The sequence below is a fragment of the Saliphagus sp. GCM10025334 genome, assembly GCF_042663485.1.
Lineage (GTDB): Archaea > Halobacteriota > Halobacteria > Halobacteriales > Natrialbaceae > Natronosalvus.
Genome location: NZ_JBHTAF010000004.1, coordinates 56,758 through 169,636, shown reverse-complemented (window position 1 = coordinate 169,636; position 112,879 = coordinate 56,758). Strand labels below are relative to the sequence as shown.

At 63.3% G+C, this 112,879-nt stretch carries 108 protein-coding genes, 2 tRNA genes and 4 pseudogenes (1 of these 114 cut by a window edge); 65 read left to right on the top strand and 49 right to left on the bottom strand.

Annotated elements, in window-relative coordinates; translation table 11 throughout:
• Positions 1-153: the 3' portion of a HalOD1 output domain-containing protein gene (locus tag ACFQO4_RS16715; protein ID WP_500261999.1), read on the top strand. The gene continues 123 nt to the left of window position 1, outside the view; only the last 153 of its 276 coding nucleotides appear in the window; its start codon lies off the left edge, out of view; it ends in the stop codon at positions 151-153.
• 141 nt (positions 154-294) lie between these two features.
• A complete protein-coding gene (locus ACFQO4_RS16710; RefSeq protein ID WP_254156867.1) occupies positions 295-627 on the top strand; it encodes a DUF7344 domain-containing protein in 333 nt (110 codons plus the stop codon).
• 825 nt (positions 628-1,452) lie between these two features.
• On the opposite strand, the pseudogene ACFQO4_RS16705 reads toward ACFQO4_RS16710, so the two are convergent.
• The 7 genes and pseudogenes from ACFQO4_RS16705 to ACFQO4_RS16675 all read right to left on the bottom strand — a co-directional run.
• Positions 1,453-1,638, bottom strand: a pseudogene (locus ACFQO4_RS16705) (sigma factor-like helix-turn-helix DNA-binding protein); the annotation flags it as partial.
• Positions 1,639-1,642: 4 nt separating this feature from the next.
• Positions 1,643-2,008 carry a hypothetical protein gene (locus ACFQO4_RS16700; RefSeq protein ID WP_500261998.1) on the bottom strand — a complete coding sequence of 122 codons (366 nt, stop codon included), beginning with the start codon at positions 2,006-2,008 and terminating at the stop codon, positions 1,643-1,645.
• Positions 2,005-2,241 (bottom strand): DUF7563 family protein, encoded by a 237-nt coding sequence (locus ACFQO4_RS16695; RefSeq protein ID WP_500261997.1) that lies wholly within the window; start codon positions 2,239-2,241, stop codon positions 2,005-2,007. The genes ACFQO4_RS16700 and ACFQO4_RS16695 overlap by 4 nt, the downstream gene beginning before the upstream one ends.
• Positions 2,242-2,300: 59 nt before the next feature.
• Positions 2,301-2,475, bottom strand: a tRNA-Trp gene (locus tag ACFQO4_RS16690).
• Between the two features lie 113 nt (positions 2,476-2,588).
• The gene (locus ACFQO4_RS16685) at positions 2,589-3,506 is read right to left on the bottom strand and encodes a DUF5794 domain-containing protein (protein WP_500261996.1); all 918 of its coding nucleotides are present in this window, start codon (positions 3,504-3,506) and stop codon (positions 2,589-2,591) included.
• A 389-nt stretch (positions 3,507-3,895) separates the two neighbouring features.
• Entirely contained in the window at positions 3,896-4,036 is a 141-nt protein-coding gene (locus ACFQO4_RS16680; protein WP_500261995.1) for a hypothetical protein, read from the bottom strand.
• A 212-nt stretch (positions 4,037-4,248) separates the two neighbouring features.
• Complete coding sequence (locus tag ACFQO4_RS16675; protein WP_500261994.1) at positions 4,249-4,677, bottom strand: hypothetical protein; 429 nt, start codon at positions 4,675-4,677, stop codon at positions 4,249-4,251.
• Between the two features lie 274 nt (positions 4,678-4,951).
• Between ACFQO4_RS16675 and ACFQO4_RS16670 the strand changes: the two genes are divergently transcribed.
• Both ACFQO4_RS16670 and ACFQO4_RS16665 read left to right on the top strand, forming a co-directional pair.
• Positions 4,952-8,167: a site-specific DNA-methyltransferase gene (locus tag ACFQO4_RS16670; protein WP_500261993.1), complete on the top strand. Its 3,216-nt coding sequence runs from the start codon at positions 4,952-4,954 to the stop codon at positions 8,165-8,167.
• A 3-nt stretch (positions 8,168-8,170) separates the two neighbouring features.
• The gene (locus tag ACFQO4_RS16665; RefSeq protein WP_500261992.1) at positions 8,171-11,224 is read left to right on the top strand and encodes a DEAD/DEAH box helicase family protein; all 3,054 of its coding nucleotides are present in this window, start codon (positions 8,171-8,173) and stop codon (positions 11,222-11,224) included.
• Between the two features lie 425 nt (positions 11,225-11,649).
• Here ACFQO4_RS16665 and ACFQO4_RS16660 read toward each other — a convergent pair.
• A pseudogene (locus ACFQO4_RS16660) lies at positions 11,650-11,959 on the bottom strand (IS5/IS1182 family transposase); the annotation flags it as partial.
• A 202-nt stretch (positions 11,960-12,161) separates the two neighbouring features.
• Here ACFQO4_RS16660 and guaB point away from each other — a divergent pair.
• Both guaB and ACFQO4_RS16650 read left to right on the top strand, forming a co-directional pair.
• On the top strand, positions 12,162-13,661 hold the full coding sequence (guaB, locus tag ACFQO4_RS16655; protein ID WP_500261991.1) for an IMP dehydrogenase: 1,500 nt from the start codon (positions 12,162-12,164) through the stop codon (positions 13,659-13,661).
• A 123-nt stretch (positions 13,662-13,784) separates the two neighbouring features.
• Positions 13,785-15,518: a DUF7289 family protein gene (locus ACFQO4_RS16650; RefSeq protein WP_500261990.1), complete on the top strand. Its 1,734-nt coding sequence runs from the start codon at positions 13,785-13,787 to the stop codon at positions 15,516-15,518.
• Positions 15,519-15,584: 66 nt separating this feature from the next.
• Here the strand turns inward: ACFQO4_RS16650 and ACFQO4_RS16645 are convergent, their stop codons facing one another.
• Positions 15,585-16,421, bottom strand: a complete 837-nt coding sequence (locus tag ACFQO4_RS16645; protein WP_500261989.1) for an aldo/keto reductase — start codon at positions 16,419-16,421, stop codon at positions 15,585-15,587.
• 81 nt (positions 16,422-16,502) lie between these two features.
• Complete coding sequence (locus ACFQO4_RS16640) at positions 16,503-17,240, bottom strand: proteasome assembly chaperone family protein (protein ID WP_500261988.1); 738 nt, start codon at positions 17,238-17,240, stop codon at positions 16,503-16,505.
• Positions 17,241-17,388: 148 nt separating this feature from the next.
• Between ACFQO4_RS16640 and ACFQO4_RS16635 the strand changes: the two genes are divergently transcribed.
• Both ACFQO4_RS16635 and ACFQO4_RS16630 read left to right on the top strand, forming a co-directional pair.
• Entirely contained in the window at positions 17,389-18,297 is a 909-nt protein-coding gene (locus tag ACFQO4_RS16635; protein WP_500261987.1) for an RsmB/NOP family class I SAM-dependent RNA methyltransferase, read from the top strand.
• Positions 18,297-18,812 (top strand): DUF7122 family protein, encoded by a 516-nt coding sequence (locus ACFQO4_RS16630; RefSeq protein ID WP_500261986.1) that lies wholly within the window; start codon positions 18,297-18,299, stop codon positions 18,810-18,812. Before ACFQO4_RS16635 ends, ACFQO4_RS16630 begins: the two co-directional genes overlap by 1 nt.
• 62 nt (positions 18,813-18,874) lie before the next feature.
• Here ACFQO4_RS16630 and ACFQO4_RS16625 read toward each other — a convergent pair whose 3' ends face one another.
• The 3 genes from ACFQO4_RS16625 to ACFQO4_RS16615 form a co-directional block, all read right to left on the bottom strand.
• Positions 18,875-18,994 (bottom strand): DUF7989 family protein, encoded by a 120-nt coding sequence (locus ACFQO4_RS16625; RefSeq protein ID WP_500261985.1) that lies wholly within the window; start codon positions 18,992-18,994, stop codon positions 18,875-18,877.
• Positions 18,995-19,258: 264 nt separating this feature from the next.
• A complete protein-coding gene (locus ACFQO4_RS16620; RefSeq protein WP_500261984.1) occupies positions 19,259-19,564 on the bottom strand; it encodes a HalOD1 output domain-containing protein in 306 nt (101 codons plus the stop codon).
• 106 nt (positions 19,565-19,670) lie between these two features.
• Positions 19,671-22,946 (bottom strand): PAS domain-containing protein, encoded by a 3,276-nt coding sequence (locus tag ACFQO4_RS16615; protein ID WP_500261983.1) that lies wholly within the window; start codon positions 22,944-22,946, stop codon positions 19,671-19,673.
• Positions 22,947-23,132: 186 nt separating this feature from the next.
• Here ACFQO4_RS16615 and ACFQO4_RS16610 point away from each other — a divergent pair, with 186 nt between their 5' ends.
• Positions 23,133-23,414 (top strand): ubiquitin-like small modifier protein 1, encoded by a 282-nt coding sequence (locus ACFQO4_RS16610; RefSeq protein ID WP_500261982.1) that lies wholly within the window; start codon positions 23,133-23,135, stop codon positions 23,412-23,414.
• A 42-nt stretch (positions 23,415-23,456) separates the two neighbouring features.
• Here ACFQO4_RS16610 and ACFQO4_RS16605 read toward each other — a convergent pair whose 3' ends face one another.
• A complete protein-coding gene (locus tag ACFQO4_RS16605) occupies positions 23,457-25,145 on the bottom strand; it encodes an aldehyde ferredoxin oxidoreductase C-terminal domain-containing protein (protein WP_500261981.1) in 1,689 nt (562 codons plus the stop codon).
• 518 nt (positions 25,146-25,663) lie between these two features.
• Positions 25,664-27,112, bottom strand: a complete 1,449-nt coding sequence (locus ACFQO4_RS16600) for a short-chain fatty acid transporter (protein WP_500261980.1) — start codon at positions 27,110-27,112, stop codon at positions 25,664-25,666.
• A gap of 62 nt (positions 27,113-27,174) precedes the next feature.
• On the opposite strand from ACFQO4_RS16600, the gene ACFQO4_RS16595 reads away from it, so the two are divergent.
• Positions 27,175-28,434, top strand: coding sequence for an MFS transporter (locus ACFQO4_RS16595; RefSeq protein ID WP_500261979.1), 1,260 nt, complete (start codon positions 27,175-27,177; stop codon positions 28,432-28,434).
• 5 nt (positions 28,435-28,439) lie between these two features.
• Here ACFQO4_RS16595 and ACFQO4_RS16590 read toward each other — a convergent pair whose 3' ends face one another.
• Complete coding sequence (locus ACFQO4_RS16590; protein ID WP_500261978.1) at positions 28,440-30,488, bottom strand: AMP-binding protein; 2,049 nt, start codon at positions 30,486-30,488, stop codon at positions 28,440-28,442.
• Positions 30,489-30,599: 111 nt separating this feature from the next.
• Between ACFQO4_RS16590 and ACFQO4_RS16585 the strand changes: the two genes are divergently transcribed.
• From ACFQO4_RS16585 to ACFQO4_RS16570, 4 genes are all read left to right on the top strand, one after another.
• A complete protein-coding gene (locus ACFQO4_RS16585; protein ID WP_500261977.1) occupies positions 30,600-31,187 on the top strand; it encodes a GNAT family N-acetyltransferase in 588 nt (195 codons plus the stop codon).
• 67 nt (positions 31,188-31,254) lie between these two features.
• Positions 31,255-33,126 carry a formate/nitrite transporter family protein gene (locus ACFQO4_RS16580; RefSeq protein ID WP_500261976.1) on the top strand — a complete coding sequence of 624 codons (1,872 nt, stop codon included), beginning with the start codon at positions 31,255-31,257 and terminating at the stop codon, positions 33,124-33,126.
• An 89-nt stretch (positions 33,127-33,215) separates the two neighbouring features.
• Positions 33,216-34,898, top strand: coding sequence for an acyl-CoA mutase large subunit family protein (locus tag ACFQO4_RS16575; protein WP_500261975.1), 1,683 nt, complete (start codon positions 33,216-33,218; stop codon positions 34,896-34,898).
• Positions 34,899-35,113: 215 nt separating this feature from the next.
• The gene (locus ACFQO4_RS16570) at positions 35,114-35,965 is read left to right on the top strand and encodes an aldo/keto reductase (RefSeq protein WP_500261974.1); all 852 of its coding nucleotides are present in this window, start codon (positions 35,114-35,116) and stop codon (positions 35,963-35,965) included.
• Between the two features lie 45 nt (positions 35,966-36,010).
• On the opposite strand, the gene ACFQO4_RS16565 is transcribed toward ACFQO4_RS16570, so the two are convergent.
• Positions 36,011-36,325 (bottom strand): YbjQ family protein, encoded by a 315-nt coding sequence (locus ACFQO4_RS16565; protein WP_500261973.1) that lies wholly within the window; start codon positions 36,323-36,325, stop codon positions 36,011-36,013.
• Between the two features lie 156 nt (positions 36,326-36,481).
• Between ACFQO4_RS16565 and mce the strand changes: the two genes are divergently transcribed.
• Positions 36,482-36,865 carry a methylmalonyl-CoA epimerase gene (gene mce, locus ACFQO4_RS16560; protein ID WP_500262066.1) on the top strand — a complete coding sequence of 128 codons (384 nt, stop codon included), beginning with the start codon at positions 36,482-36,484 and terminating at the stop codon, positions 36,863-36,865.
• 37 nt (positions 36,866-36,902) lie between these two features.
• On the opposite strand, the gene ACFQO4_RS16555 is transcribed toward mce, so the two are convergent.
• Both ACFQO4_RS16555 and ACFQO4_RS16550 read right to left on the bottom strand, forming a co-directional pair.
• Positions 36,903-37,550, bottom strand: a complete 648-nt coding sequence (locus ACFQO4_RS16555) for a hypothetical protein (RefSeq protein WP_500261972.1) — start codon at positions 37,548-37,550, stop codon at positions 36,903-36,905.
• Between the two features lie 69 nt (positions 37,551-37,619).
• Positions 37,620-38,924, bottom strand: a complete 1,305-nt coding sequence (locus ACFQO4_RS16550) for an HAD family hydrolase (protein WP_500261971.1) — start codon at positions 38,922-38,924, stop codon at positions 37,620-37,622.
• 196 nt (positions 38,925-39,120) lie between these two features.
• On the opposite strand from ACFQO4_RS16550, the gene ACFQO4_RS16545 reads away from it, so the two are divergent.
• The 4 genes from ACFQO4_RS16545 (at position 39,121) to ACFQO4_RS16530 (ending at position 42,089) form a co-directional block, all read left to right on the top strand.
• Entirely contained in the window at positions 39,121-40,188 is a 1,068-nt protein-coding gene (locus ACFQO4_RS16545; protein ID WP_500261970.1) for a glucose 1-dehydrogenase, read from the top strand.
• The gene (gfcR, locus tag ACFQO4_RS16540; protein WP_500261969.1) at positions 40,185-40,832 is read left to right on the top strand and encodes a transcriptional regulator GfcR; all 648 of its coding nucleotides are present in this window, start codon (positions 40,185-40,187) and stop codon (positions 40,830-40,832) included. Before ACFQO4_RS16545 ends, gfcR begins: the two co-directional genes overlap by 4 nt.
• Positions 40,833-40,981: 149 nt before the next feature.
• A complete protein-coding gene (locus ACFQO4_RS16535) occupies positions 40,982-41,329 on the top strand; it encodes a glutaredoxin family protein (RefSeq protein WP_500261968.1) in 348 nt (115 codons plus the stop codon).
• Positions 41,330-41,504: 175 nt separating this feature from the next.
• The gene (locus ACFQO4_RS16530; protein WP_500261967.1) at positions 41,505-42,089 is read left to right on the top strand and encodes a DUF7110 family protein; all 585 of its coding nucleotides are present in this window, start codon (positions 41,505-41,507) and stop codon (positions 42,087-42,089) included.
• A gap of 109 nt (positions 42,090-42,198) precedes the next feature.
• On the opposite strand, the gene ACFQO4_RS16525 is transcribed toward ACFQO4_RS16530, so the two are convergent.
• Positions 42,199-42,528 carry a hypothetical protein gene (locus ACFQO4_RS16525; protein ID WP_500261966.1) on the bottom strand — a complete coding sequence of 110 codons (330 nt, stop codon included), beginning with the start codon at positions 42,526-42,528 and terminating at the stop codon, positions 42,199-42,201.
• Positions 42,529-42,774: 246 nt separating this feature from the next.
• Here ACFQO4_RS16525 and ACFQO4_RS16520 point away from each other — a divergent pair, with 246 nt between their 5' ends.
• Together ACFQO4_RS16520 and ACFQO4_RS16515 are read left to right on the top strand one after the other, a co-directional pair.
• On the top strand, positions 42,775-43,746 hold the full coding sequence (locus tag ACFQO4_RS16520; RefSeq protein ID WP_500261965.1) for a phosphoadenosine phosphosulfate reductase family protein: 972 nt from the start codon (positions 42,775-42,777) through the stop codon (positions 43,744-43,746).
• Between the two features lie 77 nt (positions 43,747-43,823).
• Positions 43,824-44,018: a cold-shock protein gene (locus tag ACFQO4_RS16515; protein ID WP_179259303.1), complete on the top strand. Its 195-nt coding sequence runs from the start codon at positions 43,824-43,826 to the stop codon at positions 44,016-44,018.
• Positions 44,019-44,269: 251 nt separating this feature from the next.
• Here the strand turns inward: ACFQO4_RS16515 and ACFQO4_RS16510 are convergent, their stop codons facing one another.
• Positions 44,270-44,467 carry a DUF7333 family protein gene (locus ACFQO4_RS16510; protein WP_500261964.1) on the bottom strand — a complete coding sequence of 66 codons (198 nt, stop codon included), beginning with the start codon at positions 44,465-44,467 and terminating at the stop codon, positions 44,270-44,272.
• 92 nt (positions 44,468-44,559) lie between these two features.
• A complete protein-coding gene (locus tag ACFQO4_RS16505) occupies positions 44,560-45,333 on the bottom strand; it encodes a hypothetical protein (protein WP_500261963.1) in 774 nt (257 codons plus the stop codon).
• A 156-nt stretch (positions 45,334-45,489) separates the two neighbouring features.
• Between ACFQO4_RS16505 and ACFQO4_RS16500 the strand changes: the two genes are divergently transcribed.
• Both ACFQO4_RS16500 and ACFQO4_RS16495 read left to right on the top strand, forming a co-directional pair.
• Entirely contained in the window at positions 45,490-45,873 is a 384-nt protein-coding gene (locus ACFQO4_RS16500; protein ID WP_254156935.1) for a PaaI family thioesterase, read from the top strand.
• A gap of 54 nt (positions 45,874-45,927) precedes the next feature.
• Complete coding sequence (locus tag ACFQO4_RS16495) at positions 45,928-46,458, top strand: hypothetical protein (protein ID WP_500261962.1); 531 nt, start codon at positions 45,928-45,930, stop codon at positions 46,456-46,458.
• Positions 46,459-46,493: 35 nt separating this feature from the next.
• Here ACFQO4_RS16495 and ACFQO4_RS16490 read toward each other — a convergent pair whose 3' ends face one another.
• Together ACFQO4_RS16490 and ACFQO4_RS16485 are read right to left on the bottom strand one after the other, a co-directional pair.
• Positions 46,494-48,263 carry a YcaO-like family protein gene (locus ACFQO4_RS16490; protein WP_500261961.1) on the bottom strand — a complete coding sequence of 590 codons (1,770 nt, stop codon included), beginning with the start codon at positions 48,261-48,263 and terminating at the stop codon, positions 46,494-46,496.
• A gap of 141 nt (positions 48,264-48,404) precedes the next feature.
• The gene (locus tag ACFQO4_RS16485; RefSeq protein ID WP_500261960.1) at positions 48,405-49,100 is read right to left on the bottom strand and encodes a ThuA domain-containing protein; all 696 of its coding nucleotides are present in this window, start codon (positions 49,098-49,100) and stop codon (positions 48,405-48,407) included.
• Positions 49,101-49,371: 271 nt separating this feature from the next.
• Here ACFQO4_RS16485 and ACFQO4_RS16480 point away from each other — a divergent pair, with 271 nt between their 5' ends.
• The gene (locus tag ACFQO4_RS16480) at positions 49,372-50,484 is read left to right on the top strand and encodes a Gfo/Idh/MocA family protein (protein ID WP_500261959.1); all 1,113 of its coding nucleotides are present in this window, start codon (positions 49,372-49,374) and stop codon (positions 50,482-50,484) included.
• Positions 50,485-50,583: 99 nt separating this feature from the next.
• Positions 50,584-51,888 (top strand): hypothetical protein, encoded by a 1,305-nt coding sequence (locus tag ACFQO4_RS16475; protein ID WP_500261958.1) that lies wholly within the window; start codon positions 50,584-50,586, stop codon positions 51,886-51,888.
• Positions 51,889-52,006: 118 nt separating this feature from the next.
• Here the strand turns inward: ACFQO4_RS16475 and psmB are convergent, their stop codons facing one another.
• Positions 52,007-52,738: an archaeal proteasome endopeptidase complex subunit beta gene (gene psmB / locus ACFQO4_RS16470; protein ID WP_253436190.1), complete on the bottom strand. Its 732-nt coding sequence runs from the start codon at positions 52,736-52,738 to the stop codon at positions 52,007-52,009.
• A gap of 181 nt (positions 52,739-52,919) precedes the next feature.
• Entirely contained in the window at positions 52,920-53,096 is a 177-nt protein-coding gene (locus ACFQO4_RS16465; RefSeq protein WP_500261957.1) for a hypothetical protein, read from the bottom strand.
• Positions 53,097-53,423: 327 nt separating this feature from the next.
• Here ACFQO4_RS16465 and ACFQO4_RS16460 point away from each other — a divergent pair, with 327 nt between their 5' ends.
• The 3 genes from ACFQO4_RS16460 to ACFQO4_RS16450 all read left to right on the top strand — a co-directional run bounded on the left by ACFQO4_RS16460 (position 53,424) and on the right by ACFQO4_RS16450 (position 55,153).
• Entirely contained in the window at positions 53,424-53,780 is a 357-nt protein-coding gene (locus ACFQO4_RS16460) for a DUF555 domain-containing protein (protein ID WP_500261956.1), read from the top strand.
• A 68-nt stretch (positions 53,781-53,848) separates the two neighbouring features.
• Positions 53,849-54,388 carry a CBS domain-containing protein gene (locus ACFQO4_RS16455; RefSeq protein ID WP_312908631.1) on the top strand — a complete coding sequence of 180 codons (540 nt, stop codon included), beginning with the start codon at positions 53,849-53,851 and terminating at the stop codon, positions 54,386-54,388.
• A 108-nt stretch (positions 54,389-54,496) separates the two neighbouring features.
• Positions 54,497-55,153 carry an HAD family hydrolase gene (locus tag ACFQO4_RS16450; RefSeq protein WP_500261955.1) on the top strand — a complete coding sequence of 219 codons (657 nt, stop codon included), beginning with the start codon at positions 54,497-54,499 and terminating at the stop codon, positions 55,151-55,153.
• Positions 55,154-55,168: 15 nt separating this feature from the next.
• On the opposite strand, the gene ACFQO4_RS16445 is transcribed toward ACFQO4_RS16450, so the two are convergent.
• The 6 genes from ACFQO4_RS16445 to ACFQO4_RS16420 all read right to left on the bottom strand — a co-directional run bounded on the left by ACFQO4_RS16445 (position 55,169) and on the right by ACFQO4_RS16420 (position 58,733).
• Entirely contained in the window at positions 55,169-55,867 is a 699-nt protein-coding gene (locus ACFQO4_RS16445; RefSeq protein WP_500261954.1) for an HAD family hydrolase, read from the bottom strand.
• Positions 55,864-56,370, bottom strand: coding sequence for a double winged helix-containing putative transcriptional regulator (locus ACFQO4_RS16440; RefSeq protein ID WP_500261953.1), 507 nt, complete (start codon positions 56,368-56,370; stop codon positions 55,864-55,866). The genes ACFQO4_RS16445 and ACFQO4_RS16440 overlap by 4 nt, the downstream gene beginning before the upstream one ends.
• Before the next feature lie 7 nt (positions 56,371-56,377).
• Positions 56,378-57,322 carry a methenyltetrahydromethanopterin cyclohydrolase gene (gene mch, locus ACFQO4_RS16435; RefSeq protein WP_500261952.1) on the bottom strand — a complete coding sequence of 315 codons (945 nt, stop codon included), beginning with the start codon at positions 57,320-57,322 and terminating at the stop codon, positions 56,378-56,380.
• A 65-nt stretch (positions 57,323-57,387) separates the two neighbouring features.
• On the bottom strand, positions 57,388-57,699 hold the full coding sequence (locus ACFQO4_RS16430; protein WP_500261951.1) for an MTH1187 family thiamine-binding protein: 312 nt from the start codon (positions 57,697-57,699) through the stop codon (positions 57,388-57,390).
• 187 nt (positions 57,700-57,886) lie between these two features.
• Complete coding sequence (locus tag ACFQO4_RS16425; RefSeq protein ID WP_500261950.1) at positions 57,887-58,237, bottom strand: HalOD1 output domain-containing protein; 351 nt, start codon at positions 58,235-58,237, stop codon at positions 57,887-57,889.
• A gap of 411 nt (positions 58,238-58,648) precedes the next feature.
• Positions 58,649-58,733, bottom strand: a tRNA-Leu gene (locus ACFQO4_RS16420).
• 232 nt (positions 58,734-58,965) lie between these two features.
• On the opposite strand from ACFQO4_RS16420, the gene ACFQO4_RS16415 reads away from it, so the two are divergent.
• From ACFQO4_RS16415 to ACFQO4_RS16400, 4 genes are all read left to right on the top strand, one after another.
• Entirely contained in the window at positions 58,966-59,496 is a 531-nt protein-coding gene (locus tag ACFQO4_RS16415) for a helix-turn-helix domain-containing protein (RefSeq protein WP_500261949.1), read from the top strand.
• 84 nt (positions 59,497-59,580) lie between these two features.
• Positions 59,581-60,816, top strand: a complete 1,236-nt coding sequence (locus ACFQO4_RS16410; protein WP_500261948.1) for an alanyl-tRNA editing protein — start codon at positions 59,581-59,583, stop codon at positions 60,814-60,816.
• A gap of 97 nt (positions 60,817-60,913) precedes the next feature.
• A complete protein-coding gene (locus ACFQO4_RS16405) occupies positions 60,914-61,189 on the top strand; it encodes a DUF7553 family protein (RefSeq protein ID WP_500261947.1) in 276 nt (91 codons plus the stop codon).
• A gap of 253 nt (positions 61,190-61,442) precedes the next feature.
• Positions 61,443-62,675: a mandelate racemase/muconate lactonizing enzyme family protein gene (locus tag ACFQO4_RS16400; RefSeq protein WP_500261946.1), complete on the top strand. Its 1,233-nt coding sequence runs from the start codon at positions 61,443-61,445 to the stop codon at positions 62,673-62,675.
• Between the two features lie 267 nt (positions 62,676-62,942).
• On the opposite strand, the gene ACFQO4_RS16395 is transcribed toward ACFQO4_RS16400, so the two are convergent.
• Entirely contained in the window at positions 62,943-63,104 is a 162-nt protein-coding gene (locus ACFQO4_RS16395) for a hypothetical protein (RefSeq protein ID WP_500261945.1), read from the bottom strand.
• A gap of 137 nt (positions 63,105-63,241) precedes the next feature.
• Between ACFQO4_RS16395 and ACFQO4_RS16390 the strand changes: the two genes are divergently transcribed.
• The 3 genes and pseudogenes from ACFQO4_RS16390 to ACFQO4_RS16380 all read left to right on the top strand — a co-directional run.
• Entirely contained in the window at positions 63,242-63,418 is a 177-nt protein-coding gene (locus ACFQO4_RS16390) for a protein translocase SEC61 complex subunit gamma (RefSeq protein WP_253436227.1), read from the top strand.
• Positions 63,418-63,855 carry a transcription elongation factor Spt5 gene (locus ACFQO4_RS16385; RefSeq protein ID WP_253436230.1) on the top strand — a complete coding sequence of 146 codons (438 nt, stop codon included), beginning with the start codon at positions 63,418-63,420 and terminating at the stop codon, positions 63,853-63,855. The genes ACFQO4_RS16390 and ACFQO4_RS16385 overlap by 1 nt, the downstream gene beginning before the upstream one ends.
• A gap of 116 nt (positions 63,856-63,971) precedes the next feature.
• Positions 63,972-64,040, top strand: a pseudogene (locus tag ACFQO4_RS16380) (transcription elongation factor Spt5); the annotation flags it as partial.
• 146 nt (positions 64,041-64,186) lie between these two features.
• Here the strand turns inward: ACFQO4_RS16380 and ACFQO4_RS16375 are convergent.
• Entirely contained in the window at positions 64,187-64,480 is a 294-nt protein-coding gene (locus ACFQO4_RS16375; protein WP_500261944.1) for a DUF7565 family protein, read from the bottom strand.
• A 184-nt stretch (positions 64,481-64,664) separates the two neighbouring features.
• Here ACFQO4_RS16375 and ACFQO4_RS16370 point away from each other — a divergent pair, with 184 nt between their 5' ends.
• On the top strand, positions 64,665-65,429 hold the full coding sequence (locus ACFQO4_RS16370; RefSeq protein ID WP_500261943.1) for a PHP domain-containing protein: 765 nt from the start codon (positions 64,665-64,667) through the stop codon (positions 65,427-65,429).
• Here ACFQO4_RS16370 and ACFQO4_RS16365 read toward each other — a convergent pair.
• The 3 genes from ACFQO4_RS16365 to ACFQO4_RS16355 are packed head-to-tail and all read right to left on the bottom strand — an operon-like array spanning position 65,423 to position 68,272.
• Positions 65,423-65,992, bottom strand: coding sequence for a Mut7-C RNAse domain-containing protein (locus ACFQO4_RS16365; protein WP_500261942.1), 570 nt, complete (start codon positions 65,990-65,992; stop codon positions 65,423-65,425). The two genes, ACFQO4_RS16370 and ACFQO4_RS16365, sit on opposite strands and share 7 nt — an antisense overlap.
• 46 nt (positions 65,993-66,038) lie before the next feature.
• A complete protein-coding gene (gene polX, locus ACFQO4_RS16360; protein ID WP_500261941.1) occupies positions 66,039-67,832 on the bottom strand; it encodes a DNA polymerase/3'-5' exonuclease PolX in 1,794 nt (597 codons plus the stop codon).
• Positions 67,832-68,272 (bottom strand): DUF5788 family protein, encoded by a 441-nt coding sequence (locus ACFQO4_RS16355; RefSeq protein WP_500261939.1) that lies wholly within the window; start codon positions 68,270-68,272, stop codon positions 67,832-67,834. The genes polX and ACFQO4_RS16355 overlap by 1 nt, the downstream gene beginning before the upstream one ends.
• 151 nt (positions 68,273-68,423) lie before the next feature.
• Here ACFQO4_RS16355 and ACFQO4_RS16350 point away from each other — a divergent pair, with 151 nt between their 5' ends.
• Both ACFQO4_RS16350 and ACFQO4_RS16345 read left to right on the top strand, forming a co-directional pair.
• The gene (locus ACFQO4_RS16350; protein WP_500261938.1) at positions 68,424-69,359 is read left to right on the top strand and encodes a rhomboid family intramembrane serine protease; all 936 of its coding nucleotides are present in this window, start codon (positions 68,424-68,426) and stop codon (positions 69,357-69,359) included.
• Between the two features lie 86 nt (positions 69,360-69,445).
• Positions 69,446-70,276: an endonuclease V gene (locus tag ACFQO4_RS16345; protein WP_500261937.1), complete on the top strand. Its 831-nt coding sequence runs from the start codon at positions 69,446-69,448 to the stop codon at positions 70,274-70,276.
• Positions 70,277-70,537: 261 nt separating this feature from the next.
• On the opposite strand, the gene ACFQO4_RS16340 is transcribed toward ACFQO4_RS16345, so the two are convergent.
• The 3 genes from ACFQO4_RS16340 to purD all read right to left on the bottom strand — a co-directional run bounded on the left by ACFQO4_RS16340 (position 70,538) and on the right by purD (position 72,996).
• Complete coding sequence (locus tag ACFQO4_RS16340) at positions 70,538-71,230, bottom strand: DapH/DapD/GlmU-related protein (protein WP_500261936.1); 693 nt, start codon at positions 71,228-71,230, stop codon at positions 70,538-70,540.
• Positions 71,231-71,334: 104 nt separating this feature from the next.
• Positions 71,335-71,574 (bottom strand): DUF8593 domain-containing protein, encoded by a 240-nt coding sequence (locus ACFQO4_RS16335; RefSeq protein WP_500261935.1) that lies wholly within the window; start codon positions 71,572-71,574, stop codon positions 71,335-71,337.
• A 72-nt stretch (positions 71,575-71,646) separates the two neighbouring features.
• Positions 71,647-72,996 (bottom strand): phosphoribosylamine--glycine ligase, encoded by a 1,350-nt coding sequence (gene purD, locus ACFQO4_RS16330; protein WP_500261934.1) that lies wholly within the window; start codon positions 72,994-72,996, stop codon positions 71,647-71,649.
• Positions 72,997-73,177: 181 nt separating this feature from the next.
• Between purD and thyA the strand changes: the two genes are divergently transcribed.
• The 3 genes from thyA to acnA all read left to right on the top strand — a co-directional run bounded on the left by thyA (position 73,178) and on the right by acnA (position 77,711).
• The gene (gene thyA / locus ACFQO4_RS16325; protein WP_500261933.1) at positions 73,178-74,236 is read left to right on the top strand and encodes a thymidylate synthase; all 1,059 of its coding nucleotides are present in this window, start codon (positions 73,178-73,180) and stop codon (positions 74,234-74,236) included.
• A complete protein-coding gene (locus ACFQO4_RS16320; RefSeq protein WP_500261932.1) occupies positions 74,233-74,781 on the top strand; it encodes a dihydrofolate reductase in 549 nt (182 codons plus the stop codon). The genes thyA and ACFQO4_RS16320 overlap by 4 nt, the downstream gene beginning before the upstream one ends.
• A gap of 194 nt (positions 74,782-74,975) precedes the next feature.
• Entirely contained in the window at positions 74,976-77,711 is a 2,736-nt protein-coding gene (gene acnA / locus ACFQO4_RS16315; protein WP_500261931.1) for an aconitate hydratase AcnA, read from the top strand.
• Between the two features lie 175 nt (positions 77,712-77,886).
• On the opposite strand, the gene ACFQO4_RS16310 is transcribed toward acnA, so the two are convergent.
• Entirely contained in the window at positions 77,887-78,573 is a 687-nt protein-coding gene (locus tag ACFQO4_RS16310) for a hypothetical protein (RefSeq protein ID WP_500261930.1), read from the bottom strand.
• A gap of 307 nt (positions 78,574-78,880) precedes the next feature.
• Here ACFQO4_RS16310 and ACFQO4_RS16305 point away from each other — a divergent pair, with 307 nt between their 5' ends.
• A complete protein-coding gene (locus ACFQO4_RS16305) occupies positions 78,881-81,043 on the top strand; it encodes a thioredoxin domain-containing protein (RefSeq protein WP_500261929.1) in 2,163 nt (720 codons plus the stop codon).
• A gap of 445 nt (positions 81,044-81,488) precedes the next feature.
• Here ACFQO4_RS16305 and ACFQO4_RS16300 read toward each other — a convergent pair whose 3' ends face one another.
• Positions 81,489-81,869: a TlpA family protein disulfide reductase gene (locus ACFQO4_RS16300; RefSeq protein WP_500261928.1), complete on the bottom strand. Its 381-nt coding sequence runs from the start codon at positions 81,867-81,869 to the stop codon at positions 81,489-81,491.
• A gap of 123 nt (positions 81,870-81,992) precedes the next feature.
• On the opposite strand from ACFQO4_RS16300, the gene ACFQO4_RS16295 reads away from it, so the two are divergent.
• On the top strand, positions 81,993-82,979 hold the full coding sequence (locus ACFQO4_RS16295) for a PLP-dependent cysteine synthase family protein (RefSeq protein ID WP_500261927.1): 987 nt from the start codon (positions 81,993-81,995) through the stop codon (positions 82,977-82,979).
• A gap of 77 nt (positions 82,980-83,056) precedes the next feature.
• Here the strand turns inward: ACFQO4_RS16295 and ACFQO4_RS16290 are convergent.
• Both ACFQO4_RS16290 and ACFQO4_RS16285 read right to left on the bottom strand, forming a co-directional pair.
• A pseudogene (locus ACFQO4_RS16290) lies at positions 83,057-83,257 on the bottom strand (hypothetical protein).
• A 111-nt stretch (positions 83,258-83,368) separates the two neighbouring features.
• A complete protein-coding gene (locus ACFQO4_RS16285; protein ID WP_500262065.1) occupies positions 83,369-84,010 on the bottom strand; it encodes a DUF5804 family protein in 642 nt (213 codons plus the stop codon).
• 159 nt (positions 84,011-84,169) lie between these two features.
• On the opposite strand from ACFQO4_RS16285, the gene ACFQO4_RS16280 reads away from it, so the two are divergent.
• The 5 genes from ACFQO4_RS16280 (at position 84,170) to ACFQO4_RS16260 (ending at position 90,650) form a co-directional block, all read left to right on the top strand.
• Complete coding sequence (locus ACFQO4_RS16280) at positions 84,170-85,783, top strand: SufS family cysteine desulfurase (RefSeq protein WP_500261926.1); 1,614 nt, start codon at positions 84,170-84,172, stop codon at positions 85,781-85,783.
• A gap of 92 nt (positions 85,784-85,875) precedes the next feature.
• The gene (locus ACFQO4_RS16275; RefSeq protein ID WP_500261925.1) at positions 85,876-86,322 is read left to right on the top strand and encodes a UPF0179 family protein; all 447 of its coding nucleotides are present in this window, start codon (positions 85,876-85,878) and stop codon (positions 86,320-86,322) included.
• Between the two features lie 113 nt (positions 86,323-86,435).
• A complete protein-coding gene (locus ACFQO4_RS16270; RefSeq protein ID WP_500261924.1) occupies positions 86,436-87,605 on the top strand; it encodes a hypothetical protein in 1,170 nt (389 codons plus the stop codon).
• A gap of 114 nt (positions 87,606-87,719) precedes the next feature.
• Complete coding sequence (locus ACFQO4_RS16265) at positions 87,720-89,063, top strand: plastocyanin/azurin family copper-binding protein (RefSeq protein ID WP_500261923.1); 1,344 nt, start codon at positions 87,720-87,722, stop codon at positions 89,061-89,063.
• A 168-nt stretch (positions 89,064-89,231) separates the two neighbouring features.
• Positions 89,232-90,650, top strand: a complete 1,419-nt coding sequence (locus ACFQO4_RS16260; protein WP_500261922.1) for a sulfite oxidase — start codon at positions 89,232-89,234, stop codon at positions 90,648-90,650.
• Between the two features lie 21 nt (positions 90,651-90,671).
• On the opposite strand, the gene ACFQO4_RS16255 is transcribed toward ACFQO4_RS16260, so the two are convergent.
• Positions 90,672-91,274 (bottom strand): FKBP-type peptidyl-prolyl cis-trans isomerase, encoded by a 603-nt coding sequence (locus ACFQO4_RS16255; RefSeq protein ID WP_500261921.1) that lies wholly within the window; start codon positions 91,272-91,274, stop codon positions 90,672-90,674.
• Between the two features lie 228 nt (positions 91,275-91,502).
• On the opposite strand from ACFQO4_RS16255, the gene ACFQO4_RS16250 reads away from it, so the two are divergent.
• On the top strand, positions 91,503-91,844 hold the full coding sequence (locus tag ACFQO4_RS16250; protein ID WP_500261920.1) for a hypothetical protein: 342 nt from the start codon (positions 91,503-91,505) through the stop codon (positions 91,842-91,844).
• Between the two features lie 78 nt (positions 91,845-91,922).
• On the opposite strand, the gene ACFQO4_RS16245 is transcribed toward ACFQO4_RS16250, so the two are convergent.
• Positions 91,923-92,324, bottom strand: coding sequence for a winged helix-turn-helix transcriptional regulator (locus ACFQO4_RS16245; protein WP_500261919.1), 402 nt, complete (start codon positions 92,322-92,324; stop codon positions 91,923-91,925).
• 239 nt (positions 92,325-92,563) lie between these two features.
• Here ACFQO4_RS16245 and ACFQO4_RS16240 point away from each other — a divergent pair, with 239 nt between their 5' ends.
• From ACFQO4_RS16240 to ACFQO4_RS16205, 8 genes are all read left to right on the top strand, one after another.
• The gene (locus ACFQO4_RS16240; RefSeq protein WP_500261918.1) at positions 92,564-93,181 is read left to right on the top strand and encodes a flavin reductase family protein; all 618 of its coding nucleotides are present in this window, start codon (positions 92,564-92,566) and stop codon (positions 93,179-93,181) included.
• A 79-nt stretch (positions 93,182-93,260) separates the two neighbouring features.
• Entirely contained in the window at positions 93,261-93,788 is a 528-nt protein-coding gene (locus tag ACFQO4_RS16235) for a hypothetical protein (protein ID WP_500261917.1), read from the top strand.
• Between the two features lie 139 nt (positions 93,789-93,927).
• Positions 93,928-94,839 carry an ABC transporter ATP-binding protein gene (locus tag ACFQO4_RS16230; RefSeq protein WP_500261916.1) on the top strand — a complete coding sequence of 304 codons (912 nt, stop codon included), beginning with the start codon at positions 93,928-93,930 and terminating at the stop codon, positions 94,837-94,839.
• A complete protein-coding gene (locus tag ACFQO4_RS16225; RefSeq protein ID WP_500261915.1) occupies positions 94,836-96,716 on the top strand; it encodes a PrsW family intramembrane metalloprotease in 1,881 nt (626 codons plus the stop codon). The genes ACFQO4_RS16230 and ACFQO4_RS16225 overlap by 4 nt, the downstream gene beginning before the upstream one ends.
• On the top strand, positions 96,706-97,791 hold the full coding sequence (locus tag ACFQO4_RS16220; protein WP_500261914.1) for an ABC transporter permease: 1,086 nt from the start codon (positions 96,706-96,708) through the stop codon (positions 97,789-97,791). The genes ACFQO4_RS16225 and ACFQO4_RS16220 overlap by 11 nt, the downstream gene beginning before the upstream one ends.
• Before the next feature lie 89 nt (positions 97,792-97,880).
• Positions 97,881-100,373: a penicillin acylase family protein gene (locus ACFQO4_RS16215; protein WP_500261913.1), complete on the top strand. Its 2,493-nt coding sequence runs from the start codon at positions 97,881-97,883 to the stop codon at positions 100,371-100,373.
• Positions 100,370-100,735 (top strand): hypothetical protein, encoded by a 366-nt coding sequence (locus ACFQO4_RS16210; RefSeq protein ID WP_500261912.1) that lies wholly within the window; start codon positions 100,370-100,372, stop codon positions 100,733-100,735. The genes ACFQO4_RS16215 and ACFQO4_RS16210 overlap by 4 nt, the downstream gene beginning before the upstream one ends.
• A 39-nt stretch (positions 100,736-100,774) precedes the next feature.
• On the top strand, positions 100,775-101,749 hold the full coding sequence (locus ACFQO4_RS16205; protein WP_500261911.1) for an aldo/keto reductase: 975 nt from the start codon (positions 100,775-100,777) through the stop codon (positions 101,747-101,749).
• 25 nt (positions 101,750-101,774) lie between these two features.
• Here ACFQO4_RS16205 and tenA read toward each other — a convergent pair whose 3' ends face one another.
• On the bottom strand, positions 101,775-102,473 hold the full coding sequence (tenA, locus tag ACFQO4_RS16200) for a thiaminase II (protein WP_500261910.1): 699 nt from the start codon (positions 102,471-102,473) through the stop codon (positions 101,775-101,777).
• A gap of 133 nt (positions 102,474-102,606) precedes the next feature.
• Between tenA and ACFQO4_RS16195 the strand changes: the two genes are divergently transcribed.
• Entirely contained in the window at positions 102,607-103,167 is a 561-nt protein-coding gene (locus ACFQO4_RS16195) for a hypothetical protein (protein WP_500261909.1), read from the top strand.
• 124 nt (positions 103,168-103,291) lie between these two features.
• Here ACFQO4_RS16195 and ACFQO4_RS16190 read toward each other — a convergent pair whose 3' ends face one another.
• Positions 103,292-103,951: a glycerophosphodiester phosphodiesterase gene (locus ACFQO4_RS16190; protein ID WP_500262064.1), complete on the bottom strand. Its 660-nt coding sequence runs from the start codon at positions 103,949-103,951 to the stop codon at positions 103,292-103,294.
• A gap of 241 nt (positions 103,952-104,192) precedes the next feature.
• On the opposite strand from ACFQO4_RS16190, the gene ACFQO4_RS16185 reads away from it, so the two are divergent.
• From ACFQO4_RS16185 to ACFQO4_RS16165, 5 genes are all read left to right on the top strand, one after another.
• Complete coding sequence (locus ACFQO4_RS16185; protein ID WP_500261908.1) at positions 104,193-104,906, top strand: SDR family oxidoreductase; 714 nt, start codon at positions 104,193-104,195, stop codon at positions 104,904-104,906.
• 205 nt (positions 104,907-105,111) lie between these two features.
• Entirely contained in the window at positions 105,112-106,242 is a 1,131-nt protein-coding gene (locus tag ACFQO4_RS16180; RefSeq protein ID WP_500261907.1) for a branched-chain amino acid ABC transporter permease, read from the top strand.
• Positions 106,239-107,546, top strand: a complete 1,308-nt coding sequence (locus ACFQO4_RS16175; RefSeq protein WP_500261906.1) for a branched-chain amino acid ABC transporter permease — start codon at positions 106,239-106,241, stop codon at positions 107,544-107,546. Before ACFQO4_RS16180 ends, ACFQO4_RS16175 begins: the two co-directional genes overlap by 4 nt.
• Positions 107,539-108,390, top strand: a complete 852-nt coding sequence (locus ACFQO4_RS16170; protein ID WP_500261905.1) for an ABC transporter ATP-binding protein — start codon at positions 107,539-107,541, stop codon at positions 108,388-108,390. Before ACFQO4_RS16175 ends, ACFQO4_RS16170 begins: the two co-directional genes overlap by 8 nt.
• Positions 108,387-109,232, top strand: coding sequence for an ABC transporter ATP-binding protein (locus tag ACFQO4_RS16165; RefSeq protein ID WP_500261904.1), 846 nt, complete (start codon positions 108,387-108,389; stop codon positions 109,230-109,232). The genes ACFQO4_RS16170 and ACFQO4_RS16165 overlap by 4 nt, the downstream gene beginning before the upstream one ends.
• A 139-nt stretch (positions 109,233-109,371) precedes the next feature.
• Here the strand turns inward: ACFQO4_RS16165 and ACFQO4_RS16160 are convergent, their stop codons facing one another.
• Positions 109,372-110,658 (bottom strand): ABC transporter substrate-binding protein, encoded by a 1,287-nt coding sequence (locus ACFQO4_RS16160; RefSeq protein WP_500261903.1) that lies wholly within the window; start codon positions 110,656-110,658, stop codon positions 109,372-109,374.
• A gap of 288 nt (positions 110,659-110,946) precedes the next feature.
• Here ACFQO4_RS16160 and ACFQO4_RS16155 point away from each other — a divergent pair, with 288 nt between their 5' ends.
• Together ACFQO4_RS16155 and ACFQO4_RS16150 are read left to right on the top strand one after the other, a co-directional pair.
• On the top strand, positions 110,947-112,491 hold the full coding sequence (locus ACFQO4_RS16155) for an acyl-CoA carboxylase subunit beta (RefSeq protein ID WP_500262063.1): 1,545 nt from the start codon (positions 110,947-110,949) through the stop codon (positions 112,489-112,491).
• Positions 112,491-112,868 (top strand): DUF8022 family protein, encoded by a 378-nt coding sequence (locus ACFQO4_RS16150; RefSeq protein WP_500261902.1) that lies wholly within the window; start codon positions 112,491-112,493, stop codon positions 112,866-112,868. The genes ACFQO4_RS16155 and ACFQO4_RS16150 overlap by 1 nt, the downstream gene beginning before the upstream one ends.
• Positions 112,869-112,879 lie beyond the last annotated feature (11 nt).

The window sequence follows — 112,879 nt, the reverse complement described above, 5'->3', positions numbered from 1 at the left end:
TCGGACGCTCTCGATACGACGTTGTACGATCAAGTCGATCCGGACGCTCTCGATAAACTCGTCTCCGCTTCTGATCACGTTTCGATCGCCTTTGCTGTCGACGGTTACGACGTCCAGATCGAGGGAGACGAGATCGTCGTCAGTGACGAATAGTCACCCTCTCGTTTTTTGCCCGTTCCACGTCTGGCGAATAGTTGATTCGACGCGGGTGGGTCGATCGAATGTCATTGTACGAGAATAACGTGAGAGAGTGGTGGTGGAGAGCGTTAAATGCTAACACGGCAAATATTGCATATGGTTACGTTGGACGAAATCTTTGAACTGTTGGAAGATCAAAGACGACGATATGCTTTATATTGTCTCTACGAAAAGGATGGCCCAGTAGCCGTTTCTGAAGTGGTAGAAAAAATAGAGACGTGGGAAGACGACCCTCCAGAGGCAGATGGGAGTCTTGATAGATTCGAAGAAATCGCTCTCGACCTGAAACACGTCCACCTTCCAAAATCTGCTGAAGTGGATTTCATCCAGTACGACCGGGAACAGGGGCTCATCCAGGTCCAGGGGTCACCCGAAGAGTTCGACGCCCTGCTCACTATCGCAAAGATAGTGGAAGAACCGGAAGAATGAGACGAATTTCTGGCTCAAGCAGACACCAGAGTTATCTCCTCCTCACCACGGTGGAAGTAGATTCTTTAGCTGGGGACGTCTCTATCGTCGACGGCGACACAAGGCTCGTTTTCGGGTTCTCGACGTGCTCGCGCCAGTAGCTCAACGCTCGTGCGTAGAGCGTCCCACGTTCACCAGCCGGCTCTCGTCGATTCCGTGGATCGAAGTCGGCGAAGTGACTCATATGCCGGCACCGTGCGCTCGCGGTTCGGGAAACGTCTCTCGGCTGGTACCGGTGACGTTGCTGAAATCCTCCGGTTCGACCGGGTTATCGACGCTCACAGCGGCCCACCTCGAGCGCGGCGAACCTCTCGAGTACACTCGGGACAAAGGCGGCGGAGACCGCTGATGGATTCTTCACAGCGCTTGCACTCGTTGCTCTCGACGAGTCGGCTCACCGCTGATCTCCCCCTTCGTTTCGCGTAGAGTTCTCAGTTATTGAGAATGGTCGATCAATATCAGGAAGTAATATAACCTTGGAATTGCCGGCTTGCGGTATTATTAGAGACTGAACTCACCTCTGTATCAGGGACCGAGAGTGTAACGATATGAGTAAATCAAATAAAGGGAAGAACCGGATACTGGCACTCTGTGTTACCTGTAGATCGATATACGCTGCGCACGAGCTACTGGATGGAACGATCCTCCCAATCGGTCGGAACGGATGCTCGTGTGAGGAGCAAGAGTTCAAAAAAATAGAGTTAGCTTTGAGTCCCGAGTACGACGAGGCGGACCCAACTGGCGAAGCTGACTGATCAGTAACGCCCAAGCAGCGATCGTTTTCGCTCATGCCGATCCCTCCTCGAGGCGATCCTCTGCTCGAGCGAGCAGGTTCCCGACCGTCCCTGGCCGCCGATCGGTCCGGCGAGCGAACTCGCGAACGCCAACACCGTTCTCGCGACAGGCGACGTAAGCTTCGCGTTCGGCCTCCGTTAACGGCGAGAGATCCGGCCCGAAATCGACTAGGCGGGCTTATTCACTCGACATCGGATACCTCCTGTTCCGGCGTCGGAACGTGGCGAACGTGGCCGTCGACGAACTCGACCTCGAGGCCGATCCAGCCGTCGATCATGCCGGACGCCGATGGGCCGTGGGCGTGGGCCGGCATCACGACTTCGTAGGTATGGCGCTCGCACGACCGCCCGAACGTGATCAGCCGGTCGACGCCGTCCAGGTCGTCGTCGACGAGCGTCGGTTTCTCGATGGACTGCGACCCTTTCGAGTTCGCGACCGGATGGCCGCACTCCGCACAGATCGGAATTTTCTGTGCGTCTCGAGCGGGTTCGCGGACGATCGTCGGCGTGACGACCCCGAAGCGCTCGAGGCCCTTCCGGGTGCTCACGCAGTCTCACCTCCATGGTGACCGGGCGCTATCTCGGGATCGGGAATCGCGACGTCGACGCCAGCGCCGGTCCCGCGACTCAGGCGACGGAACGAATCGAACTCGCCCCAGCGGTGGGCACGGTCCGACGAGTCGCCGTAGGCCCGCCGGAATTGCTCGCTAACGTGGGCGCCACAGTGGTCACAGGTCGACCGATCGACCGGCGTCCAGGGCGTGGAACTCACGCAGACCACCTCCGCTCAGAAGTATGTCGAGAAGGCGAGAGAAGGCTCTCCGTGCCTTTTATTTCAGATGGGGTCGGAGGGATTTGAACCCCCGATCGACTGATATCTCCGGTGCGCCTCGGAACTCCAGAGGGTCATCACACGGACACTGATCAGGTGCCCGATCAGTATATCAGTCTGGAGTGTCGTCCCGGGCGCGGGACCTCTGGAGTCAGTCGCCATGCCTGGCTTGGCCACGACCCCTCGAGCAATCGTTGGGTGATCCAACCTAAAGCAGTTACGATTCAGGTGAGAGTCTGCGGGCGGCCGAACCAGCGACTCGAGCGCTCGGCGGTAGTCGAAACTCCGCCTCGGGCCTAGAGCCAGGGGGCGCGTCCAGCGGTCGACGTCGTGTCGTCGCCCGGGTACGGATCGGCCTCGCCGTTCGAGTCGTCGACGGTCACGTCCGCGTCCTCACGATCGGAGTCGGTCGCTTCCGCCGACGATTCCGAACTGACGCCGCCATCGGCTCGCGTTCCGGAGCTGGTCGACGGGTCGGACGCTTCGTCATCCGTGTCCGGATCCAGCGCGAACAACGCGGCGACGACGAGCGCAGCCAGCGGGGCCTGCCCGAAGGCCATCCCCATGATCGAGAGCGGCAACAGACCGAGGGCAACGGCGCTCCCGAACCGGAACCGGTTGAGGTCCATGTACTCGCGCAGGTACGGCCCGCTGACGGCCACGGAGAGGGCGAACGCCACGCCGATCACGGCAGCCAGCGTCGCGTTGGCGACAAGCTGCGGATCGTCCATGAGCGCGAACTCCGCACCCGTGGGCTCGAGGCTGGCGACAAGCCCCAGTCCGATGATGACGCCGGGACTCGGCAGGTACTCGCCGACGGTGGCGCTCGCGGTCTTGGCGGCAATTGCCAGGATGACCAGCGCGGCGAATCGCTCGAAGGTCGCCGTCTCGATCACGCTCTCGATCGCAGGCGCGAGCGCGGCCTGAATAGCCGCGAGCACGATCAACGGGATGCCGACGATCAGTACGACGCGAACCTGCTCGCGGACGGTCCCCTGCATCTCCGCGAGGATGACGGCGAGGGTCGCGCTGCCACCGAAGATGAGGAGGCCGACCTGGACGGCGCTCGTCGGCGTCTCGAGGGCGCCGGCCAGGATCAGAGCGACGAAGATGCCGTCGACGAGCGGCAGGGCCATCACCAGGGCGAGGAGTCTGGCGTCACCGCCGACTAACCGCTCGAGGCGGAGGGCAACGGGGTGTTGTGACGTGCTCATCGATTACGAACGATGGCCGTGACCCGAGGCCTGGGGATGGGGGTGAGGGTGACGGGGTGAACGGTCCCGCAGCAACTTCCGGAGCGGAAGCCAGTCCATCGGCGTTGGCGTCGGCGCCGACATCGACGTCGACGAGGAGCATTTCCGCCTGAACCGAAGACCTCGCGCTGTGAGTGGGCAATTCCCAAAGAAAATCGCGGCTACGGAGTCGAACGTCGTCCGGCCAGCGAGTCGGGAATCGCGGAAGTTCACAGCGTGCATACTCGAATCGAGTGGACCTGTATTATTAAACGTTGTGTGAGATGGCTGAACACGAACCGTGAAATCGTAACTGAAACGCGAGTAGTATCGACGAATAGCTCCTGCCACGGGTGATTGGATGAGAATTTTCAACACAGGCAGGCCTCGAGGTTCGTGAACGTTGTCCGGAACTCGTTGGTACTGACGTTGCGTCGGGCGTCCTCCGATGAGAGGTAGCGGGGCAGGACACAGGCAGCGTCCTCGGACGTCTCGACGAGAGTGTAAGTCATTGCGACGACCTCGAGAGTTGGTCGGAGTCCGAGAAAGGACGCGCCGGCGGGTTTCGTTGTAACTAAATTAGTCAGGTTCCGAGCGAACGTCAATCGCAACGCCGAACTCGCGAGCGTCCTCGTGACCCTCTTTGGGCGATTCGAGACGGCCGCGAAGCGGTTCCCCTAGCTTTGACGGATCGAGTCGGCACCGTCTAGCGATCCACTAGAGTTCAATTATCAGACACTCCACGTGCCGACCGGTTTAGATCGACGAAGTATTCACGGAATTGTTCTTTGTTCATCTTCCGTTGTGTGTCCTCTTGGATACGTTCTTCATCCAGTTCCTCAATCTCAATCACTTTGAACTGCTCCCGTGAGTTCTCATAATTGACCAGAATTAACTCACCATCTAAGTCAGTCGCAAGTCGCCATAAACTCAAGAATTTCTGTTTATTTTTGTACCAATATCGGTTAGGATGGCTATTAAACGGCCGTACAGTATCACATTTTAAAAATTCCATCACCACCCACCCACGGCCATTAATATAGTATATAGAATCTACGTCGAATCCTCCAGAGGGCTCATCACCCATCAACTCAATAATTAATTTTTTAGCTTCCTCATCAACGTCACTGATTGGCTTTGACCCATCCGGCATACCCTTCATTCATAAGTATTGATAAAAATATCTTTCGCTAGTAAACACCATAAGGTGACACGAGGAAGTTATTGCATAATATGGGCTCAGACTAAGAAATATTTGATAAATTGTGGTTCATCCCAGTATTACTATCTCAACTCAAGTACCAGTGATAAGATTGATAGGATGCGCTGGAAGAACTCAGTCGGGCATCTGTTCTTTATATAGATGGTGATACCCCCATGGCTGGACACGGAAATCATTATTAGCGCTTAGGCGAGGAGGTGTTATGATGGCTGAACTTGCGGATATCGCAGAACTTCGAGGATTCGGTCCGTCTAAGATAGAGAATTTCAAAGATGCGGGCTATAAGGAACTCGAAGATCTCCAAGGCATCACGTGGGATGAATTAGGAGAAATTCGCGGCATTAAATCACCCGCCAAGCGACGAACGCTGCTGACGTTTCTGGAAGAAAACGGGCTGAAAACCAAGCCCGAGCGGACCGAGAACTACGAACGATTCCAGTCACTTCTTGAGGAGCTTTTCCAGTTCGAGAGCGCCGACCTTGACTTTGGAATCTACCGGGTCATGAACGAGAAACGCGACGAAATCCAAGCGTTTCTCGATGAAGGGCTCCTTGAACGTGTCGAGAACGAATTAGATGCGTTCCAATCCACCAAGAGCGAAGAAGCAGAACGCAGATTTAAGGAAATCAAAGACGATATCCAAGACGAATTCCCGAACTGGGTCGACGACAATGGGAATATCGACGAGGAGGCGATTCCAGATGACGCTCAAGGAATCGTCAAAGAACGAAAAGACGTCTACTACGAGGCCAAACGAGAAGTTGAGCAGACCGAGATCGCCGAACGCACTGAAGCCGCCATCTATCAGGACCTCTACCGCTTCTTCAAGCGTTACTACAAAGACGGAGACTTCGTCCCACAGCGTCGTGCAGCCAATCAGGAGAAGTACGCGATTCCGTACAACGGTGAGGAGGTAAAACTCCACTGGGCAAACCGCCAGCAGTACTTCGTCAAAACAGGCGAGGAATTCAAGGATTACACCTTCCGCAAAGACTCATACACTGTCACTTTTAAAGTCCACGACGCCGAAGTCAAACAAAACAATCGAAAGGACGACGGGAAATATTTCGTCCTCCAAGAGTCCAACCCACTCACCCAAGACGGTCGTGACGTCACCGTACACTTTGAATACAGATCGCTAACGGCCGAAGACTACAACAGATACGACCTATCGGAAGGCTCTCGAACAAAAGGACGAGACATCCAGAACGTAATTGAGGAACGAATCCTCTCCCATGCGAGCACCCAACTCGAGGAAATCTTTCGCCAGAATTCTGACGTCGACCAGAGCGATAGTACAGTCCTTCAGCGTCACTTGCGGAACTACCGAACGAAGAACGAGAGCGACTACTTCATCCACAAGGATCTAGAAGGATTCCTCAAACAGGAACTCGAGTTCTACCTGAAGAACGAGATCTTCTCATGGAAGGAGATCACCAACGAACAAGGTGAAATCCCGTTCGACGTTCGGGCGAGGATCAACGCTGTCGAGAATATCGCTAAGGCGATTATTGAGCTCGTCGCTGTAATTGAGGACTACCAGAAACGCCTCTTCGAAAAACAGAAATTCGTTGTAAAGAGTGAATACTGCATCACCATAGACCATATTCCTAGAGAGTACTACTCACGGATCCTCGAGAACGGCGAGCAGATTGAGGCATGGAAGGACCTGTACGCGATCGACGACAGCGAAGACGAAGGATTATCGCGATTCACTGGCAGCGGGGTCATCAACGAGACTTTCCTCCAAAACAACCCGTCGGTGATGCTGGATACGCAGTACTTCGACACTGAGTTCGTATTTGAGATTCTAGCAGAACTCGAACCATTAGATGAGACGGTTGATGGCCTGGCTATTCAATCCGAAAACTTCCAGGCGCTGAACCTCCTTAAACCGAAGTTCGGTAACAGCATCGCTGCATCGTACATCGACCCACCGTATAACACCGGTGACGACGAAGGGTTCGTTTACAAGGACAACTTCCAGAGCTCCAGTTGGTTATCGATGATGTACGACCGGACTTCCCTCGCCAACCAACTCCTCAGTGAGAACGGCAAACTATTCGTCTCCATCAGCGACGACGAAATCTCAAACTTAAAGAAAGCTCTTGACGAAGTGTTTGGCCGTGAAAACTTCGTCTCGGACATCATCTGGAACTCGACGAAATCGGTGACGAACCCGGCACCAATCTCGAACGCCCATACTCACAACCTGTTCTTCGCGAAGAACAAGGAGACGTTCAAAAACAATAAAGACCAATTCCGCCTCCCCGCAATTACGGAAGGTTTCACTAACGATGACGACGACCCACGTGGACCATGGAAAGCGGATCCATTCGAAGTAGGTGGCGAACGACCGAACCAGCGATACGAAATCACGAATCCAAAAACTGGCGATACCTTCACCCCGAAGGAAGGCAACAGTTGGAAAAATGACTACGAGACATTCCAGCAGTTGAAAGAGGATGACCGTATTGTCTTCGGGAAGACTGGAACTGGTCGTCCAAAGCGGAAGCGGTTCCTAAGTGAAGCCAAAGATCGAGGTACTACGCCCACCACGCTCTGGGATGATCTCGACACGACGACCAATGCCACGACTTACCTCCGGAATATGTTCGGTGAGCGTGGCTTGTTCAACAACCCAAAGCCGGTTGATCTAGTCAAACGATTCGCCAAATTGGGTACCCAGTCCGACGATTACGTTCTGGATTTCTTTGCTGGGTCCGGGACGACCGCTGAGGCAACGATTCGCCTGAACGAGGAGGAAGGCACGGATCGAAAGTACATCGTCGTGGAAATGGGCGAGCACTTCGAAGAAGTATTGAAACCGCGAATCATCAAGGCCGTATACAGTGACCAATGGGATGATGGCGGACCGTCGACAGACGACTCACAAAACATCTCTCACGTCTTCAAATACTTCTCCCTCGAACAGTACGAAGACACACTCGACAACCTCAAGTCTAGTGATCAACAGAGCCGCGTAGACGAGTTCACCGGAAACTATCTCAAATACTTCCTCGACTTCGGACTTGACGGGGCCTCACTGCTTGACCTTGCCAAGTTGCGTACCCCCTTTGAATACCAGATGAAGATCCGGAAGCAGGACGAACTGAAAGACAGGTCTATCGATCTGGTTGAAACTTTCAATCTCCTCCTCGGGCTGCAAGTCTCCCGGATCCGCCGTTACGAGCGACTCAACCGCGAGTACAGGATCGTGCGCGGAGAAAACGAAGAGGGGGACGTGACCGTCATTTGGCGGCCGGTCTACGATGACGACGACGAACAGTTCTTTGACAGCGAACGGGACTTCCTCATGGACGAGGTCCTCTCTGACGAAGACGTTGTATACATTAACCGTGATAGTGCACTCCCCAATACAAGTTCGATTGAGAAAGCATTCGAGAACAGGATGTGGTGACTAATGGATAACTTCAGCCAAAAACTTGTCTTAACCGAATATCTGTATAGCAAGTTCGGCGCAGACAGTTTCGACAAATTCCGAGACGCGCTCAACGAGGCCGAGGAAGGATTCAAGGCCGATAATCGGAGCCGGTTCGTCGAACAACTCACGACCGAACTAGAGCCAACTGAATGGCTCTGGCAGCGCATCGAGCAGTACGACCAAAACATTGCTGAGTACGAACACCGGTTAGCCGAAACCCGTGAGGAAGACATCCGCCTCAAATATTTCCAGTACCTCTCACTGCTGTTCACCGAGATTTATCTGGATCTCTACTACAACTACGAGGAGAAACTGCAGAAGGAACTCGGCGCCCTAATTGAAGACAAACGAACCGAACTCGATGTTGAGGACCTCTACCCGCTGGAAGAGGACAATCTCAGCAAACTCGCCTACTGGATGGCAACTGGCTCCGGAAAAACACTCATCATGCACGCGAATCTCTGGCAATTCCAGAATTACAGCGACCAAGAGCCAGAGAACGTCCTCCTGATCACACCGAACGAGGGCTTGACCGACCAGCACCTAGAGGAGTTCGAAGAGAGCGGCATCAACGCACGACGGTTCATTCCGGAACGGAACCCGACGTCAGAGACGACGATCAGCGTTCTGGACATCCACAAAATCAGTGACGAAACCGGGGAGAAAACGTACTCAGTCGATACGTTTGAAGGAGATAACCTCGTCTTCGTTGACGAGGGGCACAAAGGTGCCCAAGGGGATCAGTGGATCAAGTACCGCGAGCAAGTAATCGGTGATGACGGGTTCTCCTTCGAGTACAGTGCCACGTTCGGACAAGCACTGAGTTCCATCAAGAACGAACAACTCCAAAACCGATACGTCCAGTCGATAATCTTCGATTATTCGTTCCGGAACTTCCACATCGACGGCTTCGGAAAGGAATACGACATCCTCAACCTCGCCGAGGAAACTCAATCCAGGCGCGACAAATACCTCACTGCAAACCTCCTCTCGTTCTACGAGCAAAAGAAGTACTACACGGAGAACAAGGATGAGTTAGAGCCGTTAAACCTCGAGGACCCACTCTGGATCTTCGTCGGCCAAACAGTTAACGCCGTCAGCGGTCGTGCAATTACGAAGAAAGATAAAGCCTCTGACGTCGAGACGGTCGTCCGGTTTCTTGATCGGTTCCTCCAAGAACGTGATGCAGTTACCGACGAGATCGAGGCCGTGTTGTCCGGGACGGAGTTCTTGGATGAGGAGGGGCGTAACCTCTTCGAAGACAAGTTCGACTACCTCAAAGAGTCCTCACTGTCTGCGTCAGATATGTATGATGAGATCCTCCGCTTAATATTCAATACCTCTACTGACGCTGAATTGAGCGTCGTTCACTTAAAGAACGCCGAAGACGAGATTGGCCTACGAGTTGGTCGGAATGAGGACTACTTCGGTCTCATCAGTATCGGCTCAACGCGGAAGTTCATCAATCGAATCGAAGAAAACACCGAGATAACGACCGAAGAACAAGAGTTCAAGCGGGCTCTTTTCTCGGAACTGAACTCGGATAGTTCGGAGATTAATGTCCTTATTGGAGCGAAGAAATTCACTGAGGGTTGGGACAGTTATCGTGTAGCGAGCATGGGACTAATGCGTGTTGGACGTAGCGAAGGTTCCGAGATCATCCAGATCTTCGGCCGTGGAATCCGTCTTCGGGGGATGAACAACTCTCTCAAGCGAACCTCCCACTTAGACGTCTCTCAATCTGACCTTCCAGAGCACGTTAACGTTCTAGAGTGTTTGAACATCTTTGGCATTAAGGCGGACTACATTAAGGAATTCGAGACACAACTCGAGAAGGAAGATATCCCAATTCGGTTCGTCGAACGGACAGTCGAAACAGATGTCAAGACGGATCTCGTAAACAACGAGCTGAATGTCCCCCGGAGACAAGAGGGCGTAGAGTACGTCTCGTCGACTATCCTGAAACTCCCGATCGCAGAAGAACACGCCCCAGCCATGGATCTGTATTCTGAAGTCCAGACACTTCGAAGTTCAGATACATACGCACTCGCTCATGAGAAGTACACGGTCCGGAGTCACGACTTAGAACTGGATCTGGTCGATTGGGATCAAATCCTGATCGACCTTATTGACTACAAAGAACAACAGGGTTACTCCAATCTTGTGCTTGACTTACCTCGTCTCAAAACGATCATTCAGGACGACCATTTCACGCTGAAATGTCCGGAATCCCGTTTTTCCGTCACTGATCCGATCGAGGCGAAAGCAGAGACAGAAGAAATCGTCCGTATCATCCTTCGATCGTACGTTGACAACGCGTTCAACGCCAAGAAGTCTGACTGGGAGGACAAACGCCGAGAGTACCAACTGCTTCAGCCGGATGATCCAGAGCTAAACTTCGAGCTGACGTTCCGGGTACCGGATGATCCAGATCTCCTCGAGGCTGTTGACGAGATCGTCTCGCGGGACGACTCATTGTCTGACAATTATATCGTTGAGTTCGACCGGAGTCTCTATGAGCCCCTCTTCATCAAAGAAGAAATCGAGGCAGAAGACTCCCAAGGTCAGTTGAAAGCGCCAGCCCAATCACTCAATAAAGATGAACGTCGACTCGTTGAACGGCTGGACGCGCTCGTTAGCGCGGGCCACCTCAAGCGACAAGATGTCTATTTACTAAGAAACCCTCGAGGCCGAGGAATCGGCTTTGAACAGGGTGGATACCCTGACTTCATTCTCTGGATCAAGTCTGGTACCCAGCAAAAGATTCTCTTCCTGGACCCACATGGGATGGTCTTCGAACCGGAGGACATCGAGAAATCGAACAAGGTGAAACTTAACGAACGAGTCAAAGTTCTCGAAGACCAGTTAGACGACCCTGATATTGAGATGTACTCTTACGTCATCTCTGTCACGGAGGAGAGTAAATTACGGGAGTCAAGGGAAGTAAACGTGGAGACGTATGAGGATCACAATGTCTACTTTCAGCGCAAGGGATATCTGAAGCGGATTCTCCAAGATGCGGGCTTAGAGTAGATCGATAGAATTTCTTCCAAGTAACCCACCAATTATCTCTGATTATCGCTTACCGGCGTGGATTTGCTAAACATGTGCTGTTGTCGTCGATATTCCGAACTACTCCAAACTGGGATTTCTATCCTTCCACAGGGATTCGAAGTAGAGATATTCACCAACCTCGAAGAATGCATAGTTCGGGCTGACCGAGGTCACCGACGTGCATATATTTTCGATAACTGGGGATGATTAGATAGAAATTCTTCCGGATGATAAGCTTCTGAACGTACTCCCTTCGAAGAGGTATGTCGACCGACCATCGTGAGAACTCTTACCCGACACCACCGACCAAATATCGAGCCCCGATATCCGGCCCAATAGATGGTGAACCCCTACCCTTTCATATCCGAATGCAGCCATTTCGACCGGCTGAGATGACGTTTTTGCCGACAAAAGAGGCGACACCCGCCAGACGCGCATTTTGAGATCTTGTTTCCGCGTACAGACAGTGGTAAAATCCGGTAGCTGATCCACCGAAAGACCGAGTTTCGCGGCGATTCCGGGCATCTCGTGCAGAATGTCGAGCAACCGGCGGTAGGGCTGGTTCAGGTACTCTCGGAGGCAGTGGATCGACACAATCACCCAGTCAGCGTAGCCGCCGTCACCCTTCTCAATCGCCGGCGCTGGCTTGCCGATGACAGCATCTTGGGACAAAACGACGCATCGGTCGGTGAAACGGGCGAGTTGAGGCGGCATACTCGCCACTCCCTCGCTCAACTCCACATAATCCCGGTCGAGACGTCAACTGAGCGGCGTCTAAACATGGCCGGCGAATTGTGTTAGTACCGGTGTCGGTGTCGTGTCAAGCGCCGAGCGTCGACCATCGAGAACGCCATCGAGTACCACACACTTGAGGGAGTCTCGGAACGCTTTTTACCGACGGTTCCGGACAGTTTACATGGCGAACGACGTTCCCGAGCACGAGCCGTATTCTGCGAAATTGCGCGTACCGGAAGCGCTGACGTTCGACGACGTCTTGCTCCGTCCCAAGGAGAGTCGTGTCGAGCCCGACGAGGCGGACCTGACCTCACGAGTGTCTCGAAACGTCGAGGTCTCGGTTCCGATCATTTCGGCGGCGATGGACACCGTCACCGAAAGCGAGATGGCGGTCGCGATGGCCCGTCACGGCGGACTCGGCGTCCTCCACCGGAACATGAATATCGACCAGATGGTCGAGTTCATCAGCCGTGTCAAGCGAGCCGACGAACTCATCATCCCCTTCGACGACGTCGTGACGGCCGACCCGGAGATGACCGTCCGCGAAGTCGACGAGATGATGGTCAAGGAGGGCGTCGGCGGCGCCCCCGTCGTCAACACCAACGGCGAGGTGCTAGGCATCATCTCGAGTACGGACATCCGCCCGCACCTCGAGGTCGGCGAGAACGACCCGGTAACGGAGGCGATGACCGACGAGGTCATCACGGCGCCCCAGGACATCGACGCGCGCGACGCGTTCGACCTGATGTACGAGCACAAGATCGAGCGCGTGCCCGTCGTCGACGACGAAAACTTGCTGGTCGGCTTGGTCACGATGCAGGGCATCTTACAGCGCAGAGAGTACAAGGAAGCCGCTCGAGACGAAACCGGCCGCTTGCGATGTGGCGTCGCCGTCGGTCCGTTCGAAACGGATCGGGCGGTCGCAGCCGACGAGGCGGGCGCGGACGTGCTCTTCATCGACTGCGCCCACGCGCACAACCTGAACGTCATCGACGGGGCACGCGAGATCAAAGCGTCCGTCGACGCGGACGTCGTCGTCGGAAACGTCGGCACGCGAGAGGCTGCGGAGGATCTGGTGGACTTTGCCGACGGCATCAAGGTCGGTATCGGCCCAGGCTCGATCTGTACGACGCGGGTCGTCTCCGGCGCTGGTATGCCCCAGATCACCGCTGTCGCGCAGGTTGCCGACGTGGCGAGCCAGCACGGTATTCCGGTGATCGCCGACGGCGGGATTCGGTACTCCGGCGACGCGATCAAGTCGATCGCCGCCGGTGCTGACGCCGTGATGCTCGGATCCTACTTCGCGGGCACTGACGAGGCTCCAGGTCGCGTCGTGACGATGAACGGCAAGCGCTACAAGCAGTACCGCGGGATGGGGTCCGTCGGAGCGATGAAGTCGGGTGACGGTGACCGTTACCTGAAGGACGATCCGAAGGACGACGAGGAGTACGTGCCGGAGGGCGTCGAGGCGGCGACACCGTACAAGGGGACGCTCCAGTCGGAACTCCACCAGCTCGCGGGCGGGATGCAGTCGGGAATGGGGTACGTCGGCGCGGAGACGATCCCCGAGTTTAAGGAGCGAGCGGAGTTCGTTCGGGTCTCTTCGGCTGGCCAGACCGAGAGTCATGCCCACGACGTCGTGATTACGGACGAGGCGCCGAACTACTCGCCGAGCGAGTGACGGCTACGGCTGCGTAACGCGGGTTCTCGCGTTTCGATTTTGACGCGCTTTCGAGACTACTTCTACGATCTAGTACCCCAAATCGGCCGATACTATCATATTGATTGATTATCGAGTACGCGTATGAGCGACGACGCTGACCACGGAGACGATACGGCACTGCCGAGCGGATATTCCCGTGGACAGGCCGAAGTCATTGCAGTTGTTGTTCTACTCGGATTCGTTATCGTTGCCGCTGTCGGTGTCGTTGCGGTTGGGCAAACCGCACTCGCACAACTCGAGTCACAGAGTCGCGACGAGGCTGCAACGCAGTCGCTAGAACAAGCTAAGGTGGAGCTGGCTTCGCTCGAACCGGGGGAAGGTCAATCCATAGCGTTCAGCGAGTCGATCGAAAACGACGTTCACGTCAAACCAAACGATGGCACCCTTACTATTGCTGCTGGTGGCGAATCGACAACGTACGGTCTCGGTACTATCATTTACGAACGTGATGGAACCCATTTGGCCTATCAGGGTGGCGGACTCTGGGAATCGACGGACGATGGAACGCTGCTTCACAGCGCCCCTAATGTGGACGTGATTACGGACGAGAACCAGGTAACCAACCTTCGAGTCCACGTTACGAGCCTCCAGGGGGCTGAGCGACGAGGACAGGATTTTTCCGTTCGTTCTGCAGGCACGAACACGTCTACCGACTCGCTTCCTGAAGAGCTTCCACCTGGGAAGATGGAGATCACCATCCAATCGTCGTACTACGACGCCTGGGCGGCGTATTTTGCCGAACAGGAGGGTATCGAAGTTGGCGACAACGATGGAGAGGTCGGGACGGTGTCCGTCGATCACACGAACGAACGGATGCAACTCGTGATCGATGTCCCCTATGAATTCGAAATCGACGCTGGAATCACCTCACCACCGAGTGGAACGAGTCTCGAGATCAACAACAACGTCGATATGGAAGCGTACAACTCTGCAGACCCGGATGAGGATGTCGACGACCTCGAGATTCGGTTTGCAGACGACGTCGTTATCAACCACAATACCCAGATAGACGCTGACATCATTATTGACGGTGAACTGACGCTCGATCAAGAGAACGCGGAGATAAACGGCGACATCTACTGTGTCGGCGAATCTGCGGATTGCCTTACGATCAAGAGTGGCTCTCACAATGGCGAAATGAATACCACCGACATCGAGTTGACTCCACTCTCGTCGACGCTCGAGATAGACCGTCAACAGGAGCGGATCACGTCGACCGAGAACGATAACGAGAAAACGGAGGCAATCGACGAGGACGGGCATTTGACTGGAAAAGCAATAACAACTCCCGGCGAGTACTACCTTGCTGAAATTTCCTCGGACGATACTCTCGAGGTCGATCTCGAAAACGGTGGCGAAGTCGATATTCTCGTCGATGGCGATATTGTCTTCGACGAGGAGGTCTTGCTCGATAGCGAGAACGGACATCAGGTAAACCTCTACATGACCGGAGATTCGCTAACAGTCCGTGATGACGTCAATATCCACGAGAACCCAGACATGGATGCCACCAACTTCTGGATTCTTGCCCGGCCCGGTTCGGATATTTCCTTTGAATCCGGAGGTACGACTTTCGTCGGTGTAGTTTACGCCGGAAATTCCGATGAGGAACCACCCGCTCGTGTCACGTTCAACAACAAGGTCGAATTCTACGGTGGCCTCGTTGCATCCGTTGAAAGTGTCGATCAGAATATCGACTTTCACTACGATGCGGCGCTGATCGAAGAGTCATCAGGAGGGGGAGCGAAACGGACGGTGACCGATACGACGTATCTACAGGTGACCGTAACGGACATTCTCGTCGACGAGGACTGATTTGATGCAGATTAGATATCGATAGAACCGATTTATCGCTTAGAGAATTTGTCAGTGCTGTCTATCTCAGTTCCAGGGAGCCATATCCGGATCGACCTCTCGATGCACTTCGTCGAGCCCATCGATCCTCTCGAGATCCTCTTCATCCAACTCTACGCCTAGCGACGCCCAGTTGTCCGAAATGTGATCTTCGCCGGTCGCTTTCGGAATCGCGGTGACGCCCTTCTCTCGGAGCCAGGCGAGACTGACCTGGGCCTCGCTGGCGTCGTGTTTCTCCGCCACGGACTGTATCTCGGGCACGTCGAAAACCTCGCCTCGAGCCAGCGGCGAGTAGGCGACGAGTTCGACGTCGTGGTCGGCACAGACCGAGCGAACCTCCTCCTGGGGAAGTAGCGGGTGACACTCGACCTGGTTTGCAAAGAGGGGTGCGTCGAGGAGGTCGATCGCTTCCTCGAGGTGGCGCGGTTCGAAATTGCTGACGCCGACGTTACGGATCAGGCCGTCGTCGTAGAGTTCGTCGAACGCGGCCAGCGTCTCCTCGGCGTCGTAGGTGTTGACCGGCCAGTGGACGTACAGCAGGTCGACGGCGTCGACGTCGAGTTTCTCGAGGCTCTCCTCGGTCGTCTCGAGGACATCGTCGTGGGCGAGGTTGGAGGTCGACACCTTCGTCGCCAGGAAGACGTCCTCGCGGTCAACGTCGGCGTCGGCGATCCCTCGACCGACGTACTCCTCGTTGTCGTACCCCTGTGCGGTATCGACGTGGCGGTACCCCATCTCGAGGGCGGTTCGAACCGAGTCCGCACACTGGTCCGGATCGGTGTTCTGCCAGGTGCCGAGGCCGAGCATGGGCATGCCGTTCGCTGCAGGGCAGTCAGCGGGTGTCAGATTGGTGCCGGAAGCCATACTCGAGCGCTAGCGGACGAGTCGAAAAGGCGTTGGGTTTGCGGGTGCCACCTCTCGTGACGGGCCGACTGGAGGCGTCGGTTACTGATACATCCGCAACGGCTGGGCCTGCGTGCTCTCGGCGGATTCGACCTCGCGCATCCGTTCGGCGAACGCCTGGCGCTGTTCCTGGATTTCCCCAGCTCGTTCGATCAATGCCTCGACGTCGAGTTCGACATCGGCGATGGGACAGATGCCGTCCTCGAGGAGGACGCTTGCTGCCTCCGGATCGGGGAACTGGGGGCTGCATTCGACGACGAGGCCGAACGAATCGGTCCCGAGTTCGGCCGCCCGGTTGAGCAGGGCGCCGGTTGGACCGCTGATGACGCCGTCCTCCGTCGGGCTATCGATGCCGTAGGTGTCGACGGCGTCGGCGTCGCCGGTCGTGACGCCGAACAGTTGAGGCGGTTCGTCGCGCTGGGAGGGCAGGCCGCTGAGGTACACCGGGGTCGCGTCGTAGTCGACCGCCCAGCTCGTCAGACAGCCGGCGACCGACTCGAGCGCCTGCGTGCTGATGGGAACGTCGCTCTGGAGGGCGATGACGTCCTCGTCCTCGCTGACGTAGAGACGAACGGGCGGCTGGATGGTCGTCGATCCGCCGCGGTAGATCCCGATTCGTGGGAGTCCGTCGCAGTGGACGCTCGCGTAGTAGCGCATCTCGAGCTGGTCGATCAGGTGGTCGGTTGCGATTTTCCCGACGAGACCGATGCCGGGAAATCCTTCGACGAGCACTGGCTCCTCGAGTTCGGCTTCCGGTCCCTGTCTACGAATCTCTGACATAGACGAGGTGACGCCGTCCGTCGACTTAAAACCGGCCGCAGCAGGCGCCCGCGGCCGTCGATCCCGTGGCGCCGACCCTGCAGCTGTCGAGTTCGTGGCGCCAACCGCTTCGAAACCCACAAGCGAAGCGCCCTCGAATCACGTTTCAATGGAGCCACTCGAGCGGTACCGGTCGATCGTCGACGACTTCGAGGCGTTTCGGGCGGCCTGTGAGCGTCCGCTCGGAATCGCCGTCCGAGTGAACACGATCAAGGCATCCGTGGAGCGAGCGATAGCGACGCTCGAGCACGACGGTATCGAGTACGAGCAGGCCGCGTGGAATCCGCGGGTTCTCCGCCTCGAGACCGACTCGCCGGGGTCGACGTGGACCTCGTTTCACGGGTTCGTCCACACCCAGGAGGAGGTCTCTGCGGTGCCGCCCGTCGTCCTCGACCCCGACCCTGGCGAGACCGTGTTCGACGCCTGCGCGGCCCCCGGCGGCAAGGCGACCCAGCTGGCCGCGCTGATGGACGACCGGGGCACGGTCGTCGCCAACGACAGCAACCTCGGTCGCCTCTCGGCGCTTCGATTCAATGCTGAGCGTCTCGGCGCGACGTCGCTGGCGGTCACCCACCAGGACGCGCGAAATTTCTCGTTCGCACCGCTAGCCGTCGACCAGTTCGATCACGCGCTCGTCGACGCCCCCTGTTCGTGTGAGGGGACGATTCGAAAGAACCCGACGACGCTCGAGGACTGGTCCGAGGACCACGTACACTCGGTGGCGGGCATTCAGAAGGGCATTCTCCGGCGAGCGGTGCAGGCGACTCGGCCAGGCGGAACCGTGGTCTACTCGACGTGTACGTTTGCGCCGGAGGAGAACGAAGCGGTCGTTCAGCACGTCCTCGATGCCGAGGACTGTCGCGTCGTTGACGTCGATCTCGACCTCGAGTACGCCCCTGGCATCACCGAGTGGGACGACGAGACCTACGACTCGAGCCTCGAGCGGGCGATCCGCATCTACCCGCACCACAACGACACCGGCGGCTTCTTCGTCGCGAAACTGGAGGTGGGCGCCTGATGGCCGACGACCTCGAGGCGAACGTCGGCCAGCAGTTCGATCGGCTCCCGGCGACGGACGCCGACCGAACCGTCGAGGGTCGGGCCTCGCGGGAAGCGGTGCTCGAGTACTTCGAGGACCGGTTCGGCATCCCGCCGGAGATGTTCGAGGAACACACGTTCTGGGAGAAAGGGGCCGGGAAAGTCTGGATCTACGGCGGGGAGAGCCCGTCACCGGCGGAAATCGAGGCCCTGGGGATGACCTGCCTGCGAACGCGGCAGGAACACTGGAAACCGACGACGGATTTCGTACAGCGGTTCGGGCGTCACGCCACCCGATGCGTCGTCGACCTCGCTAATGAGGAAGCGACCCGGTTCGCCGATGGCGAGGACCAGTCGCTCGAGTGGGATGGCGACTGGGGATATCTCATCGCCGCACACGACGTCGATGGCGACCGCGAGCCGATCGGCGTCGGTCTCTACCTGCACGGCGAGCTCAGGTCGATGATTCCGAAGGGGAGACGGCGGTCGCTCTGAAGGCTGTGGTTTCGTTTTCGAAACGAGAATGGAATCCGGTCAGCGAACAGCTGCCAGTTACTCTACTCGTCCGATTCGTCGTCCGCTCGCCCGCGGTGCCAGACGTTCGTGACGGACTGTCCCGCTGGCGGGGTGTGGCTAACGTCTTTCATCGTCTCGGTCGTGGGAGTCTTTGATGACATGGACTCACGTAGCGAGACGTCCTATAAAGACGTTGCCTATGGGGAATGAATACAATATAGTGTGTTAATATCACACTATATTTGAGCGTGGGCAGATGCCCGCTAACTGCTGGCGCGACTCGTTTCTCGTCACTTGCTACGCGCTTCTCGGCATTCGTTATTCGTTATACGTTATTCGCTATTCGCGACTTGCTACTCAGTACCCGCTCACGAAGAACGACGGCGTCGCTCCCGGCCCATCAACTCGAGAAACTCTAAAACCAATCAGTCGTCGAGTGACTCGACGTCGATTTCGCCGCCAGCGGAGACGGTCACGAGACACTCGTTGTATGCAAACGAAACTGTTCCGTCGGATCGAAGCCCATTCGCGCGGGGCTCGAAGAGGCGCTCGAGCGCGTCGGCGTCGATCGCGTAGTGAAGCGGGTCGAGTTCCGTGACGTCGAGTCCAGTAAACGTCGCCACGGCGTCGGCGACGGTGACGCTCAGCGGTTCGTCGTCTAGTCGATCGAATTGAACCGAGTACGATTCAGTCGTTCCGGTGCGAATTTGTGGCGAAGATGTTTCAGTCATCGTATATTTAACCCCCCGTAGAGATGGGAAGACAGGTGACCGTTTGCAGGTGTAGGTAAAGAGTCTGGCTGTTAACTTTGTAATGGAGCCGTGGGAAAGGGGTTAATCAGTTAACCCTGCTCCACTCGTGGTCGAAAACGGCGGTGAAGAGCTTTCGCTCGGCTGATCGCACGTGGTTGTGAAACGCCGGTGGCGAGATATCGAGCGACTCGGCGAGTTCCTCGCCCGTGGTCTCTCGCGGCCACTCGAAGAAGCCGCCGTGATAGGCGGTCTGGACGACTTCCCGCTGGCGGTCTGTCAACAGCGACAGGAACTGGTCACGTTCGCGCGTCCTCGAGTCCCCGGCCAGGCGGTCGTTCTCGCCCGTGCGCTCTCGACGGGCAACCATCGACGCCGAGAGTCCTCGTCGGTTCATCTCGGCGAGAACCTCGCGGACGGCGACGGAGTTCGGAATCTCCAGCGTCGTTCGCGTTCCCGTATCGGGGTGGGTCGTAAACGATCGGAGCAGACCGCCGTGACTGTCGACGACGGCGGCGAGGAACGGCTCCGTCAGTTCGAGCTGGATCACCGTTCGGTCGTCGGTTCGACTGATGATCGTTCCGTCGGTGACCGTCTCGATCGAGTCCAGGACGTCGGGTTCGACGTCACAATCGACGCTCGCGAAGACGGTCGATGTGCCGTCGTCCTGTTGAATAATCCCCTCGAGCTCGACGCGGGCGTCCGCGACGCGCGAGAGGGCTGCCAGCGGCGTCTCGCTCGTTACCTCGAGTTCGACTTCGGTCGTTGCACCGCCCAAGAGGGCCTGTTTTCGCTGTACGGCGTTGATCGCGTAGGCGACGGTCTCGCCGAGGTCGTCCAGGACGGATCGGGTCGGTTCGTCGAACCCCGTTCGGTCCGTACTGTAGAGCGTCAAGACGCCGTACAGGAAGTCGTCGTAGACGAGTGGCACGGCATAGACGCTCTGGAAGTCCCGCGAGAGGGCTTCAGTTCGCCAGGCGCCGTGACGGAGGTCCTGGGCGACGTTGTCGACGTTCGTCGGCTCGAGCGTGCGAGCGGTTCGACCCGTCGGTTCGGCGGCCGGGTCGTCGATGGCCGTCACCGCCACCGACTCGAGATAGCCGCGGCCGTACCCCGCTTCGTGACGCGCCAGTATCTCGTTACCGCCGGGGTCCGGTTCACCGATCCAGACGTACGAACAGTCGTCGAGGTCCATGAGCCGGTCGCAGAGGCCGGTCTCGATTTCGTCCCTCGAGCCCGCACGCAACAGGAGCGACTCGATCTCTTCGCGGAGGGAACTCGCCTCGTTCAGGCGCTCGAGGTACTCGTTCTGGCGTTTGAGTTCCTGTTCGCGTTCGTGGAGTCGCTGGGTTCGACTGATCCGGTCGAGGGCGGCTTCGGCAGTCGCGCCGAACACCTGCGCGAGGTCGGTCGTTTCCTCGGTGAACTGGCCCTCCTCGGTCGACAGCGTCGCCAGCACGCCGTGTTCGCCGAGCGGGACGAAGAGTCCGCTTCTGACGGCGGTCTCCTCGTCGTAGACGTGTGTCGACGTGTGAACGTCGTCGAAGACGTTCGTTTCACCCTCGACGAACGTTTGCCAGACGATGCTGTCGTTCGGTCCAAACCGGGGTGGCGAACCGATGTCGGTCAGGAGGTCCGTCGTGTACGCGGCCGGAACGAGTTCGTTCTCCCGATCGTCGAACCGAAACACGACGACGTTTTCCAGGTTCAAAACGTCGGTGGCGACGTCGACGATGTACTCACAGGCGGTCTGTTTCGATTCGACCGTCAGCAGGTGCTGGGTCGCTTCATACAGCGTGTTGAGCGTTTCGTCGTACTGCCGTCGTTCGGTGACGTCGACGCCAATTCCGATGATCCGCTCGACCGTCCCACCGGTGACCACCGGTCGGTACCACGTCTCGAATATTCGACTATTGATCCGCTGAAAGCTGTGGACCGACTCGCCGCCAAGTGCGCGGTTGACGTCGCCGATGACCGACGGATGCTCCGCGTACACGTCGTATATCGACTGGCCGACGACCGCCCCGGGTTCGACCCCGATTCGCTCGAGACCGCGCCCCTCCGAGAGGGTGAACGTCCCGTCGTCGTCGATGACGAACAGGACGACGGGGACGTTTTCGACCAGTACCTGGAGCCGCTCGGACCGCTCGACGAGCGCCCGTTCGCGCCGAACTCGTCTCGACACGTCTCTGAAGTAAATCGACAGCCCCGTCGGTGACGGATACATTCGAGCTTCGATCCACCGATCGAACGGTTCGTAGTAGCTCTCGATCGTTCGCGCCTCCTGTGACTCGAGGGCTGCGATCGCCTCACGCTGGAAGTCACCGCCCTCGGCCTCCGGGAAGACGTCGACGAACGACCGACCCAGGACCGCCTCTTTCGACGTCTCGAGGAGCTCTTCGGCCCTGTCGTTGAGGTACGTGAATTCTCCGTCCGTGTCGAGTGAAAAGAACGCGTCGGTGACACGGTCGAACGACTCGTTCAACTCTCGCTCGATCCGCCGGTAGTCCGTGATGTCTCGCGCCGAAACGACGATCCCGTCTACGGCCGAGTCCTCGAGTCGGTTCGTGAGGACCGCCTCGTGGACGCGCCAGGTTTCGTCGGTGTGTCGATACCGATACTCGCAGGTTTTCGACGTGCCGGCGTCTGCCTCGCGGACGGCCTCGAACGCCCGGTAAAACGATTCGCGGTCGTCGTAGTGAATCCGTTCGTCGAGGGGGTGGTCGACGAGTGCATCGGGGTCGGCGCCGACGAGGTGGGACGCCGACGGCCCGGCAAAGGTTACTCCCCCACCGTCGTCCAGGACCAGAAATAGCGACTGTGACGTTTCGATCAACGTCCGGCACCACGTGTTCACTTCTTCTGCAGCCGTCGTCGCTCGCTTGCGCTCGAGAACGGCCGCGAGGCGTCGTCGGAGCAGACCGGGGTGGTCGGCCGTCGTGACGTCGACGACGTCGCTCGCCCCGGCGTCGAGTGCAGCCTCGAGGTGTGCCGCCAGCGGGTCGTCGTCTCGGCTCCGACCGCGGTCGAGAGCGGTCGATCGATCGACTGGTGGACCGACGACCACGGGCACGTCCTCGAGCGTCGCGGAGGCGGCCGAAACGGTCTCGACGTCGTCGGTGAGGACGCAATCGACCGCTTCGAGCGACTCGAGTCCCGGCGGCCGCTCGTCGACGGCTGAAACCGGGCCGTAGACGGTAACGGGGGAATCGGATCGCTGGATTCCGTCTTCGCCAGCCCACGTCCGTCCGTTTTCGGCGTTTGCGGATTCGTCCGGTGGGCCGACGCCCCCGAGCCAGGATGCAGTGCCGACGGCCAGCACCGTTCCCGTCGCCGCTTCCATCGCGTGGCGCATAGACTCCATTGCGCGTAGATCACTAAAAGGGCGCCGCCCCGTCGACCCGACGGTCACGGCTACGACCCGATGGTCCCGATTACGATCCGGTAGCCCCGGCTACGATCGGACGATCGAGCGCCAGAACCCGCACTATACGAAATCCGTACGCACGAAACCCGTACGTACAAGAACGAACGGCCCCTCCCTCGAGACGTGCAACTCGAGTGCGTCTTCTTCGGACCGTTTCGCGAGGACACCGGCGAGACGACGACCGAGTGGAAACCGAACGGCGAGACCGTCCGCGACCTGCTCGTCGAACTCGAGGCCGCCTATCCGGCTCTCGAGGGCCGCCTGCTCGACGACGAGGAGGGATCCCTCGCCGGGAAGACGGTCGTGACGAAGAACACGCGGGACGTCAGACACCTCGACGGCCTCGAGACGGAACTCGAGGACGGCGACGTGTATCGGCTCGTGCCGTCGGTGTACGGCGGCTGACAGCGAGACGTTGATGACGACTACGACCCGAACCCGGCCCAGTCAGTCCGCGGCGGGAGCGACCGAATCGACTCGCCCCGCCGGAATCGTCCCGTCGTCGTTCCAGCCGCGAGCCTCGTAGTACTCGCTCACCGCGGCCTCGAGGTCCGGCAGGTCGTACGGAGTCCGATCGTCCTCGACGCCGAACCCGCGCTGGTTGTTGAAGTGACGCTCCCGCTCGACGGTGCGAGCGCCGACTGCCATGAGGTCCTCGTAGTCGGCGTCGAACAGTTCCTCGAGTCGCTCGTCGGTCACGTAGTCGCCGCCGAACGCGCAGACGATTCCCGTGTCGCGAAACGCCGACGAGTTCTCCTCTTCTACCAGTGTCTCGGCCTTGCCGAGCGTACCCTCCGGGTCGAGTTCGCCGCTGTACTCCAGGCTCAACATGCCGGCGTACATGTGATCGCCGCCGCGGTTGGCGACCGCGTAGGAAAGGCCCTGCCCGTGGAGGACGCGGCCGTCGTGAGCGGCGAACTCCATCCCCTTGACGGTGTAGTCGTCGACGCCCAGCTCGTCGTGACAGCGGTGGACGCCCTCGGCGAGGACGTCGCCGATTCCGTCGCGGTAGGCAATTTGCTCGGTAATCTCGTGGGCGAGGTCGGCGTCGCCGAAGGCGTCCTCGCTCTCGAGGTAGGCGGCGACCGTCACGCCGGCGGAGATGGTGTCCATCCCCAGCGTGTCACAGAGTTCGTTCCCCTTCATCACGTCGACGACGTCGCCCATCCCCTGCAGGGAGCCAAAGGAGTAGACCGTCTCGAACTCCGGGCCCTCGGTCTCGAGGTCCGTCTCCTCGTCCCTGGTCGGGAGTTTACAGCCGTAGGCGCAGGCCGAACAGGCCGCGCGTTTGTACTTCTTCGCCTCGACGGCGTTGCCGCCGATGTCGGCCACGTGTTCGAACTCGTAATCCTGGAAGTACCGCGTCGGCAGGGAGAAGTTGTCGTTGATGAATTCGGTGCCGCCAGTCGTCCCCTGGCGTTTCATCAGGTCGTCGGACTCGGCGGCTTCCCTGTGAACGTCCATCTGGACCGGCGGGAACTCGACGTCGGGCGCGGAATCGCCCTCGAACGTGACGCACTTGACGTTCTTCGACCCAAGCACGGCACCGAGGCCGCCGCGGCCGAACGCCCGCGAGTCGAAGGTCATCACGCTCGCGAAGCGCACGAGGTTCTCGCCGGCTGGACCGATGGCGATGCAGTGTTCGGGGCCGAGGTCTCGCGTGCGGTCCATATAGTCGGATACCTCGGGCACGAGCGCGTTCTCGAGTTCGGGCACTGCTTCGAACGCGACTTCGACGCCGCCCTCGCCGTCGCTATCGCCGTCCGTGACGTGAACCGCGAGCAACTCGTCGCTCTCGCCGACCACCTCGAGGACGCTGATTCCCGTTCCCGCGAAGTTCCGGGAGAGGTAGCCGCCGGCGTTGGTCGAGACCAGGCCGTCTGTCAGCGGTGAGAGGCCGGTCATGTTCATCCGGCCGGTGAAGGACATTCGGCTCTGCTGGAGCGGCCCCGTCGAGAGGTAGGCGCGATTCTCGGGGCCGAACGGATCGGCGTCGAACGGGATGCGGTCGTGAGCGAGGGCAGTGGCGGTCGCGCGGCCGCCGACCGTTCGCTCGAGCACGTCGTCGATGTCGGTCGTGGTTGCGGTCCGGTCGCTCACGTCGACCGTGAGCAGGGGACCCCGTGCGTGGCGCATACACGTGGGGTCGGACTCGAGTCTCTTATACTATCGGCTACCGGGTGGTTCGGGTCCCCCCGTTCCGGCCGTGTCCGGTCGATCACGCCGTTCCTGGACGGGGAAGACCAACCGCTCTCGATGCGGTCGGGGTCCACGAAAAGTATTGTATCGCACTCCGTTCCCGCACGTGGTGCGATAAGGTGTGTCTGTGGGGGATCGCGTCTGTTGGGGATCGCGCGTGTCCGTGTGGTCGCCTTCGAGATCGCTTCACTCGCTCGCTGTCTCTCGAGTCGATACACGATCTGCCTCCGTGGTTCCATCTGTACCAGTTGGAAGCAGATCATCAGTATGTGGGGCAGTGACACGGAAGCGTGTTGTGCCGTCGATAGCAGGCATCGCCGCCTCGGTGGATTCGTCGTCGGACGGGACCGGTTCGTCGGGCGGCGAATTCCTCACCGATCGTTCGAGCCAACCTCGCGGTTCTCGGTCTCGAACTCAAGAGAAGATACCGTTTCGCTCGGCCCAGTCGTCTCGAGTCAGTACGGGATGAACGTGAGCGCGAGCGCCAGGAACGGCGTGAGCAGGAGCATCATCGCGATCGCGTAGCCGAACATCTCTCGCGCCTTGATCCCCGTGATTGCGAGCAGTGGGAGCGCCCAGAACGGGTTGAACAGGTTCGTGTGCGCGTCGCCAACCGCGTAGGCGATGGTGGCCTGGCCGATGGGGACACTGTGACCCTGCGCCGCTTCGACGACCGACGGACCGAGGACGATCCACTCGCCGCCACCGGAGGGCACGAAGAGGTTGACGATGCCGCCGGCGATCCACGCGATGATTGGGAACGTTTCGGGCGACGAAATGGCGAACAGCCCCTCGGCGATCGACGAGGAGAGCCCGGAGGCGTTCATCATCCCCTGGATACCGGCGAAGAACGGGAACAGCAGGATGATGCCGGCGGCGGCTTCTGCCGCCTCGCCGAACCGTTCGCGGTAGTAAGCAGGACGCAGGAAGACGAGCAGACCGGCGAACAGGAACGCGAAGTTGACGAGGTTAAGGTTCCAGGCGTCGAGTCCCTCGGTCGCGAGGAGGTAGCCGACCATGAACACGCCACCGAGAGCGATCAGCCCACCGAGGAGGCGACTGTTGTCGATCTTTTCCGCTGGCGTCTCGTACGTGTCGATGCCGCCGTCGGGAACGGTGTCGCTACCGGCCCCCGACTCGTCGAACAGGTTCTTCTCGTCGACGAATTCCGTAATCGAGCGCGTCCGCCCCGCCCCCGGCGCGAGCAGGTACAAGAACGCGGCAGCGACGACGATCGAGGAAACCGTCAGCAAGAGGGCGTAACTGCTGAAGATGGTCTCGCTGGCCGGGACGATTCCGTCGATGTAGCCTCCCTCGATGAACTCGTTTTCGGGGGTGTTGAGCAATAGCGGTGCCGACGCCGATAGTCCCCAGTGCCAGGTCAGGCCGAGGCCCATGTACCCCGCAACACACAGTAGCGGGTAGTGGACCGGCATTCCGTTCCGGTGCGCCGTCTTTCCCATCTCTCGAGCGAAAATCGCCCCGAGGATGAGGCTGAATCCCCAGTGAATCCACGCCACGGCCATCGAGAAGACGCCCACGAGGACGACGGCTTGCTTCCCGGAACTCGGGAGCTGGGTCAACCCTTTGAGCAACGCGTTCACTCGCGGGTGATACGCGAGCACGAACCCCGTCATCAGGATGAGCGTCATCTGCATCGCGAACGCGAGGAACGCCCAGAACCCCTCGAACCAGTAAGTGGTCATCTCGAGCGGACCTGATCCCTCGAAAACCATGCCGGCGACGAACACGATGTACGACAGGAGGATCGCAAACAGGAACGGACTCGGCATCCACCGTTCGACGACGTCCGCGAGCCCTTTCCCGGCCCGTTCAAAGAGTCCTGGTTTCGAGTCGCCACCGCGGTTTGCCCCTCCGCTGTCACCATTGGCTCGTGTTGCCATGATCCGTGGTATTTGGTAACTGTATTAAATATTTATATGTCGAACCGACCAATTCGGGGACAGTGACGGGGCCAGGTTCGACGAATGGCGGCTACTACTACGGCTGGGTCGTGACGACAGCCTGCTTCATCGGCACCTTCGTCATCTTCGGCGTCTCGTACTCCTTCGGCGTGTTCTTCGAACCGCTGGCGAGCGATTTCGATCTCTCTCGAGGGGCGACGTCGCTCGTGTTCTCCGTACAGACCCTGATGATCTACGTCGGTGCGGCGCTCTTCGGCGGCGTTGCCGACCGCTACGGCGTCAGTCGAGTCATGGGCGCTGGCGTGGTCCTGCTGGCGCTCGGGTTGCTCTGGACGAGCGAGTCGACCTCGACCTTGACGCTCGGCCTCGCCTACGGCGTCGTCACTGCTCTCGGCATGGGACTGATCTACGTCGTCTCGTACGCGACCGTTCCCCGCTGGTTCGAGCGCCGTCGCGGCTTTGCGAGCGGGATCGCCAGTGCCGGCCTGGGCGTCGGCATGGTCGCCGTCACGCCCGTCGCGACGCTCCTCATCGCCCGCTACGGCTGGCGGCGCGCCTACCTCGCCCTCGTCGCGGGGCTGGTCGCCTTGCTCGTCGTTGCCACCGTATTGATCGAGGACGACCCGCGAGAGCGAGAGGTTCCGGCGAGCGAATTTCCCGCCGGCTACCCGGAGACGCGCTCGCGGTCGAGAGGGTGGCTCGAGCAGGCTCGAGACGTCGTGTCGATCGCCACCGGCCGCCGATTCCTCCTGGTACTCGTCGGCTGGATACTCATCTACGGGACCCTGTACGTGACGCTGGTCCACCTGGTGGCTCACGTCACTGACCTCGGGCTCGACGCGCGAATCGGCGCGCTCGCTCTCTCGATCATCGGCGCCACGACCGCCGCCTCGCGACTGGCGATCGGATTCGCGTCGGACCGCCTCGGCCGGAGTCGGACGTTCATCGGATGTTCGATCCTGATGGCGCTCTCGATGTTTGCCTTGCCCGTGCTGTCGTCGCCGGCCGGGATCGTCGCCTTCGCGGCCGTCTTCGGCACGGCCTACGGCGGGAACGGGGCACTCCTCTCGCCGCTCACCGTCGACCTGTTCGGCCCCGACGACGCCAACGCCCTCTTCGGCGTCGTCTCGCTCTCGTTCGCGGTCTCCGGACTGCTCGCCCCGCCGCTGGCCGGCGCGAGCTACGATCTCTTCGGGACGTACACGCCAGCGTTCGTCGCCGCCGGGGTCGCCGGTCTCGCGGGTGCGGCGCTCACCGGTCTGGCGACGTGGAGAACGGAAACTCGATCTCGAGCAGCCTGACCGCCCTACCGGGCGTCCTCGAGCGCCTCGAGCGCGTCCGGATTCTCGAGACTCGAGAGGTCGCCGAGGTCCTCGCCGGTGTAGGCGGCCTCGATCGCCCGGCGGATGATCTTGCCCGACTGCGTCTTCGGGAAGGCGTCGACGAAGAGGATTTCTCGGGGTCGGAACGGTTTGCCGTGTTCTTCGCCGATCTGTTCGCGCAGTTCCTCGCGGAGTTGCTCGGACTCTTCGACGCCGTCCTCGAGGATGGCGTAAGCGACGACTGCGGTGCCGGTCGTGTCGTCGGGGACGCCGACCGCCGCCGCTTGATTGACGGCCTCGTGATCGATCAACACGCCCTCGATTTCGGCGGGGCCGACCTTTCGGCCGGCCACGTTGAGCGCGTCGTCGGCCCGGCCGTGGAGGAACCAGAAGCCGTCTTCGTCCTGCTGGGCCCAGTCGCCGTGATCCCACAGATCGTCAAAGGTGGACCAGTACTCCTCGAGGTAGCGCTCGTCGCCGCTCCACAGCGATTTGGTCATGGAGGGGCACGAATCGCGGGCGACGAGGAAGCCGCGCTCGTGATCGTCTTTCACCGAATTACCGTCGCGGTCGACGATGTCGATGTCCATGCCGAGGCCGGGGCCGCCCAGGGTACACGGCTTGAGTGGTTGGTCGGGCATCGGCATCAGGAAACAGCCGCAGATCTCGGTGCCTCCGGAGATGTTGACGATCGGCGCCTCGCTCCCGCCAACGTTCTCGTAGAACCACTGCCAGCTCTCGGGGTCCCACGGTTCGCCCGTCGAGCCCAGAATTCGAAGCGAAGAGAGGTCGTGGCCCTCGAGCCACTCGTCGCCGTGTTTCCGAAGCGCGCGGATGGCGGTCGGCGAGATGCCGAACTGGGTGAGTTTGTGGCGGTCGATCATTTCCCAGAAGCGATCCGGGTTCGGGTAGTCGGGGGCACCCTCGTACATGAAGACGGTGCCGCCGAAGGTGTGGACGCCGATCAGTGTCCACGGCCCCATCATCCAGCCGATGTCGCTGACCCAGAAGAACCGATCGGCGGGCTTGAGGTCGAATCCGAAGTGGAGTTCCTTGGCACACTGCGTTTGCACGCCCGCGTGCGTGTGGACGATTCCCTTCGGCGTTCCCGTCGTGCCCGAGGAGTACAGCAGCATCGACTCCTGATCGGACGGGAGGGATTTACTCTCGTACTCGTCGTCCTGGTTCTCGACCGCGTCGTGCCACCATGCGTCCCGGGCGTCGTTCCAGGGGATTTCGACGTCGACAGTCGAGCCGTCGTCGCCGGCGCCGCTCCCTGTGCCGTCGGAACTCGAGTTCGAGCTCGAGCCCAGCCGATCGAAGACGACCGTGTGCTCGACGTGGCCCGCCTCTTCGATGGCGTCGTCGGCGCTCCCCTTGAGCGTGATCGGACTGCCTCGCCGAAGGAAGCCGTCGCCCGTAAAGAGCACCGAACACTCGGCGTCTTCGATGCGGGTGGCGACGGCGTCGACGCCGAAGCCCGAGAAGATGGGGACGGCGATGGCGCCGACTTTGAAACAGCCGTACAGAATCGACACCACTTCCGGCACCATCGGCATGTACAGCCCGACGGTGTCACCGGTTTCGATCCCCTCCGACTCGAGGTAGTTCGCTACCCTGTTAGCCTGTCGGTGGAGTTCGTGGTAGGTGATCTCCCGGACCTCGCCGCCTTCGCCCTCCCAGATGGTGGCGACCCGGTTTCGGTTCGCGGCCTCGAGGTTGGCGTGGCGGTCGACCGTGTTGTGGGCGATGTTGAGTTCGCCGCCGGGATACCAGTCGGTGAACTGCGGGCCGTCGCTGTCGTCCCGGACCCGGTCGTAGTCCGCGTAGAAGTCGATGCCGAGGTAGTCGACGAGCTCGTCCCAGAACCACTCGACCCCGCTCTCGCCGTCGCCCCGGTCGGTCGTGGTGCGCTCGATCAAGTCGTCGTAGTCCTCGATGCCGTACTCGCGCATGAACGCCCGGACGTTGGTGGACTCGGCGAACGCCTCGTCGGGTTCGTGGACCACCTCGTCGATCAGGTCCCCTTCCATGTCACTGGCACGGTTTGCTGTCCCGTGTCATGAACGTTACCGTCTCGAGACGGGCCGAAACCTGCCAGTACCCCACAAACGCTTTTGGCCGCGGCGGCCCTAGCTCGAATCATGTACGTACGGGACGCGAAAAACCGGGAAGAGGTCTGGCTTCTCGACCACATCGAGGCGATGGGGCTCGACGACACGGCGTTCCGGTCGCGCGACTACGTGGTCGCCATCGACGAAGAGTCGGGGGAGAAGGCGGGATTCGGCCGTATCCGCATCCACAAACCCGACGACGCCGACGACGTCTGCGAATTGACGAGCATCGGCGTCCTCGAGGAGTGGCGTAGCCAGGGCGTCGGCGCCCACGTCGTCGAACGACTCGTCGAGTACGCCGGCGACGAGGGCTTCGAAACGGTCTACACCCTCACCGGAGAAGGGGCCTACCTCGCGCAGTTCGGCTTCAGTCGCATCGAGGAATCGGCCCTCCCTGCCGTGTTACAGGAGCGACTGGCGGACAAACGGGAGGGCGTCGATCCGGATGCGGTCCCGCTCGCGATCGACGTCGACGGGTTCGAGATGCCCGAACGGCTGCGGGACGCGTTCAAGGAGGCGAACGAACCGGAGCCCGGCGACGGCGAGGAGGAATCCCCCGAGGACTTCGGTATCGACCCGGACACGGCGACCTACAAGTATGACACTGGGCGTCGATGACGCTCGAACCCCGTACGGCCGTCCGATGAAGAAAGTCACTTAGCCCTGCCGTGAGTGGAAGTCGACAATGAGCGACGACGACGATTCCGCAGTGGAAATTCCACAGCGAGCTGAGAGCGGCGCGCCGGCGTACGGGACGGTCATGCCGGACCGGTTTTCGTCCGACGAAGTCTTCCAGCGCGTCGTCGCTGACGCCGACCACGAGATCACGTCTGGAACGCGCGAACTCTTCTTCAGCGCGCTCGCCGGCGGCTTCGCGATCACGCTCACATTCCTGATATACGCCTCGATGTCGACGAAGACCGACAGCGAGATCGTCGCCGCCCTGCTCTACCCGCTGGGGTTCATCTACATCATCATCGGCGGCTACCAGCTCTACACCGAGAACACCCTGCCGCCGGTCGCGCTGGTCCTCGAGCGCCTCTCGTCAGTCCCGACGTTGCTTCGCCACTGGGTGATCGTCCTCGCCGGAAACTTCGCCGGCGGCGCGCTCGGGGCGGTGGCTCTCGCCTACGGCGGCGTCTTCGACGCGCCATCGGCGGAGATGGCGGTCTACCTCGCCGAGAAGGGGATCGAAACTCCGGCGACGAGTCTCTTCTTCAAAGGGACGTTCGCCGGACTGGTCGTCGCGGGCGTCGTCTGGATCAACTTCGCCGTCCGCGACACCGCCTCGCGGTTGCTCGTCGTCTATCTGGCCTTTCTGATGATCCCGCTTGGCAATCTGTTCCACGTCGTCGTCTCGTTCACCGAGGTGGTGTACCTCACCCTCGCCCTCGGTGACGTTGGGGTGATATTTCCGGCGATGACCCAGTTCGTGATCCCGGTGTTGCTCGGAAACACCCTCGGCGGCGTCCTGCTCGTCACCGTCGTCAACTACTACCAGACCAGCGAGCGGCGACTCGACATCGACCGGTACGAGAACACCAGGCGACTCACCATCCGGGAGTGGCTCCTCGGCTCGCTCTCGGGGCGTACCTACGTCCCAGTCGTCGACACCGTCGAGACGATCGTTCGCGACGAGGACTCCTATCGAATCCTCGTTCCCATCGCCAACCCGCGAACCGAATCCCAGCTCGTCGAGTTTGCCTGCGCGCTGGCGGAAACGAAAGAGAAGGGACAGGTCCACGTCGTCCACATCGTCCAGGCCCCCCAGCACGTCGCGGACAGTAGCGGCCATCACGACCGAATCCTCCGCGAGTCAGACCGCCTGCTTGAGGACATTCGCCGAATCGGCGACGGCTACGACGTCGAGTTCGGGACGTCGACCATCGTCTCTCCCCGGTCGTTCGAGGAGATCTTCGACCGGGCCAGGCGGACCCGCCCCGACCTCGTGCTCATGGGGTGGGGACAGGACCAGCTGTGGACCTCCGCCCGCGCCGAGAGCCACCTCGACGAACTCACGAATCGGCTTCCGACGGACTTCCTCGTGATCAAAGACCGCGGGCTCGATCCGTCGCGGGTGCTCCTCCCGACCGCCGGCGGCCCCGATTCGGACCTCAGCGCCGAAATCGCGCAGGCCCTCGAGAACGGTGCCGACGCCGAGATCACCCTCTTACACGTCGTCGACGACCCGGCCGATCGGGCAGCAGGCGAGGCGTTCCTCTCCGACTGGGCGAACGATCACGGACTCGACGATGCAGAAATCGTCGTCGACGATTCGGGCGACGTCGAGCAGGCGATCTGTCGCACGGCCAGGGACCTGGACGCCACGATCGTCATGATGGGCGCGACCGAGCGTGGCCTGCTCTCTCGGCTCGTCCGGGACTCGCTTCACATCGACGTTGCGCGCGTCGTCGAGGGATCGGTGCTGCTCTCGGAACGGCCGTCCCAGCGAACGTTCACCGAGCGGCTGTTCGGGTCGGGTTCGAGAGAAGATCGTCGCCTCGAGGAGTATCGCAATCGGGAGCAAAACGCCGAGGCGGCCGAGCCCAGAACGTAGCGTAGCGCCCGACGAACGCGGCCCATTGCGTTTCCGTCGACCGACTCGTTTGTCAACCTTCAAGCCACATGAAACCGTCGTCATCGATAATGTTCGATGCCGAGGATCTCGAGGCGATCCGCGAAGGGAAAGAAACCTGGCACGACGAGCAGGTCGAACCGGTGATCGACCGCTTCGGTGAACGCGAGGAGACGTTCACGACCGACACCGGCGGCCAGGAGGTCGACCGACTGTACACGCCGGCAGACGTCGCCGACCTCGAGTATCAGGAGGACCTCGGTTTCCCCGGGGAGGCGCCCTACACCCGCGGCGTCTACTCGACGGGCTACCGGGGGCGGCTGTGGACGATGCGCCAGTACGCCGGGTTCTCGACGCCGGAGGACACCAACGAACGGTTCCACTACCTGCTAGATCAGGGCCAAACCGGGCTCTCGATGGCGTTCGACCTGCCGACCCAGATGGGCTACGATTCGGACGCCGAGATGTCCGCTGGCGAGGTCGGCAAGGCCGGCGTCGCCATCGACTCGCTCGAGGACATGGAGACAGTCTTCGACGGCATCCCTCTGGACGAGGTTTCGACGAGTATGACGATCAACGCGCCCGCGTCGGTCCTGCTGGCGATGTACATCGCCGTGGGGGACCGCCAGGGCGTCGACCGCGCCGAACTCAGGGGAACCATCCAGAACGACCTCCTCAAGGAGTACATCGCCCGGAACACCTACATCTACCCGCCCGAGCCGTCGATGCGGATCATTACGGACATCTTCGAGTTCTGCGCCGGAGAAGTGCCCAAGTTCAACACCATCTCCATCTCGGGCTATCACATCCGCGAGGCTGGCTCGACCGCCGCTCAGGAACTCGCCTTTACGCTGGGCAACGGCCTCGAGTACGTCGAGGCCGCCATCGACGCCGGCCTGGACGTCGACGACTTCGCCCCGCAGCTCTCCTTCTTCTTCAACGGCCACAACAACATCTTCGAGGAAGTCGCGAAGTTCCGCGCCGCACGGCGAATGTGGCACGACCTGATGGAGGAGCGATTCGACGCGCAAAATCCCAAGTCGAAGCAATTGAAGTTCCACACCCAGACGGCGGGCTCGATGCTCACCGCCCAGCAGATCGAGAACAACGTCGTCCGGGTGGCCTACCAGGCGCTGGCGGCAGTGCTGGGAGGGACCCAGAGCCTCCACACGAATGGCAAAGACGAGGCGCTCGCCCTGCCGACCGAAAAATCGGTCCGGACCGCCCTCCGAACCCAGCAGATCCTCGCCCACGAGTCCGGCGCGGCGGATACCGTCGACCCGCTCGCGGGCAGTTACTACGTCGAGCACCTCACCGACGAGGTCGAATCCGAGGCCTACGACCTCCTCGAGGAGGTCGACGAGCGCGGCGGGATGCGGCGAGCGATCGAACAGCAGTGGGTCCAGCGCCAGATCCAGGACACCGCGTTCGACCGCCAGCGCGAGATCGAAGACGGCGAACGCATCATCGTCGGCGTCAACGAGTTCGAGGTCGACGAAGACCCCGAGATGGACGTCCAGGAGGTCACCGAAGAGGACGAGCGCCGGCAGATCCGAAGCCTCGAGTCCGTCCGTGAGGAGCGAGACGAGGAGGCCGTCGAGGCGGCGCTCGAGGCCCTGCGGGAGGCCGCGCGGGGCGACGAGAATCTCATGCCGGTCATCGTCGACGCGGTGAAGGCGTACGCGACGGTCGGGGAGATCTGTAACGTCTTCCGCGAGGAGTTCGGGGAGTACACACCGGGCAGCGCGGTGTGAGAGGGTAGCAGCAAGTTTCTGTTCTGGACGTGACACGGTCACTCGCCGGTCGCTAGCGTGCTGCTCGACGGCACTCGTCGGATGCTCGCCTGCCGAACACCTGTCGGCCACTCGCCAACCGCTCGCTGAACACCGTCTGTCTGAATCGAGCACGCAACTGCCGGGCCGGCTAGTCGAAGCCCCCGTTTCTTAACCCGGAAGGGTGACCGGCTACCATGTCGCAACTGACCATCGACTCGACCGTTTCGGCCGGCGATGCGTCGATCCCCGCCCTCGGCTTCGGCACTGCCCGGATCACCGGCGAAGACTGCTCGCGAGCCGTCGAATGGGCCCTCGAGGCCGGCTACCGCCACCTCGACACGGCGACGATGTACGACAACGAATCGGCCGTCGGCGACGGCCTCGAGCGCGCGGAGGTCCCCCGCGACGAGGTGTTCGTCGTCACGAAGATCGATCCCGAAGATGCGGCCTTCGACGACGCGCTCGAGTCGGCGCGAGGGAGTTGTGACCGACTGGGGATCGAGACGATCGACCTCCTGTTGTTGCACGCGCCGAGCGACGAGGTGCCCCTCGAGATCACCCTCGACGCGATGAACTACCTCCAGGACGAGGGCGTCGTCGACCACGTCGGCGTCAGCAACTTCTCGGTCCCGCAACTCGAGGAGGCCGTCGACCGGTCGGAGACGCCCATCGTCACGAACCAGGTGAAGTACAACCCGTTCAACCGCCAGGACGCGTTGCTCGAGTACTGCCTCGAGGCGGGCGTCTCGCTCACGGCCTACTCGCCACTGGCGAGGGGAGACGTCGCCGACGACGAGCGCCTCGAGTCCATCGGCGAGCGACACGGCAAGTCGGCGGCGCAGGTCGCACTACGGTGGCTGCTTCAGCAGCCGTCGGTGGTCGCGATTCCGAAGGCGGCGAGTCGCGATCACGTGGAAGCGAACGCCGACTGCTTCGACTTCGAACTCTCCGAGGAGGAGATGCGCGAGGTGTTCGAGATTTCGGGAGAAGCGCCGGCGTTCGCGATGGAAGACGAGGGCGGGGGTGGGGACGACGACGGGTCGTAATTCGGCGAGTGTCCGAGCGAGTGAGCGGAAGAGGAACCGAGACCGTCACCGAAGCCGAACGGCCGTCCCGTAGGCCATGACCTCCGAGCCACCGTCGGTAATTTGGGAGGTCTCGAGACGGACGTTGACGACTGCGTCGGCCCCCATACGTTCGGCGTCGGCTTCCATGCGGTCGACGGCCTCGTCACGCGCTTTCGAGAGCAGTTCGGAGTAGGCCTTGAGCTCGCCGCCGAAGATGTTGCGAATGCCCTGGGTGATGTCGCGGCCGACGTTTCTGGCTTCCACGGTGTTCCCGCGGGCCACGCCGAGGACTTCGTCGATTTCACCGTCCGGAACGGTTTCGGTGGTAGTAATCTGCATTCGATCAAGTATCTGTTGTTTTCCTACTAACACCTTTGGATTCGGTCGCCCCTCGCGTTCGCGATGTAGCGCCCGTCACGGCGTCTGCACAGCGATTTCGCGAACCGCAACTCGAGCGGAACACTGACGACGCTGGTCGGTTCATCTCGAGGCATGATGCGCTTCGACCACGCGGGAATCGCGACCGAGGACGCCCAGGCGCTGGCCGACCTGTACGCTGACCTTTTCGACGTCGAAATCGTCCACGAGGAGACGTTCGATGGGATGACCGTCGTCTTCCTGGCGTTCGAGAACGGCTATTTCGAGCTGCTTGAGCCCCAGGAGGAGGGCACCATCGCGACGTACCTCGAGCGAAACGGCCCCGGAATCCACCACCTCGCGGTCGAGACCGACGACGCGGCGGCGGCCCTCGAGCGCGCTCGGGACCTCGGCATCGAGTGTATCGACGACGAACCACGGCCCGGCGCCTGGGGCCACGACGTGGCGTTCCTGCATCCCCGGGATACAGGCGGAATCCTGCTCGAGTTCGTCGAGCACTAATGTAGCGATCGTTTTCGTCGTTATCGTCGTCTCTACCCTATTCGTCGTCCGAACTTCCATCGTTCTTCACACCGTTACCGTCGCCCTCGTCGCTTACGGCCGGCCACTCGAGGCTCAGAACTGTCCGGGGATCAGCGAACGATTCGTGGACCAACCTGAACGCGTCGGGGCGAGCACCGGGATCGGCAAACGTAACCGACAGGCAGTAACTCACGGCACCGACGCACTGGATACAGGCCTCGTCGACCGGTTCGCCGGGACGGAGACGAACGACCAGTTCGGTCGTGCTCCGGTCCGGGTTCCTATCGCCGTCGCCATCGTCATCGTTGCCATCGACCTGGCCACCCTCGTCGTCCGGACAGTCGTCGCCACCGCGCTCGCGAACGGCCGCCGACTCGAGGACGACCTCGTGACACGGCGACGGCGTCTGGAGCGCCGTCTCGACCTGCAATCCGCCTTCGAGCAACCACACCGCTGGATAGGCTCCCGTCCCGTCGCTCAGACACTCGCCCTCGAGGGTTTCGATGTCGATGTCGATCCCGATCGAGTCCGGCAGGTCTTCGTTCTGATCCACGGAATCGTCCCCGTCCTGGTCTCGAGACTCGCACTCACCGTCGCTGGCACCCACTACGCCGGTGGCCGCACCCGCGCTCCCCAGGCCGGCCAGCAGTGTTCGACGTCGCATACGATCACGTCACGACGCGAGTGAAAACCACTTTTTCACGGTTTCGAGACGGTCCGTCCCACCGACCGGTCAGCGCTCGAGGCGGGCGAACCTGTTGAGCGCGTACACCGTCCGCAGGACGTCGACGCTCTTGCCGCGGTCGAAGACGAGTTCGTCCGACCCGAGGACGTGCTCGAGGACGTCCTCCGAGGCGTGCTCCGGCGCGGCGGCGATGCCGGCGTCGTTCCTCGCGACCCACTCCATCACGCGCAGGTCGCTCTTCGAGTCGCCCATGACGAGCGCGAACGGATCCTCGACGTCCAGGACCGAGAGCGCGCGCTCGACGCCGGCGACCTTGTCGAGTTCGAGACTGCCGATCTCGGCCGCGTCGGCCTCATAGTAGGCGACGTCGATGCGCTCGAAGACGTCCGCGAGCGCGTCGGGCACGCTCGAGCGGTCGACGTCGGGGTAGGCGCCGCACTGCTCGAGGACGCTCCTGATCTCGGGGTCTTCTGCGGCGTAGAACGCGCGAGCGTAGTCGGCTGGCTCGGTGGCGCCTTCGTCGCCCGCTTCAGTGGTGCCTCCGTCGGGCGATTCAGTTGTCTCGGCCCCGTTCCAGCTCACCGCCTCGGCGACGGCCCCGCCCAGCAGGTCGATCATGTACACGAGCGCATCGTCGATGATCTCGCGGGCCCGACTCGATCCGGTCTCGTAGTTCGGTTTCATCGTCACGTTGAACTCGTTGCCCTGCAGGTGACAGCCCCGGCGGAGGTTCTCGGGGGCGTCGGGGAGGACGCGCGCGCGAACGTCGTCGAAGACGTCGCGAATCTCCGCATCGAGGTCCTCGTAGAGCAGTTGCTTGGTGTCGGCGCCGTGGCCCGGCGTGAAGACGCCGTTGCCTGTCTCGTAGACGATCGAGAGGTTTCCCGAATGGACGATCTCGCTGCCCAGCCCCTGGATGGCAAACCCCTTGACGTTCTCGAGGGTCTGGCCAGTGCAGATGACGATCGGGAGTCCCGCCTCGTGAAACTCCGTGAGCACGTGGAGGGTATCACGCGGAATCTCATTGTCCGTGCCGCCCGCGGAGCGAAGCGTCTCGTCGACGTCGAGCACGAGGACGTTCACCGCCCGGCCGTACTTCGCTTCGAGGTCGAGCGCCGTGAACGCCTGGTCGCGCGTGGTTCGCGAGGCGACTTCGGCAAGCGTCTCGCCGGCGGCGAACGACGAGCGAATCTCGTCTTTTCGGGACTCGAGTTCTTCGCTCGCGTCTTGCCAGTGCTCGAGGGCCACCCGAGAGTCGATCGGCGGGAAGACGTCGACGAACTCCTGGTACTCCCGGAGCGTCTTCGTGTCGAACTCGTCGTAGAGTCGGTAGACGAGGTCGTATCGTTCCATGTCACGGCATGGTGCGGCGGCGGGTTAATCGTTTCCGCTGGCGCAACGGTGGCCGTTCATTGGGGTAACAGTGACCGTTCCGTCGGCGCAACGGCAGTCGTCTCTGCTGGCACGACAGCAGTCGCTCTCTGGCGGCCCCTGCGATCTTTACTCGAGATAGAATAAACTTTTAGTCGTCGGGGGACGAAGGATCGGTATGAAAACGATCGCAGTCGAGCCGGGCTCCGGCGAGCCAGTGATGCTCGAGAAGCCGGTTCCCGACCCGGCTGACGGCGAAGCCCTCGTTCGAACGCTCCGCGTCGGCGTGGACGGGACCGATCACGAGGTCATCGCGGGCGAACACGGCGGCGTCCCCGAGGGCGAGGTCCACCTCGTGCTGGGCCACGAAGCCGTCGGCGTCGTCGAGGACGCGAACGGGACCGACCTCGAGGAGGGACAGATCGTCGTCCCGACGGTTCGACGGCCGCCGAACGGGTCGAATCGCTACTTCGAGTCGGGCTATCCCGATATGGCACCCGAGGGCGAGTACCACGAGCGCGGCATCGTCGGCGCTCACGGGTTCATGGCGGAGTACTTTACCAGCCCCGCCCAGTACCTGGTTCCGATCCCGGCGGAACTCGCGCCGCTGGGGTTCCTCGTCGAACCGATCACCATCTCCGAGAAGGCCATCGAACACGCCGTCGCCAGCCGGTCGGCGTTCGACTGGCAGCCGGAATCCGCGATGGTCCTCGGCAACGGCTCGCTTGGCCTCCTGACCGTCGCCATGCTCGCGAAAACTCTCGAGTTCGATCGCACGTACTGCCTCGGCCGGCGTGATCGGCCGGACCCAACGATCGACATCGTCGAGTCCCTCGGAGCGACGTACGTGGACTCGCGCGAGACGCCGGTATCCGAGGTGCCCGACACGTACGAGGGAATGGACTTCATCTACGAGGCGACGGGGTACGCCCCGCACGCGTTCGAGACGATCGAGGCGCTCGCGCCCAACGGCGTCGGCGCCCTGCTCGGCGTCCCCTCGAGCTGGACGTTCGAAATCGACGGCGGCGCGCTTCACGAGGAGTTCGTGCTCCACAACAAGGCGCTCGTCGGGAGCGTCAACGCCAACCGCGGCCACTTCGAGGCCGCCATCGACACGCTCACGCAGCTACCGTCGTCGTTCCTGGACGACCTCGTGACCGGGATTTACGACGTCGACGCCTTCGAGGCGGCATTCGTCGACGACGACACGACTATAAAAACGGCGGTCGAATTCGATCGTATATGAAGAACGTCGACGACCTGATCGAGAGTGCGGCCGACCTCGCCGAGCGCGGCCTCTCGAAGGGCGAGATCGCAGACGAGTTGAACGTCTCCCGCGAGACGGCGAGCTGGCTGGTCGAACGTAGCGGCACCGCACCGCAACCGTCGGCCCCCGAGACGGCCGATACCGCCGGATCGGCGGACATACACGTCGACTGGTCGGCCATCGGTCGGGACTCGAAGCGGATGGGCTACGTCGCCAGCGCGATGGCAGACCTGCTCGCCAAACACGGCGAAGACGTCGATCTGACGATCGGTATCGAGAAGGCCGGCGGCCCCATCGCCGCGCTGGTCGCCCACGAACTCGAGACCGACCTGGGAACGTACACGCCAGCGAAACACCAGTGGGAGGAGGGCGACATCGACGAACTCGGCGGGACCTTCTCCCGAAACTTCGCGACGATTCGGGGCCGGGAGTGTTACGTCGTCGACGACACGGTCACCAGCGGGACGACCATGCGCGAGACCATCGACGCCATTCGGAAAGAAGGCGGCGAACCACTCGCATGCGTCGTCCTCGCGGACAAGCAGGGCGTCGACGAACTCGACGGCGTCCCCGTCTACTCCCTGTTGCAGGTCATCAGCGTCGGGAAAGACACGGACGAGTGACTCCCCGCCCGACGCTTCGTTTCGTCCTCGGGTAGTCCGTTTTCGTCCGAACGCGGGTTCTAATACTATATTTACTATAGTGTTGGGAAGGAGTCCGACGCCATCCGTACGGCGCAAACGCTTTCCATCCCACGCCCCTATGGTCCCCTATGACGTTTCAGCCAGAAAGCAGCCTCGAGCAAGCGGAGGTCGACGAGATCGTCGAAACCACCCTCGACGAGAACGACGTCGTTCTCTTCATGAAGGGCAACGAACTCATGCCCCAGTGTGGGTACTCCCAGCGCGCCCTCGAGTTGATCGGCAAGCACCGAAGCGATATCGAGACGGTAGACGTACTCGAATCCTTGCCCGAGTTCCGGGAGGCGCTCTCGGAACACAGCGGCTGGGAGACGATCCCACAGACCTACGTCGACGGCGAGTTCGTCGGCGGGTCGGACGTCCTGGCCGAACTCGACGAGCGCGGCGAACTCGAGACGACGCTCCAGGCGAGTCCCTGAACGAGCACCCCGAATCGTGACCACCCGGCGGGGCCGCCGTCGGCGAGCTCTGCGGCGACCTGTTCGCGAACACCCATATGAATTCCAATACGTCACCCGGGGAGATAATAGCAGGTCATATATGGGGAGCGACCGTACTAGGAACCAGACGACTATCGCCCACCCCCTTCCAGATATGTCAACAGAGGAATCCAGACACGTGTATCGGCTCCACTCCACGCTCGAACTCCCGCTCGAGGACCTCGAAGAGCACCTCGAGACGGCGACCTACCCCGACGGCGTCACCGACGTCGAGCTCACCCGCCGAAACAACACCCTCATTCTCAAAGCCGTCTCCAACGACGAGACGGTCAGCAAGTACACGCCGACGGCCCAGTTGAAAGCCAGCGTCACGGAGAACCGCGTCTACGAAGAGGATCCGGAGGAACGCCGACAGAACTCGTTCCGCTGGGACGAAGACGAGGAAGAGGAGATCGAGTCGGAACTCGTCGAGTTCGCGGCGTTCAAGGGCGACCGCGAGACGGTACTCCAGAACTCGCTCCTGCAGTACGAGATGTTCCAGGTCCTCTGTGACATCGCCCTCCAGACCGAGAAGGGGACGCTGACGGCGATTTCCGAGCGCGACGGCGACCTCGAGGCGACCCGGATCGTCGACGGCGAGGCCAGACCCGCCGACGTCGAGGTCGTCGAGGGACCGCGCGAGCGCAAGTCGGCCTCGAGCGGGGTCAACTGGCGGGACAACAAGTTCATCAGCGACTGAGGGGACGGTTTCGACACGATTCGTCAGTGTGACGATTGTGCCGCGATTAGAGCAGGTCTCGAGGACTCGACAGTAGGACTTCGAAACGATGAGCGGAGCGGCGCGTTCGTCACCGACCGCTACTCTCGAGCCACCCCTCCAGGCGGCAGATTACGATTTTCGCGATCGCGTCGGCGACACGCTCGGACGACTCCGAGAGGTTCCACACGTAATCGCCGACGCGGGTGACCCCCTCCCACTCGACGTAACCGTGGCGGTCGAGTTCGATGAGCACCCGCTCGAGGGCCATCTCGTCGAGCCGGTAGCCGATCTGTTCTTCCAGTCGATCGGCGAGTTGTGGGGTCGTTAGCACGGCTCTATCCTGGGGAGACGAGTCGCCGGTCGGAACGACTGACGGCTTCGATGCCGGCGTCTGCGGTGACGGCGGCCGCTGGGTCATTGTCGATGTCCGGTTGTGGTTGAGACGGCATAAGAACCGGCGTGAACAGACGCGACCATCAAGTACAGATCGTCGAAACGGGTACGTCGTCGGTCCTATTCACGAAGTAACACCCACTCCGATCGAACGATCGGGTTCGACCGCCAAAATGTGCTAGCACTTCCCGCGTGACGACCGAACGGCGGCGACAGCACGTTCCGCCGGCGTAAGGACTTTAAGCCTCGTAATTATATGTAATTACACCGTATGCCCGACGATTTCCCAACGTACGTCGACGTCGATTACGAGGACGGCACCGACGAGGACCCCGAGGACTACCCGCAGATCCAGGACAAGATCGAGAAGGCCATCGAAGTCACCCGACAGGGTCTCGAGCAGTACGAGAACCCGGCCGTGATGTGGACCGGCGGCAAGGACTCGACGCTCGTCCTGTACTTCGTCAAGGAGGTCGCGGACCGCTACGACCTCGAAGTACCCCCGGCGATCTTCATCGACCACTACCAGCACTTCGAGGCGATCCACGACTTCGTCGACCACTGGGCCGACGAGTGGGACCTCGAGGTCATCTACGCGCGAAACGAGGACATCGGCAGCTACGTCGAGGCGAACGACCTCGAGCCGGGTGACGACATTCCCATCGACGAACTGTCCGAACACAACCAGCACCACGTCGAGAACATCCTCGAGTACGAGGAGGACACGTTCCCGTTCCTGCTCGACACCTACGCCGGCAACCACCTGCTGAAGACAGTCGCGCTGAACGACGCGCTCGAGGAGTACGACATCGACGGCATCCTCTCAGGCGTCCGCTGGGACGAACAGGAGGCCCGCGCCGACGAGACGTTCTTCTCGCCGCGCCACGACCCGGATATCTACCCGCCCCACGACCGCGTTCAGCCCATTCTCCAGTTCGACGAGGCGGCCGTCTGGGAGGCGTTCTGGAACTTCGTCGTCCCGGACACCGTCGAGGCATTCCCGGACGAGGGCTACGTCCCGCAGAGCGCCGACGACCTGCCGAACGACCTCGAGCCTAGCGATACCCCCGTCTCGCCGAAGTACTGGGAAGGCTTCCGCTCGCTCGGGAGCGAGATCAGCACCGAGAAGACTGAGGACGACCCCGCCTGGCTCCAGGACCTCGAGGGAACGACCGAACGCGCCGGTCGCGCCCAGGACAAAGAGGACCTGATGGAGCGGTTGCGGGACCTCGGTTACATGTAGGAGACGGCGGAAGCGACCGTCGTGGTACCGCGACCCTCGCAAGGGTTATCCGTGTCCCGGGTGAACGTTTGTTTGCAATGGCAAACGGAAAGGTTGATTTCTTCAACGACACAGGCGGCTACGGTTTCATTTCGACGGACGACGCGGACGATGACGTATTCTTCCACATGGAAGACGTCGGCGGCCCGGACCTCGAAGAAGGCACAGACATCGAATTCGACATCGAACAGGCCCCCAAAGGCCCCCGCGCGACGAACGTCGTCCGCAACTAAGTTCTGACGCCGGACCGTCGTCACCGACCGTCCGGACGAGTACTTCGTTTAGAATACGCTCGTGGTGAGCGCCCGCTCCGTTGCGACTGGTCGGAAGCGACGAGTCGGGGCGGGGTTCGTCACGATTCGAGACTCACAACTCGAGATTCATCGCTCGAGCCTACTGGTTGACACCCGTCACTTTCTCTTTCTCATCACGTGACAGTCACTGCCCGAACCGCTCGAGAGACGCTCCAAAACGGGTGACTCGATCAGCGCATCGCCCGGTACTCGCCGTGTTTCACGCCGATCGCTAGCATGATCGCACCGAAGATCGCCATCGACGGCATGACCATCGTCAGGATCGTTCCAGTCGTCATGCCCGGCATCATCGTGAGGGCTGCGGTCCCGGCGGCAATGATCGCGACGAACGCACCGACGGTCTTGACGAGGTCGAACTCGAGTGCCATATGCGAACGTCGGTTGCGAAGATTCCTAAGAATACCGAAACGACGCGCCAGTTTTCGTCGGTTGCTGGATTTGCCGGATAGCGAGGACTCGGTTACTCGCCCGACGGCCGGACGACGTTCGCCAGTGAGACCATCGTCCCGAGGAACCACCCCATCGGGAACGAGAACCCGAGCCACATGGCCGCGTAGGCCGCGCCCTCGAGCTGGTAGTTGTCCCGCAGGTACTGGTTGAGGTCCCCGACGACGAAGACGGTGTCGAGGAGCCACGCGGCGAGGTCGTAGCTGGGCTCGAGGACGTAGGGCTCGAGCGAGGGGGTGACGAGCGCGGCGACGACCGGGGGCAAGAACAGGGCGGTCATCGCGAAGGGGTAGGCGAGGATCACCGAAAGTGCTCGCCCGCCGAATTTCGAGCAGGCGGCTGCGAGTGCGGTCGAGATCGTCGCGACGCCGCTCGCTGCGGCGACGGCGTAGACGGCGTCGAGCGGGACGTCGACTTGCTCCATGTACGACATCGCACCCCAGGCGATGGTCAACAGGCCCCAGCCGAGCAGGGCGATGGCGGTGACGCCGACGATGCCGAGTCGGGTTCGCGTCGAGTCGAGTTTCGCCGCGTAGTAGCGGGTCGCGAGACCGATTACGGTGAACGGATACACGAGTAGAATGCCGAGGGCACCGACGAGACTCCAGAGATAGTAGCCCACTTTCTGCGGGAGCGATTCCGGTTTCCACTTTCCCATGACGGAGTGGCCCCGGCCACGCTGGCGCGGGAAGACGAGCTCCATCCACGCTCCGTGGAGCCGTGCCAGGTCGACTTTCACCGCGGCGACGAATCCGCCACCGCCACGGGAGTGTGCGCGCGTAGACATACTCAATCCAAAATACTGTGATACCGTAAGTTTTCCTCCTCGAGACCGTCTCGATTTCGCGATCGTTTCGCAATCGTCTCGAAAGCGGTTCGCGACAGTCCCGACGGTCACACGCGATCCCCATCGTTTATGCGCCATCCCGAACCATCCTCGAGTATGGACATCGAGTCTTTCTTCGAGGAGATGCCGTTCGCCGACCTGCTGGGCGTCGAGGTCACCGAAGCCGCAGACGGCCACGCTGAAGGCCGCCTCGAGATGCGCGAGGAACTGTCCTGGAACGCCGATCGGCTGATGGCCCACGGCGGGGTGACGTTCACCCTGGCGGACACTGTCGGCGGGGCGGCGCTCGTCTCGGAGGTCGACCAGCCCGTTCCGACGATCGACATGCGCATCGATTACCTCTCGGCGGGCACGGGCGACCTCTACGCCGAGGCCGACGTCGTTCGCTGTGGCGGGGACGTCGGTGTCGTCGACGTCGAGGTCTACAGCGAGGACGACACGCTGATCGCGGACGCTCGAGGCGTGTACAAGACCGGGTGACACTCGAGGCGACGAATCAGCACGCTTAGGAGAGTCCACTCCCTAGCCGGCGGTGTGAACCGTCGGAACGTCCTCCAGACGATCGGTGTCGGCGCAAGCGTCGGACTCGCCGGCTGTTTTCAGGGTCTCGGTGAGTTCTTCACTGGCGGTGGAATCCAGCCGAACGTACCGATACAGCTCTTCAGCGAGGCCGAACGTTCGTACAACGTCGCGATCGAAGCCCAGGAAGTCGAGACCGGACGCAAGACGCACGACGATGGAATCAACATGGTCCCCGGCGAGCGGGCCGTCACCGGCCGCATCGAACGAAGCCCGCAGCAGTTTCGCGTCACCCGGTACGGACACGACGGCGAGGAAGGTGGCCCCGGCGAGGATCTCGTCGAGACCGGCCGGATCACGGAGGACACTCAGCTCGTGAGCATCCGGATTTACGACGACGATCTCGAACTCGAGATCATCGAGGACGAGGACGAAGCGGAGGCCGAGCAGGAGGAACTCGAGGAGGAGGCGAACGACTCGAGCGAGAATACGTCGGGCTCGACCGATAACGAGGACGACTCGACCGAAAATACGTCCGTCGACTGATCGTTCGATCAGCGCCGCCGAGACCCAATACGGAACTACGGATAGGGGTGAAACGCCCGATCGAGCCGCGGTTCGAACCCAAGTTCGTCGGGAACCGTCTCGGCTCGAGGCGCGAAGTACGGCTCGCTCGTGAACAGCGGCTGGGCTTCGGGGACGACGACGCGCACGGCCTCGAACCCGATCCGCTCGACGTCTCTCGTCGTGAGTCGGGCGGCGTACGGCGTCAGTCCGGTGTCGATCACGCGCTCGAGGAGCGCCTCGAGTCTTCCCGCACCGGTTGGCACGGGATCTGGGCCGACGGACGAGGCCGAAACCCGCCGCGCGTCGCCGACGTCGACGAACTCCCTGGCCCGGTCGGGAAACGATCCGTACTCGCCGATGGCGCCGCTCGCATTTTCGGCCTCGTCTGCTCCCATCCCTCGGAGCTCCATCCAGTTCTGGAGGGCCTCCTCGAGCGCGCCCGCCGCGGCGGCACCGGCATCGAGTCCGGCGGCCGAGCCGACGGCGAAGTGGGGCCATGGCTCTTCGTACTCCTCGGTGGGGGTGTTCAGGTCCCGATGGACGGCGACCGCGACCACGGGGACGTCCACGTCTTGCGAGCAAAGCAACGGGGTCGTTTCGAGTCCCTCGCTCCTCGCTCGCCTGGCGAGCGTCTCGTAGGCCTCGGCTTCGGCATCGACTTCGAGGGCCAGCGGTTCGAACGTGGAGTACCACGCGAGCATCGTGGCGTCGCGTTCGACGACCTCCGTCAACCCGGAGCGGAGCGCGTCGACCGTCGACGACCCGAGGCCGAGTCCGGTCGTGATCGACGGCACCAGCGAGTCGCCGGGCTGGGGGAACTGGACCGCTGCCGCTGGAAGGTGGACGGACTCGCCGCTCTCGAGGTCGACGCCTTCGACCCATCGACGTTCCTCACCGGAGTCGTACTCGGGGGCCGAGTCCGGCCGAACGAGGTCGGTCGGCGAGACGGCGTGATCGAGGTCGGCCTCGCTGGCGTGAACGAAGTTTGCATCGCGGTAGGTCCCTGCACAGTAGCGTTCGAGGCCTTCTCCGACGGCCTTCATCAGCGCCGCGTTCCAGTCGATGGCGACGCCGGCGGCCTGGGTCGGCGCGCTCGCGTCGCTGTAGGCCGTCGTGTCGGCCACCGTCGCGAGGTAGTAGGGAGCCGGGAACGACTCGAGTTCGCCGATGGATTCGACGATGCCGACTCGTTCGTCGATGGCGAGCTCCGCCCGGCCGACGGCCGCCTCGAGGTCGAGGGACTCGTCGTCCGCGAGGTCGAGCGATCGATTCCGCTCCGACGGCTGGCACGCGCAGCCTGGAACGGGAAGCAACTGTCGCCTGGCGTGGGGAACCTCACGAACCTGACCGACGATCGTCGATTCCTCCCCGCTGAACAGCCGAATGCACTCCCGGCCGGCGATGGCCCCCGCGAGCCTGGCCGCGCTCCGGTTTGCGCGCGGTTTCTCGTCGCTACCGTCCTCGAGCGTCGACTCGACGCGCGCCTCGAGACACGAGAAGCAGGCCGTGTCGGCAGCGAACCCCGAGATTGCGGCGTCGACCGTCTCGAGCGGGTGGCCACCGACGCCGCCGACTTCGACGGCGATCCAGGGCGTATTCCCCTCACGAGCGGCCGCGTTCGCGCGCTCGAATGTCTCGGCGCCGACGACGTCGCTCACGACGGCGAATCGGGCGTCGCTCAGATCGTCGGGGGTTGCGTCGATGGCCGATACCGAATCCACGTCGTCGAACGCGGCGACGACGGCCGCGCGAACGGGGTCGTCACCGACTACGTGTACGTCCATACGCGAGCGTCTCGCGCCGGCGGCAAAAACGCGCCGCTCGAGGTCGAGGTGGAGATCAGGTACGAGCTCGAGAACACGATTCAGGCGAACTCGAGACCGTGGCCGCGTCCGAGAAGGGTCCAGGCCAGGACGAACGCAGACTCAGTCTCGCTCGCCGAACGTCCGCGGGGCGCCCTCGTTCGGCGTGGCCCACTCGACGGCGTTTCGGATCACCCGCTGCACGTCCTCGTTTTCGTAGATCGGGATCGTCTCGTGACCGGGCCGGAAGTAGAAGATGCGCCCGCTCCCACGCCGGTAACAGCAGCCGCTGCGAAACACCTCGCCGCCTTCGAACCAGCTCGTGAAGACCAGGCGGTCGGGTTCAGGTACGTCGAAGGGCTCGCCGTACATCTCCGTCTCGGGGAGTTCGATGCACCCGTCGAGGCCGTCCGCGATCGGGTGACCGGGGTCGACGACCCACAGGCGTTCCAGGCCGTCGTCCTCGCGCCACTGGAGGCTACAGGTGGTTCCCATGAGCCGCTTGAAGACCTTCGAGTAGTGGCCGGAGTGGAGCACGAGCAGCCCCATCCCCTCGAGGACGCGTTCCTGGACCCGGTCGACGATTTCGTCCTCGACCTCGTCGTGGGCTGTGTGTCCCCACCAGAGCAGGACGTCGGTCGTCTCGAGCACGTCCGAGGTGAGCCCGTGTTCGGGTTCGTCGAGCGTCGCCGTGGTCACCTCGTGATCGGCCTCGAGGAAGTCGGCGATGGTCGCGTGGATCCCGTCGGGATAGACGGCGGCGACCTCGTCGTTCTCCCGTTCGTGTCGATACTCGTTCCAGATCGTGACAGTGGCCATCGTGAAGCGGTTCGACATCGAGACTGAAAGCGTGGGCGGTCCCGGCGGCGGCTGACGGGGTCGTAAGCTGGGACTAGCGGTAGAGAAGATGACATGTGTCGGCCACCGACAAGAATTCGAACTCAACTGGTACGAATATATGGGCGATATGGGTCACAACCCTTATTTTGATCGCCACCCCGGGTTTCTCTATGGGAGCGTTCTTTCGCATTCGTTTTCAGATGAAATCGGGCATTACCCGAACACGAGCCGGTAAATCGGGGGTTACTCGATGACCGGAGTCGGCACCGGAATCGGCGTTGGTATCGTTGGCCTCGGTGGGATGGGGCAGCTTCACGCCTCGAACATGCGTCAGGAGGGCGCCGATATCGTCGCCGGTGTCGATCTTATGGCAGAACAGCGCGAACGGTTCGGTACCGAGTTCGGCGCCGAAACGTACGACTCTCACGGTGCCATGCTCGAGGACGAGCGCGTCGAGGTCGTCGTCGTCACGACGCCAAACAAGTTCCACGAACCAATCGCGGTCGCCGCGCTCGAGGCCGGCCGCCACGTCTTAGTCGAGAAGCCACTCGGGCACACCCTCGAGAGCGCCGAACGCATCGCCGAGGCGGCCGAGCGCGCCGAGGGGGTCTGCATGGTGGGATTCCACAACCGCCACGCCGCGTCGGCGGCGATGTTCGACGCGTACAAGGCCCAGGGCCGATTCGGCCGGTTGACCCACGTCGAAGCCAACTACATCCGTCGGCGCGGCGTTCCCGGCCCCGGTTCCTGGTTCACGAACCCCGACCTCGCTGGGGGCGGTGCGTTACTGGACATCGGCGTCCACGCTATCGACCTCGCGCTCTACATGCTCGACTTCCCGGACGTACTCGAGGTCTCCGGTACGGCCCGGAGCACGTTCGGCACCCAGGAGGAGTACGCCGACCCTGACGGCTTTGGCAACAACTGGGACGCGCAGTCAGAGGCCTACGAGGTCGACGATTCCGTCAGCGCGTTTATCCGCTGTGCCGACGGGCGAACGATCACCCTCGAGGCTGGCTGGGCGACGAACCGCGACCCCAGCCAGGAGTTCCACGTCCGGGGGAGCAACGCTGGCGCACGGTTCGAAATCGGCGATTCGGACCTCGAGTTGCTCGAGGCCGGCATCGCGGGCTGTGACCACTACGCGGACACCCAGCTCACCGGCGACGCGTCGGTAACCGGCCACTACGAACAGGATCGGGTCTTCCTCGAGACGGTTGCCGCGGGCGAGGAAGCGACGGCCAACACGGTCGACGAGGCCCTGGCCGTTCAGCGGGTCATCGACGCGATCTATCGCTCGAGCGAGACGGGGCGCGCGATTCGCCTCGAGGACACGCCCAGGGCAACCCGTCCGCTGGACTGATTCAGGTCAGCCCGACAATCTTATCATTCAGAGATACTTTTCATCCTGTATTCAAGAGTGGAGCGTATCGTAATGAATGATGCTGGCCGAAGACGGTTGTTGCAATCGCTAGCCCTCGGTGGAGTCACCGCGGTCGCGGGGTGTCTGACGTCCGATTCTCGAGACGGTGACCGCGACGCGAACGACGAACGCTCGAATTCGACCGTTGACACCGACGGCGTCGATGACGATGGGTCCGAAACCGACGACCAGTCCAACAACGACGACGAGCCCGAGGAAACATTTGAAGCACGTGACGAACCGCTCTTTCGCCAGTGGACGCCGGCGATGGATACCTACGATTACGACGAAACTCCAGGATTCCTCGAACTGGACGTACAGGCCGCCTACGACCTGGCTGACACGGCCTCGAGCGTCGACCGTGCAGAACTCGAGAAGGCTGTCGAAGTGTACAGTGCACTCGGCATCTCGAGTGAAGAGTTGGACCGGTACCTCAATCTACACGTAGGTGAGATTCTTTACGGTTCGTTCGATCCGAGTGTCGTCACCGACGCCATCGAAACGGCGGGGTACGCCGACGCGAGCAGCCACGGAGCGTACGAAGTGTACGACGGCGTCTCCGTACAGGACGGCAATAAGATACTGCTGGAGGACTCGGCCGTTGCCGTCGGTCCGTCCACCCTCGTTGTCGCGCCCACAGCAGGGCTGATCGACGAGAACGCTGCTAATTCGTCGACGTTGTCGGTTGGGTCGCTCCTGGAAACGGGAGGGGCGTCAGGCGCCACACTTCCCGAGACGCACGACGACGTCGGCACGCTCCTGGAGGTGCTCGAGGAAGCGATCGTCCCGAGCGGGGAAAGTTCGTATTTATTTTGTTTCGCTTCTGATAGTACCGGGCGACCATCGTACGAACCGGGTGGGTTCGTCGTTTCCTGGTCGTTTGGGGCCGGACGCACGGAGCTATCGACCGCCTGGATATACGAGGATCTGGAAACGCTCCACGAAGAGCGCGTACGCTCCCATATCGAATCGTGGCTTCCACTCGAGTACTACAACGAGACGTCGGTGTGGGCGACCGATCGCGTGGCCGTCTACGAGGGGTGGATCGAGACGACGGCGTTCAACTATTTCGAACCGCCAGCAGACGTGACGCGCCATACCGGACCACAGGCGGGCCTCAGCCTGGACGAAGAGGACGGCAAGGCCGTGATTACGATCACCGTGATCGAACACCTCGACGGTCTGTGGATCGAACGAAACGGAGAGACGGTTCGAGTCGACGACGATCCCTCGGTCGGCGTAACCTACACGATCTCAGTCGAAGCGGAAGACCGAATCGTCGTCATCGGTTTGTACGAGGGGACGGAGTCGATCCTGCTCGAGCACGTCGCCAACGGGTACTGAGTCGCATCGGCTTCGGGTTACGGATCGATCGACACGACCACTCGAAGAGACGTTCAGCACGCCTCAGGAAAGACGCGATGGTCGAACCCGTCGAGGACGGAAAGATGGATTCGGTCGTTCAGATGACTTCTTCGAAGTCGTTGTGCCCGTGGATCTCGACGCCGTCCTCGGTGATCTCACAGAGGAAGACGCCGTTGCCGGAGCCAGTGTCGCGCTCGGCGGCGGACTTGATACTCCGGGCGGCGATGGTCATCGCCTCGTCGTTCGAGAGGCCCTCCTCGTAGGCCTGCTCGAGGTGGCCGTAGGCGAGTTGCATGCCGGAGCCGGTGACGGTGTAGTCGTCCTCCATGACGCCGCCGGCGGGGTCGATGCTGTAGACGTGGCTCCCTTCCGCGTCGACGCCGCCCAGAATGGGATGGATGGCGAAGAACGGGCCGCCGCGGGCGAAGTTGCCCGCGAGGGTGGCGAGGGCGTCGATGCTCATCTCATCGCCGCGTCGGGCGCTGTAGAGGTTGACCTCGGCACGGAGGCTCTTGATGAACGACTGGGCACCACCGACGCTGCCGACCATCGTGAGCGCAGCGGTCGGGTGAATCTGCTCGACCTTCTGGACGTTCTTGTTCGAGACGAAGCGACCGCCGAGGCTCGCGCGCATGTCGGTCGCGATGACGACGCCGTCGGCCGTCGTGATGCCGATCGTCGTGGTCCCCGTCTTGTTCACGTTGTCCAGTTCGGCCTGCGAGAGGCCGTTCTGGGGGAGCGAGCCGAGTTCCGGCTCGTACGGCGAGGGCTCGTTCGCCAGCTGGTCGACGGTGCGAGAGAACTCGGAGTCGTGGGATGGCGTTCGCATTATCCGCATGTTACGGCCGACAGGGTATAAAACATCGGCGGTCACCGTGCCTCGTTCCGGTTTCGCCGCGTCGTGTAACGCGGTGGCTCGAAGTCAGTTCTTCACGACGGCTCGAGGTCGGGCCGTTCACGACGGCTCGAGGTTCGAGGTTCGAGGTATGTATGGACAGAAAAGGTTGCGTTCAGGGCTCCGGCTGGGCGTTCTCGTAGGCCTCACCAACGCTGGCGAGGACCTTGTGGACCGGGATCGAAATTCCGGCCTGGCGGGCGGCGACCGCGAGCGGCATCATGACGATGCCGGCTGCGATGCACAACTGGTACAGTGCGAACAGGGACGCGTGGTACGCGCGGGATATCATCGGCGTTCGGTCGATGGTCAGACCAGGTGCATATATAAGCCTTGTTGCCCCGACAGCGAGTTGATGATTAATCAGGAAGATTTGAAGTCCGCGTCGTCTTGCGATTCAAGTACGGTTGTGGGGAGGGAAACTTGACCCGCGTTTCCGCTCGAGGGATGGGTATCCAGACGCCAATTCACCGGGGCAATTTCCATAACTTATGGCCAACGTAGGCCAACCGTGCGCGATGATCGGCCGTACGAGCACTCGGCTCGATGCTCAGTTTCGACGACGATCGGAGCGCGGCCAAACCGCAAAGCAGGAAACCCCGGGGCCCGACCAGGGAGTATGGCCAACTATCTCGTCGCGATGGAAGCCGCGTGGCTCGTTCGCGACGTCGAAGCGATCGACGACGCAATCGGCGTCGCCGTCAGCGAAGCCGGAAAGCGACTCAACAACGAGAACATGGAGTACGTCGAGGTCGAGGTCGGCGCGACGGGCTGTCCCGCCTGTGGCGAACCGTTCGACTCCGCGTTCATCGCGGCCGAAACCGCGCTCGTCGGGCTCGCCCTCGAGATGGACGTCTTCAACGCCGACAGCGAGGAGCACGCCTCCCGGATCGCAAAGAGCGAGATCGGCGGGGCGCTTCGGGACGTGCCACTGTCGGTCGTCGAAATCTTCGAACTCGACGAAGACGACGACTGATCCCAACGGCGGGTTCTCGAGGCCGTTCCACCCAAACACATTTCTATAACCCGCGGTTATGTGCCGGTATGGACCTGCCGACGCCGACGGACCTCAGACAGCGCCGGAACGAACTGGAACTCACCCAGAGCGAACTGGCAAACCGGGCCGACGTCTCCCAGCCACTGATCGCCCGCATCGAGGGCGGCGACGTCGACCCGCGACTCTCGACCCTGCGTCGGATCGTCAACGCTCTCGAGGACGCGGAAGGCGACATCATTCGCGCGGACGACCTCATGCACGAGGACGTGGTCAGCGTCGCCCCCGACGATCCGGTCAGCGAGGCCGCCCACCAGATGGAACGGGAGGCGTACTCGCAACTGGCGGTCATTCAGGACGGAATTCCGGTGGGATCGATCAGCCAGACTGAACTGGTACATCTGGATGAGGACGACCGCAACGAACCCGTCGCCGAACACATGGCCGAGAGCTTTCCGACCGTTTCGAAGGACGCGACGCTCGACGAGATTAGCAACCTCCTCGAGCACTACAAGGCCGTCATGATCACCGAGGCGGGGCAGACCGTGGGCATCATCACCGAGGCGGATCTGGCGGCGCGGCTGTCCTGATCGTTGTCTTTACCGACTTATCTCTCCGGTGTCTCTCCCGGTTCGTCTCTCCGGGCATTGTACGCGCGAACCGAAACGACCTTTCCCGACCGCTCTCCTTGTCTCGCCATGACGACGACCGTCTACTTCGACCTCGACGGCACGCTCCTCGAGTACACGACGCCGTTCGACGACCTGCTCGCCGGCGTCCTCTCCGAGGACCCGTCCCCGGAACTGGCCGAGTACTTCTCCGATCAGGTACTCGAGGGCATTACCGAGATCGAACCGGATCCCTACGAACGGGCGTTCGAAGCTGCCTGTGATCGCTACGGGGTTTCGGGTGATCCACCGTCGCTCGCCGCCGACTACGTCGCCCTCGAGGCATCGTCGACGACTATCGACCCGGCGGTCCGACGCCTGCTCGAGAGCGTCGCCGATCGGCATCGGACGGGCATTCTCACCAACGGCGACGGGCCCATGCAGTGGCGCAAGATCGAGGAGCACGGCCTCGACGAGATCGTCGACGAAGTCATCGTTTCGAACGACCTGGGTGCCCGAAAGCCCGATCCCGAGATTTTCGAGGAAGCGAAGGCGCGCTTGCCGGCAGACGCGTACCTCTACGTCGGAGATACGTACGAACACGACATCGTCCCGGCCCGTGAGCAGGGGTTCGAGACGGTGTACGTGGGCGACGAGGAGCGACCCGAGGCGTCGGTTGCCGCCAGCGGGACGGATGCCCTCGCCTCCCTGCTCCTCCCGCTACTGGAAACCACCGACGACCGGTAATTGCTGGGCCAGACGTTACGACTCGATCCAGGGTGACTGTTCGAGATCCGCCAGCGACTCGAGCGTGTAGTCCGGGCAGGGCGTCGTCTCCGCGGGAACGTCTGGCTCCGGGGGCACCCAGACTGATCGAATCCCGGCCGCTCGAGCACCCGCGACGTCGCTCGAGAGGGAGTTCCCGACGTACACCGCGCGCTCCGGATCCGTCTCGAGGGCCGCGAGCGCCCGCCCGAACGGCTCCGGATCGGGCTTCGGCGCCGTGTCGTACCCCGCAAAGACCGTCGTCTCGAACGCGTCGGTGAGGCCGATGGCGTCGAGTTTCTCGCGTTGCATCTCGGGGTCGCCGTTGGTGACGAGGCCGAGACGATACTCCTCACCCAGCGTCTCGAGGACGTCGGGAACGCCCGAGAGCGGATCGACCGCCCGCTGGTCGCGCTCGGCGGCGAACGCCTCCGCGACGGCGACGCCGGCGTCCCGATCGAACCCCGCGTCGACTGCCAGCTCGCCGAAGCACCGCTCGCGCAGGTCGGCGACGCTCGTGCTCTCTGCGAGGTAGTCGTCGTACCGGTCGAAGTACGCCGACGGCTCGAAGAGTGGGTCGACGCCGGCGCGCTCGAACGCTCGCTCGAGGACCGTCGCCGGCGACCGGCGGTAGCGACAGAGGGTGTCGTCCAGATCGAACAGCACGGCGTCGACTGGCGTCGTGGGCGCGGTCATTCTTCCCCTCGACCGCCGTCTCGAGCGTACCCCTCGGGCGTTCGCTCGGCGAGGTCGAACAGGACCGCCCACTCGAGCAACCGCTGGACGCGTTCTCCCCAGATCTCCTGGAGGCGGGTCCGGTGTTTGTGTTGCTCGTAGGCCGGGATTTCGTCGCGGAACGCCTCGAAGACGGCGTCGCCCGAGCGCGGTCCGTCGGCGGTCTCGAGAATATCGAGGACGACGGGCACGCCGTAGACGCGCTCGCAGAACGCCTCGCGGAGGTGGGCCGGGTCAGGGTCGACCCGTTCTCGGTAGAACCCGGCCTGTCCCTCTCGAGCGAGTTCGAGCGCCCGGAGGAACGTCAGCCAGGTCCGGGCCTCGTCTCGCGGGCCGATCCCCGTCTCGCGCATGATCCGGGCGCAGCAGTCGTCCTCGGTACCCGGGACGAGGGGGACGGCTCGCTGGACGGTCTCGACGTACTCGAGATCCTCGGGTGCCTCGGGGACGAGTTTGAACTGCATACGGACCTCAGCGGTCGGCGTCGAGGCCGAAGGAGTCGACCAGGACGTCCTCGTCCGTCTCGCCGTAGACGTACGTCGGGCCGCCGAGGACGTCCACGGTCACCTTCGCCGGGCCGAACAGGTCGGCCGACGTCTCCTCGAACGACCAGTCTCGATCCTCGAAGATGTCGGCGAACGGCGCGCCGTACTCCTCGCGCGCGTTCGAGACGACCGCGTCGAAGGCGTCGAAGTCCTCCCGAACCACGAGGTGGGCCGTCCCGCCGTAGGCGACGGCGTCGTTCGTCCGGCCGATGGCCGTCTGCTCGTCGCCGGCGACCGGCGGCACCGGCGCGCGCCCGGTTGCGGAGACGACGTCGAGCGGGTCGTAGCCGAGTTCGACGAGGTTGAACGTCGCGTGCTCTGCCACGCGGGCCGCGTTCGTGACGCTCCCGACGACGCTGGCGGTGGGGTAGGCCAGCAGGAAGACGCCGCTGGTCTCGACGCCCGTGAGGGCCGCCACCTGCTCGGATGCGGCCTCCGTCGGCTGCTCGTCGGTCTCGAGCGCGAGCGCCGTCAGGTCGAAGGCGTCGGTGTAGCCGATGCGGCGGAACTCCGTCTCCTCGGCGACGAGTGCGCGGGCTGGACCGCTCCCCAGTGCCTCGAAGTCCTCGGTTGCGAGTTCCCAGCTCGCTTTCTGTGAACAGAGCAACGCCAGCCCGGGTTGGTCCGTCGAGAGTTCGACGTGCGGGACCGGTGCGCCGCCGATCTCCGTGAGGTCGCGGCTCGGTGTCGCGAGTCCGGCCGTCTGGATCTCCGTACACAGCAGTCCCGCTTCGATACCGCCGTCGAACTCGAGGCCGAAGTCGAGCACCGTCGTCTCGTTCTCGAGTTCGTACGCGCCCACGTTGAGCTCCTCGGTGAACTCGAGGGCCTCGTCGACGAGTTCGATGGCCATCCGGTTGAGACTCTCCATGGCTCGGGCTACTCGCTCCGCCTTCAAACCGTTTGTTAGTTGTGGTCAGGGACGACTACTCGCGATTACTCGCGACTTCTCGCCGGCCGCTCGAGGTGGGACTCGACGGCGTCGACCTTCGCCGCCGCCGATTCGTCGCTCGTCCGCTTGTCGTCGATCTTGAGGAAGGTGCTGACGCGGTCGCCGTCGACCGCCTCGTGGGCCGCCTGCGCCGCGGCGAACAGCTCGCCGATGTCTTCAGCTTCGATGGTCGTTCCCATCGGTCCGGTTTCGTACTCGACGTCGTAGTCCTCGAGCGCCTCGACAGCGTTGGCCACTTCCGACGACATGCTGTCCTCGACGACCGGTGCCGTACTCAGAAAGCCGATTACCGTCATGGTCGATCCGATACCGAGCGGATAGAAATAGCTGTCCGTTGCGCGGGACTGTGAGCTGGCGCGACACGGAGATCGGTGCCTCGATGACGAGATGACGATGGCGGTGACGGTGACGAATCGGGGACGCTCGTGTAGCTCGTGTCAGGTACCGACGCGTACGGACGCGTAGACGGCGTCGGGGAGCGGGTCAGCGAAGCGGTGACTGGCCGCTGCCGGTCGGCGGATAGACGAAGATGTCGCCGTTGGCGAAGACGTACACCTCGTGCTCGAGGGCCCTGAAGCACACGTGGCCGTCGAGTCGTCGTTCGCCGTCGTTCTTCCGGCTGAACAGTTGCTCGAGCGCGTCGGGGTCGATGCTGTCGTACAGGGAGAACTCGCCCTGGGAGACGTCGACGTTTGCGATGCTCGAGAGGGCGTGCACGATCGTCGTCGTCAACGTCGCCGTGCCGTCGGGGTCGTAGCGAAAGACGTACCGATCGTTCGCCTGGTCGTAATTCGAGTCGTGCGTGCTGTCTGGGGGAGGAATTTCAGTTTGCATATCGGTACAAAGGGCTAGGCAGTTGCGCAGGTGTCCGTATCGTGCCCGGACACAAAAGTCAATCGGCCCGAGAAACGGTTCGACGGCCTGTATTGCTCTCGAGAGACACCGTCAGTACCTCGTGATGGTTTCCTGAACCGACGCGAAAGACTGCGACCGGGCTTTCGGATTCGGCGGAATGTGGGTTCCTCGAGTCCACGCTGCCCCAACGAATCGCCAGCAGACGGTGCTCGCGCTCGCCTGGCGACTGGTCACCGGAGGCTCTTGTGAGACAGCGCCGTCGCTCGAGTTAGTGGTTCGTCGGAAAGGATTATGCGTGGGTGATGTCCGCGAAGGGAAATCACCTGCATCGTCTCGCTCGGCGGCGTTGCCGCCTCACGTTTCGCGGTCGTGATACGACCGCGCATGCGATGCGTGGGACCGGATTTGAACCGGCGGACCCCTACGGGACAGCGCCCTCAACGCTGCGCCGTTGGCCTAGCTTGGCTACCCACGCTCGCGGCGTCTTTCTGCACTTTCCGATATCCAACGGGCATATAAAAGCCCTTTCTTTTGCCGCGGACTCTGGGGGGCAGTCACACAGAAACGAGTGTTGTGTCAAGACTGATGTGATGAGACGAACCGATACCTCGTGTCCGGTTCGTCTCATCGATAGACGCTTGACGGAACACTAGTAATCGACGGGCAGTGAACGGTGCCTTGAAATGTCGGACCGGCCAATGGTAGTCATGGCAAAATACTCGACCGGCTCGTCGTCCGGCGGCGGCGGGACGAACTGCGAGCTCTGTGGCGCAGAAAGCGACTCGCTACGTCGAGCGACCGTCGCTGGCGCCGACCTCGAGGTCTGCCCGAACTGTGCCCCCCACAGCGACGAGCAAAAGCAGCGTAGTCGTCGATCGGGTGGCTCCGGCTCCAGCTCCAGCGGCTCGCGATCACAAGACGAACCCAGCCGCAAGAAGAAGGCCGCCCAGAACGTCGCCCGGGCAAACCCGATCTGGGACGGCGACTCCGAACACTGGGAGAAGGAGGGAACGAACTACAACGACGACCCGCTGCCGTACCTCGTCTCCGGCTACGGAGAGCGTGTCGAGGCGGCGCGCCAGGAGGCCGGCCTAAAGCGCGAGGAACTCGCCGAGGAACTCGGCTGCCGGGAGTCCGACCTGCTGGCCGTCGAACAGGGGCGAGCGACCCAGGCCGGCGTCGGCGGCGGGCTCATCACGGCTCTCGAGTCGGTTCTCGACGTCGAACTCGCCGAATAGTGCCCGGACCGTGCCAACACGCCCCCCAGACCGGGAGACGCCCCGGCGAGCAGACTTTTATCGGAGGCCGACGGAGTTCCACCAATGAGCGGTCAACGGGCAGCGGCCGAGCCCTACACAACGCGATTCGAAACCGAGGTGACGGCAGTCGACGGGAGGCGCGTCTGGCTCGAGACGACGTACTTCTACGCGGAGGGTGGCGGTCAGCCGGCCGACCGCGGGCGGATCGGTGACGTTCCCGTCGAGGACGTTCAGGTCGTCGACGGCGAGCACGTCCACGTCCTGGCGGATCCACCGTCGTTCAAGGCCGGCCACCGCGTCATGTGCTCGATCGACTGGTCGTTCCGGATGTACTGCATGCGCGCACACACCGCTAGCCACGTTCTCTACGGAGCCGGGCGCCGCCTCCTCGAGGACCTCGGCTACGGCGGGTTCGACATCGGCGAGGAGAAAATCCGCGTCGACCTCGAGACGACGACCGAACTCGACGACGACGTGCTAATCGAACTCGACGAACTGGTCAACCGGGCGGTCTGGGAATCACGGCCGGTCTCCTGGGAGGACGTACAGGTCGCGGACGCGCGCGAACGCGACGAGATTGCGTTCAACGAAGCCACGGAGGAGGGCGCCTTCTCCAGGGGGCAGGTCCGCGTCGTCACGATCGGCTCGAAAGACGACAACGGCCGGACGACCAATGGCTCGAGCAACCCCTGGGACGTCGCGGCCTGTGGCGGAACCCACGTGCGAAACACTCGCGAAATCGGGCCCGTCACGGTCCTGGGTCGGTCGAACCCTGGAGAGGGTCTCACGCGCGTCGAGTTCGCTGTCGGCCCGCGAGCGATCGAACGCCGGGCAGCCGAAAAGCGAGCTGCGTTCGCGGCGAAGCGGACGCTGGGGGCGGATGTCACTTCGATATCGGACGCCCTCGAGGAGACCGTCGAGCGTCAGGACGCCCTCGAGACCGACAAGCGAACGCTCGAGGCCGAACTCGTCGAACGAGCGCTCGAGGCGGCCGGCCCCGTCGAACGGGACGAAGAGACGTGGCTCGTGACGAGCGTCGACGGAATCGAACCGGACGCGCTCGCCGACGCCGTTCGCGACGCCGCCAACCCGCGCGCGGACGTTCTCGCTGTGGTCGGCGAAACCGACTACCCGTTCGTCGTGATCCGGAGCGAGGGTGGTGCCGACGCGGGTGCAGTGGTCGAGGATCTGACGGCCGAGTTCGGCGGCGGCGGCGGCGGTTCGTCGTCGTTCGCTCAGGCGGGTGGCTTCGACGTCGCTGCCGAGGACGTCCTCGAAGCGCTCGCGGACGGATGCTAAGGACCACTACGCACTCGAGGGCGGTACTCCGAAGTGCCCCGTTGGTCTCGCTCGAGACCGGGGAATCGGTTATAGTCTCGGCCGATAAACACTCGATATGAGTATGACTCGCACGGAACTCGCGGCTGCCAGCGACACCCTTCGGGAGGCCGCTAACGCGGCATCCGCCGATCTGGCGACTCGACTCGAGGAGCAAGCCGAGACGGTGGCTGACCTGGCGGAACGAGCAACCGGCCCGGATCACGGTCGCCTCGCCCGACTCGAACACTCCCTGCGCGATATTCAGCGTGCTGCAGACGAGAACGTGTCTCGCCGGATCGACACCGCGCTCGAGGAAATTCGGGCCTATCGAGAGACCGTCGAGGGCGTCTAACTCCTCGTAATCACGGTCGATTCGATACCGACGCATGGTCCGGGTCGGGGCTGACGAACCGTCGAGGGTGTCGACACCGAATCCAAATCCGAATTTCGATCCACTCGACCGACGCACTCGAGAGAGGCGCGCTTGCAGAGACAGGGATATCATTTTTCCTCCCTGAGGGCCGAATGAGTGCAGGTACGTTCTCTCTGCTCTTGCGGACAGGATAAATGTAAGCTTTTACTACTATGCGAGTCAATGGTGGCGCATGGGTATCGATTACTCGCAGCTACACGATCCGAACGCAGAGTATACGATGCGAGAATTGTCAGCGGAGACGATGGGCATCGCGGCGAAACGCGGCGGCGGCCGGGACGTCGAGATCACCGACATCCAGACGACGATGGTCGACGGGAACTTCCCGTGGACGCTCGTCCGCGTGTATACCGACGCGGGAATCGTCGGCACCGGCGAGGCCTACTGGGGCGCCGGCGTCGCCGAACTCGTCGAGCGGATGAAACCCTTCCTCCAGGGTGAAAATCCGCTCGACATCGACCGACTCACCGAGCACATGGTCCAGAAGATGTCTGGCGAAGGGTCGCTCGCGGGCGTCACCGTGACGGCCATTTCGGGCATCGAGATCGCCCTCCACGACCTCGCCGGGAAGATCCTCGAGGTGCCGGCCTACCAGTTGCTGGGCGGGAAGTACCGCGACGAGATGCGGGTCTACTGCGACTGTCACACCGAGGAGGAAGCCGATCCGATCGCCTGTGCCGACGAGGCCGAACGCGTCGTCGACGAACTCGGCTACGACGCGCTGAAGTTTGACCTGGACGTGCCCTCCGGACACGAGAAAGACCGGGCGAATCGCCACCTGCGCGACGTCGAAATCGAGCACAAGGCGAGCATCGTCGAGGCCGTCACCGAGGCCGTCGGCCACAAGGCCGACGTCGCCTTCGACTGCCACTGGACGTTCTCCGCCGGTAGCGCGAAGCGACTGGCCAGGCGCCTCGAGGAGTACAGCGTCTGGTGGCTCGAGGACCCCGTTCCGCCGGAGAATCACGACGTCCAGCGCGAGGTCAGCCAGTCGACGACGACGCCGATCACAGTGGGGGAGAACGTCTACCGGAAGCACGGTCAGCGTCGCCTCCTCGAGGGGCAGGCCGTCGACATCATCGCGCCCGACCTGCCGAAAGTCGGCGGGATGCGCGAGACGCGCAAGATCGCGGACCTGGCGGACATGTACTACGTCCCCGTCGCGATGCACAACGTCGCCTCACCGGTCGCGACGATGGCCGCGGCGCACGTCGGTGCGGCCATCCCGAACTCGCTGGCCGTCGAGTACCACAGCTACGAACTCGGCTGGTGGGACGACCTCGTCGAAGAGACGGTGATCGAGGAGGGCTACATCGATATCCCCGAAGAGCCGGGACTTGGCGTCACCCTCGATCTGGACGCTGTCGAGGAGCACCTGGTCGACGGTGCGGAGTTGTTTGACTGAGTAGCGAAATCAAACTCACCAGGCTCACGTAGCGTCGTTCGTCTGAGTCGGCAATCGAACTCCACCGGAACTCGAGCCCGACTCCTCGACGATTATACTATAGATTATATAGTATTAATCCGAAGCGGCCGTCTCTCGAGAGACGGCTGCTCGTGCTGGGGGAGCTGGCACTGTCAGGTTCGCTCTCGTTCGAGGTTCGGAGGTTCGGACGCCCGGAGCCTTGAAGTCCGGAACGCCGATGGGAGTGCACGACCGTCGCCTCAGCCGTCAGGACTCGTCGTCCGCTCGACGCGGTGTACTCTGCTTGCCGAGGTCACTCCCCTCGTCGACCTCGTCGGGGTCGCGATCGATTCGCTCGAGTTCGTCCTCGATCTCTGCCTCTCGTTCGGCCTCGTACTCGTCGGATCGGTCAGTATCGTCTTCGGCCATACGCGAAATTCGCCGTCCAGGGTCAGGAAAGCGCGGCCGTCATCTGCAACGTGGGTGCGCCCCGGTGGGTGGAAGGCGGCTATCGACCCCCGGAAGAGAAAGACAGATAAAAGGCCCCGCATTGTGAACACACAGATATGGACGTTCCCTACGATCTCACCTCGTACGTGCGGGTACTGAAGATGGCGACGACCCCCACGCGAGAGGAATTCGTGCAAGTGTCGAAGATCGCCGGGGCGGGAATCCTGCTCGTCGGCCTGCTCGGATTCCTCATCGGCGTGGTCATGCTGTTCCTCACCGGTGGGGGCTTCTAATGCCGATCTACGCAGTCAAAACGACGGCCAGCCAGGAACAGACCGTCGCCGACATGATCATCAACCGCGAGGAACCGGACGTACACGCCGCGCTCGCCCCCGACTCGTTGACCTCCTACGTGATGGTCGAGTCCGACGGCCACGCCGTTCTCGAGCGAATCTTAGAGGACATTCCCCACGCTCGAACGGTCATCCCGGGCGAGTCCGACATCTCGGAGGTCGAGCACTTCCTCTCGCCCAAGCCGGACGTCGAGGGCATCGCCGAGGGCGACATCGTCGAACTCATCGCCGGGCCGTTCAAGGGCGAGAAGGCGCAGGTTCAGCGCATCGACGAGGGCAAGGACCAGGTGACCGTCGAATTGTACGAGGCGACGGTGCCGATTCCGGTGACGGTTCGTGGGGACCAGATTCGCGTCCTCGACTCCGACGAGCGGTAGCGAGTCGGTTGGCTCGGCGGGAGCGAAGCGAGCGCCGAGGACGTTTTGGACTAAATTTTGCGAGGAGCGGTAGCCGATGCGGAGCGAGGCTATCCGACGACGTAAAATTTAGGTGCGCGACGGTGCCGATTCCGGTGACGGTTCGTGGGGACCAGATTCGCGTCCTCGACTCCGACGAGCGATAGCGTTTGGCGTTTTTGCTGGGACAGTCGAGTCTGGGTCCCTCTGACTCGAAGATCGCCTGTCGAACCTAACGGCTCGTGAGCAGGTAGCGTCTGATCGATTCGGTAGCGCTCGAGGGTTCGTACTTCAGGGGCCCCTCGAAGGACACCTAGCTCTCGAGATGGTCGGCCAGCCGTTGTTGATCGACGACGTCGTCGATCTCCTCGAGGAGGTCCTCGCGCTGGCGCACGTCCTCTGCTCCGGCGCCGTACGCGCGGACGTACTCCGCGCGGCTGTGTTCGGAGAAGACGTGGCGAATCGCCAGGTAGCCGTCGGGAACGATGGTTCCACAGACGCCACACTCGAGGCGTTCGTGGGCGGTCACTTGGTGGGCGATGGTCGACTCGACGTCTTCGAACACCGAGCCGCAGTCGTCGATCCCACATTCCCAGGCCGTGTCCATTCAATCGTGATACTCGGGCGGGTCATAAAGGTTCTTTCGGCAATAGTTCGCTCTGCGAGCGCTCGTCGCGATACGATCGGTGGTGCCAGGGGGGCGGGCTGCCGGGGAAAACGCGTCGCTGGCGACGATTCCGGGGAGCCGACAAATCAGAATTCATAACTCCTCGGTTGGCGTATCGCGAACCGTGAGCGACGGAGAGCAGGTCCGAGTCGACCTCCACGTCAAGGTGTTGAACGACCGGGTTATCGAGAACGCCCGCCGGGCGGGAATCGACGTGATCGTCTACGCCCCCCACTTCACTCGCCTCCCCGAGATTCGAGAACAGGCGAACGCCTACAGTACCGACGACGTGACCGTCGTCCCCGCACGCGAGGTGTTCACCGGTTCCTGGAACGACCGAAAGCACGTCCTCGCGATCGGACTCGAAGAGCCCGTTCCCGATTTCATCACCCTCGAGGGGGCGATGGCGGAACTCGAACGACAGGGGGCCGCGGTGCTGGCACCACATCCGGAGTACCTGACAGTGTCGCTGACCGAAGGGGACCTCCGGCGCTTTCAGAACGGTATCGACGCGGTCGAAATCTTCAATCCGAAACACCTCCCCACGCACAACCGTCGAGCGAGCGACCTGGCCGACCGTCTCGACATCGCCCCGTTTACCTCGTCGTACGCCCACCTCCCGAGTTCGGTTGGCGTCGCCCACGTCGCATTCGAACGGGCGATCGAATCCGAGGACGACCTCGTTTCGGCGCTCAAAGCCGACGCTCCCCGACGGGTCGTCTTCGCCAACGGCCTCCGGCGCTGGCGGACGACGGCGGCCGAACTGGCTCACCTCGCCTACGAGAACACCTGGAAGAAGGTCGATCGGCTGTACCTCTCTGGCACGGAGCCGACGCACCCGAATCACGTCTTCTACGACGGGCGGTTCGACGACGTCTCGGTCTACTGATCGATGCCGTGTTCGTCACCCGCGGAGTCGCTTTGGTTTCCCGTAGGGCTGTTTTCGTCACCCGGGGAGTCGCGTTCACCCGACGACCTCTCGCTTCGCACCGCCTCGAGCGTTCGCCGCACGCGATCCCAGTGGCTTCCCTTCCAGAAGTGCTGGCCACAGTCGCGACAGGCCCACACCGCTACCTCGCTCGAGTCGGGCGCGTACGGCGGAGTGTCGACTGTTTCCGTTCCCGTTTCCGCCTCGGACACGCGCTCGAGCGGGCCGTTACACCGGCCACATCGGCGCGGTTCGTCGGGAAGCGTCAGGTCGATTCCGTGGTCGTGGAGCGTTCGCAGTTGCCCGTGCGTATCGCGTGACTCGAGCAGGATGGCGCGTTCGCCACGGGCGGCCAGGTCGACGTCTCGCGTGACGATCGTTCGGCCCTCATCGGCGGCGACGTCGAGGAGTCGATCGTCGGCCTCGAGGTCGCGGTCGCCAGCGTACACGGTGTCGTGGCCGCACATCCGACAGTAGGCGACGATGCCGCCGCACATGCCGTCGACGAGGAGTCGGTCGCTCACGGTGGATCACAGGTCAGTGTGTCAGTGCAGTAACGGAATCAGTGCATCAATGCAGGAACTCGCGCAACTCCTCGAGCTCCCAGGCGTTGATCACGTCCGCGGGTTCGGCCCACCCGCGGCGAGCCGTGTGGACCCCCCAGCGGACGTACTCGAGGGTCGCCGGGCTGTGCGCGTCAGTGTTGACAGCGATCACCGCCCCCTCGTCGATCACGGCCTGGACGGCGCTCCCCCACAGGTCGAGTCGGTGGGGGTTGCTGTTGACCTCGAGGGCGGTGTCGTTCGCCGCGGCGGCCTCGCCCAGCGCGGCCGCGTCGATCGCGAGGCCCTCACGCTGATTGAGCAGTCGGCCGCTCGGGTGGCCCAGCACGTCGACGGCTGGGTCCTCGATCGCGCGAATAAGGCGCTCGTTCGCCGCGTCCGAATCCTGGTCGAGCGCACTGTGGGGGGAGGCGACGATCACGTCCAGGGCGTCGATGACGTCCTCGGAGAGGCCGATTTCCCCCTCGGCGTCGACGTTGGCTTCGATCCCCGCGAACACCTCGAGGTCGGCCTCGGCGCCGACCTCACGGATCTCCCCCACCTGCTCGAGAATCTCGGCGTCCGTGAGTCCCATGCCACCGACGACGCCCGGCCCCTCCGCGTGGTCCGCGATCGCGTAGTAGTTGTATCCCCGTTCTTCGGCGGCGGCGACCATCTCGTCGATCGAGTTGTTGCCGTCGGACCACTCGGTGTGGGTGTGCAAGTCGCCGCGGATATCCTCGCGCGTGAGGAGTTCAGGAAGCGTCCCCGAGGCGGCGGCATCGATCTCGCCGCGGTCCTCGCGCAGTTCCGGGGGCATCCACTCGAGGTCGAGCGCCTCGTACATCCCTTCCTCGCGCTCGCCGGCCACCCGGTCGCCGACGCGCTGGCCCGCCTCGTGGTCCTCGACGTCTCCGTCGGACCCCGTCCGACTCTCCGAGGCCCGTTGCGCCTCGCTGACGTCGAAGGCGCCGTACTCGTTGAGTTTCAGCCCGCGATCGATCGCGTAGTTCCGCAGGGCCACGTTGTGAGCCTTGCTCCCCGTGAAGTACTGGAGCGCGGCACCGAACTCCTCGGGCACCACGACGCGCAGGTCGAGGCGGACCTCGCCGACGCGGACGCTCGCCTTCGCCGGCCCGGACTCGATCTCGTCGTCGACGGAGTCCCAGGAGACGAACGAATCGACGACCTCCTCGGCCTCGTCGGTGGCCGCGAGCACGTCCACGTCCCCGATCGTCTCGCGCCAGCGACGGATGGATCCGGCGACCTCGCAGCGCTCGACCGACTCGAGCGACTCCAGGAACGCGAGCACGTCGTCCGCGAGCGGGCGAGCCTCGCCGAGCAGTTTGCGCTCGCCGATCTCGCGGGCGAACGGGATGTTCTCGAGGATGTTCTGTTCCGTCTTGGCGCCGAATCCCGACACCTCGCGGATCTCGCCCGCCTCGGCGGCCGCCTCGAGGTCGTCAAGCGTCCGGATTTCGAGTTCGCGGTATAGCGTGCCGACCGTCTTCGGACCGACGCCCTCGACGCGGGTGAGGTCGGCCATGTCCACGGGGAGGTCCGCCCGTAGCTCCTCCAGTTCCTCGATCTCCCCCGTTTCGACGTACTCGATGATCTTCGAGGCGATGGCGTCCCCGACACCGTCGATGTCCTCGATCGCCTCCTCGTTGCCCGCGCTCACCAGGTCGGCGATCGGCGCGGGGTGGGCGCCGATCGCGTCGGCCGCCCGCCGGTAGGCCCGAGGTTTGTACTCCACGTCGTCGGCCTCGAGCAGATCCGCGAACTCCTCGAACCGGGCGGCGAGTTCGGCGTTGGTCGCCATCAGCGACCCCTCCGCGTGCCCGCGTCGGTCTCCCGGCCGAGTGCCTTCTTCAGGAAGGACATCCAGCGCTTCTTGTCCGCCGTGTTCTGTGCCTGTTGCTCGCGCTCGAGGTCCGTCGGCCCGAGGTTCTCGAGGGCGTTGAGCGCCCGGTCGATGCCGACGATCGACCGAACGAGTTCCTCGCCCTCCTCCCGACTGATGTCGCCATCCTCGATCAACTCGAGTCGCTCGAGGCGCTCTCGCCTGAGGTTTCGTTTGGCCTGCTCGACGCGTTTGCGTTCGCCTGCCGGCACCGTCTCCCGGCGCTTGATTTCGAAGACGAACTGTCGGAGATCGATCGACTCGTCCTGGATCGTGATCTCCTCGGGAATGTCCGCGCCGATCGTCGCGCCATCCCGGTTGACGCGCTCGAGCAACTGTTTTCGCTCGTAGTCTTGCACACGTCGTCGTGGGACTCGAGGGGGCAAAAATCCTCGTTACGCGCTCGCACGGTTGCCAACGTCCGTCCCCGGTTCCGAAGGCCGGGAGACCGGGGACAGAGGACGGGAGAAACCCCAAACCCCATAGCGACGCGCCACATACGGGGCGCCAATGGCAACGTGTGACGCGTGTGGGAAAAACGAAAGCATGCCGTACAACTGTCGGCACTGCGGGGGGACCTTCTGCAGCGAACACCGCCTGCCGGAGAACCACGACTGTACGGGGCTGCGGAACTGGAACGATCCGCAGGGGGTCTTCGACAGCGGGTTCGACGATAGCGTCGATAGCCGGGGGAAGACGGCCTCGAGTCTGAGCGACAAATTGCCGTTCAACACGGGCCCCGGCGGGCCGCTTGGCTACTTCCGGGGGAACATGACGTACACGTTCCTGGCACTCATGTGGATCACGTTTCTGGCGCAGTGGATCGTGCTCTTCGTCGTTGGCGGGTCCGCTCACCGCGCGATCTTCATGCTCTCGACTGCGAACCCGGAGTACGTGTGGACGTGGGTAACCTCAATTTTCGCCCACTCACCGATCAACATCTTCCACATCGTGTTCAATAGCATCGTGATTTTCTTCTTCGGGCCACTCGTCGAGCGCTACGTCGGCTCGAGAAAATTCGCGATCCTGTTCGTCGTCAGCGGCGTTCTCGCCGGCCTCGGTCAGATCGCAATCTCTGCTTACCAGGGCGTTCCCTCGAACGTGCTCGGAGCGAGCGGGGCCGCACTCGCGATCATGGGCGTTTTGACGATTCTGAATCCGAACCTCAAGGTCTACCTGTACTTCATCCTTCCCGTGCCGATCTGGCTCCTTGCGGCCGGAACCGCTCTCGTCAGTATCTTCTTCATCGGCGGCGGAAGCGCTGGCGGTAGCGGCGTTGCACACGCAGCCCACCTCGTCGGCCTCGTGGTCGGTCTCGCCTACGGCGAGTACATCAAACGGACCCAGAACGTGCGAACGGCGAATCAGTTCCAGCTCGGCGGCGGAGGTCCAGGAGGCCCGGGCGGGCCCGGTGGCCCCGGCGGACCAGGCCGCAGACGGTTCTAACGCGTTCCGCTCCGGAGCGTCATCATGCTCCCCGCTTCCAGCCGGTTCACGACGTATACACGTCTCCCTTCACACACATTAGATCTATGACACGCATCCATCGTCCTGACCTCGTCCCCGACCCCGCGCTCTCGAGAGCCGACATGGAAGCCATGCAGCACGAAATCGCCCGCAAGGCCCTCTTCGAGGACGACTTCGCGTTCGACCTCAAGACGTTGACGAATCCGCTGGCGGCGACCTCGAGCGGGAGCGGAGGTGGTAGCGCTAGCGGCAGCGGCCGCGACACCAGGACGACCACCCAGCCAGTCGTCGCCGGCGTCGACCAGTCCTTTCTGCTCGATTCCGAACCCGAACGCGCACTCAGCGCCATCGTCGTCACGCAGGGCGAGGAGGTCCTCGAGCGTGTCTTCGCCGTCACGCCCCTCGAGATCCCTTACGTCCCGGGCCTGCTCTCGTTCCGTGAGGGCGGTCCGATCCTCGAGGCCGTCGAGACCCTGACGACCGACCCCGACGTGTTCCTGTTCGACGGGAGCGGCCGCATCCACTTCCGGGAGGCCGGCATCGCGACTCACATGGGCGTCGTGCTCGACGTCCCCAGCGTCGGCGTCGCGAAGAGCTTGCTCTGTGGCGAGGCGACGGGTGACCTCGAGGATCTCCCAGCCGGCACCCGCGTCCCAATCGAAGCGAACGCGCGCGTCGAAACCGATCCGGGAACGCTCCTGGGGTACGCCGTCCAGACGAAGCAGTACGACTCACCGAACCGCTACATCAATCCGCTGTACGTCAGCCCCGGTCACCGCGTCGGTCCCGAAACCGCGGCCGACCTCGCGCTTGCGCTCGCTTCGGGGTACAAGCTCCCGGAGCCGGTTCGTTTGGCAGACAGCTACGCCGACGAGGCGAAAAGCGAGCTGGACTAACCGCCTCGAGTCGGCGAGCGTGTCGTTAAACCGGGGATAACGGGTGCTTCCTCCAACCCTGTAAGTTATCCGCCAGAACAGAATACGTCGGCTGATGTCGGTACGCGACGACTGAGCGCCCGGATCAATGCGACCGTCCACTTCGCGATCATCGGTGGCATTGCCTGGGCGACCTGTCGGTCGTTCCTGTTCCCGAGTCTTGGTCCTTCGAAGTACCTGTGAGTTCGGTGGCGAGGCAGGGGCTCGAGACGTGACCCACGATCACTCGACAGAGTGGGGTGGGTCGTCCCGTTCATGCGTCGTCTCCGCCTCGCCGTCGCTTTCGTCGGTGGCCGCGTCGAGTCCGCTGTCGCCGTCGGCTGCGAGCCCTTCGTTGCCGTTGGTTGCGTCCTCGGCGTCGCTTCGCTCGCTCGAGGCCGAATCCGAATCCGAGTCAGTCATCGTCGTCGCCGGTACCCCTGCCACGATTTCGCCCGGTGGAACGTCCCGCGTCACGAGCGAGTTCGCCGCGACGCTGGCACCGGCACCGATTTCGACACCGGGGAGAATGATCGCCCCGGCGCCGATCATCGCCCGCTCGCCGACGACGACCTCGCCCGTTCGATACTCGTCCTGCAGGAACTCGTGACAGAGAATCGTGGCGTCGTAGCCGACGATGGCGTGGTCCTCGAGCGTGATGAGGTCAGGCCAGAACACGTCCGGCGTGGCCTCGAGACCCCACGAGACGCCCTCGCCGACCGTGACGCCGAGGCGTCGCATGAGCCAGCGTTTGCATTTCAGGCTCGGCGAGATCCGGATCAGCCAGACGACGACGTAATTGATCGCCACGCGGAGGGGATGACGAGCGCTCGTCCAGTGTCCCAGGGAGTTCGTCGGGCCGGGCGTCGGGTGGCGGCGTACGCGTTCGTGTCTGCGTGTCTGGTCGGACTCGTGTCTCGAGGGGTCGTCGGTCACTGCCACGGCGTTCGTTCCAATCCTACAAGAAACCAACTGAACGGGGGAGCGGGTCCGATTTCTGCTCCGTCACCTCCCCCGTTACCTCCCCGTTACCGACTCGTTCAGAGCCGCTCGAGTCGGATCTCGTCGTCGCCGATATGGTCGACGTTGCCTGCGTCGAGTTCGTACGTTTCCTCGCTGGCGTCGCCCCAGCCGAGTTTGGATTTGATCGTGTCGGTCATTCCCGGATCGGGATTCACGTGCGCGGTATCGCCGTGGACGGATTCGACGATCCCGATTCGTTCGCCGTTTTCGTTCACGACTGGCTTTCCTTCGTCGTCGTCCGTGAAGCGTGCGGACATACACCTCACTCCGCCGTTCAGTCGAATATAACGCGGGCTTGAAACTGCGCGGGGATGAGTACAGTTGCGATGTTACTTCTCGCGAAGTTCGTCCATGTGGTCGATCCGGCGCTGAACCAGGTCGGCTTTCCCGATGTCGTGACGCACGTGCAGCCCTTCATCGCCGGCGTCGGCGAGCGCGTCTTCCGCGATTCTCTCGGCCTCGGCGATGGTATCCGCGAGCCCGACGACGGCGAGCGACCTCGAGGTGGTCGTGTAGATGCCGTCGTCACGTTCGTCGACACTGGCGTAGTAGAGCAGGGCGTCGCCAGCGCTCTCTCGCGGCTCGTCGCCGTTCGAGTCGTCCGTGGCCCGCGCCGCGCGCGCCACGCTCTCTTCGTCCACCTGCACCTTCGCTCCCGCCTCGGGATCGGTTGGATACCCCGCAGGAACCGCGTACTTACAGACCGTGGCCTGTTCGGCGAACTCGAGTTCGGGCAACGGATCGCGGTTTCGGGCCCTGGTGAGCACTTCGAGGAAGTCGGTCTCGAGGACCGGCAGGGTGTTCATCGCCTCGGGGTCGCCGAAGCGAGCGTTGAATTCGACGACCTTCGGGCCCTCGGCGGTGAGCATGAACTGGCCGTAGAGGATGCCCTTGTAGCCCTCGAGGGCCTCGACGGTCTCTTCAATGATGTCGACGGCGGCCTCGTAGTCGGCCGCCGTCATGAACGGAAGTTCGCGCGTCGCGTCCGAATAGCTCCCCATGCCGCCCGTGTTCGGCCCCTCGTCCCCCTCGTAGGCGCGTTTGTGGTCTTGCACTGCAGGTGCGGTGCGGACGTCGCCGTTGGCCACGAACGCCTGGACAGTGAATTCCTCGCCGACGAGTCGTTCCTCGAGGACGAGTCGGTCGTAGTCGGACTCCCGGATGTACTCCTTGCCCTCCTCCGCGGTTACCTGGTCCCCGATGACCTTGACGCCCTTCCCGCCCGTGAGGCCGGCGGGCTTGATCACGAGGTCCCCATCGTAGCTGTCGATGTAGTCACAGGCGGCCTCGCCGTCGTCGAAGGTCTCGAAGTCGGGACAGCCCGAGATGCCGTTCTCTTGCATGAACCGGCGCTGGAACGCCTTGTCCGTCTCGATCCGGGCTTCGTCCTGGTTCGGCCCGAACGCGTAGACGCCCGCGTTCTCGAGCGCGTCGGCCACGCCGGCCTGGAGCGGCGCTTCCGGGCCGACGACGGCGATGGTCGCGTCGACGGACCGGGCGTACTCGACCACCGCGCCGGGATCGGTCGTCTCGAGCGACTCGAACCCGCTCGCCAGGTCGGCGATTCCCGGATTTCGGTTCCCCGCGCAGGCGTACAGGTCGGCCTCGCTGTCGGCCAGGGCGCGCGCGATGGCGTGTTCGCGCCCGCCGCCCCCGATCAGCAGTACGTGCTCGCGCATGATCGAAGTCGGTACGCAGGAACCTGTAAAGGTTGCCCTTTCTCGAGACCCGTCTGTGCACGAACGTGCCGTATAGGGCGAACCGCTCGTCGATCGTGTCCCGGGTCGACCGACTCGCCGAGCGGTCAGACTCGAGTCGGATGGATCACGATTATAGGCATCCGCTCGAAACCCAGTCTCAATGCACCAGTACCTCGACCTCGTCGATGCAGTCCTCTCGGAGGGCGCCTACAAGCCCAACCGGACCGGCGTCGACACCATCTCCTCGTTCAGCCAGCACTACGAGATCGACCTCCAGCGAGGCTACCCGCTCCTGACGACCAAAAAGATGGACGGCTACCGCTGGAACTCGATGATCCACGAGATGTGCTGGTACCTCTCGGGCGAGGAGCACATTCGCGACCTGCGCGAGGAGACGAAGATATGGGACGCGTGGGCCGACGGCGAGGGCCAACTCGACACGGCCTACGGTCGCTTCTGGCGGCGGTATCCCATTCCAGAAGCAGAGAGTCGGCTCGAGGGCGAGACCTGGGCGGACGCCGCCCCCGACACCGTCGCCAGCGGAGGGCCCGCCGGAAGCCAGTGGGTCACTCGTGAGGCCGACGGCCGCCAGACCTTCGACCAGCTCCAGTACGTGATCGACCAGCTTTCGGACAACCCGAACTCCCGCAGACTCGTCGTCAACGCCTGGCACCCCGCGAACGCCGCCGTCTCGACGCTCCCGCCCTGTCACTACTCCTTCGTCTTCAACGTCCAGGGCGACCGACTCAACTGCCACCTCACCCAGCGCTCGGGCGACGTGGCCCTCGGTATCCCGTTCAATATCGCAGCCTACGCGCTGCTGACGAACGTCGTCGCTCAGCAGACGGGCCTCGAGGTGGGCACCTTCGGCCACACCATCGTCGACGCACACGTCTACTGTGGGACCGGCGAGCGCGGCGCGTGGTACGCGGACAATCTCGAGGCGTTGCAGACCCGACTCGACGACGTCGACCCCCGAGAGAATCGCCAGGGATACGCCGACGTGCGCGAGTGGCTCCTCGAGGAAGCCCCGGACGAAGCCGAGGGCGAGGAACGATACGATCACGTCCCCAATCTGCTTCGCCAGTGTACGCGCGAGCCGCTCGATCGCCCACAATTGAAGCTCGCGGACGTGACGATCGACGACCTCTCGGCCGACGACGTCGAACTGGTCGACTACGAGTCCCACGACGGACTCCGGTTCGCGGTCGCCGAATGACGGGGTCGTCGCCTGATCCCGACTCGGCCCTCGAGACCGACCTCGAACTCGTGGGTATCGTCGCCGTGGCCGAGAACGGGATCATCGGGCGCGACGGCGAGATGCCCTGGCACGTCCCCGAGGACCTGGCTCACTTCAAGCGCCGGACGACGGGCCACCCGGTCATCATGGGTCGAGTGACCTACGAGGGAATCCTCGAGGGACTGGGCGAGCCCCTGCCAGGGCGGACCTCCATCGTCCTCACGGGCCGGGACCTCGAGACGCCCGAAAACGTCACCGTCGCGCACGGACTCGAGGCTGCGCTCGAGGAAGCCGAGCGCGCGGCCGAAGACCGCCACGGCGGCACCGACCGGGCGTTCGTTGCAGGGGGTGCGACGGTCTACGAACAGTTCCTGCCTGCGCTCGATCGACTCGTGGTCACCGAGATTCGGGACCGCCCCGAGGGTGACACCTTCTTCCCCGAGTGGGGCCGCGAGGAATGGACCGAAGTCGAGCGCGAAGACTACGAGGGGTTCTCGTTCCTCGAGTACGTCAGGCGGTCCTGAACCGCCGTCCGAGGCCGTGGTCGGCGGCGTTCGAAGGTCCGCGCCGCCCGAGGATACGCGGCCTTCGAGAGAAGCGGTGCTCGTTCCCGACGAATCGTCGGCAATATGGCCACTTTCCGACCATGTTCGGCAAGATTTGCACCGGAATATCGATAGGTTCACACCCGCCCATTTCCTCAGTTTTACCAATATCGATGACGAACGATTCCACAGCCGATCCGTTCGGGGCGATTCGCGAACTCGAGCGAGACGGCGAGACGTACAAATTTGCCGATCTCACGGTTCTCGAGGAGGAAGGACTCTGTGACCTCTCGAGTCTGCCCGTCAGCATTCGCGTGCTGCTCGAGTCGGTGCTCCGCAACGTCGACGGCGAGATGGTTACCGAAGACGACGTCCGAAACGCTGCGTCCTGGCAACCCGACGTGCCCGACGCCGAGGTGCCGTTCAGTCCCTCTCGGGTCGTTCTGCAGGACCTGACTGGCGTTCCCGCCGTGGTCGACCTCGCTGCCCTCCGCTCCGCGGCCGACCGCGCGGGCGAGGACCCCACCATCGTCGAACCCGACGTGCCCTGCGACCTCGTAATCGACCACAGCGTCCAGGTCGACTACTTCGGCAGCGAGGACGCCTACGAGCAGAACGTCGAACTCGAGTACGAGCGCAACGAGGAGCGCTACCGCGCGATCAAGTGGGCCGAACAGGCCTTCGACGATTTCAACGTCGTGCCGCCGGGAACCGGTATCGTCCACCAGGTCAACCTCGAGTACCTGGGTCAGGTCGTCCACGACCGTGAGGTCGACGGCGAGCAGTGGCTCCTGCCCGACACCCTGGTCGGCACGGACAGCCACACGCCCATGATCGGCGGTATCGGCGTCGTGGGCTGGGGTGTCGGCGGTATCGAGGCCGAAGCCGCGTTGCTCGGTCAGCCGATCACGATGACCCTGCCCGACGTCGTCGGCGTCCGCCTCTCCGGCGAACTCCCAGAAGGCGCAACCGCGACCGACCTCGTGCTCCACATCACCGAGAAGCTCCGCCAGGTCGGCGTCGTCGACAAATTCGTCGAGTTCTTCGGCCCCGGCGTCTCCCAGCTCTCGGTCGCCGACCGGGCGACCATCTCGAACATGGCACCCGAGCAGGGTTCGACCATCTCCATGTTCCCCGTCGACGAGAAGACGCTGGACTACCTCGAACTCACCGGCCGCGACGACGAGCATATCGAACTGGTGAAGGAGTACCTCGAGGCCCAGGGTCTCTTCGGCGATCAGGACCCCGAGTTCACCGACGTGGTCGAGTTCGATCTCGGCGAGGTCGAGCCCAGCCTCGCGGGCCACAAGAAACCTCACGCCCGCATCCCGATGGGCGACCTCGACGAGCACTTCCCGACGCTGCTCGAGGAGGAGGGTGTAATTGATTCGGGAGCCGCTGAAAGCGACGGCGGCCTCGTCTCCAAAAAACAACCCAACCTCGAGGAGAAGGTCCCCGTCACTCTCGAGGACGGGACCGAGGTCGAGATCGGCCACGGCTCCGTGCTCGTGAGCGCGATCACCAGCTGTACGAACACCTCGAACCCCTCCGTGATGGTCGCCGCAGGCCTGCTCGCACGCAACGCCGTCAAGGCCGGCCTCGAGGTGCCCGAGTACGTCAAGACGAGCCTCGCGCCCGGCAGCAAGGTCGTCACGGAGTACCTCGAGCAGGCCGACCTGCTCGACGACCTCGAGGAACTGGGCTACCACGTCGTCGGCTACGGCTGTACCACCTGTATCGGCAACGCCGGCCCGCTCGCCGAACCCATTGAGGCCGCCATCGACGAGTACGACCTCTGGACGACCAGCGTCCTCTCCGGGAACCGCAACTTCGAGGCGCGAATCCACCCGAAGATCCGTGCGAACTACCTCGCTAGCCCGCCGCTCGTGGTTGCCTACGGTCTCGCCGGCAAGATGGACATCGACCTCGAGACCGAACCCATCGGCACAAACGCCGAGGGCGAGGAGATCTACCTCGAGGACGTCTGGCCGGACCCGGAGGAGATCCGACAGACGATCCACGACAGCGTCTCCCCCGAAATGTTCGGGTCGAAGTACGCGAGCATCTTCGAGGGCGACGAGCGCTGGGAAGCCCTCGAGGCCCCCACGGGCGACGTCTACGAGTGGGACAGCGACTCGACGTACATCCGCGAGCCGCCGTTCTTCAAGGACTTCCCGCTCGAGGAGCCGGGCGTCGAGGACATCGAGGGTGCGCGCTGTCTGCTCACCCTCGGCGACACGGTGACGACCGACCACATCAGTCCCGCGGGGCCGTTCAGCGAGGCCCTCCCGGCGGGGCGGTGGCTGGCCGCCCAGGGCGTCGAACCCTACGAGTTCAACACCTACGGCTCCCGCCGCGGCAACCACGAGGTTATGATGCGCGGGACGTTCGCGAACGTGCGCATCCAGAACGAGATGCTCGACGGGAAGGAAGGCGGCTACACCATCCATCACCCCACCGACGAAGAGGTGACCGTCTTCGAGGCGTCCGAGCGCTACCGCGAGGAGGACACCCCGCTCGTCGTGATGGCCGGCATCGAACTTGGCACCGGCTCGAGCCGCGACTGGGCCGCCAAAGGCACCGACCTGCTCGGCATCCGCGCGACCATCGGCGAGAGCTACGAGCGGATCTACCGCGACAACCTCATCGGCATGGGCGTCCTGCCACTCCAGTTCGAGGAGGGAGGGGGCTGGAAGGAACTCGGTCTCGACGGCTCGGAGTACTTCGAGATCCGGGGGCTGGAGGACGGGCTCGAGCCCAATCAGGAACTCACGGTGATCGCCGAGGCAGAAGACGGTGAGACGACCGAGTTCACCGTGACCGCACAGGTCAGCACGCCCGCCGCGGTGAAGTACATCGAGAACGGCGGCGTGCTCCACCTCGTGCTGCGTCGTCTGCTGACGGAGTAGACTCGAGGCTGAGGAACGCGTCGTTCGGCGACGTAACCGTTTCCCGACCCTGTTGCATTCTTTGAGGAGTGAAGATGAAGTGTCTGCTGAATATAGAGGATGAGTGCAGCACGGTGGCACTATTTATTTCACCATATCTGGGAAGAACCAACCGATACACACAGCTGCGTACTGATCAAAAGCACTCGAGGAGAGTACCATTTTCGACCGGATCGGGCATCTCCTTATCACTCACACTGTACTTGGTTCCTGCACGGACAATGCCTGTCTCGTCAACGCCGTACGCGGCAGCTCCAGCACCATCACCGGCAGCGGGGTACTTCCCATCCGTGATAGTGCCCGTACCGTTAAAAAATCGGATATAAATGATTGTAATGCCATCCTTTGTCTTTTCTATCCGTGTCTCGTCCTCCTCAACACGGAGTCCAGCATGCGTTAACTCATCCCGGTATTTTTCCACCATCGAGTTGTGGAAATACGAACTCTCATACCTATAGACGTATGATACGACCGTGTCTTGATCGAATGAGTCCGGTGGATCCGGGTATGGTTCAACGCCATCGCTGTGAATCGTGCGTTCTTCACCACTTATTACGGGTGTGAATGTCGTACAGACATCTCCAGTCGGCTCTGGGCGCCGAGCACTCGAACAATCATAGCGACCTGCAATAGATGTTGGATCTGGATTCTTCGGACCTTTGTCAATATCGCTATTCCATTCATCCTTTTGCATACAGTCCGGGACATCATCTTCACTGTTACCAGAGTTATCTCCTAGCCACGAATTGCCAGTTTCAAGACAGCCACCAACCCCGAGAAAAACACTCGTGCTGATTCCTGTTAAGAGCTTTCGGCGGTTCATTATTTGATTTCTAGTTAGTATATTTATATATCTTTGCCTCCAGCAGAATCGGGATTTCTCACCCTCAAGACCTTCCTTCCCGATACTGAGCGATACACGATTCCTCGGACTGAGCGATCACCCCCTTACGCAAATCGAGCCAGATTTCGTGCCACATTCGCGCGCTGTATTCAGCAGCCATCCAGAAACTCATCACCGAACTATGGATTCAACGAGCTGTTTTCCGGTATTCAGTCTTGTTGATCCGATAGCCACGGACTCGAGGCGTACGCCGCGCTTTTACAGCGCCCGCGCGTAGACGACGGCAATGAGCACACCCACCGAGCGCAACCGCCTCGAGGACGCGGCCAGTCCCTACCTGCGCCAGCACGCGGACAACCCCGTCAACTGGCAGCCGTGGGACGACCAGGCCCTCGAGACGGCGAAGGAGCACGACGTCCCGATCTTCCTCTCGATCGGCTACTCGGCGTGTCACTGGTGTCACGTCATGGCCGACGAGAGCTTCGAGGACGACGGCGTCGCCGAGTTGCTCAACGAACACTTCGTCCCGATCAAGGTCGACCGCGAGGAGCGCCCGGATGTCGACAGCATCTACATGACCGTCTGCCAGCAGGTCACCGGCCGCGGCGGGTGGCCGCTGTCGGCGTGGCTCACTCCTGACGGCCGCCCGTTCTACGTCGGGACCTACTTCCCGAAGGAACCTCAGCGCGGGATGCCGGGCTTTCAGGACCTGCTCGAGAACATCGCCCACTCCTGGGAGGTGGATCGCGAGGAGATGGAGAACCGTGCCGACCAGTGGACGGCCGCGGCGAGCGATCAGCTCGAGGCCACGCCCTCGCCCCCGGAGGGGGTCGAAACGCCGGGCAGCGAGTTACTCGAGTCGGCCGCCGGGACGGCCCTTCGCGGGGTCGACGAACAGTACGGCGGCTGGGGCTCGAGCGGTCCGAAGTTCCCGCAACCGGCGCGGATCCACCTCCTGCTCCGGACGGCCGACCGCACGGGCAGAGGGCAGTACCTCGAAGCGGCGGTCAGGACCCTCGACGCGATGGCGGGCGGTGGCCTGTACGATCACGTCGGCGACGGCTTCCACCGCTACTGTGTCGACCGAGACTGGACGGTGCCCCACTTCGAGAAGATGCTCTACGACAACGCCGAACTGACGCGAGCCTACCTGGCGGGGTACCAGGCTGTCGGCGACGAGCGCTACGCCGACGTGGCCAGGCGAACCCTCGCGTTCGTCGAGCGGGAACTGACCCACGAGGACGGGGGCTTCTTCAGCACGCTCGACGCCCAGAGCGAGACCGAGGCCGGTGAGCGCGAGGAGGGCGCGTTCTACGCCTGGACGCCCGACGAGATTCGGGACGCAGTCTCGGGCCTGGACCGCTCAGAGGAAATCGACCTCGACGACGAGACTGTCTCAGATCTGGTCTGTGACCGTTACGGCGTGACATCCGGCGGTAACTTCGAGGGAAAAAACGTGCTCACGATCTCGGCCTCGCGATCGGACCTGGCTGAGGAGTACGACCTCGAGCCGTCAGCGGTCGAGACGGTACTCGAGGCCGCCCGGGATCGGTTGTTCGAGGCTCGCGAGGAGCGACCGCGGCCGAATCGGGACGAGAAGGTACTCGCCGGCTGGAACGGCCTGATGATCGCCTCATTCTCGGAGGCGGCTATGGTCCTCGGAGACGACGCCTACGCCGAGACGGCCACCGACGCGCTGGCGTTCGTGCGGGAGCACCTGTGGAACGCCGACGACGGCACTCTGAACCGGCGGTACGAAGACGGCGAGGTCGGCATCGACGGCTACCTCGAGGACTACGCCTTCCTCGCTCGCGCGGCGCTCACGTGTTACGAGGCGACGGGCGACCTCGAGCACCTCTCGTTCGCCCTCGAGCTGGCTCGAGCGATCGAATCCGAGTTCTGGGACGCCGATCGGGAAACGCTGTACTTCACCCCTTCGAGCGGGGAATCGCTGGTCACGCGTCCACAGGAACTCACCGACGCCTCGACGCCCTCGTCGACCGGGGTCGCCGTCGAGACGCTGCTCGCGCTCGAACACGTCGCCGACGAATCGTTCGGTGACGTCGCTGAAGCGGTCCTCGAGACCCACGCCAGCCGGATGCGCTCGAGTCCGCTCGAGTACACCTCGCTCGTGCTCGCGGCTGATCTGCTCGCGACCGGTTCGCTCGAGCTGACGGTCGCCGCGGACGAGGTTCCGCGGGACTGGCGCGACGAAATCGGCTCGACGTTCCTCCCGGACCGCCTGCTCGCCAGGCGGCCGCCGACCGACGAGGGACTCGAGGCCTGGCTCGACGCCCTCGACCGCTCGGAGGCACCGCCGATCTGGGCCGGACGCGAGGCGAGAGACGGCGAACCCACGCTCTACGCGTGCCGCCAGCGGACCTGCTCGCCGCCCAGCCACGATGTCGGCGAGGCGCTCGAGTGGCTACTGGGGGATCCCGAAAACTGACCCACGTCGCGACTCGGGTCCGGAGGGTGAGTCAGTCGTCATCATCGCTCGATTGTCACTTCCTTCGTTTTCGTTCGATCGAATATCCTCACGATATCTTATAGTTCGTATATAAAAGACGAACATTTTCATACGTGTGTCTTTGACTACTATTTTTGATGGGCGATTGTTCACAAAGTATTTACCGACCGACCCGCGACTGCCGGACGAATGCCCTCATGACACTGACTACTCTCGCGGCAAACTGGATCAGGCGAACCTGGGACCGTCATCGCCAGTCGTCTCTCTACCACGAGTGCCGTCGATGCGGGACGTCACTGAGCCAACCCCAACACTCCTGCCCACAATGCGGATCGGGTGACGTCGCTGCGATCTCTTTGCGGTAGGTTGTTTTCGCGTCCTTCTGATAGCGTCTCAGACCGTCTCGTGTCTGCCTGATAGCGTCTCAGACCGTCTCGAGTGCACTTTCGATCTGTTCTGCGAGGTACACCGATGGGGGAAGCGACTTGCTCTCGACGAACCGGGTAACTTCGGTCCCGTCGTCGTCAAGCACGACGACCGTCGGAATGTACTCGACATCGTACTCGTCGACCTTCGGCCCCTGCTTGTCCGTGTCGACCGCGAGTTCTTCGATCCGGTCGTCCGGAATTTCGGCGCCCTCGAGCGCCGCTGCGAAGTCGGGCAGGAGCGCTCGGCAGTCCTTACACCAGTCGCCGCCCCAGACGAGGTACGTCAGGTCCTCGCGGTGGGCCGCGAGCGTGGAAACGGTGTCCTCGTAGGCGGCGCTGTCCCAGGTCGGGTTCGGTCGCATCGTCTCGAGCGTCACGCGTGATAGTTTCGACGCGAACGGCTTAACGGATTGGTTCGTGGCATCCCGTTCTATTTCGTCACCGGCACGTCCTGCCGGGGTCCGCCACGCGTATACCGATCGAGTCCCTACCGATGGACGATGAAAGGCAGTATCCTGGACACGATCGGGTCACCGCTGGTCCAGGTCGACTCGCCCGAGGGGGCGACGGTCGCCGCCAAGATCGAGTCGTTCAACCCCGGCGGGTCGGCCAAAGATCGCCCCGCGCTCGCGATGGTCCGGGCCGCCGAGCGCGACGGACGGCTCGAGTCGGGCGACCGCCTCGTCGAACCGACCAGCGGGAACACGGGCATCGGCCTCGCGCTCGTCGCGGCGGCCCGAGGCTACGACCTGACGATCGTGATGCCAGCCTCGAAGTCCGAGGAACGGCGCCGGATCATGGCCGCCTACGGGGCCAACCTCGAGCTCGTCGACGGCGACATGACCGACGCTCGCGAGCGTGCCAACGAACTCGAGGCCGAAGGCGCCGTCCAGTTGGGGCAATTCGAGAATGCGGCGAACCCCGAGGCACACTACCGGACGACCGGAGAGGAAATCGTCGACCAGGTCGGCGAGCGCACGGTCGACGTCTTCGTCGCCGGCGTCGGCACCGGCGGGACGCTCTCTGGCGTCGGCCGCCGACTCCGTGAGGAGTTCCCCGACGTGGACATCGTCGCCGTCGAGCCCGAGCGCAACGCCGTGCTCTCGACGGGGGTGGCCGGAAACGACGAGTTCCAGGGCATGGGTCCAGGATTCGTCAGCGACAACCTCGACACCGACCTGATCGATCGCGTGGAGACTGTCGCACTCGAGAACGCCGAGGACGAGTGTCGCCGCCTGGCTCGTGAGGAAGGGGTCCTCGTCGGACAGTCGAGCGGTGCGACGAGTCTGGTCTCACAGAAAGTGGCTCACGAGGTGGCCGATCCCGATCTCGAGTGTCCGGAACTCCCCGACGCGTTCGACGGGCCGCTCACGCCGGCGACCCAGACCCGGGCCGACGGCGGTCAGACGGAGGACGACTGCCCGCTGGTCGTCACCGTCTTCTGGGACAGCGGGGAACGATATCTCTCGACGGGGCTGTTCGACTGACGGTTCCGATTTCTGCCAGGATTGGCACCACGAACGTCGCTGCGCGCGTCTTCGAGGCGTCCATCTTGTCGGTCGAATTACGTGTCGATGTGATGGACTGCGTCCGGGGAGAGGAGTCGACCGGTGGGAAGTTCGACCCATCCGTTCGCCAGCAGTCGAACGTCCCCCTCGTGCAGGATCGTTTCCTGCTCGAGATCGCCGTACACGACCGCGTCCTGATACTCCCGTCCGAGTCCGTCGACGAGTTACTTCCACGCTGGCTCGGTCGAGATGACCATGGAGCGTGTTTCTCGAGCAGAGTAGTGAATGTTCGGTCGTTGTAGGTCTCCACAACGAACCAACGAGCCGACGAGCCGACGAGATCCGCTCGAGCGACGGATAAGCTCGAGCTATGGCGAAAATTCGGATTCGGTGAGTCGCACGATCAGTGTCTCCTCGACGTCCCTGAGGTCGTACGTGGGCGTCTCCCCGTCCGTTCGGCGGACGTAGAGCGGTTCGACGAGTTTCGGCGGGCCGCGTGGCTCGACTCCGTTGCCGGCCAGACGCGTCGTCGCCTGTGCGGGCCCGGAAATCGAGTCGGCGTCGGTCGCCTGTTCGTCTCCGGCGCCGGGTTCGTCGTTTCGTGTGTCGGTCGCACGCTGTCGATCGTCGGGCTTCCCGCCGTCACCCGTCGAAGTCTCGAGCCCTGGCTCTTCGGGTCGCTCGAGCCCGAATATCTTCAGGTGCTCGCCGGTCTCCGCGGGCTGGAGGTCGCCGTTTCGAAGGGCGACAGCGAGGTCGCGCGAGAGCCACTCGTCGTCGCTCACGCTCGGTTCCTGGATCAGGACCTCGTCGACGAACCGGACGAGGTACCACTGGAGGTCGTTACACAGCGAGACGGCGGCTCCGAGGCTCACTGTCCGAACTGACAGCGAGTTCTCGAAGGGGCGAGCCAGGTCGTACGTGGACAGGGCCTCCCGAGACGTCTCTCGAGAGAGGAGTTCGTACTGGAGTGAGACGTCGGGCGAGCCGACGAGGCAGACGCGCGTCACTGTTCGTTCGTTGGTACTGTCGTGCGTCCGGGTAATGTGGGTTTCGTCTCGGCACCCGCGTACTTTCGTCTTGGTGCCCACGTATTCTGTACCCATCTCGAACGATGCGGATTTCGACGCCGTCACAACTATTTTAATCAATTGGAGTAATCACGAGATATGGCCGATTCCGTTCGATCAGACTTTCCGATACTCGAGCGCGACGTCGATGGGCAGGACCTCGTTTACCTCGACAACGCGGCGACGACCCAGACGCCGCGACAGGTTTACGACGTGTTCGAGGAGTACTTCTCGACGTACAACGCGAACGTTCACCGCGGGATTCACACGCTGAGCCACGAGGCTTCGATCGCCTACGAACAGGCCCACGACAGACTGGCCGAGTTCGTCGGCGCCAGCGGCGGGCGTGAGGAACTCATCTTCACGAAGGGGGCCACCGAGAGTATCAACCTCGTCGCCTACGGCCTGGGGCTCAACGAACTGGGGCCCGGCGACCAGGTCGTGACGACGGAGATGGAACACCACGCCTCGGTCGTGACCTGGCAACAGGTCGCGAAGAAGACCGGTGCCGACATCGACTTCGTCCGGGTGACCGACGACGGCCACCTCGACCTCGAGCACGCCAACGAACTCATCGGTCCGGACACCGCGGTCGTCTCGGTCGTCCACGTCTCGAACGTCCTCGGGACGATCAACCCGGTCGCCAAGTTGGCCGAGATGGCCCACGAGCACGACGCCTACGTCGTCGTCGACGGCGCCCAGTCCGCACCGAACCGTCCCATCGACGTCGAAGCGATGGGGGCGGACTTCTTCGCCTTCTCGGGCCACAAGATGGCCGGACCGACGGGCATCGGTGCCCTCTACGGTAAGCGAGAGATCCTCGAGGAGATGGAACCATTCCTCTTCGGCGGCGAGATGATCCGTCACGTCACCTTCGAGCACTCGACCTGGAACGAACTCCCCTGGAAGTTCGAGGCCGGCACCCCGCCCATCGCGGAGGGGATCGCGCTCGCGGCCGCGGCAGACTACCTCGAGGAGATCGGGATGGACGCGATTGCGGCCCACGAGAACGACCTCGCTCAGTACGCGCTCGAGCGACTCGAGGCGCGCGAGGACGTGACGACCTACGGGCCGCCCGCGGGCGAGGAGCGATCCGGCCTGGTCGCGTTCAACGTCGACGGCGTCCACGGCCACGACCTCTCGTCGCTCCTGAACGACCGCGGGATCGCCGTCCGGGCGGGCGACCACTGCACCCAGCCGCTGCACGACGCCCTCGACATTCCTGGTTCAGTCCGGGCGTCGTTCTACGTCTACAACACGCGCGAGGAGGTCGACGCCTTGCTCGAGGCGATCGACGACGCCCGCGCGAAGTTAGACGCCTACCTGCAATCCGACCGGTACCACGACGTTCTCTACGACCACCACTGCGACCCCCGGAACGCTGGCGGTCTCGAGAACCCCGACCTCGTCAAGTCCTCCGAGGAGACCTCCTGTGGCGACGACGGGGAGTTCCACGTCGACGTCGCTCCCGACGGCACCATCGAGGCCATCGCCTTCGAGAGCGAGAGTTGCGCCGTCAGCAGCGCCGTCGCGAGCATCCTCTCAATGGAACTCGAGGGAATGACCGTCGAGGAGGTCGCCGCGATCGACGGCCTGATCGCGAACCGTCTCGAGGGCCAGTACCCGGCGCTCAGGCGCGATTGCGTGGAGGGCCCCGAGGACGTGATCCGGATCGCGGCCCAGGACTACCTCGAGAGCGTCGGAGCCGACTGACCGGTGCGAACGACTGCGTTGACCACGTCGACGAAACTGGCTCGAGTGAGTGACGTGAGGCTTAACCGGTCGCGGTCCGAAGGGGACTACCAATGACCACCGTGACCCTCCTCGGGACGCGCCTCGCCGACCCCGGCACCGAGTTCGTCTACGAGGGCGAGGCCGACGGCTGCGCGGGCTGTCCCTACCGTAGCCAGTGTCTCAACCTCGAGGTCGGCCGCCGCTACCGCGTCACCGACGTCCGCGAGAACGCCCAGACGCTCGAGTGTGCGATGCACGACGAGGGTGTCCGCGCTGTCGAAGTCGAACCGGCGACCGTCGTGGCGAACGTCCCCTCGAAGGGCGCGTTCAGCGGGAGCAAGGCGAGTCTGAGCGGTCCCTGTCCGTACATCGACTGCCCGAGCCACGCCTACTGCGAACCCGACGGCGTCGATTTCGACCGCGAGTACCGGATCCAGCAACTGCTCGGCGACCCGCCACACGAGGTCTGTCACCTGAATCGCTCCCTCGAGCAAGTCGAACTCGATCCGGCGGAGTAGTCGACTCGAGTCCGTAGTTCTTACCGATTCTGTCGCGTGCGTCCCCGAACAACGGTGAAATCGTTGTTTGACCTTCCAGAGAGCACTTATCGTCTCCAGCGAGAGTATCGCGTATGGACCCCTCCAGACGAACGATTCTTCGCTCGGGCGCACTCGGTGTCGGGCTCGCCGTCGCCGGCTGTCTCGACGCCAGTTCGACCGGCTCGAGCCCCGGCGACGAAAACGATGAGGACGACCCGAACGGCGGTGACGGGGCGAACGGCACTGACAGTACCAACGGCACCGACGACTCGAAAAACAATGACGGCACTGGTTCGAGTCCTGAAATCACTGGCGTCGAAACCGTCGCCCTCGAGCCCCGAACCGACGAACCGCCGTGGGCCGCCGACGGTATCGGCACGGTTGCACTGATCACCGGGCCCGACGTCCTCGAGCGGCTGGACGCCGTCGCGACGAACCGAACTGCCGAAACCGTGGATCCATTCCTCGAGGAGACCGACTTCGAGACGGAGGTGCTCGTGCTCGTCGAATCCGGTGGCCCGACGATCTGTCACGACAGCATCGAGGTCGACGACGTGAACTTCGACGCCCAGGAGAGCGCGATCACGGCGACGGCGACGGTCGTCGACTCGAGCGACGGCGGCTGTGGAGAGGCGCTAGCCTACCCGTCGTCGCTCACGCGGATCTCGTTCGACGGCGACGGGGTATGGCTTCACAACGCCGTCGTCACGCTCACCGATGGCTGGGGGAATACCGAAACCGTCGAGGCGGCTCGCGAGCGCGTCATCGACCCGTCCGGACTCGAGGGTGGCGTCGAACCGGACGGTGATCCGGCGACAATTCCCGAGGCGCTCGAGTGCTCGAACGACGACTTCCAGCGTCTCTCGTCCGCGCAGTCGGTTCGCTGGGGCGACGCCGACGCGTTCGCCATGCGCGTCGACCCCCTCGAGATCGCTCACGGCGAGTCGGTGTCGATCACGATGGCTAACCTCACCAGCGTCGAGCAGGGGACCGGCAACGACCGGAAGTTCTCGCTCGAAGTTCGGACCGAGTCCGGCTGGCAGGAAGTTCGCGGCCACCGGTCCGAACATGGCATCGGCTACACGGACGAGGGCATCATTCACCGTCCCGGCGAGGGCTTCGACTGGGAGATCGAGCTATCCGAGGCGGCCGTCCAGGAGCTGTACTCGGGACTCGAGGTCTGTCCAGGGCTCCCGGCCGGCCGGTACCGGTTCGTCTACCGGCCGCTCGACCTGGCGGTGGCGTTCGACGTGCTCGAGTGATCGGTCTCTAGTTGGAAAGGAGCTACCGGCCGAATTCGTTCTCGAGACGCTGTCAGTCACGTACTCGTGGAATAGCATCTTTGTCGGCGCCACCTTTGGGAAGATTGGATTCACATGAGCGACGCGAACACCCGACGGCGTTTTCTGCGCCACCTCGGAGCGGGCAGCGCCCTGACCGCAGCACTGACCGACAAGGTTGGTGGGGCGGTCGGCAATCGATTCCAGGACGAGGGAAACGGTGATGGAACGGAGGACGAAGGTGAAGGCGAAGACGAAAGCGATGGCGACGAACGGGACGGAACCGACGGCGAAGACGACTCGAGCGACGACTCCGCCGTTACGCAGGTCGTCGCCGGCCCCGACGGTGCCTGGCGGTTCGAACCCGAGGACGTCGACATCGGTCTCGGGGAGGCGGTCGAGTGGACGTTCGCCAGCGCGGGCCACAACGTCACCTCCCTTCCCGGGGCGTCGGACAAGAATCGAAACCCGCCGAACGCGGAGCCGTTCGCCTCCTACGAGGGCGACGCCCACTTCTCGGTCGTTCCGGAGGGTGAGACGTACCGTCACGTCTTCACCACCCCCGGCGAGTACGAGTACGTCTGCGTCCCCCACGAGAACACGATGGTCGGTACCGTCGAGGTCGACGCCTGCGCGGACGAAACGATCTCTGTCGCCCCCGACGGCGACCGTCGATTCGAGCCCGACGCGCTCGAGATCGGGCTCGGGAACACGGTGGAGTGGAAGTTCGAGGAAGAGGGGCACAACGTGACTGCGCACCCGGACGCCTCCGACAATACGTCGGTGCCGGAGGGGGCCGAGCCGTTCGCCTCCTACGAACTCTCGAGCGGCGAGGGCGAGACCGAGGGAACCGAGGAGGAGGAGGAAACGGACGAAATAGACCACGAGGCCACTCGCGAGGCCGACGAAACGTACGCCCACGCGTTCGAGATCCCCGGGACGTACGAGTACGTCTGTGCGATCCACGACGAGGAGATGGTCGGCACGATCGAGGTTCTGGACGAACCGGACGCGACCGTCACCGTCGCACCGGACGGCGAACTCGCGTTCGATCCGGCGTCGCTCTCGCTCGAGGTCGGCGACGTCGTCCGCTGGACGTTCGAAGATGAGGGGCACAACGTGACCGCCCACCCGGACGCCTCCGACAATACGTCGGTGCCGGAGGGTTCCGAGCCGTTCGCCTCCTACGACCTCTCGGCCGGTACGGACGGAAACGGAGAGGGGACACACGAAACGGACGACGGAGACGAAGAGGGCGACACCGACGAAATCGACCACGAGCAAACCCGCGAGAGCGGGGATACCGACGACCATCGGTTCGTTGCCGTCGGGCAGTACGAGTACGTCTGTGCGATCCACGACGAGGAGATGGTCGGCACGATCGAGGTCGAACCGTGTAGCGACGGTGACGACGAGTCGAGCGAAGCGACCGACGACTAGCCGTTTTCTCGACCTCGAGCGACGTTTCGTTCCGAACTCGAGGGGCCGAGAGCCGGTCAATCCGCACGATTTTCTATTGGAGTGATGGGTAGACGTTTTATCGAGCGGGATTCGATACGGCAGGATTATGTTAGCTATATCGCCACCTGTGGTGTGCGTGGGTTTGTCATGCAGAGACAGTCAACGAGCGGCGGGGACGAGCAGTCGGGCGAGACCGAACGACGACGACGGCGGTTGCTCGACCGGCGAAAGTTCATGATGGCATCGGGCGCACTCGCGGGACTGAGCGTAACCGGGTCGGCGGTAGCGAGACAGGAGCAAGAGGAGACGGAATCCGACGAGAGCGAGGGCGACGACGACGGCGGACCCGAACGGGGGACGCCCGAGTACCTGGAGGAACACTATCCAGGATTGCGCATCTACTCACCAGATCCGGAGAACGCGGAGGCGGCGGCCCGCGAGACCTACACGAGTTACCTCACGCCGAAGGAGGAACACTACATCCGGAACCACTACCTGTCGCCCCAGATCGACGCCGAGGAGTGGGAGATCGAACTCAGGTTGGGCGAGGAGACCGTCTCGCTGTCGATGGAAGCCCTCGAGCGCGAGTACTCGACCGAGTCGGTGGCCCACACGATGCAGTGTTCGGGCAACGGTCGATCTTACTTCGACCCCGAGGTGGCGGGCAACCCCTGGACCTTCGGCGCGGTCGGCAACACAATCTGGACCGGTGCGCCGGTGAGCGAGATTCTCGAGGCCCACGACGCCGACACGAGCGACGGGAAGTGGCTGATGGCCGCTGGCGGGGATCACCCGGAGGGCGAGCGAATCTTCGCGCGCTCCATCCCGATGCAGAAGGTGATGGACGACTGCCTGCTCGCCTACGAGATGGACGGAGAGCCGTTGACCGCCGAACACGGCCACCCCGTTCGACTCCTCGTTCCCGGCTGGATGGGGAATAACAACGTCAAGTGGCTCCGCGAACTCGAGGTCATGGACATGATGATGATCGGCGAGGAGTGGGAACAGTACCTCCACTGGCAGCAGAACTCCTACCGGATCATCCCCGAGGGCGAGGAGGCCGAGCACAACGAGACGATCGACGAGTTCGACACCTGGGCGCAGATGGAAGCGGCCGCGAACGGGGAACTCGACTACCTGCCGTACATCTACGACCAGGTCGTCAAGTCGATCATCGGCTATCCCGGCGAGGAATCGACGGTGTCGCCGCGCGCCCAGGACGGCAGCGTCGAGGTGCTCGGGGTCGCCTGGGCTGGCGACGACCGCGTCGAGTCCGTGGAAGTTTCCACCGACGGTGGCGAGAGCTGGGAGGAAGCGGAGTTCTTCGGCCCCGACCTCGGTCCCGGCGGCTGGCGACAGTTCCGCTACCTCTGGGAGGCCGAACCGGGCGAGCACGTCCTCTACTCGCGAGCGACGGACGAGAACGGGTACACGCAGTTCGGCCCGATATCCGATCCCGAGGCGGGACTCGAGGCCATCTCCGACGAGCAGTTCCCGTGGAATCAGGACGGGTACGCCTGTAACGCCTACGAACCGCACGGGGTGACGGTGACCGTCGAGGAGTGAACCGATCTCGAGGTCGAAGCGTCAATCCGCCTTTTCCTCGGCTGCCTCGTTCGCGTTCGTCTCGTCAGCACTCGCCTCGTCCGCATCGACCTCCTTCGACCTCGAGAGCAAGCGCTCGTCAGCGACGAGTTCGTCCGTCGTCCCGCTCGAATCGTCGCTCACCGCCAGCACGTGGAGGTCGCACTCGATCGGCGTCCCGGCAAGTTCGTGGTTGAAGTCCACGACGGCCAGGCCGTCATCCTCGACCGCCTGAATCCAGCCGGTTTGGCCGTTGTCGTCGCGAACGAGCGTGCCGGGCTCGAGATCGGACGGATCAGATGCCAGCGTTCCGGCAGGCACCTCGAGCACGCGCTCCTCGCTGTAGGCCCCGAACGCCTCCTCGGGTTCGAGTTCGACGGTTCGTCGCTCGCCGACGGCCATCTCCTGGAGTGCGTGGTCGATGCCCGGGAGGATCTTCCCCTCGCCGACCCTGACCTCGAGTGGCTTGTAGTCGCGATGGTCGTGGTAGATGCCCTCCTCGAGGGCGACGTCGACGTCGGTCGTGTCGAAGACCTCGCCTGCGGCGTCCCCCTCGGCGATGCGGCCGGTGAAGTGAATCGCGGCGACGCGTCCGGGGGCTACCATGGACCGAATAGTGGGTAAAGGATCATCGTTCGTATGTGAGCGTACCGCACGTCTCCCACCCGCGGCGTCATCAATCATTTCGTCAGCATCCATGATCGACTCGAGTGTCGACTCGTTGTCTGTCAATGACCGGCGAGAGGACGGCTCGAACGGGAACGACGTCGTGTTCATAGAATCGTTGAACACGCAAGGGACATACCAATTTTCCGACTCGATGAATTTGCCCCCATGACCGACTACGAAATGCACGAACCCGACTTCTCGGGAACGACGACCGAGGACTGGGACGACCCCCAATTAGAAGACTTCGACACCGACGACTTGGGCGAGGTTTCGGACCACTTTATCCTCTCGTCGTCGGGCTTTCCGCCGGAGAACTTCACCGACCTCAAACTCCCCGTAGTCGATCCCGACGGGAACCTGAACAAGAACGCCCTCGCTACGGCGAAAAGCGGCGGCCGCGGTGTCGGCGCAGTCGAGGACCTGGACGATGAGACGGCGGACGAGGTCACGGAGCTGATCGACGACTTGGCTAACGAACACTTCGACGACGCCGATTTCGGGGAGTGACTCGTTCGGCGGTTATTCAGCAGACCGCTGCCACCATCGCAGTCGCGGTCGCGGTTCGGTTAGCGGTCTCGACAGGAGCTACTCGTCCCCAGACGCCGACTCCTCGAGCCAGCTGCCTGCCCAGCACTCGATTTCGTCGAAGACCGGCTCGAGCGACCGCCCCTTCGGGGTCAAACTGTAGTAGGTCGCGATCGGCGCGTCCTCCTCGATCCGCCGGTCGACGAATCCGAGTTCGCCCAGGTCCTCGAGCACTCGCGAGAGCGTCCTGGCGTTCGCGTCGGTCGCGCGCTTGAGTTCGTTGAAGCGGTACTCGCCGTTCTGGAGTTCGTGGAGGACAGCGAGTCGCCACTGGGAGCCGATCTGCTCGATCGAATCGATGACGGGGCAGGGCGAGTCCTCGGGTTCGGATCCGACGGCGACGTCGCCGTCAGTGGACGTATCAGCGGGCTCGACCTCGAGTGGAGTGGATTCGGATGACATCGTGGGTATCTGGTTTCTCTTCGTCTCGAAAGCCTATAGCAGTTCGGTATCGTACCAGCTAACACGAGGCAATCACTAACGATGATAGCCGGCCCAACCAAGCCACCGACGACGGAACTGCACCATGTCACTAACAGCTGTACCGACGTTGAAACTACGAAGGCGTTTTGCGAGGACGTTCCTGGAAGTAGTTTCGTCGATCCGCGAAACGAGAGCCGCGGCGGAGGTGCTGATCGGCAGTGATCGATCCCACGACGTCAACCGACGCGATCGAAATCGACGTCGACGAACGGGAGGGGTCGCTCTATCGAGTCCTCTCGAGCGCGGTCGTCCCGCGCCCGATTGCGTGGGTCAGCACCCAAAGTGAGGCCGGCGTCGACAACCTCGCCCCCTACAGCTTTTTCACCGTCGCCTCGGTCGAGCCACCGGTCGTCGTCTTCGCGCCGGTCGACGGTGCGGACGGCCCCAAGGACACGCCGCGGAACGTTCGCGACACCGGCGAGTTCGTCGTCAACCTCGTGACCGAGGACCTCGCGGAAGCGATGAACGAAACCAGCGCCACCCTCGAGGCCGGCGACAGTGAGTTCGAGCACGCCGGTCTCGAGCGCGCCGAGTCGACCGTCGTCGCACCGCCGCGAGTCGCGGATTCGGAGGTTGCCCTCGAGTGCACCCGCAGAGACCTGCTCGACGTTGGCGGGTCCACGCTCGTCCTCGGCGACGTTCGCTACGTCCACCTCGACGAGGAGGTGACGACCGATGGGAAAATCGACGTAGCGAACGTCGACGCCGTCGGACGATTGGCTGGGAGCTGGTACGCGAAGACCGACGAACGATTCTCGCTCGAGCGACCACCGTAGCCGGGTTCGACGGACTCGAGCTTCGCGAACGGTCCCGGAAGAAAGCTTTTCGACGTAACGGGGACAATCCCCGAGCAACGTGAGCGACCGACGAGGCGATGCTTCCGGCGAGACGGTCCCTCGAGCGGAGTCGTTGCCGCTCGTCGACGTCCTCGAGACGGTCGCCGTCGGTGCCACACCGCCGCTGGCGCTGGGGCTATTCGCGCTGGTGGTGCCGTCGGTGCCGGTCGGCCAGGCGGTCTTCGTTGGCGTCCTGGTCGGCGCGATCCTCGCGTCGTACCGACGAGGGATCGAGGCCGTCCGAGCCGAAGACGGAGACGAGGACGGGATAACGCGTCGCCTCCGCGTCCCCGACGCCGACGACCCCTGGAGCGACGGATCCGCGCTACTCGCTCGCCTCGACGTACGAGTCGAAGGCACCGTCTTCGAGTGGGTCGTCGTCGGGGTCGTAGGAGCGATCGGACTCGCTTCCGCCGTCGAACTCGTCACCGTCGGGTTCGAACGGGTCGCCCCTCGAGTGCTCCTGTTCGGGTTGCTGTGTGGGCCGGCGGCCCTGTTCGCGGTCGTGGTGGGATTCGGTGCGCCGGATAGGCAGGGTTCGGGTTAGAGACGGGAATAGAGGATAGTGATAGGTGCAGGGAAAGCCACCGCGTGGGACGTCCTCTCGCCGCACAGTCTGGCGCTCGCTCGGGCCCCGACCGGCCGCTAGCCTTTTCTGCGGGGTCTCCTTCTATCGATACAATTGAATGATAGACGTTGCGGATCTACGCAAGGAGTACGGCGGCTTCGTCGCCGTCGACGGCAGTTCGTTCTCGATCGACCGCGGCGAGGTGTTCGGCGTCGTCGGTCACAACGGCGCCGGCAAGACCACGACGCTGAAGATGCTCGCGGGGTTGATCGAACCGACCGACGGTACCGCGGTGGTGGCCGGCCACCCCGCCGGCTCCTCGGCGATGCAGCGCCGTCTCGGCTTCCTCCCCGAGGAGTCGCCGTTGTACGAGGAGATGACGCCCATCTCCTACCTCGAGTTCTTCGCGGATCTCTACGACGTGCCAGACAACGTGGCGAGCGAGCGCATCATCGCCCTGCTGGATCGCCTCGACCTCGAGCACCGCGATCGAGAACTGGGCAACATGTCGAAGGGCATGAAGCGCAAGGTCGCCATCGCTCGCGCGCTGGTCAACGACCCCGACGTGCTCATCTTCGACGAACCCGCCTCGGGGCTCGACCCGCTGACGACGAACGCCATCCTCGAGTTCACGCGGGAACTCAGCGAGGACGGCAAGACGATCGTCTTCAGCGCACACAACCTCTTTCACGTCGAGAGCGTCTGTGATCGCCTCGTCATCATGGCCGAGGGCGAGATCGTCGCTCGCGGAACCATCGAGGACATCCGATCGACTTACGGTGGGACGAGTTACCACGTCTTCGTCGCCACCGACGGGACCGAAGTGGTGGGAAGCGACGCGATCGCCGCCCCCGTGACCGAGATCGTTCGCGAGAACGGCGACCTGCGATACGTGGTTCGAGACCTCGAGGGCGTCGACGCCGTCCGCGACGCCGTGGAGGCGGCCGGCGGCTCAGTCACCGACATCCAGACGAAGACGCCGAGTCTCGAGGAGATCTTCCTCGAGGTGGCCGGGGAGGCGGCCGCGTGACGGTCGGTTCCGACTCGAGCGACCCTCGAAGCCAGCGCCAGGACACGAACGACAGCCCGTCGAGATCGGAAGCCGTTCGCGGATTCGTCCGCCGAACCGCTCGAATCGCGCGCTGGGAAATCTCGCGGAGCGCCGGGACGGTCGACCGAAAGACGGTCCTGATCGTCCTCGCGCTCGCCCTCGTCGTCGGTATGGTGGGTGTCGCGACCCTCGACGAGGGCGTGGGTCTCGAGGATGGCCTCTACACCGTGGCCGTCGACGAGGAGAGCCCCTACCACGCGGTCGCCGTCGAGAATCCGACGTTCACGGCCGTCGAACCGGGTACCGACGCCGACGTGCGGGTGTACCGCGGCGACGTGATCGATCCGGGCAGGGCACAGACCTCGAAGGAGAAGGCCGCCTACGCCGCGTTCGCCGACGCCGTCGAGACCTACAACGAGGAGCGGATGTACGCGGAGGACGACCGGACCGCAGCGTTCCCCGTCTCCGTGACACTGACCTACCAGCAGCGATCCGGCCTCGATTCGGCGAGCGGAGGGACCGACTCGAGCGACGGCGGATCGACCGGATCCGGCGCCAGTTCGACGGACGGTGGCGACGGTTCGACGGACGGTGGCGACGGCTCGAGCGACGGTGGCGGCGCTCCCGCGGACTCGAGCGACGGCCCTGGTTCCGGCATCAGCACGCCGGAGTTCGGCGGCGGCTCAATCGAGGCGTCGGGCCAGCCCCAGACGGCGGGATCGATCACGCCGCCGTTTCCCTTCCGGTCGCTCGTGCTCGCGTTCCTGTTCGTCGTCCCGATGAACGTCGTGATCCAGTCCTACGGGAGCACGATCATGGACGAGCGGATCAAGCGCCGTGGCGAACTGTTGCTGGTCTCGCCCGCCTCGCGGTACGAGATCGTCGCCGGGAAGACGCTCCCGTACCTGCTGGGGCTCCTGGGAATCGTCGTCGCGATCGCGTACGGGATCGAGGGGGGTTGGCTGTCGGTCGCCGCCGTCGTCCCCATCGCACTGGTCTTTCTCGCGGCCACGTTCGTCGGGGCGATGTTCGCCCGCTCGTTCAAGGAACTCACGTTCGTCACGGTGACGGTTTCGGTGGTGCTGACGACCTACACGTTCGTTCCGGCGATCTTCACGAACGTCACGCCGATCTCACTCATCTCGCCGCTAACACTCGTCGTCCTGGACCTCCAGGGCGAGAGCGTTCGCCTCGGGGAGTACCTCTTCTCCACGGCGCCGCTGTTGCTCGGCGCGCTCGTCCTCTTCGGCCTCGGCCTCGGGAGCTATCGCGAGGAGGACATGTTCACCCAGAAGCCGATCCCGTCGAAGGCGGTCGACGCCGTCGCCGCCCACGTCCGCGGATACGCCAGCGTGCTCGCGATGCCGGTCGTCTTCATCCCGTTCGTCTTCGCTGGCCAGTTGCTCACCGTCGCGCTCGTCTTCGCGCTCCCGCAGACGGTGTCGCTGCCGATCGTCTTCGTCGTCGCCGCGCTCCTCGAGGAACTCGCGAAGAGCCTTCACGTCTACGCGGGCTACGCCCACTCGCGGTTCGAATCGTCCGTCCGAACGGCGGTCGTCCTCGGCGCGCTCTCGGGATTGGGCTTCTTCCTGGGCGAAAAACTCACCCACGCCGCCCAGTTCGTCGGGCTTCCCGACCTGCTCGAGGGACAGGCCGCGTTCGGTCCGTCACTCTCTGGTGCCCCCGTTGCCGTGGTGGTCGCCGTCTTCCTCGCACCGCTTGTGTTACACGTCGTGACGGCGATCATCGGGGCGGTCGGTGCCAGTCGAGGCCGGACCGCGTACGCACTCGGTCTCACCGCCGCGACACTCGCTCACGCGGTCTACAACCTCGGGGTGATCGCGCTTGTCGCGTGAGCCTCGGGCGGGCGAGGACGACTCGACCCTGCACGCTCGACTGGCCATCGTCCGCCGCGAGTGGCGCTCCCTGCGCTCGGAGAAGACCATCGTGCTCGCACTGGCGATCCAACTGGTCATCGCCGGCTTCTCGGGTTTCCTGGTCGTCGGCCTCGTTTCGCTGTACGACCCCGGCGCCGTCGAGGGTCAGGAGATGACCGTCGCGCTCACCGGCGACGACAGGGATGCCCTGCTCGAGGCCGTCCACCATCGAGAGGCCATCGAACCGCGGCTCTACGACGACCGTGGGGCCGCTTACGCCGACTTCGACCGACGAGCCGTCGCCGCCGTCGTCGAGACCAACCGCCTGGACGACGGCCGGCTCGCGGTCGTGGTCACGGCACCCGACGAGGGGATCGGGACGACGCTGTTGATCTCGGAACTCCAGGGGACGTTCCGCACGGTGGAGTTCGAGGAACGGCGGGCGAACGCCGACCGACTCGAGTCGCCACCCCTGTCCGTGCCCGAGACGAGCGCGACCCCGTACTTCGGGTTCACCTACACCGTTCTGGTGCCGCTCCTGTTGTTCCTGCCGGTGTTCATCAGCGGCTCGATCGCCGTCGACTCGCTGATCGAGGAGCGCCAGCGTGGCACGTTAGAGTTGCTCCGGGTGGCGCCGCTGTCGTTCCCAGACGTGATCGACGCGAAACTCGTCGCGACGGCCAGCCTGGCTCCGCTGCAGGGACTCGCCTGGCTCCTCTTGCTCGCGTTCAACGGGACGGCAATCGCCAACCCAGCGGCGCTGGTGATCCTCGTCGCCGCGCTGGCGTTGCTCATCGTCGCTCTCGGGATGGCCGTGGCGCTGTACGCCCCGGATCGACGCCAGGCGCAGTTGCTCTACTCGGCGGGTATCGTCGGCCTGCTAGTCGTCACGTCCCTGCTACCGGAACACCCCGCGAACACGGTCGCGAAACTGGCCATCGGGAGCGAGACGCCGACGACCTGGCTCCTGTTCGCCGGCTACGTGGTGGCCGGTTTCGGGGCGTACCTGCTGCTTCAGTGGTGGCTCGAGCGGGTCGACCAGGCGGCTCTGTGAGGTGAACGAGAGTGTGGGTCGGCACGCCCGCTGATCCCCTAGCGCCGCGACCCGAGTAGTTATACGCCACCCCGCGAATGTCACCGGCCGTGAACGAAGGAATGACGCGACGGGGCGCGCTCGCCGCGGCCGTCCTCGCGGGCGTCGCCGGGCTCTCACTCTCGTCCGCGGGCGACCTCCTCGAGCAGTTCGCGCCGCTCTCGGGGTCCGCCTGGAACGCCGCCGACCGGGAACGTCCGGACCACGTCGAGAGTCCCTACGGCGACGCGACCGTTCGAATCGACGACGAGGGCGTCCCCCACGTCGAGGCAGACGACGAGCGGGCGGCTTACTTCGCCGTCGGTCACCTCCACGGGTTCGACCGCGGCTTCCAGCTCGACCTTCAGCGTCGGCAGATGCGGGGTGAACTGTCGGCCGTCGTCGGCGAGGCGACCCTCGAGAGCGACGAGTTTCACGTCCGGATGGACTTCGCTGAGGCCGCAGAAGCCACCTGGAACGCCCTCGAGGAGACCCATGCCGGGTCGCTCATCGAGGCCTACGCCGACGGCGTGAACGCGGCGCTCGATGGGACGACACTCCCGCTCGAGTTCGAACTGCTCGGATTCGAGCCGGACCCGTGGGTGCCCGCCGACACGCTCTTGATGGAGAAACAGATCGCCTGGACGCTCACGGGGAACTTCAGCGCGCTTCGACGCCGGGTACTCGAGGAACGGCTCGAGCCGTCGACTCTCGAGGCGCTGTTCCCCGAGCGGATGGACCACGACACGCCAGTATTGCGCACGGACCCGGACCACGTCGACGACCTGGGCGAACTCCGCGGCGTCCGCACCGTCGAAAACGGGTCAGATGGCGATGACGGCGAATCCGCCTCCGACGGCGAGGGAACGACCGGCGCCCGCGACTCGAGTCCCTCTTCGCTGGCGACGTGGCTCTCGCGATTCGAGTCGCCGCCCGGCGTCGGCTCGAATAGCTGGGTGGTCTCGGGCGAGCACACCGAGAGCGGGACGCCCATCGTCGCGAACGATCCGCACCTCCGGTTGATGACGCCGCCGCTGTGGTACGAACAGCACGTCGAAACTCCCAAGACCTCGGTTCGTGGGGTGACGTTCCCGGGCGTCCCCTTCGTCATCATCGGCGCCAACGAGGTCGCCGGTTGGGGCTTCACGAACGTCGGTGCAGACGTCCTCGACTGTTACACCTACGAGATCGACGACGAGAACGAGCGCTACCGCTACCGTGGCGAGTGGCGCGCCTTCGAGACCGAGGAACACGAGATCGCCGTCTCGGGCGACGAAAATCGAACGATCACCGCCAGGAAGACCGTTCACGGCCCGTTGCTCGAGCGCGAGGGCGAGACAGTCGGCGTCGCCTGGACGGGACTCAGCGCGACCCGGACGACCCAGGCCGTCTACGACCTGACGGTCAGCGAGGGTGTCGACGACGCGCTCGTCGCCGGCAGCCGGTTCGACGTGCCAACCCAGAACCTCGTGTACGCGGACGCGGACGGACGGACGCTGTACGTTGCCGTCGGCCAGTTGCCGATCCGTCGGGAGGGCGACGGCTCGAGCGGCGAACCGATCGCAGGAAATCGCGTCTTCGACGGCTCCGCGGGCGAGGGCGAGTGGGAAGGCTACGAGCCCTACGACGTCTCCGACTGGGAGGGCGACGGGTTCGTCCCCTTCGAGGAACAGCCCGCGGCGATCGATCCCGACCTGCTGGCGACGGCGAACCAGCGGACTGCAGACGACACCGAGCATTACCTCGGTACCGCCTTCGCGATGCCTTATCGTGGTCGACGAATCTACGACGTACTCGATGCCGCGGCCGACGAAGGCACGCCAACCGACGTCGCCTTTCATCGCGACCTCCAGACCGACCGTCGCGACGAGCGCGCCGTCGACACGGTTCCCGATCTGCTCGAGGCCGGAACCACGGCACTCGAGGACGGGACGGTCGACGATCCCGACCAATTCGAGGACGCCATCGAGACGCTCGAAGACTGGGGTCCGGAGTACGAGATGGTACGCGATTCCCGCGGGGCCCTCCTCTTCGTCCGCTGGTTCGAGCATCTCCGGGAGGGTATCCTCGAGCCGGTCTTCGACTCCGCCGACCTCGAGCCCGAGTACTACCCAAACGACTGGATCGTCGCAACGCTGCCAGCCGAGAGCCCGGTCTTCGAGGACCGCTCGCGGGAGACGATTCTCGTCGAGGCGCTCGAGGCGACTCTCGAGGAACTCGAGGAGGAGGGGTGGGACACCTACGGCGACTGGAATACCACTGGGCCCGTCGGCCACCCCTTCGGCAGCGAGGCGCCGTTTCTCAGTTACGACGAGCGACCGACCGACGGCTCTCGGGCGACGGTCGACAACTACCGCGTCGAGAGCGCCGTCGGCGCCAGCTGGCGGATGGTGGTCGAACCCGGGGCCGAAGCCTGGGCGATTCTCCCCGGCGGGAACTCGGGCGACTACTTCTCGCCTCACTACGACGACCAGTTCGAGCGGTGGGCCGACAGCGAGTACAAGTCGATGGACCTCGAGGCCGCCGGCGAGACGGCGACGCGGTTCGAGGGGGTGGAGCGATGACGGCTTCGGAGAGTAGAGACGAGACGGCGACGACGGTTCGACCGACGCTGGCTCGAGTTCAAACCGAACGCCCGATTCACCTCCTCGCCCTGCTCGTCGCCGTCGGCCTCGGCCTCGTCCTCTCGTGGCTCCACTGGATCGGTCTCGTCGCCGGGGGCGTTCTGGTCGGCCTCGTCGCACGGAGCCTCCCGCGGGCGCTCGGTTACGGCCTCGGATTCGGCCTCGTCGTGCTCGTCGTCTTCGCGTTCGTGCTCGGTAGTGGTCGAGGCCCGGCGCTCGAGATGGCACCCGCCATCTACCTCACGATAGGGGCCGCACTCGGACTCCCCGTGCTCGGGTCGCTGGTTCGCGGCGTCGTCTGAAACGGGTGGCTATTTGGGCCCGATAGTCGATCATCCCGCATGGAGTACACGACTCTCGGCTCGACCGGCATGGACGTCAGTCGCCTCTGTCTCGGGTGTATGAGCTTCGGCTCGAGCGATTGGCGACCGTGGGTGCTCGACGAGGAGGAGAGCCGCGAGATCATCGAGCGGGCGATCGACCTCGGGATCACCTTCTTCGACACGGCGAACATGTACTCGCGAGGAGAGTCCGAGCGAATTCTGGGGAACGCCCTCGAGGGCCACCGCGACCGGTCGGTCGTCGCCACGAAGTGCTACTTCCAGATGGACGAGGACGACCCGAACTCGGGCGGACTCTCGAGGAAGGCCATCGAGCAGGAACTGGCGACCAGCCTCGACAGGCTGGGGATGGATACGATCGACCTCTACCAGATCCACCGCTGGGACGAGAACACGCCGATCGAGGAGACCCTCCGGACGCTCGACGACGCCGTCCGGCGAAACCAGGTTCGGTACCTGGGCGCATCTTCGATGTGGGCCCACCAGTTTGCGGACGCGTTGCACGCGAGCGAGCGACTGGGCCTCGAGCGATTCGTCACGATGCAGAACCACTACAACCTCGTCTACCGCGAGGAGGAACGAGAGATGCTACCGCTGTGTCAGAAGAAGGCGATTGGCGTTCTCCCCTGGTCGCCACTGGCTCGCGGCTACCTGACCCGCCCGGACGAACGGGTTGATGCGACGACCCGCGGCGATGCCGAGGAACAGCTGTACGCCCACCCGTACCGTGGGGGCGGCGGCCGCGAAATCAACGAACGCGTCGAGGAACTGGCAGAGGAGAAGGGCCTCACGATGGCTCAGGTGTCGCTGGCGTGGCTCCTCCACCAGGAGTGGGTCGACGCGCCGATCGTCGGCACGACGAGCGTCGAGCACCTGGAGCAGGCCGTCGAGGCGCTCGACGTTTCGCTCTCGCGTTCGGACCTCGAGTACCTCGAGGAGCCGTACGAGCCGGTTCGCGTGTCCGGTCACGACTGATAGGGATCTAGCTACGACTGATAGGTTACTGCGAGTCCACGTGGTTTCGTCCTCCGGTCGCTCCCGACAGCCCCCAGTCTTCCCGCTGGTAGGCCATCTCCCAGAACCGGTACTCGAGTTTCGCACTCGTCAGGAACGCGCGTTCCATCGCCTCGCGCTCGCCCGGATACCGTTCGCCACAGCGGTCGACGAACGCGCGCATCCAGGCGACCGAGTCACGAAACTCGTCGCTCGTGTACTTCTCGATGAACGGGGTATAGCGGTGCTCCTCCGTCGCGAGGTCGTCCATGTGAGCGGCGATGTCCAGGTAGCCCTGGCCGCAGGGATAGATCGCGGCGGCGATTTCGGCGATCGACCCTTCGTAGGCCGTTCGGAGGAGAAAGTTCGTGTACGCGACGCACGTCGGTGCCTTCTCGGTGGCCTCGAGATCCGCTCGCGCGAGGCCGTATTCCTCGGCGAACGAGCGGTGTAACTCTAGTTCGTCCTCCAGGATCGAGTGCGCGACCGAGAGCAAGTGCGCCCGCGTGTCGGGGTCTCGAGCCTTCGATCCCGCGATGGAGAACGTACCCGCGTAATCGAGCAGATACCGGTAGTCCTGTCGTACCCACGCGCGGAACGCCTCGTCCGCGAGCGTTCCCGCCGCGAGCTCCCTCACGAAGGGGTGGGTCTGCTGGGCCTCCCAGATCGGCGCGCCGGTCTCGAGTAGCTGGTCGCTAAACGCCATCGTGGGGGTCTCCGGGCTGCACCGAGATATACTTTAGTGGTATTATCCAATGGTCCGCGATGCCGTTCGAGTCGGTGGGAACTCGGTCGGCCACAATACTTATGCTCTCGTTGTAGCAGGTGTCCAATCGTACATGTCGGGGGACGGGGGCGGGGGCGAGAGTCCCACAGAAGGAGACGCATCGTTCGATCTCGGAGCCGTCGTCGCGAGGCTCAGCGATCCAGACCCAGCGGTACGCGAACGGGGCGTGGCGACCGTGCGCCGAACCGTCGACACGAACCCGTCGACCTGCTTGCCGACGGTGCCAGTCCTCCGGTCGATGCTCGGGGCGTCGACCCCCGGCGTCCGCCGTGACGTCGCCTACTGCCTCGAGAAACTGGCCGCCGAGTCGCCGGACGACGTAGCCCCGTCGGTACCGGGGGTCGTCGAGTTTCTCTCGGAATCGTCCAATTCGCTGGACGATGAGACGACGAATCGCCTCCTCGGTTGTCTGGAACGGGTCGCGGTGGAGCGACCGAGCGCGATCGCCGACCACGTCGAGACGGTCTCGGATATATTGCCGGACCCTGGTCAGGAGAGACTGGGGGTCACCCTCGAGTCGGACGACAGCGACGAACGCGAGGACGAGGTGACGAGCGACGAACCCGCCTCGAGCGCCGCCCCCGAGCACGTGGTGAACTTTCACGTCGAGTAGTCCGGAGTTGGGCAGTGTGCCTCTCGAGAACGGAGTGTTCGAGCGGTGCCGTCACGGGAGGCCGTACAAGCGGTGCTGTCACGGGGAGCCGTTCGACGCCGCCATCACAGACCCGGATCGACGGCTACAGATTTAGCGGCCGATCGGCGGAGATACAATCGACGCCGCGATATCCCAATGCACGGGCGAGGAGTTCGTGCTCGATCGACCAGGCGTGAACCTCGAGGCCGAGGGCCTTCGCTCGCGGCACTAGCCGAGTAGCGAGACAGCGCCAGTAGTTCGCCCCGATGACGTCGCAGTCGAGTTCGATGGCAGTCGTCACCGGATGTTCGAGGTGGCGACTGGCCAGGAGGCCGGTCGGCTGGTCGCGATCCAGTTCGCGTATTCGTCGAAGCTCCGGATGGAGAAACGAGGTCGTCACGACCCGGTTTTCGACCCCCTCGAGCGCCTCGAGTACGTCCGCGGCGATGCCGAGTTCCTTCATCTCGAGGTTGACCTCGAGCGACGGTGGCAACGCCTCGAGAACCTCCTCGAGTGTCGGAATCGTGTCTTCGGAGTCTAGGACGGTGAGCGCTCGCAGTTCCTCGAGGGGTCGATCCGAGATGGCGCCGGACTCCACGGTGACGCGCTCGAGCGTGTCGTCGTGGAAGACGACGAGTTCGCCGGAGCCACACCGTCTAACGTCGAACTCGACGGCGTCGGCGTACTCCGCTGCCGATCGAATGGCGGTGATCGTATTTTCGGGGGCCGATCGGGCGAATCCGCGGTGAGCGATGAGTCGCATTGCCTGTGTGGACACAGTGGACGAACCTGCTTGAAGTCTGCCCTGTCGATTGCCGCCGTGGTCTTTCGCATCGGAGTGTGATTTCGCCCGTTCCGCACTCGAGAGCGACCTCGGCTATTCTGCACCGGCGTTCGAGTTTGGTCTTTCGCCCTCGAGTACGACTTTGGCCGATTCGCCCTCGAGTGCGATCCCACTCTACTCGCCCTCTAGTTTGATTCGGCTGGGCGTGGACGGGTCGCCCATGTCGACACCGACACTCGAGTTCGACGGAACCGTCGCAGTCATCACGGGCGCCAGCGGAGCCCTCGGAAGCGCTGCAGTCGACCGTTTTCGGGACGCCGGCGCGACCGTCTGTGCGGTCGATGTCGTCGAACCCGACGACGAGGACGCCCAACTCGACCCCGACGCGGACACCCACTTCTACCAGGCGGATCTCACGGACGAATCGGCCGTCGAGTCCCTGTTCGAGACGGTCCTCGACGATCACGGCCGATTCGACCACCTGCTGAACATCGCCGGGACCTGGCGCGGAGGCAATTACATCGAGGAGACGCCGCTCGAGGAGTTCGAACTGCTGGTCGACGTCAACCTCAAGTCGGCGTTTCTGTCGTCGAAACACGCCCTTCCGCACCTCCAGGAGACCGGGGGTGCCATCGTGAACGTGAGCGCGCGCTCGGGGCTCGAGGGCGGGTCGGGCGACGGCCCCTATCGGATCACCAAAGCCGGCGTGAAAATCCTGACCGAGACGCTGGCCGAGGAAAACCGCGGGGCGGTCAGGGCGAACTGCGTCCTCCCCAGCGTGATCGATACGCCAGCAAACCGGGAGATGATGCCCGACGCGGACCACGACTCGTGGGTCGACCCGGCCGATATCGCCGCAGTCATGGCGTTTCTCTGTAGCGACGGCGCCTCGGTGACCAGCGGCGCGGCCGTTCCAGTGTACGGCGAGGCCTGACCGTTCGCGTTTCTCGAGACTCGAGTGAAGAGGCCTTTTATAGCCCACTCGGAACCGATCTGATCGTACGCGCGGTACGGACCGATCGACGAATCCTCAATTGGCCTAACTGTTTTGTACCCCGACACTGTCTCGTGATCTCGAGGCACTGAGACCGAAGAGTTATTTATACCTGCACTCGCTTGGTTACGTGATAGCTTCACACATGGGAGGTTCAGAATCATTAACGTGGGGAGCCCGCATACGTGAGCAGCCGTTTCTGTTCGTGGCGATTCTTGCGGGGATGTTGTTGATGCTCGACCTGATTGCCAGGCTCGCAGGGGTCGAAATACCGATGATCGGCGGGCGAACGTTCGGTGGGCAACTGACGTTCGGTCGATTCAGAGGACTCGTCTGGAACGGCATCGTAGTCGGCCTCATCTTCGGCCTCGCTGGCATCGGACTCTCGATGACGTACAGCATTCTCAACTTCGCGAACTTCTCTCACGGCGATCTGGTGACCACGGGTGCGTTCACCGGCTGGGGTGCGGCGCTGCTGGTCGCCGGGTGGGGAACGGCGGATACGGGATATCTGTTGCTGGTTCGCTCGGGAAGCGGCCCGAACGTAAACGAAATAGGCGGCTCCATCGTCGAAGCACCGTTCGGTATCCTCCTCGGTGTCGTCGTTGCCGCCGTAGCCACCATCCTCGTGACGGTGCTCATAGATAGGCTCGTCTACAAACCGATGCGCGACAGGGGCGGCATTTCCCTGTTGATCGCCAGCATCGGTGCGGCGCTCGCGCTCCGGTACGTCATCCAGCTCGTCTACGGTGGCTCCAACCGCGGCGTCACCTCGACTCGAGACGTCGAAACGGAGCTCCTCGGTCTCTCCATCGACCTCCACGAGGCGTCGCTGGTCATCGTCGCCGTCGGGTTGATGCTCGGCATGCACCTCATGCTCCAGCGAACGAAACTGGGGAAGGCAATGCGCGCGATGGCCGACAACAAGGACCTCGCGCTCGTCACCGGGATTCCGACCGAACGCGTCGTCACGGCGACCTGGATCATCGGCGGGGCGCTCGCCGGTATCTCCGGCTACCTGTACGTCCTCGAGCGCGGAACCATCGAGTTCAACCTCGGCTGGTTCCTCCTCCTGTTTATCTTCGCCGCGGTCATCCTCGGCGGGATCGGCTCGATTTACGGGGCGATCGCGGGCGGGTTCGTCATCGGCTTCGTTCACGAGGTCTCGCTCGTCTGGATTCCCTCGGACTTCAACGCCGCTGCGGCGTTCGTCATCATGATCCTCGTCCTGCTCTACCGTCCGCAGGGCATCTTCGGCGGGGTGACGACCGCATGAGCGTCGAGACCGAAAGCGGCGGACCGTCGGGCGCCGACGACCCTTCGAGCGACGAACCGACCAACGTTCGCGCTGTCTTGGCCCAGGAACTGGCCGCGACAGATTTCCGGCTCATCCTGGTCACGCTCCTCGGCGTGTACGCACTGTTCGCCGTCTTCACGTTCGCTTCGGGTAACGGTATGGGGGCACTCAAATCGCAGTACACCCGGTTGTCGTTCCTGTTCGCCGCCTACGCCGTCCTCTCGCTGGCTCTGAATCTCCAGTGGGGGTACACCGGCCTGTTCAACATCGGCGTCGCGGGGTTCATGGCCGTCGGCGTCTACACCATGTCGCTGCTGTCGACGCCTCCGGACGCGATTTCGGGCCAGGGTCTGGGCCTTCCGCTACCGATCGGCGTCGTCGCCGGCATGATCGTGGCCGCGCTGGTTGGACTCATCGCAGCCGTCCCCGCGTTGCGCCTTCGCGCTGACTACCTCGCCATCGTGACCCTCGGCCTTTCCGAGATTATCCGCCTCACGGCAAACTCAAAGACGCTCTCGGACTGGACGATAGCGACCTTCGGGTTCGGTACCGGCGGCGGGAGCGGGACGGACCTTCCCGCCCGCCCGACCAATACGCTCGTCGAGACCTACTATGCGGCCAACAACACGCTCGCTCAACGCGCCGCGTGGGTCATCGTAATGCTCGGATTCGTTATCGCCATCTACTGGCTCCTGGTTCGTGTGGGGAACTCCCCGTTCGGACGGGTCCTCAAAGCGATTCGCGAGGACGAACTCGTCGCCCAATCCCTCGGTAAGGACACCCGCTGGTTCAAGATCAAGGTGTTCATGCTCGGGTGCGCCCTGATGGGGCTCGGCGGCATCCTCTGGCAAGGGTCCCAGAGCTACGTCAGTCCGGACTCGTTCCGGCCCATCGTCACGTTCTACGTGTTCATCGCCGTCATCATCGGCGGCTCGGGATCGAACACGGGCAGCGTCATCGGATCGATCCTCTTCGTCGGCCTCCTGTTCGAGGGGCCGCGAACCCTCGGGAACATCGTCTCGAGCGCGGTCAACCTCGGATCGCCACCGGGGACGTTCGCCGGTGCGGTCGAGCCCCTGTTGGTCTTTAACTTCGCGCCGTTTCTGGCGTTCCTGATCGACAACATCTCGGCGTTCCGATTTATCCTGCTCGGCATCGTTCTCGTGATCATCATGCAAAAACGACCGGAAGGGATGCTGGGCCACCGAACTGAGTCGGCTGCCGCAATCGACCTCGGCCGCGACACTCCTGGCGGAACCACCGGAGGTGACCGCGATGAGTGACGCGACCAGCACCGACGCGGAGGATGCGGCGCGGGCGGCGGGGACGACCGACGATCGCCCCGGTCAGTCCACCGACGTCCCGCTCCGAATCGAAAACCTGCGGAAGACGTTCGGCGGTATCGTCGCCGTCGACGACGCGACCTTCGAGGTCGAGGCCGGATCGCTCACCGGGCTCATCGGTCCGAACGGGGCCGGCAAGTCGACGACGTTCAACTGCATCGCCGGTGCACACACGCCCGACTCGGGTACGGTCACGTTCCAGGGTGAGGACATCACGGGGCTCCGCCCCGAACAGATCGCCAACCGAGGACTCGTTCGTACGTTCCAGATCGCGCGCGAACTCGAGGAGATGACCGTCCTCGAGAACTTGATGCTCGCTCCAAAGGGCCAGGTAGGCGAATCGCTCTGGCGCTCGGTAACGCCGTTCGCCCGCGGCGAGGTTATCGAACAGGAGATCGAGATACGCGACCGCGTCTGGGAGATGCTCGACTTCTTCGAGATCGATCACATCGCCCACACACAGGCGGGCACTCTCTCGGGCGGCCAGCGAAAGCTGCTGGAAATGGCGCGAGCACTGATGACCGACCCAGAAATGTTACTGCTCGACGAACCGCTCGCGGGCGTCAACCCGACGCTCGAGGAAAAGTTGCTCGATCGAATTCACGAACTACGCGGGCAGGGGTACACGTTCCTGCTCGTCGAGCACGACATGGACGTTATTATGGAAAACTGCGAACACGTGATCGTGATGCACCAGGGGTCGGTTCTGGCAGAAGGCGAACCGGAAACGATCCAGGAGAACGAACGAGTGATCCAGGCGTACCTGGGGGAGATGGACGTATGAGCGCCGATCAGTCACAAACGAAATCGCAATCGGAATCGCAATCGCAATCAGCGGAGACGGAAACGAACCGAGCCACCGAAACGAACGGTGACGACGCCGTCTCCGCCCTCCGCGACCCGCTCGCGACGGTCCCCGAGGAGACCATCCTCACCGTTCGCGACCTCGACGCCGGCTACGGCGACCTCCAGATCCTGACCGACGTCGACCTCGACGTCGGCGAGGGCGAGTACGTGACCATCGTCGGACCGAACGGCGCTGGGAAGTCGACGCTTATGAAATCCGTCTTCGGATTGACGGCACACATGGGCGGGTCGATCACGTTCCAGGGAGAGGAGATTCACCCACTCGCTCCTGAGGCGATCATCCACAAGGGCATCAGCTACGTCCCCCAGAACGAGAACATCTTCGGGACGCTCACCGTCGAGGAGAACCTCGAGATGGGCGCGTACATCCTCGACTCGGTGCCCGACGATCGGCTCGAGGCCGTCTACGATCGGTTTCCAGTGCTACGAGAGCGCAAGGATCAGAAGGCCGGAACGATGTCCGGTGGGCAGCGACAGATGGTAGCGATGGGCCGAGCGTTGATGCTCGACCCCGATCTGCTCTTGCTGGACGAGCCATCGGCCGGCCTCGCTCCCGACCTGGTTCAGGACATGTTCGACCGGATCGACCGGATCAACGACGACGGGACGGCAATATTGATGGTCGAGCAGAACGCCAAGACCGCGCTCAGGCGCTGTGATCGAGGCTACGTGCTCGCCCAGGGCGAGAACAGCTACACCGACACCGGGGACCGGTTGCTAGCCGACGACGAGGTGCGCCAGCAGTTCCTCGGTGGCTGATCGGTTCCCCGGAATCGGCGAACCCCTTTCGTGCGGTGTTTTGCGGGCTCACTGTTTCTCGAAGGCAGATATCGAACTCGTGATAACCGCGGCTCAAGTTGGGGCACCGAACGCTAAAAAATAGCCCACGGACGACCGATTATTCGGCTTCGAAGTCGATCGTATCCTGCACTTCGATGCTGCCACCCTGGTACCGCATGACGTCGTAGGCGACGCTCACCTGGTCGCCGTTGTCGTCGAAGTCGACGGGCGAGGAAGCACCCACGTAGTCGATTTCCTCGCCACCAGCCACTGCGGCGGCGGCGTCGGCGAGTTCGCTCGGTCCGTACTGTTCTCCCTCAGGGTTTGCGACCACGGGAATGTTGTCACGGACTGCCGTTCCATCGACCTCGTCGCCACCGGCCGAAATCGTCGCGAGGGTGATGACGGCAGCGGCGTCGTACGACTGCGCGTTGAAGACCTCCGGGGCGGAGCCGAACTCCTCCTCGTAGAGGTCGGCGAAGAAGTCCGCACCAGGGCCGGCGGCGCTCGGCGCCGTTCCCCAGACGTCTTCCATGTCGTTCCCGACTTCGCCCGGCAGTTCCGAGTCGATGAGTCCGTCGGGAACGATGATGGAACCCTCCCAGTCGTCTGCGTAGTCGCTGTAGTAATCGCGGAAGAGCGTAATGCCCGACTGCGGGAAGCCGACGACCATCAGTACGTCCGGTTCCCCGTCGAGGGCGTCACCAATCTGTGAACTGTAGGTGGACTGTTCGGCCTCGAACGAAACCTGGTTCATCACTTCGCCACCGGCTTCCTCGAACGCGTCGACGTACGAAGACTCGAGCGCCTGCCCGTAGTCGTCGTTCAGATACAGAGTCGCGGTCGAACTCCCCTCCAAGTCCTCCTCGACGACCTGCGCCATGACGGGGCCCTGGAGCGCGTCGCTCGGACACGTCCGGAAGATGAAGCCGTCGTCGTCGAGGTTCGTGACCGCCGGTGCGGTCGAGGAGGGCGACATACCGACGACCTGGTTCGGGATGAAGGCCTGTCGGGTCACCTGCAGGTTAACGTTCGAGGCGGCCGGACCGACGACGGCGGGCATGCCGCTGTCGACGAGGCTCTGTGCGGCAGACTGACCGGCGGAGGGATCGGTTTCGGTGTCGCCGGTCTGGACGTCGAAGTCGAGGGAGTCGCTAAGCTGGCGTTCGACCAGTAGCGCCCCGTCACGCATCGTCCCTCCGAGACTGCCGAGGTCGCCCGTCTCGGGCATCAAGACCCCGTATCGAACGGTTCCACCGTAGTCGATCTCAGCACCGCCGTTGTCGGTATCGTTCCCGTTCCCGTTGCCGCCGTCTCCCTGCCCATCGAGACAGCCAGCAACACCGAGTGCACCTGCCGCACCGATACCGGTTAGCACCTTTCGTCGTGGTAGCTTGTGTACCATGGTTTTTGATATCGCGGGGGATACAAAGACTTTATGCGTGAAATTGATCACGTTCCGTTATATTACGGGGTTCGGCGATAATCGCTTCCTTCCGACGATTACTCCAGAAATTCGATGACAGACGTGGACCAAGCGGTGTTCGGATTCAATGGGTTCGTTCGGTGACACGCCGAGAGTACGGACGCCGATCGGCGAACACAACCCGCAAACGACCATCCCAGAACGTTTTTTGTGCCCCTGGTCGTTCCCTCGGGCAATGAGCGGACACGGGTGGAACGACCGATGACGATGGAAGAGCGTATCGAGGAACTCGAGTCCATGCGCGAGGAGGCGCTGCTCGGCGGCGGCGAGGAGCGAATCGAGCGCCAGCACGAGAAAGGGAAGATGACCGCGCGAGAGCGCATCGAGTACTTCCTCGACGACGACACCTTCACCGAGTTCGACCAGCTCCGGACCCACGAGGAGCGCAACTTCGGGATGGAAGAGCGCAAGGTCCTCGGCGACGGTGTCGTCACGGGCTACGGCGAAGTCGACGGACGGAACGTCTTCGTCTTCGCCCACGACTTCACCGTCTTCGGTGGCTCTCTGGGCGAAGTCTTCGCCGAGAAGGTGACGAAAGTGATGGACATGGCGATGGAAGTCGGCGCCCCCATCGTCGGCCTGAACGACTCCGCGGGCGCGCGCATCCAGGAGGGCGTCAAGAGCCTCGCGGGGTTCACCGAAATCTTCCGCCGCAACCAGCAAGCCAGCGGCGTCGTCCCCCAGATTTCCTCGATCATGGGCCCGTGTGCCGGGGGCGCGGTCTACTCCCCCGCGATCACCGACTTCATCTTCATGGTCGAGGACTCGAGTCACATGTACATCACCGGCCCCGGCGTCACGAAGACCGTCACCGGCGAGGACGTCACCCACGAGGAACTCGGCGGGGCGCTCACGCACGCGAACAAGACGGGCGTCGCCCAGTTCGCCTGCGAATCCGAGGAGCAGGCACTCGACGACATCCGGCGACTGCTCTCGTATCTCCCGTCGAACAACGTCGAGGACCCGCCCCGCGTCGAACCCTGGGACGACCCCGACCGGCGGGACGAGGCCCTCGAGTCGATCGTCCCCGACAATCCCCAGAAACCCTACGACATGACCGACGTCATCGAGACGGTGATGGACGAGGGCTCGTTCTTCGAGGTGGCCGAGAACTACGCGAAAAACCTCGTCGTCGGCTTCTCGCGGCTCGACGGCCGCTCGATCGGCGTCGTCGCGAACCAGCCGCGGGTCAACGCCGGGACGCTCACCGTCGACGCCTCGATGAAGGGGTCGCGATTCGTCCGCTTCTGTGATTCGTTCAACATCCCCATCGTGACCTTCGTCGACGTGCCCGGCTACATGCCCGGGACCGACCAGGAACACCGCGGGATCATCCGCCACGGGGCGAAACTGCTCTACGCCTACTCCGAGGCGTCGGTGCCCCTGCTCACCGTCATCACCCGCAAGGCCTACGGTGGTGCCTACTGCGTGATGGCCTCGAAGAACCTGGGGGCGGACATCAACTACGCCTGGCCGACGGCCGAAATCGCCGTCATGGGGCCGAAGGGCGCGGTCAACATCCTCTACCGCAAGGAACTCGCCGAGGCCGACGACCCGGACGCCCTGCGCGAGGAACTCATCGAGGAGTACCGCGAGGAGTTCGCCAACCCCTACACCGCCACCGACAAGGGCTTCCTCGACGACGTGATCCGCCCGACCGAAACCCGCCCGCGGCTGATCCGGGACCTCGAGATGCTCGAGACCAAGCGCGAGGACACGCCCGACAAGAAACACGGGAACATCCCCCTGTGATGACGGTGCACGACTCCGAGACGCTTGAGGCCGAGGATGGGGACGAGGCCGATGATGACGAACCGGTCGAGGAAACGGCGCCCGGCGACGCCGCCGTCGACCTCGACTCTGGGCTCGGACTCGAAGAAGACGTCTCGATCACCCTCCCGGCAGACGCCACCAGCGAGGAGGCCGCAGCCATCGTCGCAGCGATCGGTGCCCACCTCCGGGACCTCGAAGCTGCAGCGGCCGCTCAGTCCGACGATACAGAGACCTGGGACGGCAAACGATGGTCGTTCGCCGGCCGGATCGACGCCCAGCAGGGTCGAACCGTTCGCGTTCCGACTCGAGCGCCGACGAATCCCTGGGCTGCGGCGGGACGAGCCGATCGGTTCTGACCGCCCGTTCT

Bases quoted from the DNA above. Each gene is read 5' to 3' on its own strand.
- ACFQO4_RS16710 (WP_254156867.1), top strand. From the start codon at position 295: ATGGTTACGTTGGACGAAATCTTTGAACTGTTGGAAGATCAAAGACGA.
- ACFQO4_RS16685 (WP_500261996.1), bottom strand. From the start codon at position 3,506: ATGAGCACGTCACAACACCCCGTTGCCCTCCGCCTCGAGCGGTTAGTC.
- ACFQO4_RS16680 (WP_500261995.1), bottom strand. From the start codon at position 4,036: ATGACTTACACTCTCGTCGAGACGTCCGAGGACGCTGCCTGTGTCCTG.
- ACFQO4_RS16675 (WP_500261994.1), bottom strand. From the start codon at position 4,677: ATGCCGGATGGGTCAAAGCCAATCAGTGACGTTGATGAGGAAGCTAAA.
- ACFQO4_RS16670 (WP_500261993.1), top strand. From the start codon at position 4,952: ATGGCTGAACTTGCGGATATCGCAGAACTTCGAGGATTCGGTCCGTCT.
- ACFQO4_RS16665 (WP_500261992.1), top strand. From the start codon at position 8,171: ATGGATAACTTCAGCCAAAAACTTGTCTTAACCGAATATCTGTATAGC.
- guaB (WP_500261991.1), top strand. From the start codon at position 12,162: ATGGCGAACGACGTTCCCGAGCACGAGCCGTATTCTGCGAAATTGCGC.
- ACFQO4_RS16650 (WP_500261990.1), top strand. From the start codon at position 13,785: ATGAGCGACGACGCTGACCACGGAGACGATACGGCACTGCCGAGCGGA.
- ACFQO4_RS16645 (WP_500261989.1), bottom strand. From the start codon at position 16,421: ATGGCTTCCGGCACCAATCTGACACCCGCTGACTGCCCTGCAGCGAAC.
- ACFQO4_RS16640 (WP_500261988.1), bottom strand. From the start codon at position 17,240: ATGTCAGAGATTCGTAGACAGGGACCGGAAGCCGAACTCGAGGAGCCA.
- ACFQO4_RS16635 (WP_500261987.1), top strand. From the start codon at position 17,389: ATGGAGCCACTCGAGCGGTACCGGTCGATCGTCGACGACTTCGAGGCG.
- ACFQO4_RS16630 (WP_500261986.1), top strand. From the start codon at position 18,297: ATGGCCGACGACCTCGAGGCGAACGTCGGCCAGCAGTTCGATCGGCTC.
- ACFQO4_RS16625 (WP_500261985.1), bottom strand. From the start codon at position 18,994: ATGTCATCAAAGACTCCCACGACCGAGACGATGAAAGACGTTAGCCAC.
- ACFQO4_RS16620 (WP_500261984.1), bottom strand. From the start codon at position 19,564: ATGACTGAAACATCTTCGCCACAAATTCGCACCGGAACGACTGAATCG.
- ACFQO4_RS16615 (WP_500261983.1), bottom strand. From the start codon at position 22,946: ATGGAGTCTATGCGCCACGCGATGGAAGCGGCGACGGGAACGGTGCTG.
- ACFQO4_RS16605 (WP_500261981.1), bottom strand. From the start codon at position 25,145: ATGCGCCACGCACGGGGTCCCCTGCTCACGGTCGACGTGAGCGACCGG.
- ACFQO4_RS16600 (WP_500261980.1), bottom strand. From the start codon at position 27,112: ATGGCAACACGAGCCAATGGTGACAGCGGAGGGGCAAACCGCGGTGGC.
- ACFQO4_RS16590 (WP_500261978.1), bottom strand. From the start codon at position 30,488: ATGGAAGGGGACCTGATCGACGAGGTGGTCCACGAACCCGACGAGGCG.
- ACFQO4_RS16585 (WP_500261977.1), top strand. From the start codon at position 30,600: ATGTACGTACGGGACGCGAAAAACCGGGAAGAGGTCTGGCTTCTCGAC.
- ACFQO4_RS16580 (WP_500261976.1), top strand. From the start codon at position 31,255: ATGAGCGACGACGACGATTCCGCAGTGGAAATTCCACAGCGAGCTGAG.
- ACFQO4_RS16575 (WP_500261975.1), top strand. From the start codon at position 33,216: ATGTTCGATGCCGAGGATCTCGAGGCGATCCGCGAAGGGAAAGAAACC.
- ACFQO4_RS16570 (WP_500261974.1), top strand. From the start codon at position 35,114: ATGTCGCAACTGACCATCGACTCGACCGTTTCGGCCGGCGATGCGTCG.
- ACFQO4_RS16565 (WP_500261973.1), bottom strand. From the start codon at position 36,325: ATGCAGATTACTACCACCGAAACCGTTCCGGACGGTGAAATCGACGAA.
- mce (WP_500262066.1), top strand. From the start codon at position 36,482: ATGCGCTTCGACCACGCGGGAATCGCGACCGAGGACGCCCAGGCGCTG.
- ACFQO4_RS16555 (WP_500261972.1), bottom strand. From the start codon at position 37,550: ATGCGACGTCGAACACTGCTGGCCGGCCTGGGGAGCGCGGGTGCGGCC.
- ACFQO4_RS16550 (WP_500261971.1), bottom strand. From the start codon at position 38,924: ATGGAACGATACGACCTCGTCTACCGACTCTACGACGAGTTCGACACG.
- ACFQO4_RS16545 (WP_500261970.1), top strand. From the start codon at position 39,121: ATGAAAACGATCGCAGTCGAGCCGGGCTCCGGCGAGCCAGTGATGCTC.
- gfcR (WP_500261969.1), top strand. From the start codon at position 40,185: ATGAAGAACGTCGACGACCTGATCGAGAGTGCGGCCGACCTCGCCGAG.
- ACFQO4_RS16535 (WP_500261968.1), top strand. From the start codon at position 40,982: ATGACGTTTCAGCCAGAAAGCAGCCTCGAGCAAGCGGAGGTCGACGAG.
- ACFQO4_RS16530 (WP_500261967.1), top strand. From the start codon at position 41,505: ATGTCAACAGAGGAATCCAGACACGTGTATCGGCTCCACTCCACGCTC.
- ACFQO4_RS16525 (WP_500261966.1), bottom strand. From the start codon at position 42,528: ATGACCCAGCGGCCGCCGTCACCGCAGACGCCGGCATCGAAGCCGTCA.
- ACFQO4_RS16520 (WP_500261965.1), top strand. From the start codon at position 42,775: ATGCCCGACGATTTCCCAACGTACGTCGACGTCGATTACGAGGACGGC.
- ACFQO4_RS16515 (WP_179259303.1), top strand. From the start codon at position 43,824: ATGGCAAACGGAAAGGTTGATTTCTTCAACGACACAGGCGGCTACGGT.
- ACFQO4_RS16510 (WP_500261964.1), bottom strand. From the start codon at position 44,467: ATGGCACTCGAGTTCGACCTCGTCAAGACCGTCGGTGCGTTCGTCGCG.
- ACFQO4_RS16505 (WP_500261963.1), bottom strand. From the start codon at position 45,333: ATGTCTACGCGCGCACACTCCCGTGGCGGTGGCGGATTCGTCGCCGCG.
- ACFQO4_RS16500 (WP_254156935.1), top strand. From the start codon at position 45,490: ATGGACATCGAGTCTTTCTTCGAGGAGATGCCGTTCGCCGACCTGCTG.
- ACFQO4_RS16490 (WP_500261961.1), bottom strand. From the start codon at position 48,263: ATGGACGTACACGTAGTCGGTGACGACCCCGTTCGCGCGGCCGTCGTC.
- ACFQO4_RS16485 (WP_500261960.1), bottom strand. From the start codon at position 49,100: ATGGCCACTGTCACGATCTGGAACGAGTATCGACACGAACGGGAGAAC.
- ACFQO4_RS16480 (WP_500261959.1), top strand. From the start codon at position 49,372: ATGACCGGAGTCGGCACCGGAATCGGCGTTGGTATCGTTGGCCTCGGT.
- psmB (WP_253436190.1), bottom strand. From the start codon at position 52,738: ATGCGAACGCCATCCCACGACTCCGAGTTCTCTCGCACCGTCGACCAG.
- ACFQO4_RS16465 (WP_500261957.1), bottom strand. From the start codon at position 53,096: ATGATATCCCGCGCGTACCACGCGTCCCTGTTCGCACTGTACCAGTTG.
- ACFQO4_RS16460 (WP_500261956.1), top strand. From the start codon at position 53,424: ATGGCCAACTATCTCGTCGCGATGGAAGCCGCGTGGCTCGTTCGCGAC.
- ACFQO4_RS16455 (WP_312908631.1), top strand. From the start codon at position 53,849: ATGGACCTGCCGACGCCGACGGACCTCAGACAGCGCCGGAACGAACTG.
- ACFQO4_RS16450 (WP_500261955.1), top strand. From the start codon at position 54,497: ATGACGACGACCGTCTACTTCGACCTCGACGGCACGCTCCTCGAGTAC.
- ACFQO4_RS16445 (WP_500261954.1), bottom strand. From the start codon at position 55,867: ATGACCGCGCCCACGACGCCAGTCGACGCCGTGCTGTTCGATCTGGAC.
- ACFQO4_RS16440 (WP_500261953.1), bottom strand. From the start codon at position 56,370: ATGCAGTTCAAACTCGTCCCCGAGGCACCCGAGGATCTCGAGTACGTC.
- mch (WP_500261952.1), bottom strand. From the start codon at position 57,322: ATGGAGAGTCTCAACCGGATGGCCATCGAACTCGTCGACGAGGCCCTC.
- ACFQO4_RS16430 (WP_500261951.1), bottom strand. From the start codon at position 57,699: ATGACGGTAATCGGCTTTCTGAGTACGGCACCGGTCGTCGAGGACAGC.
- ACFQO4_RS16425 (WP_500261950.1), bottom strand. From the start codon at position 58,237: ATGCAAACTGAAATTCCTCCCCCAGACAGCACGCACGACTCGAATTAC.
- ACFQO4_RS16415 (WP_500261949.1), top strand. From the start codon at position 58,966: ATGGCAAAATACTCGACCGGCTCGTCGTCCGGCGGCGGCGGGACGAAC.
- ACFQO4_RS16410 (WP_500261948.1), top strand. From the start codon at position 59,581: ATGAGCGGTCAACGGGCAGCGGCCGAGCCCTACACAACGCGATTCGAA.
- ACFQO4_RS16405 (WP_500261947.1), top strand. From the start codon at position 60,914: ATGAGTATGACTCGCACGGAACTCGCGGCTGCCAGCGACACCCTTCGG.
- ACFQO4_RS16400 (WP_500261946.1), top strand. From the start codon at position 61,443: ATGGGTATCGATTACTCGCAGCTACACGATCCGAACGCAGAGTATACG.
- ACFQO4_RS16395 (WP_500261945.1), bottom strand. From the start codon at position 63,104: ATGGCCGAAGACGATACTGACCGATCCGACGAGTACGAGGCCGAACGA.
- ACFQO4_RS16390 (WP_253436227.1), top strand. From the start codon at position 63,242: ATGGACGTTCCCTACGATCTCACCTCGTACGTGCGGGTACTGAAGATG.
- ACFQO4_RS16385 (WP_253436230.1), top strand. From the start codon at position 63,418: ATGCCGATCTACGCAGTCAAAACGACGGCCAGCCAGGAACAGACCGTC.
- ACFQO4_RS16375 (WP_500261944.1), bottom strand. From the start codon at position 64,480: ATGGACACGGCCTGGGAATGTGGGATCGACGACTGCGGCTCGGTGTTC.
- polX (WP_500261941.1), bottom strand. From the start codon at position 67,832: ATGGCGACCAACGCCGAACTCGCCGCCCGGTTCGAGGAGTTCGCGGAT.
- ACFQO4_RS16350 (WP_500261938.1), top strand. From the start codon at position 68,424: ATGGCAACGTGTGACGCGTGTGGGAAAAACGAAAGCATGCCGTACAAC.
- ACFQO4_RS16345 (WP_500261937.1), top strand. From the start codon at position 69,446: ATGACACGCATCCATCGTCCTGACCTCGTCCCCGACCCCGCGCTCTCG.
- ACFQO4_RS16335 (WP_500261935.1), bottom strand. From the start codon at position 71,574: ATGTCCGCACGCTTCACGGACGACGACGAAGGAAAGCCAGTCGTGAAC.
- purD (WP_500261934.1), bottom strand. From the start codon at position 72,996: ATGCGCGAGCACGTACTGCTGATCGGGGGCGGCGGGCGCGAACACGCC.
- thyA (WP_500261933.1), top strand. From the start codon at position 73,178: ATGCACCAGTACCTCGACCTCGTCGATGCAGTCCTCTCGGAGGGCGCC.
- ACFQO4_RS16320 (WP_500261932.1), top strand. From the start codon at position 74,233: ATGACGGGGTCGTCGCCTGATCCCGACTCGGCCCTCGAGACCGACCTC.
- acnA (WP_500261931.1), top strand. From the start codon at position 74,976: ATGACGAACGATTCCACAGCCGATCCGTTCGGGGCGATTCGCGAACTC.
- ACFQO4_RS16310 (WP_500261930.1), bottom strand. From the start codon at position 78,573: ATGAACCGCCGAAAGCTCTTAACAGGAATCAGCACGAGTGTTTTTCTC.
- ACFQO4_RS16305 (WP_500261929.1), top strand. From the start codon at position 78,881: ATGAGCACACCCACCGAGCGCAACCGCCTCGAGGACGCGGCCAGTCCC.
- ACFQO4_RS16295 (WP_500261927.1), top strand. From the start codon at position 81,993: ATGAAAGGCAGTATCCTGGACACGATCGGGTCACCGCTGGTCCAGGTC.
- ACFQO4_RS16280 (WP_500261926.1), top strand. From the start codon at position 84,170: ATGGCCGATTCCGTTCGATCAGACTTTCCGATACTCGAGCGCGACGTC.
- ACFQO4_RS16275 (WP_500261925.1), top strand. From the start codon at position 85,876: ATGACCACCGTGACCCTCCTCGGGACGCGCCTCGCCGACCCCGGCACC.
- ACFQO4_RS16270 (WP_500261924.1), top strand. From the start codon at position 86,436: ATGGACCCCTCCAGACGAACGATTCTTCGCTCGGGCGCACTCGGTGTC.
- ACFQO4_RS16265 (WP_500261923.1), top strand. From the start codon at position 87,720: ATGAGCGACGCGAACACCCGACGGCGTTTTCTGCGCCACCTCGGAGCG.
- ACFQO4_RS16260 (WP_500261922.1), top strand. From the start codon at position 89,232: ATGCAGAGACAGTCAACGAGCGGCGGGGACGAGCAGTCGGGCGAGACC.
- ACFQO4_RS16255 (WP_500261921.1), bottom strand. From the start codon at position 91,274: ATGGTAGCCCCCGGACGCGTCGCCGCGATTCACTTCACCGGCCGCATC.
- ACFQO4_RS16250 (WP_500261920.1), top strand. From the start codon at position 91,503: ATGACCGACTACGAAATGCACGAACCCGACTTCTCGGGAACGACGACC.
- ACFQO4_RS16245 (WP_500261919.1), bottom strand. From the start codon at position 92,324: ATGTCATCCGAATCCACTCCACTCGAGGTCGAGCCCGCTGATACGTCC.
- ACFQO4_RS16230 (WP_500261916.1), top strand. From the start codon at position 93,928: ATGATAGACGTTGCGGATCTACGCAAGGAGTACGGCGGCTTCGTCGCC.
- ACFQO4_RS16210 (WP_500261912.1), top strand. From the start codon at position 100,370: ATGACGGCTTCGGAGAGTAGAGACGAGACGGCGACGACGGTTCGACCG.
- ACFQO4_RS16205 (WP_500261911.1), top strand. From the start codon at position 100,775: ATGGAGTACACGACTCTCGGCTCGACCGGCATGGACGTCAGTCGCCTC.
- tenA (WP_500261910.1), bottom strand. From the start codon at position 102,473: ATGGCGTTTAGCGACCAGCTACTCGAGACCGGCGCGCCGATCTGGGAG.
- ACFQO4_RS16195 (WP_500261909.1), top strand. From the start codon at position 102,607: ATGTCGGGGGACGGGGGCGGGGGCGAGAGTCCCACAGAAGGAGACGCA.
- ACFQO4_RS16190 (WP_500262064.1), bottom strand. From the start codon at position 103,951: ATGCGACTCATCGCTCACCGCGGATTCGCCCGATCGGCCCCCGAAAAT.
- ACFQO4_RS16185 (WP_500261908.1), top strand. From the start codon at position 104,193: ATGTCGACACCGACACTCGAGTTCGACGGAACCGTCGCAGTCATCACG.
- ACFQO4_RS16180 (WP_500261907.1), top strand. From the start codon at position 105,112: ATGGGAGGTTCAGAATCATTAACGTGGGGAGCCCGCATACGTGAGCAG.
- ACFQO4_RS16175 (WP_500261906.1), top strand. From the start codon at position 106,239: ATGAGCGTCGAGACCGAAAGCGGCGGACCGTCGGGCGCCGACGACCCT.
- ACFQO4_RS16170 (WP_500261905.1), top strand. From the start codon at position 107,539: ATGAGTGACGCGACCAGCACCGACGCGGAGGATGCGGCGCGGGCGGCG.
- ACFQO4_RS16165 (WP_500261904.1), top strand. From the start codon at position 108,387: ATGAGCGCCGATCAGTCACAAACGAAATCGCAATCGGAATCGCAATCG.
- ACFQO4_RS16160 (WP_500261903.1), bottom strand. From the start codon at position 110,658: ATGGTACACAAGCTACCACGACGAAAGGTGCTAACCGGTATCGGTGCG.
- ACFQO4_RS16155 (WP_500262063.1), top strand. From the start codon at position 110,947: ATGGAAGAGCGTATCGAGGAACTCGAGTCCATGCGCGAGGAGGCGCTG.
- ACFQO4_RS16150 (WP_500261902.1), top strand. From the start codon at position 112,491: ATGACGGTGCACGACTCCGAGACGCTTGAGGCCGAGGATGGGGACGAG.